Source organism: Klebsiella variicola (assembly GCF_000828055.2).
Classification (GTDB): Bacteria; Pseudomonadota; Gammaproteobacteria; order Enterobacterales; family Enterobacteriaceae; genus Klebsiella; species Klebsiella variicola.
Map to the genome: position 1 here is coordinate 1876785 of NZ_CP010523.2, position 113272 is coordinate 1990056.

The 113272-nt window shown below is 55.9% G+C and carries 109 protein-coding genes, 5 tRNA genes and 7 pseudogenes (2 of these 121 only partly in view); 74 read left to right on the plus strand and 47 right to left on the minus strand.

What is annotated here, in order from left to right; genetic code table 11:
* Both SP68_RS27780 and SP68_RS08770 read left to right on the plus strand, forming a co-directional pair.
* On the plus strand, positions 1 to 171 hold the final stretch of the coding sequence (locus SP68_RS27780) for a hypothetical protein (protein ID WP_136071152.1). Its footprint begins 645 nt before the window's first position; only the last 171 of its 816 coding nucleotides appear in the window; its start codon lies off the left edge, out of view; its stop codon occupies positions 169 to 171.
* Positions 172 to 1157: 986 nt separating this feature from the next.
* Positions 1158 to 2105: an ArdC family protein gene (locus SP68_RS08770; RefSeq protein WP_040968699.1), complete on the plus strand. Its 948-nt coding sequence runs from the start codon at positions 1158 to 1160 to the stop codon at positions 2103 to 2105.
* A 161-nt stretch (positions 2106 to 2266) separates the two neighbouring features.
* On the opposite strand, the pseudogene SP68_RS26290 reads toward SP68_RS08770, so the two are convergent.
* A pseudogene (locus SP68_RS26290) lies at positions 2267 to 2536 on the minus strand (MFS transporter); the annotation flags it as partial.
* 77 nt (positions 2537 to 2613) lie between these two features.
* Positions 2614 to 2814 (minus strand): annotated as a pseudogene (locus SP68_RS08780) (VirB10/TraB/TrbI family type IV secretion system protein); the annotation flags it as partial.
* A gap of 603 nt (positions 2815 to 3417) precedes the next feature.
* Here SP68_RS08780 and SP68_RS08785 point away from each other — a divergent pair.
* Genes SP68_RS08785 through SP68_RS08795 form a run of 3 tightly spaced genes read left to right on the plus strand, consistent with a single transcriptional unit; the run spans position 3418 to position 6003 of the window.
* On the plus strand, positions 3418 to 4314 hold the full coding sequence (locus SP68_RS08785; RefSeq protein ID WP_008804189.1) for an ABC transporter substrate-binding protein: 897 nt from the start codon (positions 3418 to 3420) through the stop codon (positions 4312 to 4314).
* On the plus strand, positions 4311 to 5249 hold the full coding sequence (locus SP68_RS08790) for an amino acid ABC transporter permease (protein ID WP_008804190.1): 939 nt from the start codon (positions 4311 to 4313) through the stop codon (positions 5247 to 5249). The genes SP68_RS08785 and SP68_RS08790 overlap by 4 nt, the downstream gene beginning before the upstream one ends.
* Positions 5242 to 6003 carry an amino acid ABC transporter ATP-binding protein gene (locus tag SP68_RS08795; RefSeq protein WP_008804191.1) on the plus strand — a complete coding sequence of 254 codons (762 nt, stop codon included), beginning with the start codon at positions 5242 to 5244 and terminating at the stop codon, positions 6001 to 6003. The genes SP68_RS08790 and SP68_RS08795 overlap by 8 nt, the downstream gene beginning before the upstream one ends.
* Here the strand turns inward: SP68_RS08795 and SP68_RS08800 are convergent.
* The 4 genes from SP68_RS08800 to purB form a co-directional block, all read right to left on the minus strand.
* Positions 5998 to 7341, minus strand: a complete 1344-nt coding sequence (locus SP68_RS08800; RefSeq protein WP_040968696.1) for an MmgE/PrpD family protein — start codon at positions 7339 to 7341, stop codon at positions 5998 to 6000. The two genes, SP68_RS08795 and SP68_RS08800, sit on opposite strands and share 6 nt — an antisense overlap.
* A gap of 167 nt (positions 7342 to 7508) precedes the next feature.
* Positions 7509 to 8693 (minus strand): amidohydrolase, encoded by a 1185-nt coding sequence (locus SP68_RS08805; RefSeq protein ID WP_040968695.1) that lies wholly within the window; start codon positions 8691 to 8693, stop codon positions 7509 to 7511.
* A complete protein-coding gene (locus SP68_RS08810) occupies positions 8694 to 9230 on the minus strand; it encodes a GNAT family N-acetyltransferase (RefSeq protein WP_040968694.1) in 537 nt (178 codons plus the stop codon).
* Positions 9227 to 10609, minus strand: coding sequence for an adenylosuccinate lyase (purB, locus tag SP68_RS08815; protein ID WP_012967652.1), 1383 nt, complete (start codon positions 10607 to 10609; stop codon positions 9227 to 9229). The genes SP68_RS08810 and purB overlap by 4 nt, the downstream gene beginning before the upstream one ends.
* 365 nt (positions 10610 to 10974) lie before the next feature.
* On the opposite strand from purB, the gene SP68_RS08820 reads away from it, so the two are divergent.
* The 3 genes from SP68_RS08820 to SP68_RS08830 are packed head-to-tail and all read left to right on the plus strand — an operon-like array spanning position 10975 to position 14629.
* Positions 10975 to 12060 (plus strand): iron-containing alcohol dehydrogenase family protein, encoded by a 1086-nt coding sequence (locus SP68_RS08820; RefSeq protein WP_032754772.1) that lies wholly within the window; start codon positions 10975 to 10977, stop codon positions 12058 to 12060.
* 4 nt (positions 12061 to 12064) lie between these two features.
* Positions 12065 to 13396, plus strand: a complete 1332-nt coding sequence (locus SP68_RS08825) for an LLM class flavin-dependent oxidoreductase (protein ID WP_040968693.1) — start codon at positions 12065 to 12067, stop codon at positions 13394 to 13396.
* 21 nt (positions 13397 to 13417) lie between these two features.
* Positions 13418 to 14629, plus strand: a complete 1212-nt coding sequence (locus SP68_RS08830; protein WP_040968692.1) for an aminotransferase class I/II-fold pyridoxal phosphate-dependent enzyme — start codon at positions 13418 to 13420, stop codon at positions 14627 to 14629.
* 237 nt (positions 14630 to 14866) lie between these two features.
* Here SP68_RS08830 and SP68_RS08835 read toward each other — a convergent pair.
* Together SP68_RS08835 and mtfA are read right to left on the minus strand one after the other, a co-directional pair.
* Positions 14867 to 14942, minus strand: a tRNA-Asn gene (locus SP68_RS08835).
* A gap of 100 nt (positions 14943 to 15042) precedes the next feature.
* Positions 15043 to 15843 carry a DgsA anti-repressor MtfA gene (gene mtfA / locus SP68_RS08840; protein WP_008804199.1) on the minus strand — a complete coding sequence of 267 codons (801 nt, stop codon included), beginning with the start codon at positions 15841 to 15843 and terminating at the stop codon, positions 15043 to 15045.
* Between the two features lie 90 nt (positions 15844 to 15933).
* Between mtfA and SP68_RS08845 the strand changes: the two genes are divergently transcribed.
* Positions 15934 to 16023, plus strand: a tRNA-Ser gene (locus SP68_RS08845).
* Positions 16024 to 16297: 274 nt separating this feature from the next.
* On the opposite strand, the gene ompC is transcribed toward SP68_RS08845, so the two are convergent.
* A complete protein-coding gene (gene ompC / locus SP68_RS08850) occupies positions 16298 to 17443 on the minus strand; it encodes a porin OmpC (RefSeq protein ID WP_008804200.1) in 1146 nt (381 codons plus the stop codon).
* A 539-nt stretch (positions 17444 to 17982) separates the two neighbouring features.
* On the opposite strand from ompC, the gene drpB reads away from it, so the two are divergent.
* From drpB to SP68_RS08870, 4 genes are all read left to right on the plus strand, one after another.
* The gene (drpB, locus tag SP68_RS08855) at positions 17983 to 18264 is read left to right on the plus strand and encodes a cell division protein DrpB (protein ID WP_008804201.1); all 282 of its coding nucleotides are present in this window, start codon (positions 17983 to 17985) and stop codon (positions 18262 to 18264) included.
* A gap of 42 nt (positions 18265 to 18306) precedes the next feature.
* Complete coding sequence (locus tag SP68_RS08860; RefSeq protein WP_022065155.1) at positions 18307 to 19014, plus strand: phosphohydrolase; 708 nt, start codon at positions 18307 to 18309, stop codon at positions 19012 to 19014.
* A gap of 76 nt (positions 19015 to 19090) precedes the next feature.
* Complete coding sequence (locus SP68_RS08865) at positions 19091 to 20491, plus strand: DNA cytosine methyltransferase (RefSeq protein WP_022065154.1); 1401 nt, start codon at positions 19091 to 19093, stop codon at positions 20489 to 20491.
* Positions 20472 to 20966: a very short patch repair endonuclease gene (locus SP68_RS08870; protein ID WP_012967659.1), complete on the plus strand. Its 495-nt coding sequence runs from the start codon at positions 20472 to 20474 to the stop codon at positions 20964 to 20966. Before SP68_RS08865 ends, SP68_RS08870 begins: the two co-directional genes overlap by 20 nt.
* On the opposite strand, the gene yedA is transcribed toward SP68_RS08870, so the two are convergent.
* Positions 20941 to 21852: a drug/metabolite exporter YedA gene (yedA, locus tag SP68_RS08875; RefSeq protein ID WP_008804205.1), complete on the minus strand. Its 912-nt coding sequence runs from the start codon at positions 21850 to 21852 to the stop codon at positions 20941 to 20943. The two genes, SP68_RS08870 and yedA, sit on opposite strands and share 26 nt — an antisense overlap.
* A 182-nt stretch (positions 21853 to 22034) precedes the next feature.
* Between yedA and SP68_RS08880 the strand changes: the two genes are divergently transcribed.
* Positions 22035 to 22946 (plus strand): DUF808 domain-containing protein, encoded by a 912-nt coding sequence (locus SP68_RS08880; RefSeq protein ID WP_008804206.1) that lies wholly within the window; start codon positions 22035 to 22037, stop codon positions 22944 to 22946.
* A 115-nt stretch (positions 22947 to 23061) separates the two neighbouring features.
* Positions 23062 to 24741, plus strand: coding sequence for a cellulose biosynthesis regulator diguanylate cyclase DgcQ (gene dgcQ / locus SP68_RS08885; RefSeq protein WP_040975950.1), 1680 nt, complete (start codon positions 23062 to 23064; stop codon positions 24739 to 24741).
* A 299-nt stretch (positions 24742 to 25040) separates the two neighbouring features.
* Here dgcQ and SP68_RS08890 read toward each other — a convergent pair whose 3' ends face one another.
* Positions 25041 to 25262: a YodD family protein gene (locus SP68_RS08890; protein WP_040968690.1), complete on the minus strand. Its 222-nt coding sequence runs from the start codon at positions 25260 to 25262 to the stop codon at positions 25041 to 25043.
* 133 nt (positions 25263 to 25395) lie between these two features.
* On the opposite strand from SP68_RS08890, the gene dsrB reads away from it, so the two are divergent.
* Positions 25396 to 25587 carry a protein DsrB gene (gene dsrB / locus SP68_RS08895; RefSeq protein ID WP_012541227.1) on the plus strand — a complete coding sequence of 64 codons (192 nt, stop codon included), beginning with the start codon at positions 25396 to 25398 and terminating at the stop codon, positions 25585 to 25587.
* A 32-nt stretch (positions 25588 to 25619) separates the two neighbouring features.
* Here the strand turns inward: dsrB and rcsA are convergent, their stop codons facing one another.
* A complete protein-coding gene (gene rcsA / locus SP68_RS08900) occupies positions 25620 to 26243 on the minus strand; it encodes a transcriptional regulator RcsA (protein ID WP_008804210.1) in 624 nt (207 codons plus the stop codon).
* Positions 26244 to 26614: 371 nt separating this feature from the next.
* On the opposite strand from rcsA, the gene yedD reads away from it, so the two are divergent.
* Entirely contained in the window at positions 26615 to 27049 is a 435-nt protein-coding gene (yedD, locus tag SP68_RS08905; protein WP_074423851.1) for a lipoprotein YedD, read from the plus strand.
* Positions 27050 to 27095: 46 nt separating this feature from the next.
* Here yedD and amyA read toward each other — a convergent pair whose 3' ends face one another.
* Entirely contained in the window at positions 27096 to 28583 is a 1488-nt protein-coding gene (amyA, locus tag SP68_RS08910) for an alpha-amylase (protein ID WP_040968689.1), read from the minus strand.
* Between the two features lie 200 nt (positions 28584 to 28783).
* Between amyA and tcyJ the strand changes: the two genes are divergently transcribed.
* The 5 genes from tcyJ to sdiA all read left to right on the plus strand — a co-directional run bounded on the left by tcyJ (position 28784) and on the right by sdiA (position 33140).
* Positions 28784 to 29584 (plus strand): cystine ABC transporter substrate-binding protein, encoded by an 801-nt coding sequence (gene tcyJ / locus SP68_RS08915; protein ID WP_008804213.1) that lies wholly within the window; start codon positions 28784 to 28786, stop codon positions 29582 to 29584.
* A gap of 95 nt (positions 29585 to 29679) precedes the next feature.
* Positions 29680 to 30666 (plus strand): D-cysteine desulfhydrase, encoded by a 987-nt coding sequence (dcyD, locus tag SP68_RS08920; RefSeq protein ID WP_012541230.1) that lies wholly within the window; start codon positions 29680 to 29682, stop codon positions 30664 to 30666.
* A 15-nt stretch (positions 30667 to 30681) separates the two neighbouring features.
* The gene (tcyL, locus tag SP68_RS08925) at positions 30682 to 31350 is read left to right on the plus strand and encodes a cystine ABC transporter permease (protein WP_008804215.1); all 669 of its coding nucleotides are present in this window, start codon (positions 30682 to 30684) and stop codon (positions 31348 to 31350) included.
* Positions 31347 to 32099 carry an L-cystine ABC transporter ATP-binding protein TcyN gene (gene tcyN, locus SP68_RS08930; RefSeq protein ID WP_008804216.1) on the plus strand — a complete coding sequence of 251 codons (753 nt, stop codon included), beginning with the start codon at positions 31347 to 31349 and terminating at the stop codon, positions 32097 to 32099. Before tcyL ends, tcyN begins: the two co-directional genes overlap by 4 nt.
* Positions 32100 to 32417: 318 nt before the next feature.
* Complete coding sequence (gene sdiA / locus SP68_RS08935; RefSeq protein WP_008804217.1) at positions 32418 to 33140, plus strand: transcriptional regulator SdiA; 723 nt, start codon at positions 32418 to 32420, stop codon at positions 33138 to 33140.
* A 67-nt stretch (positions 33141 to 33207) separates the two neighbouring features.
* On the opposite strand, the gene SP68_RS08940 is transcribed toward sdiA, so the two are convergent.
* On the minus strand, positions 33208 to 33432 hold the full coding sequence (locus SP68_RS08940; protein WP_004122104.1) for a DUF2594 family protein: 225 nt from the start codon (positions 33430 to 33432) through the stop codon (positions 33208 to 33210).
* Between the two features lie 461 nt (positions 33433 to 33893).
* Between SP68_RS08940 and uvrY the strand changes: the two genes are divergently transcribed.
* The 6 genes from uvrY to SP68_RS08970 all read left to right on the plus strand — a co-directional run bounded on the left by uvrY (position 33894) and on the right by SP68_RS08970 (position 37425).
* Positions 33894 to 34550, plus strand: coding sequence for a UvrY/SirA/GacA family response regulator transcription factor (uvrY, locus tag SP68_RS08945; RefSeq protein WP_002911539.1), 657 nt, complete (start codon positions 33894 to 33896; stop codon positions 34548 to 34550).
* Complete coding sequence (gene uvrC / locus SP68_RS08950) at positions 34547 to 36379, plus strand: excinuclease ABC subunit UvrC (RefSeq protein WP_016161402.1); 1833 nt, start codon at positions 34547 to 34549, stop codon at positions 36377 to 36379. Before uvrY ends, uvrC begins: the two co-directional genes overlap by 4 nt.
* 57 nt (positions 36380 to 36436) lie before the next feature.
* Positions 36437 to 36985, plus strand: a complete 549-nt coding sequence (pgsA, locus tag SP68_RS08955) for a CDP-diacylglycerol--glycerol-3-phosphate 3-phosphatidyltransferase (RefSeq protein WP_008804219.1) — start codon at positions 36437 to 36439, stop codon at positions 36983 to 36985.
* Between the two features lie 150 nt (positions 36986 to 37135).
* Positions 37136 to 37211, plus strand: a tRNA-Gly gene (locus SP68_RS08960).
* A gap of 40 nt (positions 37212 to 37251) precedes the next feature.
* Positions 37252 to 37325 (plus strand) — tRNA-Cys (locus SP68_RS08965).
* Between the two features lie 13 nt (positions 37326 to 37338).
* Positions 37339 to 37425 (plus strand) — tRNA-Leu (locus SP68_RS08970).
* Positions 37426 to 37689: 264 nt separating this feature from the next.
* Here the strand turns inward: SP68_RS08970 and SP68_RS08975 are convergent.
* Positions 37690 to 38580 carry a DUF1796 family putative cysteine peptidase gene (locus SP68_RS08975; protein ID WP_022066263.1) on the minus strand — a complete coding sequence of 297 codons (891 nt, stop codon included), beginning with the start codon at positions 38578 to 38580 and terminating at the stop codon, positions 37690 to 37692.
* Between the two features lie 329 nt (positions 38581 to 38909).
* On the opposite strand from SP68_RS08975, the gene SP68_RS08980 reads away from it, so the two are divergent.
* Together SP68_RS08980 and SP68_RS08985 are read left to right on the plus strand one after the other, a co-directional pair.
* On the plus strand, positions 38910 to 39791 hold the full coding sequence (locus SP68_RS08980; RefSeq protein ID WP_040968688.1) for a dihydrodipicolinate synthase family protein: 882 nt from the start codon (positions 38910 to 38912) through the stop codon (positions 39789 to 39791).
* Positions 39792 to 39881: 90 nt separating this feature from the next.
* On the plus strand, positions 39882 to 40550 hold the full coding sequence (locus SP68_RS08985) for a YecA/YgfB family protein (protein ID WP_008804222.1): 669 nt from the start codon (positions 39882 to 39884) through the stop codon (positions 40548 to 40550).
* Positions 40551 to 40575: 25 nt separating this feature from the next.
* On the opposite strand, the gene tyrP is transcribed toward SP68_RS08985, so the two are convergent.
* Positions 40576 to 41787 (minus strand): tyrosine transporter TyrP, encoded by a 1212-nt coding sequence (gene tyrP, locus SP68_RS08990; RefSeq protein WP_012541234.1) that lies wholly within the window; start codon positions 41785 to 41787, stop codon positions 40576 to 40578.
* 190 nt (positions 41788 to 41977) lie between these two features.
* Here tyrP and SP68_RS08995 point away from each other — a divergent pair, with 190 nt between their 5' ends.
* Positions 41978 to 42217 carry a YecH family metal-binding protein gene (locus SP68_RS08995; RefSeq protein ID WP_004200338.1) on the plus strand — a complete coding sequence of 80 codons (240 nt, stop codon included), beginning with the start codon at positions 41978 to 41980 and terminating at the stop codon, positions 42215 to 42217.
* 36 nt (positions 42218 to 42253) lie between these two features.
* Here the strand turns inward: SP68_RS08995 and ftnA are convergent, their stop codons facing one another.
* Together ftnA and SP68_RS28830 are read right to left on the minus strand one after the other, a co-directional pair.
* Entirely contained in the window at positions 42254 to 42751 is a 498-nt protein-coding gene (gene ftnA / locus SP68_RS09000; protein WP_012541235.1) for a non-heme ferritin, read from the minus strand.
* 57 nt (positions 42752 to 42808) lie between these two features.
* Positions 42809 to 42919: pseudogene (locus SP68_RS28830) on the minus strand (hypothetical protein); the annotation flags it as partial.
* Positions 42920 to 43162: 243 nt separating this feature from the next.
* On the opposite strand from SP68_RS28830, the gene SP68_RS09005 reads away from it, so the two are divergent.
* Positions 43163 to 43801 (plus strand): RpiB/LacA/LacB family sugar-phosphate isomerase, encoded by a 639-nt coding sequence (locus tag SP68_RS09005; RefSeq protein WP_012967669.1) that lies wholly within the window; start codon positions 43163 to 43165, stop codon positions 43799 to 43801.
* Between the two features lie 36 nt (positions 43802 to 43837).
* Here SP68_RS09005 and SP68_RS09010 read toward each other — a convergent pair whose 3' ends face one another.
* Positions 43838 to 45259, minus strand: a complete 1422-nt coding sequence (locus tag SP68_RS09010; protein WP_012541236.1) for an MFS transporter — start codon at positions 45257 to 45259, stop codon at positions 43838 to 43840.
* A gap of 150 nt (positions 45260 to 45409) precedes the next feature.
* Between SP68_RS09010 and SP68_RS09015 the strand changes: the two genes are divergently transcribed.
* On the plus strand, positions 45410 to 45661 hold the full coding sequence (locus SP68_RS09015; RefSeq protein ID WP_002911524.1) for a DUF2766 family protein: 252 nt from the start codon (positions 45410 to 45412) through the stop codon (positions 45659 to 45661).
* A gap of 37 nt (positions 45662 to 45698) precedes the next feature.
* On the opposite strand, the gene SP68_RS09020 is transcribed toward SP68_RS09015, so the two are convergent.
* Positions 45699 to 47210, minus strand: a complete 1512-nt coding sequence (locus SP68_RS09020; protein WP_012541237.1) for an MFS transporter — start codon at positions 47208 to 47210, stop codon at positions 45699 to 45701.
* A 65-nt stretch (positions 47211 to 47275) separates the two neighbouring features.
* Here SP68_RS09020 and SP68_RS29075 point away from each other — a divergent pair.
* A pseudogene (locus SP68_RS29075) lies at positions 47276 to 47440 on the plus strand (succinate dehydrogenase).
* Positions 47441 to 47504: 64 nt separating this feature from the next.
* On the opposite strand, the gene SP68_RS09025 reads toward SP68_RS29075, so the two are convergent.
* A complete protein-coding gene (locus SP68_RS09025) occupies positions 47505 to 48014 on the minus strand; it encodes a non-heme ferritin-like protein (protein WP_012541238.1) in 510 nt (169 codons plus the stop codon).
* A gap of 889 nt (positions 48015 to 48903) precedes the next feature.
* On the opposite strand from SP68_RS09025, the gene SP68_RS09030 reads away from it, so the two are divergent.
* From SP68_RS09030 to otsA, 5 genes are all read left to right on the plus strand, one after another.
* Positions 48904 to 49884: an arabinose ABC transporter substrate-binding protein gene (locus SP68_RS09030; protein ID WP_002911518.1), complete on the plus strand. Its 981-nt coding sequence runs from the start codon at positions 48904 to 48906 to the stop codon at positions 49882 to 49884.
* Between the two features lie 60 nt (positions 49885 to 49944).
* A complete protein-coding gene (gene araG / locus SP68_RS09035) occupies positions 49945 to 51459 on the plus strand; it encodes an L-arabinose ABC transporter ATP-binding protein AraG (RefSeq protein ID WP_012967672.1) in 1515 nt (504 codons plus the stop codon).
* 14 nt (positions 51460 to 51473) lie between these two features.
* Entirely contained in the window at positions 51474 to 52454 is a 981-nt protein-coding gene (araH, locus tag SP68_RS09040) for an L-arabinose ABC transporter permease AraH (RefSeq protein ID WP_022066261.1), read from the plus strand.
* Positions 52455 to 52615: 161 nt separating this feature from the next.
* Positions 52616 to 53404 (plus strand): trehalose-phosphatase, encoded by a 789-nt coding sequence (gene otsB / locus SP68_RS09045; RefSeq protein ID WP_008804233.1) that lies wholly within the window; start codon positions 52616 to 52618, stop codon positions 53402 to 53404.
* Positions 53379 to 54803, plus strand: coding sequence for an alpha,alpha-trehalose-phosphate synthase (gene otsA, locus SP68_RS09050; protein ID WP_012967674.1), 1425 nt, complete (start codon positions 53379 to 53381; stop codon positions 54801 to 54803). The genes otsB and otsA overlap by 26 nt, the downstream gene beginning before the upstream one ends.
* Positions 54804 to 54826: 23 nt before the next feature.
* On the opposite strand, the gene uspC is transcribed toward otsA, so the two are convergent.
* Positions 54827 to 55255 carry a universal stress protein UspC gene (gene uspC / locus SP68_RS09055; RefSeq protein WP_008804235.1) on the minus strand — a complete coding sequence of 143 codons (429 nt, stop codon included), beginning with the start codon at positions 55253 to 55255 and terminating at the stop codon, positions 54827 to 54829.
* A 347-nt stretch (positions 55256 to 55602) separates the two neighbouring features.
* Between uspC and SP68_RS09060 the strand changes: the two genes are divergently transcribed.
* Together SP68_RS09060 and bglB are read left to right on the plus strand one after the other, a co-directional pair.
* Positions 55603 to 57186 (plus strand): MFS transporter, encoded by a 1584-nt coding sequence (locus SP68_RS09060; RefSeq protein ID WP_022066260.1) that lies wholly within the window; start codon positions 55603 to 55605, stop codon positions 57184 to 57186.
* A 4-nt stretch (positions 57187 to 57190) separates the two neighbouring features.
* Positions 57191 to 58330 (plus strand): beta-galactosidase BglB, encoded by a 1140-nt coding sequence (gene bglB, locus SP68_RS09065; RefSeq protein ID WP_022066259.1) that lies wholly within the window; start codon positions 57191 to 57193, stop codon positions 58328 to 58330.
* 60 nt (positions 58331 to 58390) lie between these two features.
* Here the strand turns inward: bglB and argS are convergent, their stop codons facing one another.
* Positions 58391 to 60124 (minus strand): arginine--tRNA ligase, encoded by a 1734-nt coding sequence (gene argS, locus SP68_RS09070; protein WP_012541245.1) that lies wholly within the window; start codon positions 60122 to 60124, stop codon positions 58391 to 58393.
* A 235-nt stretch (positions 60125 to 60359) separates the two neighbouring features.
* On the opposite strand from argS, the gene SP68_RS09075 reads away from it, so the two are divergent.
* Entirely contained in the window at positions 60360 to 60929 is a 570-nt protein-coding gene (locus SP68_RS09075) for a VOC family protein (protein ID WP_022066257.1), read from the plus strand.
* A gap of 76 nt (positions 60930 to 61005) precedes the next feature.
* Positions 61006 to 61749 (plus strand): copper homeostasis protein CutC, encoded by a 744-nt coding sequence (gene cutC, locus SP68_RS09080; RefSeq protein ID WP_022066256.1) that lies wholly within the window; start codon positions 61006 to 61008, stop codon positions 61747 to 61749.
* Positions 61750 to 61829: 80 nt separating this feature from the next.
* On the opposite strand, the gene cmoB is transcribed toward cutC, so the two are convergent.
* The 5 genes from cmoB to SP68_RS09105 are packed head-to-tail and all read right to left on the minus strand — an operon-like array spanning position 61830 to position 65443.
* Positions 61830 to 62834: a tRNA 5-methoxyuridine(34)/uridine 5-oxyacetic acid(34) synthase CmoB gene (cmoB, locus tag SP68_RS09085; protein WP_032456324.1), complete on the minus strand. Its 1005-nt coding sequence runs from the start codon at positions 62832 to 62834 to the stop codon at positions 61830 to 61832.
* Positions 62831 to 63574, minus strand: coding sequence for a carboxy-S-adenosyl-L-methionine synthase CmoA (cmoA, locus tag SP68_RS09090; RefSeq protein WP_004203422.1), 744 nt, complete (start codon positions 63572 to 63574; stop codon positions 62831 to 62833). The genes cmoB and cmoA overlap by 4 nt, the downstream gene beginning before the upstream one ends.
* Positions 63575 to 63613: 39 nt before the next feature.
* On the minus strand, positions 63614 to 64009 hold the full coding sequence (locus SP68_RS09095; protein WP_004203421.1) for an MAPEG family protein: 396 nt from the start codon (positions 64007 to 64009) through the stop codon (positions 63614 to 63616).
* Positions 64010 to 64061: 52 nt separating this feature from the next.
* A complete protein-coding gene (locus tag SP68_RS09100) occupies positions 64062 to 64880 on the minus strand; it encodes a DUF72 domain-containing protein (protein ID WP_022066255.1) in 819 nt (272 codons plus the stop codon).
* Positions 64877 to 65443, minus strand: coding sequence for a hydrolase (locus SP68_RS09105; RefSeq protein WP_022066254.1), 567 nt, complete (start codon positions 65441 to 65443; stop codon positions 64877 to 64879). The genes SP68_RS09100 and SP68_RS09105 overlap by 4 nt, the downstream gene beginning before the upstream one ends.
* A gap of 267 nt (positions 65444 to 65710) precedes the next feature.
* Between SP68_RS09105 and aspS the strand changes: the two genes are divergently transcribed.
* From aspS to ruvB, 6 genes are all read left to right on the plus strand, one after another.
* Positions 65711 to 67498, plus strand: a complete 1788-nt coding sequence (aspS, locus tag SP68_RS09110) for an aspartate--tRNA ligase (RefSeq protein ID WP_004203416.1) — start codon at positions 65711 to 65713, stop codon at positions 67496 to 67498.
* 1 nt (position 67499) lies between these two features.
* Entirely contained in the window at positions 67500 to 67943 is a 444-nt protein-coding gene (gene nudB / locus SP68_RS09115) for a dihydroneopterin triphosphate diphosphatase (protein WP_002911477.1), read from the plus strand.
* Positions 67944 to 67970: 27 nt separating this feature from the next.
* Positions 67971 to 68711, plus strand: coding sequence for a YebC/PmpR family DNA-binding transcriptional regulator (locus SP68_RS09120; protein WP_002911459.1), 741 nt, complete (start codon positions 67971 to 67973; stop codon positions 68709 to 68711).
* A 34-nt stretch (positions 68712 to 68745) separates the two neighbouring features.
* A complete protein-coding gene (gene ruvC / locus SP68_RS09125; protein ID WP_004203412.1) occupies positions 68746 to 69267 on the plus strand; it encodes a crossover junction endodeoxyribonuclease RuvC in 522 nt (173 codons plus the stop codon).
* Positions 69268 to 69346: 79 nt separating this feature from the next.
* Entirely contained in the window at positions 69347 to 69958 is a 612-nt protein-coding gene (ruvA, locus tag SP68_RS09130) for a Holliday junction branch migration protein RuvA (RefSeq protein ID WP_002911454.1), read from the plus strand.
* 8 nt (positions 69959 to 69966) lie between these two features.
* A complete protein-coding gene (gene ruvB, locus SP68_RS09135; protein ID WP_004203409.1) occupies positions 69967 to 70977 on the plus strand; it encodes a Holliday junction branch migration DNA helicase RuvB in 1011 nt (336 codons plus the stop codon).
* A 62-nt stretch (positions 70978 to 71039) separates the two neighbouring features.
* Here ruvB and znuB read toward each other — a convergent pair whose 3' ends face one another.
* Both znuB and znuC read right to left on the minus strand, forming a co-directional pair.
* Positions 71040 to 71825 (minus strand): zinc ABC transporter permease subunit ZnuB, encoded by a 786-nt coding sequence (gene znuB, locus SP68_RS09140; protein ID WP_022066253.1) that lies wholly within the window; start codon positions 71823 to 71825, stop codon positions 71040 to 71042.
* On the minus strand, positions 71825 to 72544 hold the full coding sequence (gene znuC / locus SP68_RS09145) for a zinc ABC transporter ATP-binding protein ZnuC (protein WP_229531798.1): 720 nt from the start codon (positions 72542 to 72544) through the stop codon (positions 71825 to 71827). The genes znuB and znuC overlap by 1 nt, the downstream gene beginning before the upstream one ends.
* A gap of 110 nt (positions 72545 to 72654) precedes the next feature.
* On the opposite strand from znuC, the gene znuA reads away from it, so the two are divergent.
* The 3 genes from znuA to lpxM all read left to right on the plus strand — a co-directional run bounded on the left by znuA (position 72655) and on the right by lpxM (position 76023).
* A complete protein-coding gene (gene znuA / locus SP68_RS09150) occupies positions 72655 to 73599 on the plus strand; it encodes a zinc ABC transporter substrate-binding protein ZnuA (RefSeq protein ID WP_008804251.1) in 945 nt (314 codons plus the stop codon).
* Between the two features lie 15 nt (positions 73600 to 73614).
* Complete coding sequence (mepM, locus tag SP68_RS09155; RefSeq protein WP_012541251.1) at positions 73615 to 74934, plus strand: murein DD-endopeptidase MepM; 1320 nt, start codon at positions 73615 to 73617, stop codon at positions 74932 to 74934.
* Positions 74935 to 75051: 117 nt separating this feature from the next.
* Positions 75052 to 76023 (plus strand): lauroyl-Kdo(2)-lipid IV(A) myristoyltransferase, encoded by a 972-nt coding sequence (gene lpxM, locus SP68_RS09160; RefSeq protein WP_008804253.1) that lies wholly within the window; start codon positions 75052 to 75054, stop codon positions 76021 to 76023.
* A 30-nt stretch (positions 76024 to 76053) separates the two neighbouring features.
* Here lpxM and dcuR read toward each other — a convergent pair whose 3' ends face one another.
* The 3 genes from dcuR to SP68_RS09175 all read right to left on the minus strand — a co-directional run bounded on the left by dcuR (position 76054) and on the right by SP68_RS09175 (position 79530).
* The gene (dcuR, locus tag SP68_RS09165; RefSeq protein WP_016161392.1) at positions 76054 to 76770 is read right to left on the minus strand and encodes a two-component system response regulator DcuR; all 717 of its coding nucleotides are present in this window, start codon (positions 76768 to 76770) and stop codon (positions 76054 to 76056) included.
* 64 nt (positions 76771 to 76834) lie between these two features.
* On the minus strand, positions 76835 to 78520 hold the full coding sequence (locus tag SP68_RS09170) for an NAD-dependent malic enzyme (RefSeq protein WP_012541252.1): 1686 nt from the start codon (positions 78518 to 78520) through the stop codon (positions 76835 to 76837).
* Between the two features lie 62 nt (positions 78521 to 78582).
* Positions 78583 to 79530, minus strand: a complete 948-nt coding sequence (locus tag SP68_RS09175; protein ID WP_012541253.1) for an AEC family transporter — start codon at positions 79528 to 79530, stop codon at positions 78583 to 78585.
* Positions 79531 to 79949: 419 nt separating this feature from the next.
* Here SP68_RS09175 and SP68_RS09180 point away from each other — a divergent pair, with 419 nt between their 5' ends.
* Complete coding sequence (locus SP68_RS09180) at positions 79950 to 81284, plus strand: 2-hydroxycarboxylate transporter family protein (RefSeq protein ID WP_008804257.1); 1335 nt, start codon at positions 79950 to 79952, stop codon at positions 81282 to 81284.
* A gap of 62 nt (positions 81285 to 81346) precedes the next feature.
* Here the strand turns inward: SP68_RS09180 and pyk are convergent, their stop codons facing one another.
* Entirely contained in the window at positions 81347 to 82789 is a 1443-nt protein-coding gene (gene pyk, locus SP68_RS09185) for a pyruvate kinase (protein ID WP_002911440.1), read from the minus strand.
* 125 nt (positions 82790 to 82914) lie between these two features.
* Positions 82915 to 83783, minus strand: a pseudogene (locus tag SP68_RS09190) (MurR/RpiR family transcriptional regulator).
* A gap of 195 nt (positions 83784 to 83978) precedes the next feature.
* Here SP68_RS09190 and SP68_RS26310 point away from each other — a divergent pair.
* The 4 genes from SP68_RS26310 to SP68_RS09205 all read left to right on the plus strand — a co-directional run bounded on the left by SP68_RS26310 (position 83979) and on the right by SP68_RS09205 (position 88328).
* Complete coding sequence (locus tag SP68_RS26310) at positions 83979 to 84128, plus strand: hypothetical protein (RefSeq protein WP_004145554.1); 150 nt, start codon at positions 83979 to 83981, stop codon at positions 84126 to 84128.
* 10 nt (positions 84129 to 84138) lie between these two features.
* Positions 84139 to 85614: a glucose-6-phosphate dehydrogenase gene (gene zwf / locus SP68_RS09195; protein WP_008804260.1), complete on the plus strand. Its 1476-nt coding sequence runs from the start codon at positions 84139 to 84141 to the stop codon at positions 85612 to 85614.
* Positions 85615 to 85836: 222 nt separating this feature from the next.
* Positions 85837 to 87648 carry a phosphogluconate dehydratase gene (gene edd, locus SP68_RS09200; RefSeq protein ID WP_008804261.1) on the plus strand — a complete coding sequence of 604 codons (1812 nt, stop codon included), beginning with the start codon at positions 85837 to 85839 and terminating at the stop codon, positions 87646 to 87648.
* Positions 87649 to 87686: 38 nt separating this feature from the next.
* Positions 87687 to 88328 carry a bifunctional 4-hydroxy-2-oxoglutarate aldolase/2-dehydro-3-deoxy-phosphogluconate aldolase gene (locus tag SP68_RS09205; RefSeq protein ID WP_002911423.1) on the plus strand — a complete coding sequence of 214 codons (642 nt, stop codon included), beginning with the start codon at positions 87687 to 87689 and terminating at the stop codon, positions 88326 to 88328.
* Between the two features lie 57 nt (positions 88329 to 88385).
* On the opposite strand, the gene purT is transcribed toward SP68_RS09205, so the two are convergent.
* Entirely contained in the window at positions 88386 to 89564 is a 1179-nt protein-coding gene (purT, locus tag SP68_RS09210) for a formate-dependent phosphoribosylglycinamide formyltransferase (RefSeq protein WP_012541255.1), read from the minus strand.
* A 135-nt stretch (positions 89565 to 89699) separates the two neighbouring features.
* Here purT and SP68_RS09215 point away from each other — a divergent pair, with 135 nt between their 5' ends.
* The 3 genes from SP68_RS09215 (at position 89700) to ptrB (ending at position 93032) form a co-directional block, all read left to right on the plus strand.
* Positions 89700 to 90047: a YebG family protein gene (locus SP68_RS09215; RefSeq protein ID WP_012967680.1), complete on the plus strand. Its 348-nt coding sequence runs from the start codon at positions 89700 to 89702 to the stop codon at positions 90045 to 90047.
* A gap of 141 nt (positions 90048 to 90188) precedes the next feature.
* On the plus strand, positions 90189 to 90851 hold the full coding sequence (locus SP68_RS09220; RefSeq protein ID WP_012541257.1) for a tellurite resistance TerB family protein: 663 nt from the start codon (positions 90189 to 90191) through the stop codon (positions 90849 to 90851).
* Between the two features lie 120 nt (positions 90852 to 90971).
* Positions 90972 to 93032: an oligopeptidase B gene (gene ptrB, locus SP68_RS09225; protein WP_012541258.1), complete on the plus strand. Its 2061-nt coding sequence runs from the start codon at positions 90972 to 90974 to the stop codon at positions 93030 to 93032.
* Between the two features lie 3 nt (positions 93033 to 93035).
* On the opposite strand, the gene exoX is transcribed toward ptrB, so the two are convergent.
* Entirely contained in the window at positions 93036 to 93695 is a 660-nt protein-coding gene (exoX, locus tag SP68_RS09230; protein WP_022066251.1) for an exodeoxyribonuclease X, read from the minus strand.
* A gap of 78 nt (positions 93696 to 93773) precedes the next feature.
* Positions 93774 to 94004 (minus strand): DNA polymerase III subunit theta, encoded by a 231-nt coding sequence (locus SP68_RS09235; RefSeq protein WP_012541260.1) that lies wholly within the window; start codon positions 94002 to 94004, stop codon positions 93774 to 93776.
* 113 nt (positions 94005 to 94117) lie between these two features.
* Here SP68_RS09235 and yobA point away from each other — a divergent pair, with 113 nt between their 5' ends.
* The 3 genes from yobA to SP68_RS09250 are packed head-to-tail and all read left to right on the plus strand — an operon-like array spanning position 94118 to position 95720.
* Complete coding sequence (gene yobA / locus SP68_RS09240; protein ID WP_008804269.1) at positions 94118 to 94492, plus strand: CopC domain-containing protein YobA; 375 nt, start codon at positions 94118 to 94120, stop codon at positions 94490 to 94492.
* 3 nt (positions 94493 to 94495) lie between these two features.
* Positions 94496 to 95365 (plus strand): copper homeostasis membrane protein CopD, encoded by an 870-nt coding sequence (copD, locus tag SP68_RS09245; RefSeq protein ID WP_012541262.1) that lies wholly within the window; start codon positions 94496 to 94498, stop codon positions 95363 to 95365.
* Between the two features lie 16 nt (positions 95366 to 95381).
* Positions 95382 to 95720 (plus strand): YebY family protein, encoded by a 339-nt coding sequence (locus tag SP68_RS09250; protein ID WP_008804271.1) that lies wholly within the window; start codon positions 95382 to 95384, stop codon positions 95718 to 95720.
* 644 nt (positions 95721 to 96364) lie between these two features.
* Here SP68_RS09250 and SP68_RS27785 read toward each other — a convergent pair.
* Positions 96365 to 96508: an Ecr family regulatory small membrane protein gene (locus tag SP68_RS27785; RefSeq protein ID WP_046621074.1), complete on the minus strand. Its 144-nt coding sequence runs from the start codon at positions 96506 to 96508 to the stop codon at positions 96365 to 96367.
* 103 nt (positions 96509 to 96611) lie between these two features.
* Positions 96612 to 97601: a VirK/YbjX family protein gene (locus SP68_RS09255; RefSeq protein ID WP_032691211.1), complete on the minus strand. Its 990-nt coding sequence runs from the start codon at positions 97599 to 97601 to the stop codon at positions 96612 to 96614.
* 135 nt (positions 97602 to 97736) lie between these two features.
* Between SP68_RS09255 and pphA the strand changes: the two genes are divergently transcribed.
* Complete coding sequence (pphA, locus tag SP68_RS09260) at positions 97737 to 98390, plus strand: protein-serine/threonine phosphatase (protein ID WP_022066249.1); 654 nt, start codon at positions 97737 to 97739, stop codon at positions 98388 to 98390.
* Here pphA and SP68_RS09265 read toward each other — a convergent pair.
* From SP68_RS09265 to yebS, 5 genes are all read right to left on the minus strand, one after another.
* The gene (locus SP68_RS09265) at positions 98387 to 98578 is read right to left on the minus strand and encodes a YdfD/YebW family protein (RefSeq protein WP_002911395.1); all 192 of its coding nucleotides are present in this window, start codon (positions 98576 to 98578) and stop codon (positions 98387 to 98389) included. The two genes, pphA and SP68_RS09265, sit on opposite strands and share 4 nt — an antisense overlap.
* A 97-nt stretch (positions 98579 to 98675) precedes the next feature.
* Complete coding sequence (locus SP68_RS09270) at positions 98676 to 98915, minus strand: YebV family protein (RefSeq protein WP_002911393.1); 240 nt, start codon at positions 98913 to 98915, stop codon at positions 98676 to 98678.
* Positions 98916 to 99030: 115 nt separating this feature from the next.
* Positions 99031 to 100464, minus strand: a complete 1434-nt coding sequence (gene rsmF, locus SP68_RS09275) for a 16S rRNA (cytosine(1407)-C(5))-methyltransferase RsmF (RefSeq protein WP_012967754.1) — start codon at positions 100462 to 100464, stop codon at positions 99031 to 99033.
* A 129-nt stretch (positions 100465 to 100593) separates the two neighbouring features.
* Positions 100594 to 103227 (minus strand): PqiB family protein, encoded by a 2634-nt coding sequence (locus SP68_RS09280; RefSeq protein WP_016161386.1) that lies wholly within the window; start codon positions 103225 to 103227, stop codon positions 100594 to 100596.
* Positions 103196 to 104479, minus strand: a complete 1284-nt coding sequence (gene yebS / locus SP68_RS09285; protein ID WP_008804276.1) for a membrane integrity lipid transport subunit YebS — start codon at positions 104477 to 104479, stop codon at positions 103196 to 103198. Before yebS ends, SP68_RS09280 begins: the two co-directional genes overlap by 32 nt.
* A 132-nt stretch (positions 104480 to 104611) precedes the next feature.
* Between yebS and SP68_RS09290 the strand changes: the two are divergent.
* From SP68_RS09290 to htpX, 4 genes and pseudogenes are all read left to right on the plus strand, one after another.
* Positions 104612 to 105125: pseudogene (locus SP68_RS09290) on the plus strand (GAF domain-containing protein).
* Positions 105126 to 105206: 81 nt separating this feature from the next.
* A complete protein-coding gene (gene proQ / locus SP68_RS09295) occupies positions 105207 to 105884 on the plus strand; it encodes an RNA chaperone ProQ (RefSeq protein WP_022066247.1) in 678 nt (225 codons plus the stop codon).
* Positions 105885 to 105903: 19 nt separating this feature from the next.
* The gene (gene prc / locus SP68_RS09300) at positions 105904 to 107952 is read left to right on the plus strand and encodes a carboxy terminal-processing peptidase (RefSeq protein WP_040968687.1); all 2049 of its coding nucleotides are present in this window, start codon (positions 105904 to 105906) and stop codon (positions 107950 to 107952) included.
* A 235-nt stretch (positions 107953 to 108187) separates the two neighbouring features.
* On the plus strand, positions 108188 to 109072 hold the full coding sequence (gene htpX / locus SP68_RS09305) for a protease HtpX (protein WP_008804280.1): 885 nt from the start codon (positions 108188 to 108190) through the stop codon (positions 109070 to 109072).
* 69 nt (positions 109073 to 109141) lie between these two features.
* Here htpX and SP68_RS09310 read toward each other — a convergent pair whose 3' ends face one another.
* Complete coding sequence (locus tag SP68_RS09310) at positions 109142 to 110512, minus strand: MFS transporter (RefSeq protein ID WP_032731027.1); 1371 nt, start codon at positions 110510 to 110512, stop codon at positions 109142 to 109144.
* A gap of 177 nt (positions 110513 to 110689) precedes the next feature.
* Here SP68_RS09310 and kdgR point away from each other — a divergent pair, with 177 nt between their 5' ends.
* Complete coding sequence (kdgR, locus tag SP68_RS09315; protein ID WP_008804282.1) at positions 110690 to 111481, plus strand: DNA-binding transcriptional regulator KdgR; 792 nt, start codon at positions 110690 to 110692, stop codon at positions 111479 to 111481.
* A gap of 58 nt (positions 111482 to 111539) precedes the next feature.
* Here kdgR and SP68_RS09320 read toward each other — a convergent pair whose 3' ends face one another.
* On the minus strand, positions 111540 to 111779 hold the full coding sequence (locus SP68_RS09320; protein WP_008804283.1) for a YobH family protein: 240 nt from the start codon (positions 111777 to 111779) through the stop codon (positions 111540 to 111542).
* Between the two features lie 159 nt (positions 111780 to 111938).
* Between SP68_RS09320 and mgrB the strand changes: the two genes are divergently transcribed.
* The 5 genes and pseudogenes from mgrB to cspE form a co-directional block, all read left to right on the plus strand.
* A complete protein-coding gene (gene mgrB / locus SP68_RS09325; RefSeq protein ID WP_002911375.1) occupies positions 111939 to 112082 on the plus strand; it encodes a PhoP/PhoQ regulatory lipoprotein MgrB in 144 nt (47 codons plus the stop codon).
* Positions 112083 to 112156: 74 nt separating this feature from the next.
* Complete coding sequence (locus SP68_RS09330) at positions 112157 to 112447, plus strand: YebO family protein (RefSeq protein WP_002911374.1); 291 nt, start codon at positions 112157 to 112159, stop codon at positions 112445 to 112447.
* 284 nt (positions 112448 to 112731) lie between these two features.
* Positions 112732 to 112941, plus strand: a complete 210-nt coding sequence (locus SP68_RS28220) for a hypothetical protein (protein WP_153242727.1) — start codon at positions 112732 to 112734, stop codon at positions 112939 to 112941.
* A gap of 97 nt (positions 112942 to 113038) precedes the next feature.
* A pseudogene (locus SP68_RS26330) lies at positions 113039 to 113110 on the plus strand (DUF2627 domain-containing protein); the annotation flags it as partial.
* Positions 113111 to 113195: 85 nt separating this feature from the next.
* Positions 113196 to 113272: the start of a transcription antiterminator/RNA stability regulator CspE gene (gene cspE / locus SP68_RS09335; protein ID WP_001062678.1), read on the plus strand. Its footprint extends 133 nt past the window's final position; 77 of the gene's 210 nt are visible here — the first part of the coding sequence; its start codon is at positions 113196 to 113198; its stop codon lies beyond the right edge, outside the window.

Here is a 113272-nt window from a genome sequence, read left to right on the forward strand (position 1 = left end):
GCCCTTACATTCGCTTTAAAAAATTGCATATGGGGTTTTATTGGTTATCTGACTGCTTCTGGGATTGTGTGGGGGTTGTTTTATGGACAAAATCAATATATTGCAAGTATTTTTGAGCCTGCAATTCAGTTGATAACCAGTTTGTTTAATATTAGAACTCCACTTTATTGATTCTATGTATATCTCATGGGGAAAAGGGGCGAATCAATCACGCTTGCTATTTGGTTTCTTGAGCGTAGAGCCGTATTTTAAATATAGGTTTTAATCTTCCGCTAGGTCGATAGTAATACTTTGGGTTAATAATTAAACTTCAATGTAATAGAATTATCGATGGACTTCATAATTTTACAACGGAAATGCTATTTGGGTTGGGTGTTTATTATAAACCTGGATAACACAGTATATGTCAGTAACAAGAAAGTTTTTGATTTGATAATTAAGCCTTCTTTTCTACTGTGCCAGCATAGTCACACTTTTAGCTTTTCAAGTGTTACCTGTGTTTCGAGACGAACTACTGCTTTCGGCCTAAATATTTCATAACTTGGTATTTGGCGAGGTGGCACGCAGCGCTCGCCATTCAGTACTTTGTGGAGAGGATGGTCGTATTGCGACATTTAGAGTTATATCAATTGTGTTCTCGCGGTCCAACCTATGCACTTATGGTCGGGGAATATGATACCCCGGTTATGGTGCTGAGACCTGTTTCAAGAGGTTTCTCACTTCGGTCTGGGTGGTGGTAGATAAACTGTTCGCGGTGTTCAATAAGCAGCCAGCTTTGGATCGGTTGTGATTGATGCCGGAACGAGACAATTTAAGAACAAACCGCCCCCGGTTAACAGGATCATCTCGTCCGGCAGGAAAGCATGCTAACACCCTCATGAAGTTCCTGTCAGTGCCAGTCCCCGACTCAACACCACCAAATCGACTTTTCACCACTGCGGAGCAAGGGGCGCTACGCACGGCTATGCAGGGGAAATTTTTTTTCTCCTGTGGCTTTCCGTTTCCATATCAGCTTCCGGTTAATCGTTTCCCAGCGCAACCCGTCCTGCAAGGGTAAATGGCACGCATGTTGCGCCCTTGCAGGGCAGAACGATGCCGGGAAAGCGAACCGTCAGGCGACACGAAGACGAAAATCACACACTGACGGAGAGAAAACCATGACGATTTCCCTGCATACCTCCCGGACAAGCGCCCCTAACACCGCAGCGGCGACCAGCGTATCCCCGCTGGACCTGTCAGGCTCCTCAAAAACGAAATTTTCTAAAACCAGAACCGACATTTACCAGACTGTTACTGACAACATCATTGCAGCGCTGGAAGCCGGTGTAAAACCGTGGTCCTGCCCGTGGCAGCGTGTAGATGGTATGTCTGGTCTGCCTTCCAATTACGCCACTGGTGCGGCTTATAGTGGCATGAATGTCATGTTGCTGTGGTACAGCGCATCTAATCAGGGTTTCAGCGATTCACGCTGGATGACCTACAAACAGGCAAAGGCCGCAGGTGGACAGGTTCGCAAGGGTGAGCATGGTACAACAGCTATTTTCTACACCACGCTGGAGAAGGAAAACGACGCCGGAGAAGTTGAACAAATCCCTATGCTGAAAACTTTCACCGTGTTTAACGTTCATCAAATCGACGGTTTAACTCTGACCACAGAAACTGTCAGCCCGGAAGCAACCTTTGACCCGGTACCGCAGGCTGAGAACCTGTTGCGGAAGAGTGGCGCAAACATCATCGAGAAAGGACAGAGCGCCTTTTTCATCCCATCAACAGATGAAGTCTGGCTACCGGAGCGCCATCTGTTTTCAGATGTGGCTAACTTCTACGCTACCGGCCTGCATGAGCTTGTCCACTGGAGTGGGGGTAAAAAACGCCTGAACCGTGAAATGAAAGGGAATTTTGGCAGTGCTGATTATGCAGAGGAAGAACTGGTGGCGGAGCTGGGAAGTGCCTTTCTGATGGCGGATTTGAGGATTGATGGCGAGGTACAACATGAAAGCTACATCGCTTCCTGGCTGAAAGCGCTGAAAAATGACAAGCGCTATATTTTCAAAGCGGCAAGCGCAGCCTCTAAAGCGCATTGTTATCTGATGGATAAAATCTGAGGCCTGAGCCAGATAACTGCAAGGGAATGCGGTAACATAGCTTTACCGGTAAGCAACTCAGAAAGTGCATGATTGCGCTGGTAGAGTACCTGGTGCAGGCCCGATCCTCTTTTGAACGCATTGCCCTGGTTTATCAGCTCCTCGGTGCACTGGTCGTAACGGGTATCCGGGTCCATGACACGAGGAACCACTTTGAATTTCGCATTTTCAACAACCGCGCCGACTACGGCGTCGCCTTTCAAATGTGCCGGACAGTCTTTTAAATCGACAATCGACTGGTGATCCATAATAATATGCACGCCTTTATCGTGTGCAGCGCCTTAACCTTCCAGCGTTGGCTTGGATAAATGGTATTTCAGTTCGGAAAGATAAATAGCAATGGGGCGGGGCATGTCTTTCACTCGCTCGCGCCTTTCTGCCAGCTGGTACAACAGCAATTTCCGTCAGGCCGTCCTGCGCAATAAAATCACCAAACAGCTGGTTTTTCATAAAATCCAGCGACAGGTTTTCAGCGTTCATACCACCTCTTTTTCAGTCGCAGCTGCCAGACGGATGAGAAATCAATGTCGGTGCCGGTCATGATGCCGATGAGATCACCCTGATTCAGGTACAGGGTGGGCGGGATATTGATGCTGTTGTCCAGCGTCGTTTTCGCCATTTCCGCCGTGTCGGCGCGGGTATTTTCGGTGAAGTCGGTCTTGCGGTCTTCCCGGCGCAGCATGTGAGCGCGTACACACCAGAAGTAATATGCTGAATTCCATGGAAACCTCTTATGGGATAAATGACAAAAGCCGCACTGCTGGCAGAGGACACAACGTGACGGGGAAAAGAGATTAACGGTCGGGAGGGGTTAGCTACCACTACATGAAATGGAGTGGGCCTGTTCCGAGTTTAAAGACTGAACCTTGCACCTTAGGCCCCAGGACTTAGAGAAGGAACCGCAACGCGGCAAGATTCCAGCCTGTCATTGCTGTACCTGAAACATAGGCAGCAAGCGTTAGCGCACAGTTGAAAAACGTAGGATTCCAAAGGATTTCGTTTAAAACCCTTGGGCCAGTGTGGGCGGCGAGCCCGCGGCGCTGACCTTGAGTTTGAATGAAAAGTGTTCTTTAGCCCGCCCCTGACTTTCCCATTTTTTCGAAATCTTTATCTCTTTTTCTCATTTGTCAGTAAAAGGCATATGCCCGCAGAATCATGTCTAAGGCAGGGCGGGTGTTGCACTATCAATGATAAAACCCCTCTGATGGCCTTGCCTCTTTTACCACACCTCTTTTGTGGTTTTTACAGGTTTTAACCAGGAAAAGGCTTCTTTATGACGTTATCTAAATTACTGCTTCCTTTGCTGATTGCCGGGAATCTCTCTTCTGCGTGGGCTGCCGGGCAGGTTGTTCCGTCCTCTACCACCTTTCATGTCACCGCTGATGAGGCGCTGAAAAGTAAGCTTCCGCCGGATATCGCCAAACGCGGATATATCGTTGCAGGCACCAATCCGAATACGCCCCCAACCACTTTTTTCCAGGAAGACAATAAAACGCTCGCCGGGCGTGAGATTGATGTGATGAATGCCGTGGCGGCAAGGCTCGGTGTGGAAGTGCGCTGGCAGGATACCGGCGGTTTCGACAATATTATTCCGGGGTTGAAATCGGGTCGCTATGACGTCGCACTATCCAATATCAACGCCACCAAAAAACGTCTCGAGCAGGTCGATTTCGTCAGTTACTACGATGCGTCGCGCCTGGGGGTCATCTCGCGTAAAGACGCCAATATTGCGCCATTTACCTCTTTTGAGGCTGTGTGCGGGCAGGAAGTGGGCGCCGGCGCGGGCACTACGCAGATTGGGCGTCTTGAAGCTGCAAGCAAAATTTGTACTGATGCGGGTAAGCCGCCGATCAAGATTGCCGTATTCCCGGATCGCCCTTCAGGCGTACAGGCCGTGGTCAGCGGTCGCGTACCGATGTTCTTCGGCCCGTATGAAGGTCTGACCTATCAGGTTAGCCAGGTCAAACCGCTGACGCTGACCGGCACTATTCATGTTGATGATGCGCCTGTCTCCGTGGCGTTCCCTAAACAGTCGGGGCTGGAAGAGGCGGTGCAGGCATCCCTGAACTCGCTGATCAAGGACGGGACTTACCAGAAAATCCTCGATAAATGGTCCATCGGTTTTGGCGCAGTCAAAGAGTCAAAACGTAATGAAGAGATTTTCGGATGAGCAGTGAAACACACGATCAGCAGCCGGAAGAACTGCGGATCATCGGTAAAAAATATATCGGGCGCTGGATAAGCGCCCTGATCGTATTGCTGATATTGCTGGCTATGGGGAACTCCATGCTCAGCAATCCGCGTTTTGAATGGTCGGTGATTGCCGAAAACTTTACCGGTCCGTCGATCATTCAGGGCGTACTGATGACATTGCAACTGACCGCAATTTCCGTGATTTTTGGCTTTGCAGGCGGCACGATCCTGGCGCTGATGCGCCTGTCATCCAATCCGGTGCTGGTCGCTGTCAGCTGGGGGTATACCTGGTTTTTCCGCGGGGTGCCGATGCTGGTTCAGTTATTTCTCTGGTACAACATTGCCGCGCTTTACCCGACTATTTCGATTTCGCTGCCGTGGGTTGGTGAAATCTGGAGCGCTTCTGCGAACTCACTGATTAGCCCGTTCAGTGCTGCCGTGATTGCATTAGTCATGCATCAGTCTGCCTATGCCGCAGAGATTATCCGCGCCGGGATCCAGAGCGTCGGCACCGGACAAGTCGAGGCTGCACGTGCTCTGGGTTATCGCCCGGCACAAATATTCCTCCACACCATTTTGCCACAGGCGATGCGCGCCATTCTGCCTCCGGCCGGGAATGAAGTGATCGGTCAGTTGAAAACCACAGCGGTTGTCTCGGTGATTTCACTACAGGATGTGCTGTTCTCCGCGCAGATTATTTATCAGCGCACCTATGAAGTGATCCCGCTACTGCTGGTCGCCACGTTGTGGTACCTGCTGCTGACATCATTGCTTTCAGTGATTCAGTATTACGTTGAACGACATTTCAGCCGCAGTAGTCACCGCAAGGTAAAACGCAAAGCCGGGAAAGCGTCGGCATCCGGCGCGGTCAGTACCCCCAGTATCAGCGCAGGAGAAACCAGCCATGGGTGAAGCCATTGAATTTCGCAAAGTCACTAAGCGTTTCTCCGGCAATACCATTCTGGATGAAATCAGCCTCGATATTCCGGCCGGTTCGGTCACGGTGATCCTCGGCCCTTCCGGTTCAGGGAAATCCACCTTGCTGCGTTGTATTAATCATCTTGAAAAACTGGATGGCGGCACGATCCGTATCGGTGGCGAACTGGTGGGTTATCAGCAGAAAGGGCAGGCATTGTATGAACTGAGCAGCCGCAGAATCGCCGCGCAGCGCAGCCGTACCGGCATGGTATTTCAGCAATTTAACCTGTTTCCGCACCGCACCGTTTTGCAAAATATTACCGATGCGCCTTTGCGGGTGAAGAAGCAAAACCGTGAGCAGGTACTCAGTAAAGCCCGCGCGTTGCTCCGGCAGGTTGGGTTAGCCAGTCGTGAAGATGACTGGCCGCAGCAGCTTTCCGGTGGGCAGCAGCAGCGTGTAGCCATTGCCCGTGCGCTGGCGATGGATCCTGAAGTGATGTTGTTCGATGAACCCACTTCCGCGCTGGATCCTGAACTGGTGGGCGAAGTGTTGCAGGTGATCAAAAAGCTGGCGCACTCCGGGATAACGATGGTGATTGTCACCCACGAAATCGGCTTTGCACGAGAAGTGGCAGATAATGTCATCTTTATGGAGGGTGGCAAGATTGTGGCGTCGGGGCCAACGAAAAGTGTACTCGATGAAACGGAGAACGTCCGTGTCCGTAATTTCCTGTCGACGGTTTTATAATGACGCTGCGTTAATTTGTTTCGCAAATAACATATCAACCAGCCGCGGCAGACTGTCGCGGTTTTCCAGCCTGCTCAGTGCCACCAGCTCCATCCGCTTTGCGTCTGTGAAGTCGGGCAAACAGGCACGCAGTTTTGCCGGTAAATCAAACGGGATCGCCAGGCTTTGCTGCCGCGTGAAGCGCTGTTGCAGCACGCAGCCGTCACGCAAAAACACCGTCACCTGATGAAAACGCGCGGCCGGGTTCAGCTCGTCCGGCGGTGCGGAGAAATCCGGGCAACGCGCCACACTTTCTGCCAGCGCGGCAATATCTGTCGCCACCGGCGCCGATGAGAAATCCTCTAAGCGTAGTTCTCCGCGCAGCAAACATGCCGCAATCACGTATTCCAGACTGAACCTGGCTTCAACGCCGGTGTTGGGTTTTCGCACCGACGCCGCAATATCACCGCCCGGCGGAAAAGACACTTCAATGCGTTCGATGGCTGCGATCAGTACATCCGTGCTATTGCCCGTTTGCAGCCACTCCTGGCGGAGAGCTCGTGCGGCATCGGCAGCGCTATGCGTGCCTCCGCAGGTCGGATAGGGTTTGAATTCCAGACCGGGCGAGATAATCCGCCACGGCGCGCCCCAGCCTGAGATAAGTTTTTCCGGCTGCTGCTGACCGGCGCAATAAGTCGATAAAAAGCTGTCCAGCACGTTGTCCGGCTGGCCGTGAAAGCCTGCCAGCGTGAGCTGTGTGGCAATGACGGCGGTCTGCGCCGCCAGGCCCGCGTGCAACGGTTTGACATCACTGCCGAACTGCGCACGTAAACCCGCAGACTGCGTCGCCGCGATACCCAGAATCACTGCCGTTTGCCTTTCCGTGGCATGCACCAGCCGCGCGCAGGCAGCGGCGGCGGCAATCGTGCCGAGCGTAGCGGTATTGTGAAAACCGAGGGTGTAATGCTGAGAACCGACGGCCAGCCCGAGGCGTCCGGACATTTCCACTCCGGTCACGTACGCATCGAGAAAATGTGCGCCATTGATATCGGGGCTTTGTGAGGCCAGCGCCAGAAGCGCGGGCAAAATCACCACGCTGGGGTGACCGCGAAAATCGGGATGGAAATCGTCAAAATCCAGCGCGTGCCCGACATACCCGAGCAGCAACGCGCGGGTCGGCGGATCGTCAGCGCGGTAAACCTGATGCAAACTGTTCAGTCCCGCATCGGGGAAGTCACCGCGTAAAACCGGCAGGGTAACCGCCAAAAAATCCAGTAACCCTTCCCGTGCTGCTTCATGAGCCGCGGGGGAAGGGGACGAGCTGACGATAAGTTTCGCCAGCGATGGCGTTAATGTCATCGGTGTATTCCCCGTTTCAGGCCTGAGCGACCGAAGATAATAAATTAACGAAAGGTTCACGCTCGCAGAGCGCATGCAGTTGCACCAGCAGGGCGTCTGAAATCGAGTGCTCGTCAAGGGTCAACGATGAGAATCCATGCCTGGCAAGTCGGTGCCTGCTTGTCGATTCATGCGCTTTTATCCTTGCTGTTTATTTCCGCACTGAGAGTGCGCAGCGCTTGTACCGCCAGTTGCGACAGGTAATGTGCAGTCGGAAACAGGGCGCGATCGTCAACGCGAAATTGTGGATGGTGCAGCGCGTAAGGGCCTCCGGAGCCGATCATGATGAATGCGCCGGGCAATTTTTGCTGATAGAACGCGAAGTCCTCCCCTATCGGGCTGGCTTCAACGCGACGGGCTTCAAAGCCGGAGCCTTCACCGTGCGCCAGCGCGAAATCCACCCATTTAGCCGTATTGACCACTGACGGCGGGCCTGGCTGCCAGTCGAGGCTGATGTCGGTATCAAATGCCGCAGCGATACCCGTAAGAACCTGCCGCAAACGGCGTTCGATCAGTTCCCGTGTGTCCTGATTAAAGGTGCGGACGGTGCCTTCCAGCCAGGCGGAATCCGGGATCACATTCCAGGTGCTCCCGCTGTGAACCTGGGTGATAGAAACCACCGCGTTGTGTGCGGACGGCACGTTGCGGGCGATCAGGGTTTGCAGCGCGGAAATCACCTGTCCGGCGATAATAATCGGGTCGTTGCTTTCGTGTGGACGCGCCGCGTGGCTGCCGGTACCGGAGATGGCGATCGCAAAGCGATCCACGCCGGCGGTTAATGCGCCGTCTTTGCTGCCGATAACGCCAACCGGCAAAGAGGGATCGTTATGAATGCCGAAAATGACGGCAGCGTTATCGAGCGCGCCGGTGCTAATCAGCGTCGGCGCACCGTGACCGGTTTCTTCCGCCGCCTGAAACAGAATGCGCACCGTGCCGGAAAGCGAATCTTCCTGCGCTTTCAGCAAAATCGCCGCGCCAAGTGCCGCCGAGGTGTGGAAATCGTGGCCGCAGGCGTGCATCACTCCGGGATTTTGCGAGGTGTAATCCACAGCGGATTTTTCTTCAATCGGCAGGGCATCGATATCAGAACGTAGCACCACCAGTTCGCCGGGATTGATGCCGCCAATTTCTGCCACCAGACCAGTTTTGAGCGGCAAATCTATCACGCGGATTTGATACTTCTCCAGTACCGCCCGGATACTGGCGGTGGTGTTAAATTCGTCGTTGGACAGCTCCGGATGGCGGTGCAGGTGGTGGCGAAAATCCTGAATAAACGCCGCCAGTGGCTGATGTTCCTGCGTGATATCTAACATTTAAACTCCTGTAGGTGGCTGACGTTCCAGCCAGCGGGCGTGGCTTTTTTCATCGAGAATTTTTTTCAGGTACAGCGTGATATGTCCTTTGCCGAGGTCTCTTTCAAAAACCGGCTGAAAACCCAGTTTTAGGTACATATCGCGCAGCCACGGATGGCTGGTGGCGGTACCGAGTGAGTAAGCCGGGGCTTTCAGTTCGCGGATCAGAATGTTGTCTTCCAGCCAGCCCAACAGTTTTTTGCCGAGGCTCTGACCGGCGTAATCTGGATGCGTGCCAAACCAGCCAATATGCGGCAGGCCCAAAGGGCCCGGCATTGCGCCCCACGGGAAGCGCAGGGTAACCGAAGCCGCCATCCGCTGGTCATCAAAGAGCGCAAATACCGCATGATCGTCGAGGTGTTGTGTCACGCGTACCAGATCGGCGGTGGCAGCATCAAACTGAATCCCGAGCGCTTTGATTGGCGCGTAGGCGGCCAGCATCAGTGCCAGATAATCGTGTTTATCATCCAGCGTCAGCCGCCTGAAATGTTGTGTCATAACCCAGATCCCTCAGGAGAAGTCAGATGACCGGACTGCTCGGCAAAGCGGATGACGTCATCGACTTTTTGCGCGGCGCAGCCGGTGTAATGAGCCGGATCTAACCAGTGGTCAAGATCCCGTTCAGTAATACAGGCCGCCAACACCGGATGCGCAAGCAGAACGGTTTTAAAAGCGTGTCGTTTTTCAAACGCCTGCATGGCGCATTCATAAACCAGATGATGCGCGGTTTGTTTACCGAGTTTTTTACCGACCTCAAACATCACTTTTTCGGACAGCAGCAGGCCGTCCTGCATTTGCAAATTCGCAAGCATGCGTGCTTTATTGACCGTCAGGCCGGAGAGAATCGACTGAGCATTTTGCAGCTGTGCAGAGAGATAAATCGAGATTTCCGGCAGGGCGAGCCACTCGGCGCGCCAGCTCATCGCATCACGTTCATGCTCCACGTGCATCGACTGATAAATCAGTGATGCGCTGTGCAACAGCGGCTGTGTCAGGCTGGCAAGACCTTCGAGGGCCGCGGGATTGCGTTTGTGCGGCATGGTGGTGGAGCCGATTTTCCCGCTGCTGAACGGCTCTTCGACTTCATTAATTTCGGTGCGCATCAGGTTGTAAAGTTCGTTGCCGATTTTGCCCAGAGTGCCGCTGATCAGCACCGCCACCGAGGCGTATTCTGAAAAGCGGTCACGCGCAGCCTGCCAGCCGATATTCGGCGTACTGAGGTTCAGGCGCGCCAGTGTGCGGCGTTCTACCTCCGGACCCACTTCGCCAAGCGCAGCGTAGGTACTGATCGCGCCGCTGATATTACCGGTCAGCAGACGCGGCGTGATGGCGGCAAGACGGTCGAGATGACGGATAAACTCATCCAGCCAGACGGCGACTTTAAAGCCAAACGTGGTGGGCAACGCCTGCATACCGTGGGTGCGGCCTGTCATCAGCGTGTACTGATGCTCACGCGCCAGCGCTTTCAGCTCATTCGCCACGGCGGTGCTGTCACGGACGATCACTTTCAGAGTTTGTGCCAGCTGTAAAACGGTGGCGGTATCGATGATATCCTGCGTGGTTGCGCCGTAATGAATGTATTCCCCTGCGTCACCGCATTGCTGTTGCAATGCGGTGAGCACCGGCATCAGAGAATGTTTCATCTGCGCGCCGGAGGCGGCGATGTCCTTAATATTCAGCTGGCTGGCATTGGCCAGCTCCGCAATGCTCAGCGCAGCCTGTTGCGGAATCACACCCAGCTCACCTTCGGCCAATGCCAGCGCAACTTCGACATTAATTTGCTGTGTCAGGCGATTTTGCTCTGACCAGATTTCCCGCATTTCGGGTGTGCCAAAATTGTTGCCAAGTAAAAGAAAATCTATCGGATGTGAGGACATAATACTCTCGTCTTATATAAGGGATAATTAACGTTGTTTTAAGATCGTCATTAAAAACACGATATCGAAATGGCGTATCAGGTATGGGATGATGCCAGATGCTTCTGTTTTCATTGCGTTAAATTAGCCCTGTCTGACACTATCATTTCTTTGATCCAGCACAGCATGCAAGGGGTTTATAGGCTATAGCAAAAATCAATCTATGCTATTGAGAATAAGTTAATAAGGATCCCCACTTAGCACTTTGTTAATTTTTTCAATTCTCGTAGGATGCTTTTAATAACACTTGAATATATCCCATATCAAATTCCTGTTTAATTACGGGGAGTTTCTCTTTAACCAGACGACAAATACAGGGCATCGATGTGTTCGCCATAAAATCACCGCAGACCTATCATCATCAGCCCGGCCTGCTTTCACGCACCGGTGAGCTACTTGCCGTTCATTCCTCCGATGTCGCGATCATCACCAGCCCGAAAGCGTGGCGGGCGGTGAATCCGCAACTGGAAACCAGCCTGGAGGCAGCCGGTATTCGCTGGCAGGTCAATTTTCTCACCACGGAATGTACCGATGCGGCTATCGAAACCCATCTGAACAGCGTGCGGGAACAAAACGCCACGCTGGTACTGGGCATTGGCGGTGGGCGGGTGCTTGATTGTGCCAAAGCGGTGGCGAATCTGCTGTCCCACGTCGGGCTGGTGACCATACCGACCGTTGCCGCGACCTGTGCCGCCTGGTCGCCGGTCAGCATTATTTATAATGAGCTCGGCGGGCATGTGCGCAGCCAGCCGTTGTCGCGTATGCCGCTGATGCTGCTGGTCGACACGAATGTGATTGCGCAAAACGATGTGCGTTATCTCAAAGCGGGCATCGTGGATGCGCTGGCGAAATGGTACGAATTCCGCCCGTATAAACAGAAAAGCGACGACAGTCTGGCGCTGAACCTGAAAGTTCAGGCAGCAAAACTGGCGGTGGACGTCTTTGAACAATACGGCGCTCAGGCGGTGCAGGACAACGCCCGCCATGAAGTCACACCGGCGCTGATGAAAGTTATCGACGCCAATATCGCGGTGGCAGGTATGGCTAACAGCATGCGCGATGAAACCCCTGCGCCGGGCGTGGCGCACGCGATCCATAACCGTTTCACCCATCAGCCGGAATTGCATGACTGGCTGCACGGCGAGAAAGTGGGTTTCGGGTTGCTGGTGCAGTCCCTGTTGGAAAGCGATGACGGCCAGCCCGAGGTGCAGTTGCTGTCGTTGTTACGTGAATATGACGCGCCACTGTCATTGCCGCCATTGAATGGTGACCGGGAGGCGATCATCGCGGCCATTGCCCGCGAAGTAAAATTCTCCGCCGAAAATGCCGCCCGTTTACCGTTTCCAATAGCAGCGGAAAATATCGAAAAAGCCCTGCGGAAAACCGAAACTGACTATTATTCACAGGGATAACGCCATGACCTCTGATTCATCTTCTGCAAAAAACACACGTCAATTGCGTCTTGGTCTGTTTGTACAGCCGCTCGGGCATCACGTCAGTGGCTGGCGCTTAACTGAAAACCTTGGTTCGCCGACCGACATCGACTGGCTGACGGGGATCGCCAAAAAAGCCGAAGAGGGCAAGTTCGATATGTTCTTCGTCGGCGATGCTCTGGCGACCAGCGTCTACCGGTTGCCGTCCACCATGGCGCGGCTTGAGCCGCTGACCTTGCTGTCGGCGCTGGCAGTGCAAACACGCTATATCGGGCTGGCCGCCACGGCTTCAACGACATTCAGCGATCCGTTTAATCTGGCACGCAGCTTTTCTTCTCTTGATCACATCAGCCACGGCCGCGCGGCGTGGAACGTAGTGACGTCGTTTTCCACTGACGTGGCGCGCAATTTCAGCCGCGACGATATGCCCACGCATGCCGAACGTTATGCCGTGGCGCATGAGTTTCTCGAGGCGACATTCAAACTGTGGGAAGGCTGGCAGGAGGGGGCGGTGCAGCCGGACAAGGCCAGCGGCCAGTATTTCGTGAACGAGAAAATCCAGCCGGTGAATCATCAGGGCAAGTATTTTCAGGTACAGGGTCCGCTGAATATCACTCGTTCGCCGCAGGGGCGTCCGGTCATTATTGAAGCCGGTTCTTCTGCTGACGGCCAGAAACTGGCGGCGGCCACGGCTGAAGTCGTGTTTACTGCGGCCGCCACGCTGGAAGAAGCGCAAACGTTTTACCGTGCGCAGAAACAACAGGTGATAGAGGCTGGACGTAATCCAGATCACGTGCTGATTTTGCCAGGCGTAATGCCCATCGTGGGGCGCACGCTGGAAGAAGCGCATGAAACCTGGCGTGAACTGAATTCGCTGGTGGATATTGATAACGGCATCCGCCAGCTTTCCACCCGTTTTAATATGGATCTGAGTGCGTTTCCACTCGATGGACCGGTGCCGGATGTGCCTGCTGGTGAAGGTAATCAGAGCCGAGTGAAACTGCTGACCGATCTGGCGTATCGCGAAAATCTGACCCTGCGTGAACTGGCCGCGATTGCTGCCGGTTCGCGTGGGCACCGGGTACTGGTCGGTACGGCGGACGTTATCGCCGATGATTTCCAGCACTGGCTTGAAGAAGGCGGGGCAGACGGTTTCAACATCATGCCGGCGGTGATGCCGGAACAGCTTTCGCTGTTTGTTGAGCTGGTGATCCCCGAATTGCGCCGTCGCGGGTTATTCCGTGAAGAATATGAATTCAGCACGCTGCGTGAAAACCTTGGTCTGCCTGAGCCTGACTTTAACCGCCCGTCTTAACTTTAGCGTTGGAACATTACGATGACGATTTCTTTGTCAGACCGCGTTCAGCGCGTGTCACTTTCCGCCAATGCAGCGGCGAAACAGCGCACCAATGACCTGAAAAAAGCTGGGGTGGATATTTTGGATCTCACCACCGGTGAGCCGGATTTTGATACGCCCGCTCACATTAAACAGGCGGCATACGAGGCGATTGCGGGTGGTGAAACCAAATACACGCCGACGCCGGGCATTCCAGCGCTGCGTGAGGCGGTGCGACAGAAATTGCAGCGGGAAAACCGGCTGCCATTCGCTGTTGCCGACATTATGATTGCCAACGGTGCCAAGCAGGTCATTTTCAATGCCTTTGCCGCTACGCTCAATGATGGCGACGAAGTGATTGTGCCGGTTCCGTACTGGCCGACATTTCCGGACAGCGTGCGTTTTAACGGTGGCACACCGGTTTTGGTTGAATGTCATCTGGAGCAGGGCTACAAACTGACGCCGGAACAGCTGGCCGCCAGTATTACGCCGCGCACCCGCTGGCTGGTGCTCAATCATCCAGGTAATCCGAGTGGCGCGGTATATTCCGCCGCGGAATTGCAGGCGCTGGCCGCCGTCCTGCGCGGACATCCGCAGGTGCTGGTCATGCTCGATGACTTATATGAGCACATTCTGTTTGATGGCTGTGAACACCAGAATCTGCTCAACGTAGCCCCTGATTTACGGGGGCGCAGTCTGCTGGTGGGCGGTGTATCCAAAACTTATGCGATGACCGGCTGGCGGATTGGTTTCGGTGCCGGGCCACAAGCGCTTATCGCCGCCATGACCGTGGTGCAATCGCAAATCAGTTCCGGTGCCAGTTCGGTGAGTCAGGCGGCTGCGCTGGCAGCCTTTAATGGCGGGCTGGATTTTATTGCGCCACAGGTGGCGGCTTATCAGCAACGGCGCGATGTGATAACCGACATTCTGGCGAATATTGACGGGCTGGAGTTGCGGGTGCCGCAGGGCGGTTTCTTTGTCTTTTGCCGCTGCGCCGGATTAATCGGACGTTACCGGCCAGGCGGGGCGAAAATCGAAAACGAAGCTGACGTGCTGGATTATCTGCTGGAAAACGGCGTGTCCGGCGTTGGCGGCAGCGCATACGGCTTGTCGCCCTATTTTCGATTATCGATTGCCACAGACAACGCCACGGTAGCTGAAGCCGGGCGGCGCATTGCATCGGCCTGCGCGAAACTCAGTCCCGCTGAGTAAACTTAAAAGGTTTTTCGGTTGGCTTGAAACTGCGGAGTTTGGTGTCGCAAAAGACATAGATCACCGTAAAATCGAACTGAAATGACCCAGAATATTGCCTGATGCGGAGGAAGGAATGAAAATGCATCAGGAAAATTTTTCACGCTAACTTGTTGAATCTACATCGTATAAAGATTCGTGAAGAGGCATGGAAATTGAAAAGCAAAAAGCCTGCTCGAAAGCAGGCTTTTTTAAATTTGGCTCCTCTGACTGGACTCGAACCAGTGACATACGGATTAACAGTCCGCCGTTCTACCGACTGAACTACAGAGGAATCGTGTGAACGAGGCGCATACTACTGGCCTCGCATTTTTGTGTCAACACTAAAATTAACTTGCTGATTCAACTGGCTAAATTTAGCCCAAGGCGTTGTTTTAGTGAACAATGCGCCGATTGTCTTCATCCTGCAGGCCATTCTCACGTATCCGCTGCAGCGGATCCTGCTGGTAGAAGTGGCAAAAACGCTGCCACAGGGCGGGGAAGCGGGGCGCGAACAACTCGGGCGCGCTGAAAAAATATTCCGAGAGGACGGCAAAGCACTCCGCGGGGTCGGTGGCGGCATAGGCGTCAATGCTGGCGGCGCTTTCCCCCACCAGGTCTATCTCATCCTGAATATTGTTCATTGCCGCGTGGAGATCGTGCTCCCAGCCGGCAACCTCGCGTAATGGGATAAGCGGCACGCCGCTGGCCCGATCGCCATTCCTCGCATCCAGCTTATGCGCCACCTCGTGCACCACGAGGTTAAAGCCTGACGCATCAAAGGAGTCCTGAATATCCAGCCAGTTCAGCACTACAGGCCCCTGCTGCCAGCTTTGTCCCGATTGCACCACTCGCTGGTTATGGACCAGACCAATATCATCTTCCCATTCATCATCCACGACGAACGGGGCTGGGTAGATCAGCACTTCATGGAAACCGTCCAGCCACTCTATTCCCAGCTCAAGCACTGGCAGACAAAAGAGCAGGGCAATGCGTGCCTGATGCAGCGGGGTGAGCTCCAGCCCCTGCAGCGCCACCAGACGTTTTTGCTGTAAGAAACGGGCAGCCAACTGAGTAAGCTTGCGCTGCTCAGTGGGAGAAAGATGGGCTAAAACCGGAATGGCAAGCGCTTGCTCCCAGGGCATCTCTGCGTTGCCGGACTCATCATCTGCTTTCCAGGGCCATTTAAACATCATATTGCTCGCAAAGTCGTCACTTGAACACGATTACCGAAACGGGAGCTATTAAAATGCCAAAGATCCTGGCATTATAGCAACCACAACAGCGGAGAGATGCCGGAGCGGCTGAACGGACCGGTCTCGAAAACCGGAGTAGGGGCAACTCTACCGGGGGTTCAAATCCCCCTCTCTCCGCCACTTTTCTCTTAATGACCATTCCCTTTCAATCACACCGTTAGCTTCAGGTATAACGCCTGCGCTGGGGTATCGCCATCATCATCGTCCTGGTTTCAGCGTAGAGACGCGGTAGCGCGCTTTATCCTTTTAGGACCTTATCGCCGCTTTTTGCCCGAACGAGCTTAAACGCATCATAAAGAGGGAAGGTACGCCTGGAAAGCGGCAATGTCGAAAAGAGTGATCTCAACGGAGCGGGAACATAAAAAAGCCCGCTGAACGCGGGCTTTGACGGGGATCAGAACTGATAGACCAGGCCGAGGGCGACGATGTCATCGGTCGCGATACCGCTGTTTTTGTAGAAGCGGTCATCTTCATCCAGCAGGTTGATTTTGTAATCCACATAGGTGGACATATTTTTGTTGAAGTAGTAGGTCATGCCCACGTCGACATACTTGACCAGATCCTTGTCGCCGTAGCGAGAATAGGTGTAGAGATCTTTACCCTTCGACTGCAGATAGGCGACAGACGGACGCAGCGGTAAATTAAAGTCGTCAAACTGATACTGCGCGACCACTTCGAAGTTCTGCGTTTTGTTGGCAATCCCACCAAAACTATCGTTGCCGTAGAAGGTCATGTTGCGGGTTTCAGCGTACATGGCGGCCAGATAGATGTTGTTGGCGTCATATTTCGCGCCGACGGTCCAGGCGTCGGCTTTATCGCCATTGGCGTAGCGCTGGCTGCTACGAGCCTCTGCCAGCTGGTTATGGGTACGGTCAGAAGACGAATACGCTGCCCCTACGCTGATCCCCATATCAAGATCGTAGTAGCTGGAGATACCGAAACCGTCGCCATTTTCCCGCGCCAGTTTACGTTTGCCGCCGTTATTAGTGCCTTCGCCAGAACCGGCGTTTTCATTATTACCCTGATACTGCAGGGCGAAATGCAGACCATCGACGAGGCCGAAGAAGTCGCTGTTACGGTAGGTTGCCACGCCGTTGGTACGGCCGGTCATGTAGACGTCGGTCTGGGTGTAGGTATCGCCGCCGAATTCCGGCAGCATATCGGTCCAGGATTCAATGTCGTACACTACGCCGTAGTTACGACCGTAATCCAGTGAGCCGTAGTCGGCAAACTTCAGACCAGCGAAGGCCAGACGGGTCCAGGAGTTTGCGCCTTCTTTTTCAGTGGTATTTGCCTGAATGTTGTATTCCCACTGACCGTAGCCGGTTAACTCGGAAGCGATCTGCGTTTCGCCTTTTATACCAAAGCGAGCATAGGTCTGATCGCCATCCTCTGAAGTGTCGTCAGAGAAGTAGTGCAGGCCGTCGACTTTTCCGTAAAGGTCCAGTTTGTTGCCGTTGTTGTTATAGATTTCCGCGGCATTAACGGCATTGGCCATTAATAATGCCGGTACCATGAGTGCCAGTACTTTTCTTTTCATTATATATTCCCTTTTAATAATAATTTCTATGAATTATGACAATCCCTCCGGAATGACTATCAGATACTAACGACTAAGTTCATTTTTATTTAAAATAAAAGATGTAAATAAATAATGTAAAATATTTCAATTTATTTTCCATTTGGTTCTTTATATTTTTTATGAATGATTTTGAGTGAGGTATTATTTTGTTATATAGCAATAGGATATGGTGTCATTTGATAGATTTTGTTAACTCAATGAAATGGGTTGTATGAATTAACATCAAGGCATCATTCATCACGAAAATTGCTTTTAGGCTGGGAAAAATAGTCAATAGATTATCAATACAACACGCGATCTCCCGCGCCGGAATAAACTTTTCGCATGGGGAGAAGAATAAATAAAACACTCCAGCGCCCGCTCAACGGCAGCATAAGTCGCAGGTTGACGCAGAAGATGGGGATGAAACTGCTGCCTGCTGCGCAGGTTGGCGGTATAATGTGATGCTTGTCACGTTTTGAGTGGCGGTAGTGTGTTGTGTCACGGAGAGGAATGAGATGGAAGAGCAGGCAAAACGTAGCCCCGGAGGGAAGCTCGCGTTATGGGCGTTGTATGCTTTTTGCGGATATTGTGTCTGGGTCATCGTGCGTTACTGGTGGGTGGTCGGAAAAATTCACAGCGTTCCCGGCGCCAGCGTGGAGGGCGATTTGGGAACCACAGCGGGAAAATGGCTTGGCGCGCTGTTGGGGATGTTAGTCCTTGCGGGCATTGGCGCGATCCTCGGGGCGGTTGTCTGGTATACCCGGCCGTCTCGCGGCGAGCGGGATCATCAGCGGTAAAGTTGCTATGCTCGAGGCTGACCTTCACATAAAGGAAAGCCTATGAACCTGGTTGACTGGCAGCAACGATATGAGCACTGGATACTGACGCACCACGCGCAGGATGATGCCGCACACGATCTGTCCCATTTTCGTCGCGTCTGGGCCACGGCTACCCAGTTGGCCGCCGGGGAGGAGGTCGACCGACTGGTACTCCTCACGGCCTGCTATTTTCATGACATCGTCAGCTTGCCGAAGAATCATCCGGAGCGAAGCCGTTCCTCGATGATGGCCGCTGAGAAAACCCTCGCTATTCTACAGTCGTCATTTGCCGATTTTCCCGCGGAGCGTTACGCGGCGGTCAGCCATGCCATTGAGGCGCACAGCTTCAGCGCGGCGATCCCGCCGCGCACGCTGGAGGCGAAAATCGTCCAGGATGCCGACCGTCTTGAGTCGCTGGGGGCGATTGGTCTGGCGCGCGTCTTCGCCGTCGCCGGCGCCCTGAATACCATCTTGTTTGATGCTGAAGATCCATTTGCTGACCGGCGGGCGCTGGATGACCGCCAATATGCCCTCGATCATTTCCAGTGCAAACTCCTGCGCCTGCCGGAGACCATGCAGACGGCCAGAGGAAAAGAGATGGCGCAGCACAATGCCCGCTTCCTCGTCGAATTTATGGCCAAGCTTAGCGCGGAGCTGCAGGGGGAGCCGCTGGCGCTGGATGAAGCGGTTTTACGCCGCTTTGCACCGCAGGCGTCAACCGACCGGTGATTTATGGTACTCTCTGCAAAAATCGTCCGCGCTGGTTGAGGATATGCCGCAAAAGTTAATTGAGGAAAACAGGTCGTTGCCGCTGGCTGAGCAGGCCGGGGAAGAGGCTCAGGCGCTGCTGCGTCAGCTGATGACGATCTATGATGTGAAAACGCTGGTCGCCGAACTGGTAAGCGTCGGCGAACAGCACTGGAGCGCGGCGATCCTCAAGCGCGTGGCGGCGCTCTCCCGCGCGGCGGGGCGTTTGCGTCCGCAGGAGATCGCCCATCTGGCGACGCTGCTGCCGGCGCCGCCAGCTCATCACCCGCATTATGCGTTCCGCTTTGTCGATTTGTTTGCCGGTATCGGCGGGATCCGCAACGGTTTTGAAGCCATCGGCGGGCAGTGCGTCTTTACCAGCGAGTGGAACAAGCACGCGGTGCGTACCTACAAGGCCAACTGGTACTGTGATCCGCAACTGCATCGTTTTAATGAAGATATCCGCGATGTCACGCTCAGCCACCGCCCCGATGTCAGCGATGAAGAAGCGGCGCAGCATATCCGCGAGACGATTCCTCAGCATGATGTCTTACTGGCTGGCTTTCCCTGCCAGCCTTTCTCACTCGCCGGCGTCTCCAAAAAAAATGCCATGGGGCGCGCGCACGGCTTTGCCTGCGAAACCCAGGGGACGCTGTTTTTTGATGTCGTGAGAATTATCGCCGCGCGTCAGCCGGCGATTTTTGTGCTGGAGAATGTCAAAAACCTCAAAAGCCACGATCAGGGGCGCACCTTCCGCATCATCATGCAGACGCTGGATGAGCTGGGGTATGAGGTGGCCGATGCCGGGCATACCGGGCCGGATGACCCTAAGGTCATCGACGGGCGCCATTTCTTACCACAGCACCGGGAGCGCATCGTGCTGGTGGGTTTCCGCCGCGACCTGCAGCTGCATGAAGGATTTACGCTGCGCGATATCGCTGCGCTCTATCCGGCGGTGCGGCCGACGTTTGGCGAGCTGCTGGAGCCGACGGTGGATGCCAAATTTATCCTTACGCCGGTGTTGTGGAAATATCTCTATCGTTATGCCCGCAAGCATCAGGCGCGGGGTAATGGCTTTGGTTATGGCCTGGTAGACCCCGGTAATCCCCACAGCGTGGCTCGAACACTCTCTGCCCGCTACTATAAAGACGGTGCCGAAATTCTCGTCGACCGCGGCTGGGACCGGCCGTTGGGCGAGCAGCATTTTGACGATCCACAGAACCAAGAGCGGCGGCCTCGCCGGTTGACGCCGCGCGAATGCGCCCGGCTGATGGGCTTTGAATCGCCCCAGGGTTCACGGTTCCGCATTCCAGTGTCGGATACCCAGGCCTATCGTCAGTTCGGCAACTCGGTGGTGGTTCCGGTCTTCGCCGCGGTGGCGAAGCTCCTGGCGCCGCGTATCGCCCAGGCGGTGGCGCGTCGCGAAGCGGATGATAACGATGGCGGATGTTCACGATAAAGCCACGCGCAGTAAAAATATGCGGGCTATCGCCACGCGCGATACGGCGATTGAAAAGCGGATAGCGACGCTGCTGACCGGGGCGGGATTCACCTTTGTCGCCCAGGATCGCGCGCTGCCAGGACGCCCCGATTTCGCCTTACCCGACTACCGCTGCGTTATCTTTACTCACGGCTGTTTCTGGCATCACCATGACTGTTATCTGTTTAAGGTGCCGGCCACCCGGACGGCTTTCTGGCTGGATAAAATCGCTGGCAACGTGGCGCGTGACGCCCGCGACCGGCAACAGCTGGCTGAGCAGGGCTGGCGGGTGCTTATCATCTGGGAATGCGCCCTGCGCGGCCGGTTGAAACTAAATGATGAGGCGCTCACCGAGCGTCTGGAAGAGTGGATCTGCGGCGCCGGGCACGACGCGCAGATCGATACGCAGGGGATCCGCGAGCTGGCGTTTACTTCGCCGCCTTGCAAGGAGTAGCTTCGCTGCGGGCGGGGAAGAGATATTTTCCCAGCGTCACCAGCACTACGGCGAAAATAATCACTGCCAGCGCCAGCCATTCAATGAGCGACAGGCTTTCACCGCCAAACCCGGTACCGAGCAAGACGGCCACCACCGGGTTAACATAGGCATAGCTGGTGGCTACCGCCGGGGTGACGTTGCGGATCAAAAACATGTAGGCGTTGATGGCGATTAGCGAGCCAAAGATAGCCAGGTAGGCCAGGGCGGCGATCCCGGACCACGAGGGGACATGGGTTAACGTCTCACCGGTCAGCCATGACGAGACCAGCAGGACGATCCCGGCGGCGAGCATCTCGATAGCCCCCGCCATCATGCCGGTCGGCAGCTCAATCCGCGACCCGTAAACCGAGCCGAACGCCCAGCTTAGCGAACCAATCAGGATCAGCAGTGCGCCCCAGGGGTTGCCGTTCAGGTTGCCACCGCTGTTGAGCATGACGATACCTGCCAGGCCAATGGCAATGCCCAGCCACTCCAGTTTACGGGTGGCGATGCCGAAAAAGCGGCTGAAACATAGCGTGAACAGCGGCACGGTGGCGACCATCACCGCCGCGATCCCTGACGGAACGTGCTGATGTTCGGCGAGAGTGACGAAGCCGTTGCCGACGGCAAGCAGCAAGACCCCGATCAGCGCGGCGTTAAGCAGCGGCCGGCGGGCTGGCAGCTTATGGCCGGTGGCCAGCAGCCAGCCCAGCAGTAGCACGCCGGCAGAGAGAAAGCGAATACCGGCCATCATCAGCGGCGGCCAGCTGGCGACGCCGACGGCGATGGCAAAATAGGTAGAGCCCCAAATGATATACAGCGCAAACAGCGCCCCGATAAGCGGTAACAGCTGACGGGTAGACATACTTCCTCACGACGGTGCAGAGATAGAAAGGGGACATATAGTAAACGTGAAAACTATCGCGCTGGCGAGCGCTTAATTTGCCCGAGTTTGTTAAATTTATATTGACTAATTGTACCTTGGGCACCGGCCGTTTTTTAACGCATACTCGAGGGAGACATTGATGAAAAGAGAAGGAAATTATTTTGGCAGGAAGTAGTCTTTTAACATTACTCGATGATATCGCCACGCTGCTGGACGATATTTCCGTGATGGGCAAGCTGGCGGCGAAAAAAACAGCCGGGGTATTGGGCGACGATCTGTCGCTCAATGCTCAGCAGGTGACCGGCGTGCGAGCGAATCGTGAACTGCCGGTCGTCTGGGGCGTGGCGAAAGGTTCGTTCATTAATAAAGTGATCCTCGTGCCGCTGGCGCTATTGATCAGTGCTTTTATCCCCTGGGCGATTACGCCGTTGCTGATGCTGGGAGGCGCATTCCTCTGTTTTGAAGGGGTGGAGAAGGTCCTTCACAGCCTGGAGGCGCGTAAGCACAAGGAAGACCCTGCGCAACGGCAGCAGCGTCTTCAGGCGCTGGCGGAACGTGACCCGCTGGCCTTTGAGCGTGACAAAGTGAAAGGGGCGATTCGCACCGATTTTATTTTGTCCGCGGAAATTGTCGCCATCACCCTCGGCATTGTGGCGGAAGCGCCGCTGCTCAATCAGATCCTGATCCTCTCGGGGATCGCGATTCTGGTCACCATCGGGGTCTATGGCCTGGTGGGGGTGATCGTTAAGCTGGACGACATGGGCTACTGGCTGGCAGAGAAACGCGCTGCGCTGGCGCAATGGCTGGGCAAAGGATTGTTAGTGGTAGCCCCCTGGCTGATGAAAGTGCTCTCCATCGTTGGGACGCTGGCGATGTTCCTTGTCGGCGGCGGGATTGTGGTTCACGGCATTGCGCCACTGCATCATGCCATTGAGCACTGGAGCGCGGGGCTGGGCGGGATATTGGCTTCCCTGCTGCCGGTCATTGCCAACCTGGTGCTGGGTTTTATCATTGGCGCAGTGGTGCTGGCGGGCGTGAAAGTGGTGAGCAGTCTGCGCCGGTCAGTGAAGTAGAGTGGCTGCACGCAGCGTGACGGCGCTGCGTCGTCTACGCTAAAAGCGCGCCCGGCGTCGACACCAGCCGGGGCGCTGATGTCGTCAGGTTTGCGCAACGTACTGCGAGATAATGATGGATAAGCCACTTCGGTTGAAGATAAACAAGCTCCGCCACCTGACTCGCCCGGCGCATGTGGTTAACGTTTGTTTTATTGTGGTGCTTTTTTTCTCCACGTTACTGATCTGGCGTGAAATCAACGTTCTGGAAGAGGCCTATGTGGCCAACCAACGCAATAATCTGGCTAATGTCGCCCATGAAATGGATGGGTTGCTGCAGTTCAATATTGACCGGATGATGTTTTTTCGCCACGGCATGCAGTCTGCCCTTGAGCAGCCGCTCGATATCGACGTATTGCGTAGTGCCAGTCAGCGCTATCTGAGCCAGCGTCACCAGGAGGCCTGGCGAGTGGCGCTGCCGAATCGTCGTACGCTGCCGGTGTTTGGCGTCTCGGGGAGCGTCGTCGGTAACAACCCTATGCTGCTGAAGGACGATCCGCTCGCGGCTGATGAGTTGATGGCGACGCTGGAGCTGGGGTATCTGTTGAATCTGACGCAACATGACCGCGATTTCGCCGAGCGGATGCAGTATATCTCTCGCAGCGGCTTTTTCACCTCGACCCTGCCGCTGCGGGACGAGTCGCAGGTGATGACCCACTATTCGCAAGCCATCAGCGCCCTCTGGTTTACCCGACAGAGCCAGCGGAATAATCCGGGGCGGGGCGTTATCTGGCAAACCTTTCCTGACGATGACCCGCAGCTGGAAGAGCAGGTGGTCACCGCTTCGATACCGCTGGATTTCGCCGGTTACTGGCGCGGGGTGCTGGCGATGGATTTCTCGGTCAGTGAAATAAAAGCGTTTTTGGTCAGCGCCATGCAGGGCGGGCAGGAGGGGGAGTACCAGCTTTATGATAGCCATTTGAACCTGCTGGCCTCTTCCGCGCCGGGGAATGTCCTGACGCTATTGTCCCCCAGGGAACAGGAACTGCTCAGCCGCGCGTTTGTCCATGATAACCAGGGGGGGCTGCGCTTGCTGACGCGCTATATCAGCTGGGCCAAACTGCGCAATTTTGACGGCGTGTTGCTGCGGATCCACACCCTGCGGGAAGGCGTGCGGGGCAATTTTGGCACCATCACCATCGCCCTGACCCTGATGTGGGTCCTCTTCACCTTGATGCTGTTGCTCTCCTGGCTGGTGATCCGCCGCATGGTCCGCAATATGAGCGTCCTGCAAACCTCCCTTGAATGGCAGGCATGGCATGATGCCTTAACCCGTCTGCTCAATCGCGGGGCGCTGTTTGAACAGGCGATGGCGGTAGCCAGCGCCTGCCAGCGCAGTGGACGGCCGCTGTCGGTGATCCAGCTCGATCTGGATCACTTCAAGCGCATCAACGATCGCTATGGCCATCAGGCGGGTGACAGAGTGCTGTCGACGGTGGCCAGTACCCTTGCCAGCACCGTTCGTGAGGGTGACTTGCTGGGCCGCGTGGGCGGGGAGGAGTTTTGTGTCGTGCTGCCGAATACCACACTACAGGACGCGGTGGCGGTAGCAGAGCGGCTACGCCTGCGAATTCAGGGCCGGGAGGTCTTTTTACATAACAATGTGACGCTGCGGGTCAGTGCCTCGCTGGGGGTCAGTACCAGCGAAGAGCAGGGGGAGTATCAGTTTGAAGCCTTACAGTCGGTGGCCGATCGTCGTCTCTATCTGGCAAAGCAGAACGGCCGCAATCAGGTCTGTTTTCGCAGCGAAGCGTGAGCAAAACGTTTCGCCCGAATCAGGCGAAATGAGATTTTTCTTAAAGTGTTCGACGGGGATCGCGCTATCGAATGAAACCGGTTTGCGGCGAAGCCTTCTCGCATCAGCCCTGCAGCCCTGCTCAAAGCAAAGCGCTAACATTCTCAATAATTTGCGTCATGAATATCGCTTGTCATGCAAAATAATTGAGGATAATGTTTTAACGCATCGGATTTCCCGGTGTAACGAATTTTCAAGTGCTTCTTGCATTAGCAAGTTTGATCCCGACTCCTGCGAGTCGGGATTTTTTTCGCCTGCCGTTAGCGGTTAACTTCACTGGCGCTGAAATCGTGAATGTCGAGCTCAAATGCCTCCGCCAGTTCGCGCCAGGTATGTGACCCGCGGCCATCAATGCTGGCGCGCTGTGGGTCGTCCAGAGTGCGATGGATTTCACTTTCGCTAATCTCATTAATCGCTGCCAGTAGCGCATCCACGTTGACATCAACGTCATTTCCGGTCTGGCCAGTCAATCGATTCTTCATCATTACCCCCTCGCTGAGCGTCGCTCAAGCCTCTTTAAGTATAGTCGGTCTAAAAAAACACCAGTCATGGGCCGCGACGCTGCGAGTTGCGTGGTTTTGTTCTACACTGGCTGAAAAATAGAGGAGAGTGAATATGCAGGTGAACGATCGTGTCACGGTGAAGACCGACGGTGGCCCACGTCGATCGGGGGTAGTGCTGGCAATTGAGTCGTTTAGTGAAGGGACGATGTATCTGGTTTCGCTGGAAGACTATCCTTTAGGGATCTGGTTTTTCAACGAAATAGGGCATCCGGATGGGATCTTCGTCGAAAAAGAAGCCTCATAAAACGGGACTGGCGGTACCACCGCCAGTCTGTTTCAACGCAGATTCACCTGAATACCTGAAGTTACGTTTTCGGTCAGCCGAACGATATGGTAAATCACCTGCTTATTGTGCGTTTGTATTTTCTTTTTAATATTGCCTTTATGCGATGATACCGTCTTCGCTTTGATGTTCATTTGCGTTGAAATTTGTGACGTGCCGTGCCCGGCCATCCACATTTGCAGCATATTTGATTCTGTTTTACTCAGCGACAACGTCGGTAAATTTAATTGCCCCAGGCTACTGTTTTTGTATTTTAGATAATTAACCAGAATAACATCAAGGTCTTTTGGCGTTATCGATTTCGAACTGATCAGCAGGTTTTTCCGTACCCGCAAATAGCGGTCAAAATGAATGTTTGCCAGCGACATAAAGATAACAAACAGCGTCGCCGGGTTTTGCGTAATGATCTGGCGAATAATGCCATTACTTTCATCATCATGCACGAAGCAGTCTTCATTAAGAAACACCACTGCCGGACAACACGACGCGCAATGTTTTTGCAAATCTGTCGCGCAATGGACCTCAACGATTTCCTGTTTTTTTATTCCCCGACTGGTCAGATAACCCGTTAAGCCTAACCGGGTATAACTGCACAAATCCATAATCATCGTTGACATGACCCATCCTCAATCAACACGTAACGATATTCTCTTCACACGCATTGTGCGAAGCAGTCCTTGCGAGCAGTAATAGTAGGTTTACGAAAGAACCTATTAGTTCCGTTAAACTATTCCGCATCTATGCATATAATTTGCCAGGAAAACTCTTAAAGTAAAGTCGAGAACCGGTAGTGTGAGCGGATTAAAAACAAAAAGTGCCCATAGATGCTATGGTTACGCCCCAAACATTATTTTATTTTCGGAATTTCCTTATTTCAAATGAAGGCGGTGCTGCCCGTTCCTGTTTTGCCAGGTTTTTCCGCCGGGAGCGGGGGTGGAAGGCTTAACGCTTTAATGCCACAATACTTTTTTATCGGCTTGTGGGATGAATGATGAAACAGTTAGTTTTTGCGGGCATGGTGGTGGCGCTGGCCGGATGTGTGCAGGTTGATCATTACGATGACGTCGTTAAAGCACCGGCGCCGGCTGGCCTTGAGGGCTACTGGCAATCGAAAGGGCCGCAGAGTGAAATGATGAGCCCTGACGCGATCGCCAGCCTGATCGTCACTAAAGAAGGGGATACCTTCGACTGCCGCCAGTGGCAGCGCGTGATCGCGCAGCCGGGTAAACTGATGAACCGCGATAACCAGATCTACAACGTTACCGCTTCCCTGGATATCTATCCAATCGAGCGTGAGGGCAATACCCTCTCCTACGATCGTATGACGTTGACTCGCGTTGAACGCCTCACCCCTGAGTGCGAAAAGGCGTGGGCCAAAGCGCGTACGACAGGGGCCGTCAGCGCGCCGGCTTCCGTGCGCTGAGGTTCCGGCGGGCCCGTTCCGGCCCGCCAGGTACATCGCCAGCTGACTACAGCACGGCTTCCATCACCCACACGCTCACGCTACCCCCGTTGCAGGTAAAGATCGCGCTACCCTCAGCGTCGGTTTCGACAATCTCTTCCCGGTTGCCGAGAAAATCCCGCCAGCGTTTATTGCCATAGTTCTCGCCCAGCGTCAGGGTTTTTTCTCCCTCATCGCCATTGGACATCACCACCACGCAGCCGGGATCCTCGTCGGTGCCGCTACGGCTGAAGGCAATACAGTTGGGGTGATCGAACCACAGCGTTTGCACGCCATGGGCAAAGCGCTGACGGGCGTCGATCAGTTCATGCAGTTGCTCGATAACGGGCATCTCAATGGCGTAGGTTTGTCCATCGCCGCCGGTATCTTCATAGGATGCGCCGAAAAGATCGGGATAAAAGACCGACGGCACACCATTTTCACGCAGCAGGATCAGCGCATAGGCCAGCGGCTTGAACCAGGGTTCAACCGGCGCCTCGAGGGCCTGTAGCGGCTGCGTATCGTGGTTTGTCACCAGCGTCACGGCGTGAAAAGGGTCGGCTTCCACCAGCGTGCCGCTGAATATCTGGCTCATGTCATAATCGCGCCCCTGGCGTGAGGCTTCATGAAATTTCATCTGCAGCGGGGCATCGAACAGCATCGTCTTGCCCTCGACCAGGTCGATATACTGCTGGAGCTTTTCCACCTCATGGGACCAATACTCCGCGACAATAAACAGCGGCTGCGGCGCCACCTCCTGGACGTGCTCGATCCACGCTTTGTAAAACCAGGCGGGGATATGCTTCACGGCGTCAAGACGAAAACCATCGCAGCCGGTCTGCTCCATGACCCAGCGCGCCCAATATTTGATCTCCTCGGTGACGGCGTGATTACGAAAATCAATGTTGGCGCCCATCAGGTAGTCGAAGTTACCAAGCTCATCGTCGACCTGCTCGTTCCAGCCTTCACCGGTGTAATCGTTGACGATTTTAAACACACCGTCTTCCGTCGGATTCTCAATGTGGTCGATGCCGCTAAAGCATTTGTAGTCCCAGACAAATTGCGAATACTGCCCGGCCCGCACCGGAAAGGTATAGCGAGTCCATGCCTCACACTCAATGATCTCCTCGGCAATCTGGGTGCGATCGTGCTCATCGACGCGCTGCACCTGCAGAGTTTCTTTTTCATCGGCGCCCATTTTGTGGTTCACCACCACATCCAGCAGCACGGCGATATCATGCTCTTTCAGAGCCTTCATCGCCGCCAGCAGCTGCGCTTTATCGCCATATTTGGTGGCGACTGAGCCCTTTTGATCAAACTCACCAAGGTCGAAGAGATCATAGGTGTCATAGCCGACGGAATAACCGCCCGAGGCGCCTTTATAGGCGGGCGGCAACCAGACCATATTGATGCCGATTTCATTCAGGCTGGGGGCCAGCGCTTCGACTTCACGCCATAGCTCGCCGCCGGCGGGGTAGTACCAGTGAAAACATTGCAACAAAGTGGGGTTTTTCATCTTCCATGCTCCAGACGTCAACAGGCTGACCTTTGCAGTATGGGAGATATCCCGCAAAACGGGAGAGGAAAGCCCTGATTTTCGCTATACCCTAATCGGGATCATATATAATAAATTGGCATAAGATGTAGCGTAACGATGTTGGTGCCGGGCCGTTAAGCGCCTTACACTACAGGAAAATCCTAACCTTCGGGGTATCTATGAAATTAGCACTTCTGGGTCGTCAGGCGCTGATGGGCGCGATGGCCGTTGTTTTGATGGCTGGCGTTAGCGTGAAAACTTTTGCAGCGGAAAACCTGCTCAATCAGGTTAAAGAGCGCGGTACCCTGCGCGTGGGCCTCGAAGGCACCTATCCTCCTTTCAGCTTCCAGGGCGATGACGGCAAGCTGACCGGATTTGAAGTGGAGTTTGCCAACGAGCTGGCGAAACATCTTGGCGTGAAAGCCGATCTCAAACCGACCAAATGGGACGGTATGCTGGCCTCGCTGGACTCCAAACGCATTGACGTGGTGATTAACCAGGTCACTATCTCCGATGAGCGTAAGAAGAAATACGATTTCTCAACCCCGTACACTATCTCCGGTGTGCAGGCGCTGGTGAAGAAAGGTAACGAAGGCGCGATTAAAACCGCGGCGGATCTGAAAGGCAAGAAAGTCGGCGTCGGGCTGGGCACTAACTATGAAGAGTGGCTGCGTCAGAACGTCCAGGGCGTTGATGTTCGCACCTATGATGATGACCCGACTAAATACCAGGATCTGCGTGTAGGCCGTATTGACGCCATTCTGGTTGACCGTCTGGCCGCGCTGGATCTGGTGAAGAAAACTAACAATACGCTGGCGGTAACCGGTGAAGCATTCTCCCGTCAGGAGGCCGGCGTGGCGCTGCGCAAAGGCAACGACGATCTGCTGAAAGCGATTGACGCCGCGATCGCGGATATGCAGAAAGATGGCACCCTGAAGGCGCTGTCAGAGAAATGGTTTGGCGCTGACGTGACGAAATAACGGTCAGTGGTGAAAAAAGGCGCTCCTGGAAGCGCCTTTTTTTATTTAGCGCGTAACTGTGTGCATAATGAAGCATAACTGAGTCAGGAGGGGCCATGTCACTGCAAAATTTAACCCGCTTTCCGCGTCTGGAATTGATTGGCGCGCCGACGCCGCTGGAGTATCTGCCGCGTTTGTCCGATCACCTTGGGCGCGAGATTTTTATCAAACGCGATGATACAACGCCGCTGGCGATGGGAGGCAATAAACTGCGCAAGCTGGAGTTTCTCGCCGCCGATGCGCTGCGGGAAGGGGCAGATACCTTAATCACCGCCGGCGCGATCCAGTCCAACCATGTGCGTCAGACGGCGGCGGTCGCCGCGAAGCTGGGGCTGCACTGCGTGGCGCTACTGGAAAACCCCATTGGCACCGGGGCGGAGAACTATCTGAGCAATGGCAACCGCCTGCTGCTGGATCTGTTTAATACCCAGGTTGAGATGTGCGATGCCCTGACCAATCCTGCCGAACAGCTCGACGAGCTGGCGACCCGCATCGAGGCGCAGGGCTATCGCCCCTACGTCATCCCGGTCGGCGGATCCAATGCGCTCGGGGCGTTAGGCTATGTGGAAAGCGCGCTGGAAATCGCCCAGCAGTGTGAAGGCGCGGTGGAGATCTCATCGGTGGTGGTGGCTTCCGGTAGCGCCGGTACGCATGCCGGGCTGGCTGTGGGACTCGAACAGCTGATGCCGCAGGCGGAACTGATTGGCGTGACGGTATCGCGCTCCGTCGCTGACCAGCTGCCAAAAGTGGTGGCGCTGCAGCAGGCCGTGGCCAACAGCCTCGAGCTGCAGGCGAAAGCCGACATCACGCTGTGGGACGATTACTTTGCCCCAGGCTACGGTACGCCGAACGAGGAAGGCATGGCCGCCGTGAAGCTACTGGCGCAACTGGAAGGTATTTTGCTCGATCCGGTCTATACCGGCAAAGCGATGGCCGGGCTTATCGACGGCATTACGCAGAAGCGTTTTAAGGATGAAGGACCGATTTTGTTCGTCCATACCGGCGGGGCGCCGGCGCTGTTTGCCTATCATCCTCACCTTTAATACAGAAACGACAGCATGCAAGAAAGTATCCAACTGGTCATCGATTCCGCTCCTTTTCTGCTCAAAGGGGCCGTCTTTACGCTGCAGCTGAGCATTGGCGGGATGTTTTTCGGCCTGGTGCTGGGCTTTATCCTGGCGCTGATGCGCATGTCGCCTCTCTGGCCGGTAAAATGGCTGGCGCGCATGTATATCTCCATTTTTCGCGGCACGCCGCTTATCGCCCAGCTGTTTATGATCTACTACGGCTTGCCGCAGTTTGGCATTGAGCTTGACCCGATTCCGGCGGCGATGATCGGCCTGTCGCTCAATACGGCGGCCTACGCGGCGGAAACCCTGCGCGCGGCCATCGCCTCGATCGACAAAGGGCAATGGGAAGCGGCGGCCAGTATCGGCATGACGCCGTGGCAGACGATGCGCCGGGCCATCTTACCCCAGGCGGCACGGGTCGCTTTGCCGCCGCTGTCCAACAGTTTTATCAGCCTGGTCAAAGATACCTCGCTGGCGGCGACGATCCAGGTGCCAGAGCTGTTCCGTCAGGCGCAGCTTATCACCTCGCGAACCCTTGAGGTCTTCACCATGTATCTCGCGGCCTCGTTGATCTACTGGGTGATGGCGACCGTCCTCTCCTCGCTGCAGAACTATTTTGAAAACCAGCTGAACCGCCAGGAGCGTGATCCGAAATGAGTGCGATAGAAGTGAAAAGCCTGGTGAAGAAATTCCATGGCCAGACGGTGCTCCACGGTATCGACCTGGAGGTACAGAAAGGGGAAGTCGTGGCGATCATCGGCCCCAGCGGCTCGGGTAAAACCACTCTGCTGCGCAGCATCAACTTGCTGGAGCAACCGGAGAGCGGCACCATCCGCGTTGGCGATGTGACCATCGACGCCGGTCGCAGCCTCGGGCCGCAGAAAGGACTCATTCGCCAGCTGCGCCAGCACGTCGGCTTTGTCTTCCAGAACTTTAATCTGTTTCCCCACCGTACGGTGCTGGAGAACATTATTGAGGGGCCGGTCATCGTAAAAGGTGAAGATAAGCAGGAGTCGATTGTGCGGGCGCGCGATCTGCTGGCGAAAGTGGGTCTCAGCGGTAAAGAGAATAGCTATCCGCGTCGCCTCTCCGGCGGTCAGCAGCAGCGGGTGGCTATTGCTCGCGCGCTAGCCATGCGTCCGGACGTGATCCTGTTTGATGAGCCAACCTCGGCCCTCGATCCTGAGCTGGTGGGGGAGGTGCTCAACACCATCCGCCAGCTGGCGCAGGAGAAACGCACCATGGTTATCGTGACCCATGAAATGAGTTTCGCCCGCGACGTTGCCGATCGGGCCATCTTTATGGATCAAGGACGCATTGTCGAGCAGGGAGAAGCGAAAGCATTGTTCGCCTCCCCGCAGCAGCCGCGTACTCGCCAGTTCCTCGAAAAATTTCTGATGCAGTAAACCATGCGCTGACGTGGCGGCTTTCCCGGGGGAGGGCCGCCGCGTACAGCCTGTCTTCCCTGCGGCGCGCCACGCTCCTCGTCACCTCTTTGTGCTATTTCTCCCTGTGGCCGTATACACCGCTTCCCATCCCCCCTTGTAGGGTGTAGAAAATGACGGGAAAGTGAGCACGAGGTTCTGCGCTGAGAACGGGAAAAAGGCAAGCCTTCAGACTAATAAATGCGACACCGACAATATTTTATACATATAAATAAGATTTATGTGTTAGTTTTCTGTATTTATAATAATGATTATCAATCAGGAGTTATTTGCACAGCTATGAGGGACAATGATTTTTTCAGCTGGCGGCGGGATATGCTGCATCAATTTCAGTCCGTGGCCGCTGGTGAGGAGGTTTATAATCTCCTGCAACGAGAAACCGAAGCGCTGGAATATGATTACTACACGCTTTGTGTACGCCACCCGGTGCCTTTCACTCGCCCCCGCGTCACCTTCCAGTCGACCTATCCCCGCGCATGGATGTCGCACTACCAGGCCGAGAATTATTTCGCGATAGATCCGGTATTACGCCCGGAGAATTTTATGCGTGGCCATCTGCCATGGGAGGATGGGCTGTTTCGCGATGCGGCGGCATTATGGGACGGCGCCCGCGATCATGGTCTGAAAAAAGGGGTGACCCAGTGCCTGACGTTGCCCAACCATGCGCAGGGTTTTCTCTCTGTCTCCGCGAATAACCGTTTACCGGGCTCTTATCCTGATGATGAACTGGAGATGCGCCTGCGCATGCTGACGGAGCTAAGCTTGTTGGCGCTCCTGCGTCTGGAAGATGAGATGGTCATGCCGCCGGAGATGAAGTTCAGCCGCCGTGAACTGGAAATTCTGAAATGGACCGCGGAAGGGAAGACCTCGGCGGAGGTGGCGATGATTCTTTCTATTTCGGAAAATACGGTGAATTTCCACCAGAAGAATATGCAACGGAAATTCAATGCGCCGAACAAAACGCAGATAGCCTGTTACGCGGTGGCGACAGGGTTAATCTGAGAGCGCCTGTCGTTCTGCGTGCCAGACGTGACACCGGCTGTCAGGGATACTTTCAGCCGGTACAGGATTACTGACGGTAAGCTTGTTTAATTTGCTTAACGGTGCTGGAGAATACGGCAGCCTGAGCCTCATCTTCCATCTGCGCGATCTGCTTTTCCATTTTAATAATCACGCGACCCGCATCCGCCTGGCCCATCGCCTGCAGCATCAGCGTTATCATCGCTTTCAGGCAGGAGACTTCCTGCGCCAGTTCTTGATTATTTTCTGCAGTGGAAAAATCTGGTGTGCTCATCGATATCCTCGTTTACTCGCTGCGCTAATGCGCCTTACCCAATGTGAAGGCCGCGCAGTATACCACAAGCGACGGGAAAAAAAGGAGTGCTTAATTTCTGTTCTCTCATCTGAGCTGTGAATGATTCAGTGCTTCGGATAATACGTAATAGCCGCCAGGCCGCCATTAATTTATTCCATCTATTTAGCACGTTAATATTTGTTACATATTTTGCTGCGTATTTATGCGCTACGTAATCTGTTGTGTTTTTTGTGCTTTCTGTATGAGGATTGTTAAAAAATAAGACGACGGCAACTGACTGTTCTCAATGACTTTCCACTATGTGTGCACAGACATTGCCATAAATGAGCGGCAAATCGAGGTGAGGGCATTTTTTTGCCTTTTAAATTAGCAATAAAACCCGGTAATATGTGGGAGATAAAGTATCAGTAGCGTTATCCCTCATTCTGGAGATTATTCCTTTGATCAACGTTCTTCTTGTTGATGACCACGAACTGGTGCGCGCAGGGATACGACGCATTCTGGAAGATATAAAAGGGATTAAAGTCGCTGGCGAAGCCTGTTGCGGCGAGGACGCCGTGAAGTGGTGCCGGGCTAATTCCGCAGATGTCGTCCTGATGGACATGAACATGCCCGGGATCGGTGGTCTTGAAGCCACGCGCAAAATCGCGCGCTCCGTGGCGGGCACGAAAGTGATCATGCTCACCGTGCATACCGAGAATCCTCTACCTGCCAAGGTCATGCAGGCGGGGGCGGCGGGCTATCTTAGCAAGGGTGCTGCACCGCAGGAAGTGGTGAATGCGATCCGCTGCGTGGCGTCCGGACAACGTTACATTGCCTCCGATATTGCTCAGCAAATGGCGCTAAGTCAGATTGAACCGGAAAAAACGGAATCGCCGTTTGCCAGTTTGTCTGAACGCGAATTGCAGATTATGCTGATGATCACCAAAGGTCAGAAGGTGAATGAGATCTCAGAGCAGCTCAATCTGAGTCCCAAAACGGTTAACAGCTATCGCTACCGAATGTTCAGCAAATTAAACATTCATGGCGATGTGGAGCTGACCCACCTGGCAATTCGCCATGGCCTGTGTAATGCGGAGTCGTTAGCAAGCCAGTGAGTGATGTTTTTGACGCAAAAGCTTTCCTGAAAACGGTGACCAGCCAGCCCGGTGTGTATCGGATGTATGATGCTGGCGGGACCGTCATCTATGTTGGCAAAGCCAAAGATCTGAAAAAGCGGCTCAGCAGCTATTTCCGCAGCAATCTCGCGTCGCGTAAAACCGAAGCGCTGGTGGCGCTGATTGCGCAGATTGACGTGACCGTCACTCACACCGAGACGGAAGCGCTGCTGCTGGAGCACAACTATATCAAGCTGTACCAGCCGCGTTACAACGTGCTGTTGCGCGATGATAAGTCTTATCCTTTTATTTTCCTCAGCGGTGATACTCATCCACGTCTGGCGATGCATCGCGGCGCCAAACATGCGAAAGGCGAGTACTTTGGTCCTTTCCCCAACGGCTATGCCGTGCGGGAGACCCTGGCGCTGCTGCAGAAAATTTTTCCTGTTCGCCAGTGCGAAAATAGCGTCTATCGCAACCGCTCGCGTCCCTGCCTGCAGTATCAGATTGGCCGCTGTCTGGGGCCGTGCGTGGCGGGGCTGGTCAGCGAAGAAGAGTATGCTCAGCAGGTTGAGTATGTACGGCTGTTCCTTGCCGGCAAGGACGATCAGGTCCTGACCCAGCTCATCGCCAGAATGGAGAAAGCGAGCCAAAGTCTGGAGTTTGAAGAGGCCGCGCGCATTCGCGACCAGATTCAGGCGGTCCGCCGGGTGACGGAGAAACAGTTTGTTTCTAATACCGGCGACGATCTTGACGTTATCGGCGTCGCCTTTGAGGCCGGAATGGCCTGCGTCCATGTGCTGTTTATCCGCCAGGGCAAAGTGCTGGGCAGCCGGAGCTACTTCCCGAAAGTGCCGGGCGGCACTGAGCTGGGAGAGGTCGTAGAGACGTTTGTCGGTCAGTTCTACCTGCAGGGTAGCCAGATGCGTACCCTGCCGGGGGAGATTTTGCTCGACTTCAGCCTTGGTGATAAGACGCTGCTGGCCGAGTCGCTGTCGGAGCTGGCGGGACGTCGAATCAATGTACAGACTAAACCGCGCGGCGACAGAGCGCGTTACCTTAAGCTGGCGCGCACCAACGCCGCGACGGCGTTAACCACTAAGTTGGCTCAGCAGTCGACCATTCATCAGCGCCTGCAGGCGCTGGCCACCGTGCTGGAACTGCCGGCCGTGAAGCGAATGGAGTGCTTTGACATCAGCCACACCATGGGCGAGCAGACCGTGGCGTCCTGCGTGGTGTTTGACAGCAATGGTCCGCTGCGTGCGGAGTACCGGCGCTATAATATCACCGGCATCACCCCGGGCGATGACTATGCGGCGATGAATCAGGTCCTGCGCCGTCGCTATGGTAAAGCGATTGATGATAATAAAATTCCGGATGTGATCCTGATAGATGGCGGAAAGGGGCAGCTGGCGCAGGCGAAAGCGGTGTTTGCCGAACTGGATGTTCCCTGGGATAAACATCATCCGCTGCTGCTGGGCGTGGCGAAAGGCAGCGATCGTAAAGCCGGCCTGGAAACGTTATTCTTTGAACCGGAAGGCGAGGGGTTTAGCCTGCCGCCGGATTCGCCCGCTCTGCACGTAATCCAGCACATCCGCGATGAATCGCACGATCATGCGATTTCCGGACATCGTAAAAAACGGGCGAAAGTGAAGAGCACCAGCTCGCTTGAGACTATCGAGGGAGTGGGGCCGAAGCGTCGCCAGATGCTGCTGAAGTATATGGGTGGGCTGCAGGGGCTGCAGCAGGCCAGCGTCGAGGAAATTGCTAAAGTACCGGGCATCTCTCACGGTCTGGCAGAAAAGATCTTCTACTCGTTGAAACATTAGGGGCTCTGTAGCAACATAGGGCTAATTTTTACTTACAACAGATAGTTACCCGTCACTATGCAATTTAATATCCCTACGTTGCTTACTCTGTTTCGCGTCATCCTGATCCCGTTCTTTGTGCTGGCGTTTTATCTCCCCTTTAGCTGGGCGCCGTTTGCCTGCGCGTTAATTTTCTTTGTCGCCGCCGTGACCGACTGGTTTGATGGTTTTCTGGCTCGTCGCTGGAATCAGAGCACCCGGTTTGGCGCCTTCCTGGACCCGGTGGCGGATAAAGTCATGGTGGCTATCGCCATGGTGCTGGTTGCCGAGCACTATCACACCTGGTGGGTCACGCTGCCGGCGGCGACCATGATCGCGCGTGAAATAATTATTTCGGCACTGCGCGAATGGATGGCTGAGCTCGGGAAACGCAGCAGCGTGGCGGTCTCGTGGATTGGCAAAGTTAAAACGACCGCACAGATGGCCGCCCTGGTATGGATGCTGTGGCGTCCTTATCCGTGGGTAGAGTGGGCCGGGATCGCGCTTTTCCTCGTGGCGGCGGTGCTGACGCTGTGGTCGATGCTGCAGTATCTGAACGCGGCGCGCGGCGATTTGCTTGATCAGTGATCGTTTCGCCGTTATTTTCAGCAAACGATGCAAAGTTGCGAAAAATACCGTTGACTCACCGCGAGAGATAAGTAGAATGCAACGCATCGAACGGCGGCACAGTCTTCCAGACGATAACAAAATCAAGTGATTAGCAAATAACTTGATAATGCGGGAATAGCTCAGTTGGTAGAGCACGACCTTGCCAAGGTCGGGGTCGCGAGTTCGAGTCTCGTTTCCCGCTCCAGATTAACAGCATCGGCAGTAGCGGGTGCTTCAGTATTAAAGGCGCGTTAGCAAAGCGGTTATGTAGCGGATTGCAAATCCGTCTAGTCCGGTTCGACTCCGGAACGCGCCTCCACTTTCTATCCCGAGCCCGGATGGTGGAATCGGTAGACACAAGGGATTTAAAATCCCTCGGCGTTCGCGCTGTGTGGGTTCAAGTCCCACTCCGGGTACCATTGGGATAAAAGCAGAATAATCAAAGCAATAAGCAGTGTCGTGAAACCACCTACGGGTGGTTTTTTTGTTTCAAAACCACCCATTTCATAATATCACTTCATACTAGTTTTCTTGTCCACCTTGCTCTTCCCCCAGGATAACCGCACCCGGCTAAACCGTCGCGCCTCGTGGAATAATGTCGTTGGGATGATTTCGCTCCCCCAAACCGGCAGGGGGAGGCAAATCGATACTCTGCGTGCCAGAGGCCGGAGGTGAAACCGTCTCTAGAGTTCGAGGTTGAACGAAAGGACTTTCGATATAATTACCATCTCATCCGTAAGCGAGGAGAATTTTCCGGTAAATCTTTCTTCAGACTCAGGTGTCAAACTATATAGTGAATAATTTTCACCCGAAGATATACGCTCCAGTTGAAGATAGGCGGGTTTCTGCAAGGCAAAAGCCAACAGATAGAAATTAGTCGTGTGGTGAGAAAGTTCAGTGACTAATTCAGGGAGTTGCTTTGCTATATCTATTTCCTCTCTACAGCAAATCACAAAAAGCTTCCCTTCTTTGCTTTTTAATATGTTTCTGAATCTTTTAACCGCGCGGACGTAATACTCATAATCAGCAGGAGTATTTGGGTCGCGATGCGTGAATATATCATTCAGACGATATTTTTCTTTGTATTTATTGTGGTGTGCTCCGGGTTCTCGCGACTGGCGACGTAATGAGCTGTACTCATTTTTATCTAAAAATGAGGTAAAATCATCCCTCAGGCAGTCGATAATCATCGCTGGACAGGAAAATAGCCAGTCAAAAGGCAGTGATATCTTTTTCAGGTTGAATTTTTTCAATGTCCATGAAGTTAAACAATGGCTGCCCAGGGAGACAATATGTTTGACGTGCATTGAATCATCAGGAGCACTCTCTGTTAACGCTTGTGGTGTGTAACTGAATTTATCAGATGACATTCTGGATTTCGTGAAAGCAATAAACTCGTCGCTATGCATCAGCGATGAGTTAAGAAATTCTGCTGATTCTGCAAGTGACTTATTAGCAATGGCGTTGAGGTAGTTTTTCAGACCATCGCTATCTGCCGGTCGACCGAGTAGCGTTTTATAGGTTGTTTTTATTAGATGTATTTTTAAGTAATTTTCTTTAATGTCATATCTCATTTTTTATCCAATTGAAGCTGTAGTCTTTCTTTATTTTATTGCTGCTAAAACAGGTAGGCATACAAATCGTGTGGGATTATGTCAAATAGACAGGATATTGGCAATCGAGGAAATACGGGCGGCTACAGAGGAAGCGGTTATTGAAGACGCTCGCCAGAATCTACGGATCCTGATGCCTGAACTGACAGGGAAAATATCCCGGAGGAGAGCATCGCACGCAGGCGAATGAATACATCACGCTCAGCGGCGATCGTTCATTTGTCCCAGGACAAAACGATCTCTCCTTGCTACTATCAACCGGACTTTTATCCCAGCCTGCCGGAGGCATCATGTTCACAGGGCTTTGCGCATTTCCGCTGACGCCGCTGCATCAGCAGCATCTTGATGAAAAGGCGTTTATCCGTATTCTCTCTCGTCTTACCGATACCGGAGTCGACTCTCTGGGCATCTTAGGCTCGACCGGCAGTTACGCGTATCTGAATCGTGAGCAGCGCAAGCGGGTGGTGCAGGTGGCGAAAGCGCATGTTGGGTCGATCCCGATGATGGTTGGCGTCGGCGCCATCGCTACCAGCGAGGTGCTGCGCCTGGTGGAGGATGCCCAGCAGGCCGGGGCGGATGCGTTATTACTGCCGATGATGTCCTATCAGCCGCTTTCTGCGGAGGAGATCTTTGCCTTCTACGAAGAGGTCTGTCGGCACGTCTCGGTTCCGGTTTGCCTGTATGACAATCCCCGCACCACTCACGTCACGCTGGCGGATGATCTGCAGGGGCGCATCGCCGCCTTGTCGGCCATCGCTTCGATTAAAATTCCCGGCTTGCCTGAGCCGCAGGCGAGTGAGCGGGTGGCAACGCTACGCCGTCATCTTCCTGCCCGCGTTACGCTTGGCGCCAGCGGCGATGCCCTGGCGACGGCGGGATTGCAGGCCGGTTGCCAAGTCTGGTACTCGGTTTGCGGCGGGCTCTTTCCCCAGCTTTCAGGGGCGCTGGTAAGGGCGATTCGTTCTGGCGACGCGGCACGGGTTGCGGCGCTGAATGCGCAGCTGGCCCCGCTCTGGCGATGCTTCGACCGCTATGGCGGCAGCCTGCGGGTAATCGCCAGCGCGGCGGCCATTCTGGGGCTGTGCGACCCTGACTGCCTTCCCCGCCCCTTGCTGCCGTTAGGGGAGGAGGCCATTCGCGACGTGGCGGCGGCGCTGCACGGCCTGGCCTGATGGGCATGGGAAGGCGGATTGCCGCGCCGGGTGGCTTTCTGTCGGCAATTCGGCTACTGTAGGCCCGATTTTTACCATGCGAGCCTGTGAATGAATACCGGACCTTTAAACGAAAACGAACTGGAATGGCTGGACGAGACGCTGGCGAAATACGCCACCGAAGGCGCTATTCTGGATGTGTCTGAACTGGATGGCCTGCTGACGGCTATCCTCTCTGCACCGACCGATATCGAACCAGCCCAGTGGCTGGTGGCGATCTGGGGCGGGGCGGATAATGTGCCGCGCTGGGCCAACGACCGCGAGCGCGATCGCTTTGTCGATCTGACGCTGCAGCATATGAGCGACATCGCTGAACGCCTGGAGTCCTATCCCGATCAGTTCGAACCGCTGTTTGGCACCCGCGAAGCGGAAGGTCAGGAGCTGACGATCGTCGAAGAGTGGTGCTTTGGCTACCTGCGCGGCGTAGCGCTGAGCGACTGGTCGACGCTGCCCGCTGAACTTAAGCCGGCGCTGGACGCTATCGCGCTCCACGGCAGCGAAGCGCAGTTTACCGCGCTGGATAATCTGACGGCGGATGAGTTTATTGACAGCATCGAGCGTATCACGCCGGCGGCGCTGGCGCTTTACCAGTACTGGATGGCGAATCCCCTGCCGGTGGTGGTTCCGCAGCCGGTCAGAAATGAGGCGAAGGTCGGACGCAACGATCCCTGCCCGTGCGGGAGCGGAAAAAAGTATAAGCAGTGCTGCTTAGCAAAATAAAACCAGGGGCCAGCCGGCCCCTTTTTTATCCCACCGCAGGCAGCAGTCCGGCGACGATACTGAACTGAATCGCCACAATACCGATCCCGCACAGCAGAACCAGCCACAGCGCCGGCGCGCCGCCGACCACCCGCCAGGCAGCCTGCGGATGTTGTCGGCGGCTCTTCATTGCCAGCAGGGCAGGCAACATCAGGGCCAGCACGGCGAGTGCCACCCCGGCGTAGCCCAGGGCCATAACAAAACCGCGGGGATAGAACAGGGCGAACGCCACCGGCGGCAGGAAGGTGATCGCGCCGCTCTGCAGACGTCCGCTGACGCTGTTTTTGCGTTGAAACACATCGGCCAGGTAATCAAACAAGCCGAGCGAGACGCCGAGGAATGAGGTCGCCAGCGCGAGGTCGGCAAACAGGTGCACGGCCAGCTCCACGTGCGGCGACGCCACCACTTCGCGGATCGCCTCCAGCAGACCGTTCAGACCGGCGTTTTTGGCCAGCAGCGCGGTAAAAGCGGGAGGGTTGATACTCCCCAGCGTCGCCAGCTGCCAGAAAATATAAGCCACCAGCGGAATAAAGCTGCCGATAATAAATACCCGGCGCAGTTTACGGATATCGCCGCCAAGATAGCTGACGATGCTCGGCACACTGCCGTGAAAACCAAAGGAGGTAAAGATCACCGGAATGGCGGACAGGGCCAGGCCTTGCTCAACCGGCAGCGTCAACAGATTGACCTGATGAATATGCGGCATCAGTAGCGCCAGCATAATCACCAGAAAGATGATTTTGGCGCTGAACAGGAAGCGATTGAATAAGTCGACCAGCGAGGTACCGATGCACACCACCGCCCCGCCCAGCGCCGTAAATAACAGTACGCCGGCCGCCGGCGGCAGCTGCCAGTCCAGCCACTGGTTGAGGCTGGAGGCGAGCAATTCACCGGCGCCACTGATATAGGCCGCCGTGAGGGCATACAGCAGAAACAGCATGCAGAACCCGGTTACCCACTGCCCGTAACGGCCCAGATAGCGTGCGGCCAGGGAACCAAGCCCCATGTCAGCAGGCACGTGCTGGTAGACTTCCAGCAGCAACAGGGCGGTATAGCACATCAACGCCCACAAGGTGAAAAGTAAACCCAGCGTGACGGCAAACCCGACGCCGGCGGCGGCCAAGGGCATCGCCAACATTCCTGCACCGATAGTGGTGCCAGCTACGATTAAAATACTGCCCAGAGTGCGGTTTTTCACGCTTTTCGCTATCCCTACAGCTAATAACAATAAATTATGCCGCGCAGAGTAGGGGATATTACAGCGTTCGTCAAATGAGGGTTACAAGTTCTGTAATTTTATCTTTACGCATTTAAGGGGGCGAAAGCCTGCGCTGGCGCAAGGCGCCGATGGCATGGCTGGCCTAAGCTGGTGGTTTTCAGGAGGGGTTATGTCTTCTATTCATGGTCATGAAGTTTTACAGATGATGCTCGCCTCGGGTGAGTCCTGGACGGTCGCCTCGCTGGAGGCCGCCATTCGCCGCCGCTTTGGCGAAGAGGCGCGGTTTCACACCTGTTCAGCAGAGAATCTAAGCGCCGCAGAGCTGGTGGCGTTTTTAGAGAAAAAAGGCAAATTTATTGCCAGAGAGGAAGGTTTTACTACCGCAGAAAATAAGATTTGCCGGCATTAAAATGGCCGCGACACGGGGGGGGCGCGGCGCGGAAGATTAATTCTGTGTGTCGAGGGTCGCCAGTTCTTTATCGATAAAGTACAGACCTTCGCCACTTTTTCCAACGAGGGTCAGTTTATCAATCACCGATTTAAATAATTTCTCTTCTTCGTGCTGTTCAGAGACATACCACTGCAGGAAATTAAAGGTCGGGTAATCCTGACTGGTCATGGCGGCGTGCGCCAGTTCATTAATTTTTTGCGTGATCAGCTGCTCGTGCTCATAGGTCTGGCGGAACAGCTCGTCCAGTGAGGCATATTCGGCAAACGGGGAGGCGATCGCGTTGATGCGCGGCAGGCTACCGGTGTCGGTCAGGTAGTCGAACAGGCGCTGCATATGGGTCATCTCTTCCTGGGCATGGCGACGCAGGAAGGCCGCAGCCCCTTCAAAACTGTGGTAACTGCACCAGGCGCTCATCTGCTGATAAAGAAGAGAAGAATAAAGTTCAAGATTCATCTGTTCATTCAGTTTGTCGATCATTTCCGTTTTCAGCATTGTCGCGCTCCTGGAATTAAAAAATAGATGTTAGCGGCTGCCACTATAATTTGTTATTTAATTATTTGCAAAAAGTAAATTTAAAAATGTTTTATTTAAAATGCTAATGGGAATAACACGCATTGGCAATTTAATAATAAATGAGAATGGTTTTAATTTATTATTAATTGTGGTGGAAAATGGTATGACCGGCCAACGGGCTGCGAGGTAGAGCGCGCGAGGTGAGGGGGGCATGCCTGGGGGCGGGGACCTGGCGACTGGACTGGCGGAGAGGGCGAAAGTGTGAAGCGCTGCGTAATTTTTAAAACAGCTTTTCATAAAATTTGAAATTTTGTTTTCCAGGTAGTAGAGTGCAGTCAACGCCAATGACATTCTGCGGGCAGGCCCGCACAGCATTCAGGAGAGTAAACCATGAAGATTGCACTGATGATGGAGAACAGCCAGGCGAACAAAAACGCCATCATCCTTAAGGAGCTTAGCGCCGTTGCTGACGAAAAAGGATTCCCGGTGTTCAACGTCGGCATGAGCGATGAGCACGATCATCATCTGACCTACATTCACCTCGGGATCATGGCCAGCATCCTGCTGAATTCGAAAGCGGTCGACTTCGTGGTCACCGGCTGCGGTACCGGTCAGGGGGCGCTGATGTCGCTGAATATTCACCCGGGCGTGGTCTGCGGCTACTGTATCGATCCGGCGGACGCGTTCCTGTTTGCTCAGATCAACAATGGTAATGCGCTGTCGCTGCCGTTTGCCAAAGGTTTCGGCTGGGGCGCGGAGCTGAATGTACGCTTTATCTTTGAAAAAGCGTTTACCGGCCGCAACGGCGAAGGCTATCCGCCGGAGCGCAAAGAGCCGCAGGTACGAAATGCCGGGATCCTCAACCAGGTTAAAGCGGCAGTGGTAAAAGAAAACTATCTCGACACCCTGCGCGCCATCGATCCGGAGCTGGTGAAAACCGCGGTATCCGGCCCACGCTTCCAGCAGTGCTTCTTCGAAAACTGTCAGGATAAAGCCATCGAAGCCTTCGTTCGCCAGATCGTCGGTTAACCGTCATCAGGGCCAGCGCCGCTGGCCCTTCCATCATTATTTCTTCTTCTCCGACACGCTGCTGCCGGCCGTTTTGGCCAGATGCAGGCTGTCGATCATCCCTACCAGACAGATCACCGCGATAAAGACAAACGACAGACGAAAGCTGATCCCCGGTAGCGTGGAAAGGTGCAGCCAGTCGCCGACCTGCTCGCCCAGGCGAATGCCAATCGCCCCGAGCGTGATCCCCAGCCCCACCGCCAGCTGCGACGCGGTACTGAACAGCGTATTGGCATCACTCATCTGCGCGGCGGGGACATCGGCAAAGGCCAGCGTGCTTACGCCCGTAAACTGGATCGAGCGAAATACCCCGCCGAGATAAAGGATTAACATGATGGCCCAGACCGGCGTCTGCGGCGTGAGCAGCGCACAGGCCAGCAGTGAACAGACGTTCAGTGCACCGTTGATCAACAGCAGTCGGCGAAAGCCCAGCCAGCGGATCAGCGGTGTGGTGGCGGGTTTGATGGTCAAATTGCCGACAAACACCGCCAGCACCAGCAGGCCGGAGTGGAAGGGATCCATGCCGAACCCTACCTGAAACAGCAGCGGCAGCAGAAAGGGGACCGCGCTGATGGAGGAGCGGAACAGCGAGCCGCCATACATCGTCACCCGGAACGTTGGCACCTGCAGGGCGTCGAGACGAACCATGGGCGCCGTCGCCCGGCGGAAGTGGCGTATAGCATATGTCAGACAGCCGAAGCCAAGCACGGCGAGAGCCAGCGTCGGCCAGATCTGCGGCTGGCGATCGCCGAGCCGTTCCATCGCGGTGACCAGACTGACCATCGCGACTGCGGTGGTGATAAAGCCGGTGAGATCGAAGGAGCGCCGTTCCGTTTCGCGAATATCAGGGATAATGCGCAGCGCAAGGATGATGGCTGCGAGGCCCAGCGGGACATTGATAAAGAAGATCCAGTGCCAGCTGGCGTAGCGGGTGATAAAGCCGCCCAAAGGCGGGCCGATAATGGGGGCCACCAGCGCCGGCCAGGTGAGGGTAGCGATGGCTTTGATCAGCAGATGTTTCGGCGTGGTTCGCAGTACCGCCAGGCGACCGACAGGGACCATCAGCGCGCCTCCGATCCCCTGCAGGATACGCATGGCGACAAAAGTATGCACCTCGGTGGAGAGGCCGCAGAAGACCGAGGCAAGGGTAAAGATCGCCAGGGCGAGGGTAAAAATAGCGCGGGCGCCGAAGCGATCGGCGATCCAACCGCTGGCCGGGATCAGTACCGCGAGGGTGATCAGATAGGCGCTGATGCCGATATTCAGCTCGACCGCGGTGACGCCAAAATCTTTCGCCATATCGGGCAGCGCGGTGGCGATCACCGTCCCGTCGAGAAACTCCATAAAAAAAGCACCGGCCACCAGCAGCGCAGGCGCTGAAAAAGCACGTTCGTCTCTGGAAGAGATCGCGGTATTCATGTTGTCACTGCCATCAAGAATGTGAGCCTGAGCAAAGCGGCAGGAGAAGTTCCGCCAGCCAGTAGGGTAGATAAAAAAACCTGCGACGGCAGGTTTTTTTATCTGTGAAAATTTAGGGTACTATTACGCTCCTGAAAAAAGGAGTAATTAATGTCTCAACATCTTACCGAACACGATGAGCTGGTTTCCGATGTGGTTGCTTGCCAGCTGGTTATCAAACAGATCCTCGATGTCATTGACGTCATTGCGCCCGTGGAAGTGCGTGAAAAAATGACTACTCAGCTGAAAGCTATCGACTTCGCCAGCCATCCGGCCTCTGCCGATCCGGTGACCCTTCGCGCGGTGCAAAAAGCGATCGCATTGATTGAGCTGAAGTTTACCCCGCAGGAAGAGACGCATTAATAACAGGCCTCGCCGTTTACCGGCGGGGCCTTCTTCTTTAATGGGAAACGACGGTCTGCGCAGGCGCAGGGGCAGCATCTTTGAACAATTTGCTGTTGCCCCAACACTCTTCGTAGCGATGACCGACCAGATCCTCCACGATAACTCGTACATCCGGCGCGATATCGCTGATTTTTCCGCCCGCTTTGATCCGCGCGACTTCCTGCAGCACCACCAGATGAGCTTTACGATCCAGCTTCATCTGCTTGCTGAAGACGATGGCGGCCAACGCTAACGCGATCACCCCGACGCAGAATACCACCGCGATAGCGGTCACCGCGCTTTCCGGTTGGCTGTGCGCTTTTGACTGGAAACCGTAGAAGCTCAGGATCGCCCCCATCGAGAACACCACAATCGAGCGCAGAATTTTCCCTGAGAAGGTCATGGCGCCGGCATAGATCCCTTCCCGACGGCGTCCGGTGTAGATCTCATCGACATCGGCCAGGAAGGTGTAAACGGTCCAGGGAATGTAGTAAACCCCGCCGGTACCCAGGCCGAACAGTACGGTAATGCCGAACATCAGCACCGTCGCCAGGCCTGACGGCAGATGGAAGAACCACAGCGAGGTATACAGCAGGACCGCGAAAATCACGATCCCCAGCGCCAGAATATAGGGTTTACTGAAGCCTTTTTTTACGCACAGGCCGATAAACAGCGCTGTAGAGATCAGTTGCAGAATCGAGTTCAGGCTATTCAGTCCGGCGACCATCGCCGGGTCGTGCTGAAGAACGAATATCACGAAATAGGTAAAGATGGAGGCAAACAGCCATTCAGCGCCAAACCCGCACAGGTACATACCAAGATGTTTGCGGAATACGCGCAGATAAAAGGTGGAACGCATGTCTTTTGCCAGCGACAGCAGGGTGCTCAGCAGCCCTTTCCTGGCGCTGGTTTCTATCTCTTCCTCGCGCTTTCGTTCCCAGCTGCAAAGCCACAGGCAGGAAATCGCGACGATGAGGATAACGCCGTAGGTCAGACCGGTGAGGAAGAAAGGGGTGGCAGAATCTTTGCCATACAGCAGAATGAACTGTCCGGGAATAAACGCCGCAAGGAAGTTGGCTAGCTTGCCGAAAATGGCTTTATAGCCGGTCAGTTTTGAGCGCAGCGAGAAATCATCGGTCATCTCTGTCGCCAGCGTTTCATAAGGTACCATGATAGAGGTGTAGATGATCTCAAACACCACATAGGTGCAGAGGTAGTACCAGAAACTCAGGCCTTCCACCCACAGCAGCGGGTAGAACATCATCAAGGGGATGCCGATCAGCAGAAAGAAACGCCGGCGGCCAAAGCGCTTGCCTAAGCGCGTTTTGCCAAAGTTATCGGTGAGATAGCCCATCAGCGGGTTGCTGATAGCATCGATGATGCTGGCGACGGAGAAGATAAATGAGGCCTCGATCAGCGTCAGGCCGCAAAAAGTCGTATAAAAATAGAGCAGCCAGGCGCCGCTTATCGCCAGCGCGCCACTCCCCAACAGATTACCACCGCCGTAAGCTAACTGATGGCGTAACAAGATCGGTCTTCCCTGCAGCCCTTCAGGGGCTGAAGCCGTGTATCTAGCCATAAAAAATAAACCTCGTGTTTTATATTTTTGAAACACTGTTTTTATATTTCTTTGTGGCTTGATAAAAAGTGACCGCGCTCACTAATCCCTGAGAAGGGGTAACGGTGACGAGGGAATGCGATCGCGTTAAAACTTTTTTATTCTATTGGGGAATAAATGAGGTGGAAAAATTGACATAACTGATTTAAAGCGAGAGACGGGGCAGCGTGGGCACGCTCCCCCTGACAGAGCGAAAATGGCTGACTAATGCGGCTTCCGTGGTTCTCCGACCAATGCCATCAGACGCCGATCGGTCTGCTCCATTCCGAGACCAGCTTTATCGGCATTGCGGATTTCCTCAAGCACGCTTTGCAACAGCAGACCATCCTGTTGCTGCTCTTCCGCCAGCAGCGTCAGAAATCGCCAGGTGTTGTCGTCGCTTTGTGCCCTGGCTTCTTCGGCAAGACCGCTCAGCATACTGCTTCGCTGTTGGTAATCGTTCAGGGTTTGGGTAAACAGATCTTCCAGCGAGGTGCATTCGGGATTACAGGCGCGGTCGGGATTCACTATCGGCCAGCTGCCGGCTTTTTTCAGATAGTCAAATACGCGCATGGTGAGGGTAATGCTGCTTTGCGCGCGGGTGCGCAAAAATGTCGCGGCGCCGTCGAAGCGATGCCGGGCACACCACTCGCTTAAGTTCAGGTAAACGTTAGAGGCGTGAAACTCAAGATTCATCTGGGTGTTTAGCTTTTGTGCCATTCCTGGAACTGCCATAAAAAAATATCCTTATTAACCGGGAAGGGGTTACTGATGCGTGTCGACAGATCCTGCGGATAACCACAAGATAAAATAGTGACACGCGGCACTGTTGCAGAATAATAAAACTCTACACATTCCGTATGAGTCGGGTATTTTTTCCATTTGCCGACGATTTAAGAATACTCGCTCAACGGAATTAAGAAAACTCTCAATCGCGGTAATTTACGTTTTGTTACACCATTATTTTTAGAGGGTATCTGGACTGAAATCATGTGCCGTTGGCCGGGGCTTGCTGGCATCGCGTTAGTGATAAGTTATAGGTATTTGACTACGAAATTTGTCGTAGAACAGAGCGGAATAAGTTATTTCAAGCGTAATGTTTCTGGCTAATGATCATTATTTTTATTTTTTGTTGCAGGCTTTTATTTGAAGCGGAATATTTTTTCAATTCGGTATTAATTACGGAAAAGATCCGTTTTTTCGCGATATTAAGCGGTCCCGGTCGCCCGGCGATACGGGGCTGTTGTCACTTAAGAGGCACAGAGGCGAACGCCCTTTACGAGGCCGGCAATCGCCGGGGATAACAGCGCTGTAACCCTCTGTTAAACATCCTCTGACATCACAAGGATAAGTCTGCTGGTGGTATAGATGATCCTGCTATAGCCCGGTAAAATTGTATGACAATTGTGTCATTTTTTATGTCATTTTTTGCTAAATGTATGCACGCAATTACTGTAATTCCGCGATGTGATAATGCTCTCGTATGGAGAAATAATTTCCGGGTATTACTACTCTAACAACGGCAGTGGGGAATGCGATTTTTCTAATGCCTTGTTTTGATGCCGATAAAATTGTTAATTCCGATTTTTCCCTACATGAAAGCGAATTAAAGCTGGAGTTTACCATGCACAAATTTACTAAAGCGCTGGCGGCCATTGGTCTCGCTGCGGTTATGTCACAATCAGCTATGGCGGAAAATTTGAAACTGGGTTTTCTGGTGAAGCAGCCGGAAGAGCCATGGTTCCAGACTGAGTGGAAATTTGCTGATAAAGCAGGAAAAGATTTAGGGTTTGACGTCATTAAAATTGCGGTTCCGGATGGTGAGAAAACCCTCAACGCAATCGACAGCCTGGCAGCCAGCGGCGCGAAGGGCTTTGTCATCTGTACCCCCGATCCCAAGCTCGGGTCGGCGATTGTCGCCAAAGCGCGCGGCTATGACATGAAGGTCATTACCGTCGATGACCAGTTCGTCAATGCGAAAGGCAAACCGATGGAGAGCGTACCGCTGGTGATGATGGCGGCCAGCGAAATCGGCGCCCGCCAGGGGCAGGAACTCTATAAAGAGATGCAAAAACGCGGCTGGGATGTTAAAGACACCGCGGTGATGGCTATCACCGCCGATGAGCTGGACACCGCCCGTCGTCGCACCACCGGCTCCATCGATGCCCTGAAGGCAGCCGGCTTCCCGGACGCGCAAATCTACCGCGTGCCGACAAAATCTAACGATATCCCGGGGGCGTTTGACGCCGGTAACTCCATGCTGGTCCAGCACCCGCAGGTGAAACACTGGCTGATCGTGGGGATGAACGACAACACCGTGCTCGGCGGCGTGCGTGCCACTGAAGGCCAGGGCTTTAAAGCACCGGATGTGATTGGCATCGGCATCAACGGTGTGGATGCGGTCAACGAACTGTCGAAGGCGCAACCGACCGGCTTCTATGGTTCCCTGCTGCCAAGCCCGGATATTCATGGCTATAAAACCAGCGAAATGCTCTACAACTGGGTCACTAAGGGCGTTGAGCCGCCGAAGTTCACGGCGGTGACCGATGTGGTGCTGATTACCCGCGATAACTTCAAAGAAGAGCTGGCGAAAAAAGGGCTGTAACAGCCCGGTTGAACTGGCCCCCGCCGCGGCGGGGGCTGAGTGCTGAAGAGCGGAGTCGTTATGCAACAGTCTACCCCTTATCTCTCATTTCGCGGCATCACCATGACGTTCCCTGGCGTAAAGGCTTTGTCCGATATCAGTTTTGACTGCTACCCCGGACAGATCCACGCGCTGATGGGTGAAAATGGCGCAGGCAAATCGACGCTGCTGAAAATTCTCAGCGGCAACTATATTCCGACCGCTGGCCACCTGCAGATCGGCGGCCAGCAGATGGCGTTCAGCAATACCATGGAGGCGCTGAACGCCGGCGTGGCGATTATCTACCAGGAGCTGCATCTGATCCCGGAGATGACCGTCGCCGAAAATATCTATCTTGGCCAGCTACCGCACAGAGGCGGTATCGTCAACCGATCGTTGCTCAACTATGAGGCCCGCCTGCAGCTGGAACATCTGGGGCTGGATATCGATCCGGAGACGCCGCTGAAGTATCTCTCTATAGGCCAGTGGCAGATGGTGGAGATTGCCAAAGCGCTGGCGCGCAATGCCAAGATCATCGCTTTCGATGAACCGACCAGTTCGCTCTCCGCCCGCGAGATAGACAATCTGTTTCGCGTTATCCGCGAACTGCGGGAGGAGGGGCGAGTCATCATCTATGTTTCGCACCGGATGGAAGAAATTTTTGCCCTCAGCGATGCCATCACCGTCTTTAAGGATGGCCGCTATGTCTGCACTTTTGACGATATGCCGAGCGTCAGTCATGACGCCCTGGTTCAGGCGATGGTGGGGCGCAATCTGGGCGATATATACGGCTGGAAACCTCGCCCCTATGGCGAAGAGCGGCTGCGTCTGGAGGAGGTCAAAGCACCGGGCGTGCGTACGCCGGTCAGCCTCTCGGTACGCAGTGGCGAAATCGTCGGCCTGTTCGGGCTGGTGGGCGCCGGGCGCAGCGAACTGATGAAAGGCTTATTTGGCGGCACCCGGATCACCGGCGGTCAGGTGTATATCGATGGCCAGCCCGTCGACATTCGTAAACCGGCCCAGGCCATCCAGGCCGGGATGATGCTGTGCCCGGAAGATCGCAAAGCAGAGGGGATTATTCCGGTTCACTCCGTACGCGACAATATCAATATCAGCGCCCGGCGCAAGCATATTCACGCTGGCTGCCTGATCAACAACGCCTGGGAGGCAGACAATGCCGATCAGCATATCCAGTCGCTGAACATTAAAACGCCTGGCCCGGAACAGCTGATCATGAACCTGTCGGGCGGCAACCAGCAGAAAGCGATCCTTGGCCGCTGGCTGTCGGAAGAGATGAAGGTGATCCTGCTCGATGAGCCCACCCGCGGCATCGACGTCGGCGCCAAACATGAAATTTACAACGTGATATATGGCCTCGCCGCCTCAGGTGTTGCCGTGGTGTTTGCCTCCAGCGACCTGCCGGAAGTGCTGGGCGTCGCTGACCGCATCGTGGTGATGCGCGAGGGGCAAATCGCCGGCGAACTGCTGCATGAAGAAGCCAATGAACAGCAGGCGTTAAGCCTTGCGATGCCAAAAGTGAGTCAGGCTGTCGCCTGAGTAAGGAGTAAATGATGTCATCAGTGACTACGTCCGGCGCTACCCGCTCTGCCTTTAGCTTTGCCCGCATTTGGGATCAGTTTGGCATGCTGGTGGTGTTTGCTGTGCTGTTTATCGGCTGCGTAATTTTTGTGCCCAACTTTGCCTCATTCGTCAATATGAAGGGGCTGGGGCTGGCGATCTCGATGTCCGGAATGGTGGCCTGCGGCATGCTCTTCTGCCTGGCCTCCGGCGATTTTGACCTGTCGGTGGCGTCGGTTATCGCCTGTGCCGGGGTCACTACCGCGGTGGTGATTAACCTGAGCGAAAGCCTGTGGCTGGGGATTGTCGCCGGCCTGCTGCTGGGCGCGGTCAGTGGTCTGGTCAACGGCTTTGTCATTGCGCGCCTGAAGATTAACGCCCTGATCACCACCCTCGCGACGATGCAAATCGTCCGGGGCCTGGCCTACATTATCTCCGACGGGAAAGCGGTGGGGATCGAAGATGAGCGCTTCTTCACTCTCGGCTACGCCAACTGGTTTGGTCTGCCGGCGCCAATCTGGCTGACGGTCGCCTGCCTGGTGGTTTTCGGATTATTACTAAACAAAACCACCTTTGGCCGTAATACGCTGGCTATTGGCGGCAATGAAGAGGCGGCGCGTCTGGCCGGGGTCCCGGTGGTGCGCACCAAGATTATTATCTTTGTGCTCTCTGGTCTGGTATCGGCCGCCGCGGGGATCATTCTGGCGTCGCGGATGACCAGCGGCCAGCCGATGACCTCGATTGGCTATGAGCTGATTGTTATTTCAGCCTGCGTGCTGGGCGGGGTATCGCTGAAGGGCGGGATCGGCAAGATCTCCTACGTGGTCGCCGGGATCCTGATCCTCGGGACCGTGGAGAACGCGATGAACCTGCTGAACATCTCGCCTTTCTCACAATACGTCGTGCGCGGTGTGATCCTGCTGGCGGCGGTGATTTTTGACCGCTACAAACAAAAAGCCAAACGCGCGGCCTGATTTCAGGCATAACTTTTAAGTCTACAGAGTAATTACCGCCAGCGCCCGTTTCGCTGGCGGTAACTATCAAAAATGGCGAGGTTGGTCACACTGTCTATACTTACATGGCTAACATATAATTAACAACCAGCTTCGGCTGGCCATGATAAGGAGGAAACAGGGTGGATAACCAGATATCTGTACCGCCTGCGCTAACCGGAAACTACGCTTTTTTCTTTGACCTCGACGGTACTCTTGCCGATATCCAACCGCACCCCGATCAGGTGGTGATACCCGACAACACGTTGCAGGCGCTCAACGCGCTGGCCCAGCAGCAGGGTGGGGCGGTGGCATTGATTTCAGGGCGCTCAATGGCTGAACTTGACGCGCTAACCCATCCCTGGCGGCTACCGCTGGCCGGCGTTCACGGGGCAGAACGCCGTGATATCAATGGTAAAACCTATATCGTTTCTCTGCCGTCGGCGCTGCGCGATGAAATCGCGACTGAGCTGACCTCGGCGCTGCAGGGGCTCCCCGGCTGCGAGCTGGAGAGTAAAGAGATGGCCTTCGCGCTGCACTACCGCCAGGCTCCGCAGCAGCAGAGCGCAGTACTGGAGCTGGCTCAGCGCATCGTTCAGCGCTACCCGCTGCTGGCATTGCAGCTGGGTAAATGCGTGGTGGAGATTAAACCCCGCGGAGTGAACAAAGGGGAGGCGATCAGCGCCTTCATGCAGGAGGCGCCGTTTGCCGGCCGCGAACCGGTTTTTGTCGGCGATGATTTGACCGATGAGGCGGGATTTAGCGTGGTTAATCAACTGCAGGGAATGTCGGTAAAAGTCGGCGCCGGGGAAACTCAGGCGCACTGGCGGTTGGCGGATGCCGCCGCTGTAAGGACGTGGTTGCAACATCTGGCGTATGACGCGCAAACCGAAAGGAGGGATGACCATGAGTCGTTTAGTCGTAGTCTCTAACCGTATCGCCTTACCGGACGATAAAAAATCGAGCGCTGGCGGTCTGGCCGTCGGCATCCTGGGGGCACTGAAAGCGGCGGGGGGTCTGTGGTTTGGCTGGAGCGGCGAAATTGGCGATGACCAGCAGCCGCTGAAGCAGGTCTCCCGCGGAAATATCTCCTGGGCGTCGTTCAACCTGAATGAACGGGACCATGATGAATATTACAACCAGTTTTCCAACGCCGTGCTGTGGCCGGCCTTCCACTATCGTCTTGACCTGGTCAGCTTCCAGCGCGAAGCCTGGGAGGGATATCTGCGGGTCAACGCGATGCTGGCGGACAAGCTTCTGCCGCTGATCGAGCCAGACGATACGCTGTGGATCCATGATTACCATCTGCTGCCGTTCGCCAGTGAACTGCGTAAGCGCGGAGTGAACAACCGGATCGGCTTCTTTTTGCATATTCCATTCCCGACGCCGGAGATTTTTAACGCGCTACCGCCGCATGCCGAGCTGCTGGAGCAACTGTGCGATTACGATCTGCTGGGCTTCCAGACCGAAAGCGACAGAACCGCCTTTCTTGACAGCATTGCCATGCAGACCCGACTCTCCGATCTCGGGGACAAACGCTATCAGGCATGGGGTAAGGCGTTCAGTACCGAGGTTTATCCGATTGGGATCGATCCGGACGAAATTACGCGCAACGCCAAAGGCCCGCTGCCGCCGAAGCTGGCTCAGCTGAAGAATGAGCTGAAAAATGTGAAGAATATTTTCTCCGTGGAGCGGCTTGACTACTCGAAAGGGTTGCCGGAGCGATTCCTCGCCTATGAGACGCTGCTTGAGAAGTACCCTCAACATCATGGCAAGATCCGTTATACCCAGATCGCGCCCACTTCCCGTGGCGATGTACAGGCCTATCAGGATATTCGTCACCAGCTGGAAACTGCAGCCGGACGCATCAATGGCCAGTTTGGCCAGCTTGGCTGGACCCCGCTCTACTACCTGAACCAGCATTTTGACCGTAAGCTGCTGATGAAGGTCTTCCGCTACTCTGACGTCGGGCTGGTGACGCCGCTGCGTGATGGCATGAACCTGGTGGCGAAAGAATACGTCGCAGCGCAGGATCCGGATAACCCCGGGGTGCTGGTCCTGTCGCAGTTTGCCGGGGCGGCGCAGGAGCTGACCAGCGCGCTGATCGTCAACCCTTACGATCGCGATGAGGTTGCCACCGCGCTGGATCGTGCTCTCAGCATGCCGCTGCCGGAACGTATCGCCCGTCATTCCGCGATGCTGGACGTGATCAGAGAGAATGATATTCATAACTGGCAGGCGCGTTTTGTCGACGATCTGCAGCATATTTCGCCGCGCAGCGAGGAGAGCCGCCTGCGGGGGAAGATAGCCACCTTCCCTAAACTGGCCTAGTTCAGGAAAAGGGCTAACCGGCGTTAGCCCTTTTCAAGGGAAACCAGCAGAACATCGACGCCGCTACTGCCGACGATATTTTTCGCCGAGCAGGTGGCGCGCGAGAAAAGCGAGTGGTTGTGATTGCCGCAGATCACCAGATCAACCTTGTGCGACTGGCAAAAGTCTTTGACATGGTGACCCAGTTCGCCGCAGGCGATGGTCATTTTTTCTATCGGGTAGTCCGCCTGACGAGCCAGCTCATTGAGAAACTCCCGCGTTTCTTCCTGCATCAGCTCACGCAGATTTTCCATCATCGGTGCGGCGAACTGGTTATACATTTCCGGATCCGTGGCGAAGGTAATAAAGCTCACTTTCGCGTTAACGGGGCGGGCAATCGACACCGCTTTTTTAATTAATATCTGACTCTCCGGCGTTGGCGCGACGGCAACCAGCAGATGTGAATAAGGCATCTGGCCTCCTTGAGATACGCGGAATAACCCTTCTTTCTTTACTCCTGTTTCCCCAGCGGCGCAAGGGTTGCTCCCGTGATTTGCGACGCTCTTCGCCAGTCCGTGTTTTCCCCACAAGATCACATAAATGAACCTGCCTTTTTATTTAAAAGAAATGCTGTTTTATAAATGAGTGAAGTAGAGACATCGTCTCTTTGTCATTTTGCCACCGGCAGTTGTTCCGTGGCAAAAACACAAAGGTAACGTCGTTTCACTGCTTTTAGTGTAGCCAGGTACCCACTCCCTTCCGGTGGCAAATCCGGAACGATTGTCGGCGTTCTTTTAATAAAAGACACAGGATCACGGCGATGAAAACACGAAAAATTGGACTGGCTAACTACCTGGCCTACGGCGCGGGCGATTTTCTCGGCGCCGGCACGACAGCGCTAACTGCCGCATGGCTACTCTACTTTTACACGACCTTCTGCGGACTGACCCCGATTGAGGCCACGCTTATTTTTGCTGCTGCCCGCGTGCTGGATGCGGTGGTGAGCCCGCTGATGGGCTTTCTCACCGATAACTTCGGCACCACCTGGCTCGGAAAGCGCTTCGGCCGCAGAAAATTCTTTATTCTGCTCGGCATTCCGTGCGTATTCAGCTATTCAGCGATGTGGGTCGGCGAGATGGGCTTCTGGTACTACCTCGTCACCTATCTGCTGTTTGATATGGTTTACACCATGATTCTGGTGCCCTACGAAACGCTGGTGCCAGAGATGACTGATGACTTTAAACAGAAAACCAAATTTTCTGGCGCGCGCATCTCGATGGCGCAAATGTCGGCGATTTTAGCCTCCTTTCTGCCGGGGATCCTCCTCACCTGGCTCGGGAAAGACAATGCCAGCTCATTCTTTTATGCCAGTCTGGTGTTCTCGGTCCTGTGTGCGGTGATGCTGACCTTCGTCTGGTGCTTCACGTGGGAACGGCCGCGTGAGGCGTGGTCAGAGGCGGCGCTGCGGGCGGAAGCGGAAAAACAAAACTTAACCCTCGCTCAGAGCCTCAATCGCCTGGTGATTGAGCTAAGCTCCACGCTGCGGATAAAAATTTTCCGCCAGCACCTCGGCATGTATCTGGGGGGCTATATCGCCCAGGACGTCTTCAATGCCGTGTTTACCTACTACGTGGTCTTTGTCCTGATGCAGGAAGCCTCTGTCGCCTCGAATCTGCTCGGGACGATGGCCATCTTCCAGTTTATTGCGGTGATCGCCATGATCCCGTTGTGCATTCGCTTTGGCCCGGCGCCGTCCTACCGCATGGTGGTGGTCCTGTTTGGCCTGAGCTCGCTCTCGTATGCGCTGCTCTATTACGCCGGACTGAGCGACGTCTATTCCTTACTGCTGCTCATCTCTGCTGTCGCCGGACTGGGACGCGGCGGGATTAACTACGTACCGTGGAATACCTACACCTATATTGCCGACGTCGACGAGGCGATCACCGGCCAGCGCCGCGAAGGAATTTTTGCCGGCATCATGACGCTGACCCGCAAAGCCTCGCAGGCGGGGGCGGTCATGCTGGTGGGTATCATCATGCAGCTGTCAGGGTTTGTCTCCGGGCAAAAAATACAACCGCCAGGCGTGAGCCATACCATTTTACTGATCCTCAGCGTCGGCACCCTGGTGGTGTTAGCCTGCGGCTTCCTCGTCTCGCTACGCTTCAAGCTCAACCTGCACACCCACAGCATCCTGCGCAGTGAAACCCTCAGAATGCGCGATCTCGGCTGTGCCCAGCCGGAACAGACCATTGCAGAACACCGCGCGGTGGTCGAGATGCTGGCGGGGATGCCTTACGACTGCCTGTGGGGCAATAACAATATTGGCTATCTGAATCGTCATAAACCTGCTGCCCCGGGGCTCAACCAGGGCGGTGCTTTAAATTCGACATACACCCGAGGTTAACAACATGAAAGTTTGGCCGGTCAAACATAGCCCATTACTGTGTCAGCCTGAGCGTTTTATCGCCCGCAGCGAACTGCAGGCTCTGATCCGCAACGTGACGCAAAACCTGGTGAACATTAAGGATGAGAGCGGGCAATTTTTACTGCGCCTCGATGACGGGCGCGTGATCGATACCAAAGGCTGGGCCGGCTGGGAGTGGACCCACGGGGTTGGGCTGTACGGCATCTATCAGTATTATCAGCAAACCGGCGATATCGAGATGCGCGATATCATCGACCGCTGGTTTGCCGACCGCTTCGCCGAGGGAGCAACGACCAAAAACGTCAATACGATGGCCCCGTTCCTGACCCTGGCATACCGCTTTGAAGAGACTGGCCGGATGGCGTATCTGCCGTGGCTGGAGAGCTGGGCGGAGTGGGCGATGTACGAGATGCCGCGCACCGAACAGGGCGGCATGCAGCACATGACTCTGGCGGAGGAGAACCATCAGCAAATGTGGGATGACACGCTGATGATGACCGTGTTGCCGTTAGCCAAAATTGGCAAGCTGCTTCACCGCCCACAGTATGTGGAGGAGGCGACCTACCAGTTCCTGCTCCATGTGCAGAACCTGATGGACCGGGAGACCGGGCTGTGGTTTCACGGCTGGAACTATGAGGGACGGCACAACTTTGCCCGGGCGCGCTGGGCGCGGGGCAACAGCTGGCTCACCATGGTGATCCCGGATTTTCTGGAGCTGGTGGATCTCCCCGAGGGGAACGCGGTACGGCGTTATCTGATGACGGTACTCGACGCACAGATTGCCGCCTTAGCAAAATGCCAGGACGACAGCGGCCTGTGGCATACCCTGCTGGACGATCCGCACTCTTATCCTGAGGCCTCGGCGACCGCCGGCTTTGCCTACGGCATTCTCAAAGCGGTGCGCAAGCGTTACGTCGGGCAGCACTATGCCGGAGTGGCTGAAAAAGCGATTCGCGGGATTGTGCACAATATTTCGCCGCAGGGGGAGCTGCTGCAGACCTCGTTTGGCACCGGAATGGGGTCAGACCTCGATTTTTATCGCCAGATCCCGCTTACCTCGATGCCCTATGGCCAGGCGATGGCGATCCTTTGTCTGACCGAGTATCTGCGTAAATATTTCTGAGCAGGGGCCCCGCTGACGGGGCGCCGAATAAAACTAACCCGGCTTTCGCCGGGTTGTTTGTTACATACGCTCTACGGTTTCGATACCCAGGGTATCGAGACCCAGCTTGAGGGTTTTCGCCGTCAACAGCGCCAGCTTCAGGCGGCTGTTGCGGGTCTCTTCGCTTTCCGCGCTGAGGATCGGGCAATGCTCGTAGAAGCCGGAGAATAGCCCCGCCAGATCGTACAGGTAGGCGCACATCACGTGCGGCGTCCCTTCGCGAGCGACCACGGAGAGGGTCTCTTCAAACTGCAGCAGGCGCGCGGCCAGCTGGGCTTCGCGATCTTCGGCGATGACCACCGGCGCGTCGTTCATCGCGTTTTCGTCGATGCCGGCTTTGCGGAAGACGGAGAGCACGCGGGTATAGGCATACTGCATATACGGCGCGGTGTTGCCTTCGAACGCCAGCATATTATCCCAGTCAAAAACGTAATCGGTGGTGCGGTTTTTCGACAGATCGGCATATTTCACCGCGCCGATACCGACCACTTTCGCCAGATTTTCCAGCTCGTCAGCCGACATGTCCGGGTTTTTCTCCGCTACCAGGCGACGGGCGCGCTCCAGCGCTTCGTCCAGCAGATCGGCCAGCTTCACGGTACCGCCGGCGCGGGTTTTAAACGGCTTGCCGTCTTTCCCCAGCATCATACCGAACATATGGTGCTCCAGCGGCACAGAGTCCGGCACGTAGCCTGCTTTACGCACGATGGTCCACGCCTGCATCAGGTGCTGGTGCTGACGAGAGTCGATGTAATAGAGCACGCGGTCGGCGTGCAGCGTTTCATAGCGATACTTTGCGCAGGCGATATCGGTGGTGGTGTAAAGGTAGCCGCCATCCTTTTTCTGGATGATGACGCCCATCGGTTCGCCTTCCTTGTTTTTGTACTCATCAAGGAACACCACGGTGGCGCCTTCGCTCTCGACGGCCAGCCCTTTGGCTTTCAGATCGGCGACGATCCCCGGCAGCATCGGGTTGTACAGGCTCTCACCCATTACGTCATCGCGGGTCAGCGTCACATTCAGGCGATCGTAGGTGATCTGGTTTTGCGACATGGTGATGTCGACCAGCTTACGCCACATCTGCAGGAAGTACTGATCGCCGCCCTGCAGTTTAACCACGTAGCTACGTGCGCGCTCGGCGAAGGCTTCGTCTTCGTCGTAGTGCTTTTTCGCTTCGCGATAGAAACCCTCGAGGTCGGCCAGGGCCATCTCACCGGCGTTTTCCTGCTGCTGTTTTTCCAGATACGCGATCAGCATACCGAACTGGGTGCCCCAGTCGCCGACGTGGTTGGCGCGGATCACCTTATGACCCAGGAACTCCAGGGTACGGACTGAAGCATCGCCAATGATGGTCGAACGCAGATGGCCAACATGCATCTCTTTCGCTACGTTGGGTGCCGAGTAGTCGACGACGATAGTCTGCGCCTGCGGTTTCGTGACGCCCAGGCGCTCAGACTGCAGCGCGCGGTTGACGTTGTCCGCCAGAAACGCGGGATCGAGGAAAATATTGATAAAGCCCGGCCCGGCGATTTCAACCTTGTTGGCAATGCCGTTGAGGTCAAGATGAGACAGTACCTGCTCTGCAAGTTGTCGCGGCGCCATGCCCAGTTTTTTGGCGACAGCCATCACGCCGTTGGCCTGATAGTCACCGAACTGAACTTTTGCTGACTGGCGGACCTGAGGTTCGCAATCGGCAGGCGCGCCTGCCGCGATCAGGGCCTGGCTGACTTTTTCTGAGAGAAGAGCCTGAATATTCACCGGAATACCTTACGTGTAATGCGCCTGCCCCCGAGGGAGGCAGCGCCATAATGTGGACAAATTAGGGCGGGAGTATACTGCATTTGTCCCCGTCCGTCAGCATTGCGCGCGGCGCGGCGGCGTGCGCAATCCATCGCCGTTCAGTTGCCCATCAGCAGGGCGGCGGTTGGTCCGCAGACCGAAACACGGTAAATTACCTTTTCATTACTGACGAGCATCATTGACGAGCAAACCCATGGCAAACTGGCAGCAAATTGAACAACTGGCCGATATTACGGCGGATCTCCCGCGATTTTCCGATGCGCTTCAGCGCTTCACTGCGCGACTGGGACTGGAGATCGCCGGGCTCGACGCCGACCATATCTCCCTGCGCTGTCATCAGAATACCACGGCGGAACGCTGGCGCCGCGGTCTGGAACAGTGCGGAACCCTGCTGTCGGAGAATATGATCAACGGCCGGTCTATCTGTCTGTTTAAACTGGCGGAGCCGGTCTGCGTGGCGCACTGGCGCTTCCATATCATTGAGCTGCCGTGGCCGGGTGAAAAGCGTTATCCCCATGAAGGCTGGGAGCATATTGAAATTGTCCTGCCTGGCGATCCGGCAACCTTAAATGCCCGCGCGCTGGCGCTGTTGGCCGATGGTGGACTCAGCCAGCCGGGGATCGTCGTCAAAACCAGCTCGCCGAAAGGGGAACACGAGCGCCTGCCGAATCCCACCCTGGCGGTCACCGACGGCAGCGTGACGGTCAAATTTCATCCGTGGTCTATTGAACAAATCGTCGCCAGCGAGCAAGCCGATACGTAACAGTGTGAAGCTGCGCGGCGTCTGCCGCGTGAAATCATGACATGCTAAGAAAGTTGTCTGGATCAGGGAGTGAGGAATGGCGGTACTGGAAGTTTGTTGTTACAGCATGGCGTGCGCCAGGGAAGCTGAGCGCTGCGGCGCCGATCGTATTGAACTCTGCGCCGCGCCGCAGGAAGGGGGATTAACCCCCTCTTACGGGGTGCTGGTCTCGGTCCGCGAGGCGATTACTCTCCCGGTGCATCCGATTATCCGCCCGCGTGGCGGCGACTTCTGCTATACCGAAGAGGAGTTCGCCGCGATGCTTAGCGACATCCGCATGGTGCGGGAGCTCGGCTTTCCCGGGCTGGTGACCGGCGTACTGGATGTCGATGGTCAGGTCGATATTCCGCGGATGAAAAAAATAATGGCTGCGGCCGGGCCGCTGGCGGTGACCTTTCATCGCGCGTTCGATCTGTGCGCCGACCCGCGTCAGGCCTGGGAGACGCTGGGTGAGCTGGGGGTTAAACGTATCCTGACTTCCGGTCAGCAATCCTCGGCGGAGAAAGGTATTTCATTAATTACGGAACTTATTGCCGCAGGGGATACTCCAATCATTATGGCCGGTGCGGGAGTGCGCGCCGCGAACCTGCCGCTGTTTCTGCAGGCGGGGGTGAAAGAGGTTCATAGCTCTGCAGGCCAGTGGTTGCCATCGGAAATGCGCTTTCGTCATCCAGGCGTTTCGATGTCAGCCGATCCCGATGCGGACGAATACAGGCGCTACGCCGTGAATGGCGCAGCGGTGGCGGAGATGAAAAAGATAATTTCCGCTAACAGAAGTTAAACGGTTTTTGCTGCACATCATGTCGCCCAATATGATGATTGCCCGTACCAGGCCCCTGCCCATTAAACAGGGGCCTTTTTTTATCTCGCTTTTTTTGCCAGCGATTGCTGGGTTTCCGGTTTAGTGGCAATGATCACAGCCCGTAATGGCGCCGGATAGCCTTCCACGGTTTTGCGCTGATCCTGCGGGTCGAGGAAATCGGCCAGCGATTCGCTGGTCATCCATTCTGTGCGCCGCTGCTCCTCCGTCGAGGTGACGCAGGCGTCGACGATGCGCACATCGATAAATCCGCACTTCTCCAGCCACATTTTCAGGGCCGCCGCCGAGGGGATAAAATAGACGTTGCGCATCTGCGCATAACGGTCGCCCGGAACCAGCACCGTATTTTCATCCCCTTCGACCACCAGCGTCTCCAGCACCAGCTCGCCTCCCGGCGCCAGCTGATCTTTCAGCTGCCACAGATGATCCAGCGGCGAGCGGCGGTGGTAGAGCACGCCCATCGAGAACACGGTGTCGAAGGCCTCCAGCGCCGGCAACTGCTCGATGCCCAGCGGCAGGAGATGCGCCCGCTGGTCGTTGCCGAGGAGCTTACGTACCGCTTCAAACTGACACAGGAACAGCTGGGTGGGATCGATGCCGACCGCCAGATGCGCGCCGGCGCCGATCATCCGCCACATGTGATAGCCGCTGCCGCAGCCCACGTCGAGGATGGTTCGTCCGCTAAGATCGGACAGGTGCGGCAGGACGCGCTCCCATTTCCAGTCGGAGCGCCATTCGGTATCGATGTTGATGCCGTACAGCGAATAAGGCCCTTTGCGCCATGGCATCAGGTTTTTAAGCAGGTTTTCTACCCGCAGCTGATGGCCTTCGCTGAGCGGCGTTTCGCTTTCGGCGGTGACGCTGTGCAGGAGGTCCAGACGCCAGGGCGTTAATTCCGGAAGAAACTCAACGGCGCGCTCCCATTCGCGAAACTTGCCGTGTAGGGCCTCGCGCTGCCAGGCGGCTACCTGGGCAGGCAGCGTCTCCAGCCAGTGAGACAGCGGGCTTTTGGCGATCAGCTGATAGAAGTTACTGAAGTCGATCATGCCTGCTCCCCGGATTTTACTGCCACCAGCGAGCCAAAGTTAAAGCACTGGAACCACAGTTCGGCATGTTCGAACCCAGCCTGACGCAGGCGTTTTTTATGGGTTTCCACAGAGTCGGTCAGCATTACATTTTCCAGCATGCTGCGTTTTTGACTGATCTCCAGCTCGCTGTAGCCGTTCGCGCGCTTAAAGTCATGATGCATATTGAACAGCAGCTCGCCGACGTGGGCGTCTTCGAAGCTAAATTTCTCCGAGAGCACCAGCGCGCCGCCGGGATTCAGCCCCTGATAGACTTTATTGAGGATCGCCTGGCGATCGCCCGGCTCAAGGAACTGAATGGTAAAGTTCAGGATCACCAGCGAGGCGTTTTCAATGGCCACATCGCGGATATCCCCTTCAATCACCTCGACCGGCGTCGGTGCTTTATAGGCGTCAATATGGCGACGGCAGCGCTCCACCATCGCCGGGGAGTTATCGATGGCGATAATGCGACATCCCGGATGGCTAATATTGCGGCGCACGGAGAGGGTGGCGGCGCCCAGCGAACAGCCAAGATCGTAAACCTGGGTGTGGGGCTGAACGAAGCGCTCGGCCAGCATGCCGATCATCGAGATGATATTGGAGTAGCCAGGCACAGAGCGCTGGATCATATCGGGGAAGACTTCAGCAACCCGTTCATCAAAGGTCCAGTCGCCGAGGCTGGCAATCGGCGCGGAAAAAAGCGTATCGCGGTGAGACATAACGTTAAACCCGAAAAAACGAAAACGGCGTATTGTGCGCTAACGGAGGGAGAAAACCAACTCCCAGGGCATATACCAGAGATTGGCCAGCACCATCAGCAACAACGCGCACCAGGTGGCGCTCATGCCGGAGCGGCGCCAGTGGTAGACACGGTGATGAAAACCCCAGGAGTGCATCAGTCGTCCGAGGATCAATAAAATGCCGCAAACGTGCACCATCCAGGTCTGGGCGCCGTTCATCTCCATAAATAACAGCAAAATGAGGCCAATCGGCACATATTCGACGGCATTGCCGTGAACGCGGATGGCGACCTGCAGCTCGCTAAAGCCGCCGTCACCGTAGCCTACATGGTATTGGGTGCGTAACCGCACCACGTCGAACGAGAACTTCACTAACAATAACGCACCTAAAACGGCATACAGCGCGCTGACCATACGAAAACTCCCTTTAACTCTGGCAGATGGCTCCGATTATGATAGCAGGATATCAGAAAAGGGAGGATTGCTGCGGAATCGACGGCGCATTTCCTGCCGCCGGCAGGGCGGTGCGCAGATCGCTCCACAGCGTATCGACCAGCGTCGGCGCGTAAGCAATGTCTGGGGTATGCAGGAACAGCCACGGGGTGCCAGACTGATGCCACTTCGGCAGGGTCTGCAGCCAGACGCGAAACAGTTCCCGGTTGTGGGCCATGTCGTCACCGCCGATAAAGCGTACCATCGGCTGCCGGGCGGTCATCACCGCATGTACCGGCACTTTGGGTTTCTTTTTCTGCGCGTCGATCATCGCCGGACTGGTGGCCGCAGCGCTGTGGACCGGGCGGCTATCGAGGATCACGCGGTTAACGTTGCGCTCGTGCAGCCCGCGGTTGAGCTGCTGTTCCGCTTCGCCTTTGGCGAAGAATTCGGGGTGACGAACCTCGACGCCGTAGGTGAAATCCTTCGGCAGCCCGTCGAGAAAATGCCATAGCGCGGGGAGATCGCGAGGACCGAAGGTCGCCGGCAGCTGCAGCCAGTACTGGCCGATGCGCGAGGCCAGCGGCGCCAGGCGGGTGAAGAATTCACTACTTAACTCGTCGCAATGGCGCAGGGCGGCCTGGTGCGAGATGGTGGCCGGGAATTTAAAGCAGAAGCGGAAGTCATCGTGGGTCTGCTCGTACCAGCGGGCGACAATCTCCGGCTTGGGCAGCGCATACAGGGTGGTGTTGCCCTCGACGCAATTGAAGTGGCGGGCGTACTCTTCAAGGCTGGTGATGCCAAGGCGCACCCATTTCGGGTGCGACCACTGGGGAAGCCCAATATAAATCATAACGCGGCGAGGATCTCCTCGGTGCTGCGCACGCGGCCGATGCGCGGGAAAATATGCGTCATGCTGCCCTGATGCTGTTCGGCGGAGGCGGCGCTGCAGGCATCTTCGGCGATGACCAGGTTAAAGCCCAGCTCCCAGGCGTTGCGGGCGGTGGATTCGACACCGATGTTGGTGGAGATGCCGCAGAGAATAATGGTGTCGATACCGCGGCGGCGCAGCTGAAGCTCAAGGTCGGTGCCATAGAACGCGCCCCACTGGCGTTTGGTCACTTCGATATCGCGCTCTTGTTTACCCAGCGCGGCCGGATAGGTCCACCAGTTCTCAGGCAGCGTATGCGCCCCGGCCTGAGCGTCGACAGGCTGTTTCAGCGCTTCGGCGAAATCGGCCGACCAGCCGACGCGGACCATGATCACCGGCGAACCCTGTTGCCGGCATTTGTCTGCCAGGCGAGCGGCGCGCGCCACCACCTCGTCAGCCCGATGTGGGCCGCCGGCGAAAGGCAGAATGCCTTCCTGCAGATCGATCACCACCAGCGCCGTGTTTTTCGCATTGAGTTCTAACATGGTATCCCCGTATCTTCATCTGTTGTCAGGCGGCTACAATACCTTTGCGGCTTCAGCAAAAGGGTAACAAATTTTGTTAATTTATGTGAGTGTGGACGTTAAGCGCGCAGCAAAGCAGCGTACATCGTGCGTCGGACTTATCGAACGACAGAATTTCCAGTATAATAGCCGCCTTTTTTCATTCAGTTGTGACATCAGCTAAAGCTGCGACCTCGTCGCCTGCAGGGCAGACGACAATCCGCCGACGGCTAAGTTAAGGGATATCTCATGCGTACAGAATATTGCGGACAGCTTCGACAGTCCCACGTTGGGCAGCAGGTGACTCTGTGTGGTTGGGTCAACCGCCGTCGCGATCTCGGTAGCCTCATTTTTATCGATATGCGCGACCGCGAAGGCATCGTTCAGGTGTTTTTCGATCCGGATCGTGCGGATGCGTTGAAGTTAGCCTCTGAACTGCGTAATGAGTTCTGCATTCAGGTCACTGGCACCGTTCGCGCGCGTGAAGAGAAAAACATCAACGCGGACATGGCCACCGGCGCTATCGAAGTGCTGGCTTCCGATCTGACGATCATTAACCGCTCAGAATCGCTGCCGCTGGACTCCAATCACGTCAACACCGAAGAAGCGCGTCTGAAATACCGCTACCTCGACCTGCGTCGTCCGGAAATGGCGCAGCGTCTGAAGACCCGCGCGAAAATCACCAGCTTTGTGCGCCGCTTTATGGATGACCATGGCTTCCTCGACATCGAAACCCCGATGCTGACCAAAGCTACCCCGGAAGGCGCCCGCGATTACCTCGTGCCTTCCCGCGTGCATAAAGGCAAATTCTACGCGCTGCCGCAGTCGCCGCAGCTGTTTAAACAGCTGCTGATGATGTCCGGCTTCGACCGCTACTATCAGATCGTCAAATGCTTCCGCGATGAAGACCTGCGTGCCGACCGTCAGCCTGAATTTACCCAGATCGACGTGGAAACCTCCTTTATGACCGCGCCGCAGGTGCGTGAGATCATGGAAGCGATGGTGCGTCAGCTGTGGCTGGAGATTAAAGGCGTCGACCTGGGCGATTTCCCGATCATGACCTTCGCCGAAGCCGAACGTCGCTACGGTTCCGATAAACCGGATCTGCGTAACCCGATGGAGCTGGTGGACGTCGCCGACCTGCTGAAATCGGTGGAGTTCGCGGTCTTTGCCGGCCCGGCCAACGATCCGAAAGGGCGCGTGGCGGCGCTGCGCGTTCCGGGCGGGGCTTCTCTGACCCGCAAGCTGATTGACGAATACGGCAACTTTGTCAAGATCTACGGCGCGAAGGGGCTGGCCTATATTAAAGTGACCGAACGTGCCAAAGGCATGGACGGGATCAACAGCCCGGTGGCCAAATTCCTGACCGCTGAAATCGTGGAAGCGATCCTCGACCGCACCGGCGCGCAGGACGGAGACATGATCTTCTTCGGCGCCGACAACAAGAAAGTGGTGGCCGACGCGCTGGGCGCGCTGCGTCTGAAGCTGGGCAAAGATCTGAGCCTGACTGACGAGAGCAAGTGGGCGCCGCTGTGGGTGATCGACTTCCCGATGTTCGAAGACGACGGCGAAGGCGGCCTGACGGCGATGCACCATCCGTTCACCTCGCCGAAAGATATGACGGCGGACGAGCTGAAAGCTGCGCCGGAAGAGGCCGTGGCCAACGCCTACGATATGGTCATTAACGGTTATGAAGTCGGCGGCGGTTCGGTGCGTATCCACCGCGGCGACATGCAGCAGACGGTATTTGGTATTCTGGGCATTAACGAGCAAGAGCAGCGTGAGAAATTCGGCTTCCTGCTCGATGCGCTGAAATACGGTACCCCGCCGCATGCGGGCCTGGCGTTCGGTCTTGACCGTCTGACCATGCTGCTGACCGGTACCGATAACATCCGCGACGTTATCGCTTTCCCGAAAACCACCGCGGCCGCCTGCCTGATGACCGAAGCGCCAAGCTTCGCCAATCCGGCGGCGCTCGGTGAACTGGGTATTCAGGTTGTGGAGAAAGAGGCAAAAGCGTCTCTGGAGAACAAGTAATATGTCATTTAAGCTGCCCGTTTCGGTGCTGGTGGTGATTTACGCCGAAGATACGAAACGGGTGCTGATGTTGCAGCGGCGCGACGATCCCGCGTTCTGGCAGTCGGTCACCGGCAGCCTGGAAGCAGGAGAGACCGCGCTGCAGGCTGCCGCGCGTGAAGTAAAGGAAGAGGTCGCCATTGACGTTGCCTGCGAGCAACTGACCTTAATCGACTGTCAGCGCACGGTGGAGTTTGAGATCTTTTCTCATTTGCGTCATCGCTATGCGCCGGGAGTGGAGCGAAATACGGAATTCTGGTTCTGTCTTGCGCTGCCTCATGAGCGGGAAATTACCTTTACCGAACATCTGGCCTACCGCTGGGTCAGCGCGACGGAAGCCGCTGCGCTGACCAAGTCGTGGAGCAACCGGCAGGCGATTGAAGAATTTGTAATTAACGCCGCCTGAAAGGGCGCGCTTTTTGGAGAGTTTTTTATGGCAGGTCATAGTAAATGGGCCAACACCAAACACCGCAAAGCGGCACAGGATGCCAAGCGCGGTAAAATCTTTACGAAAATCATTCGCGAACTGGTTACCGCAGCGCGTCTGGGCGGCGGCGATCCGGCGTCCAACCCGCGTCTGCGTGCGGCGGTGGATAAAGCGCTGTCTAACAACATGACCCGCGACACCCTGAACCGCGCCATCGCGCGCGGCGTCGGCGGCGATGAAGACGCGAACATGGAAACCATCATTTACGAAGGCTATGGCCCTGGCGGCACCGCGGTGATGGTGGAATGTCTGTCCGACAACCGTAACCGTACCGTTGCGGAAGTGCGTCACGCCTTCACCAAAACCGGTGGTAACCTCGGTACCGACGGCTCCGTGTCCTACCTGTTCAGCAAGAAAGGCGTCATCTCCTTCGAGAAAGGCGATGAAGACACCATTATGGAAGCGGCGCTTGAAGCTGGCGCAGAAGACGTGGTGACCTATGACGACGGCGCCATCGACGTCTACACCGCGTGGGAAGAGATGGGTGCTGTGCGCGACGCGCTGGAAGCCGCTGGCCTGAAAGCCGACGCTGCTGAAGTCTCGATGATCCCGTCCACCAAAGCGGATATGGATGCCGAGACGGCGCCGAAGCTGCTGCGTCTGATCGATATGCTCGAAGACTGCGACGACGTGCAGGAAGTGTACCATAACGGCGAGATCTCCGACGAGGTCGCAGCCACCCTGTGATGCAGCCGCATCCACGGTTCACCGGAGGCGCGTGATGGCTATTATTCTCGGCATTGACCCGGGGTCGCGCGTTACCGGTTATGGCGTGATCCGTCAGGTCGGCCGGCAGCTGAGCTACCTTGGCAGCGGCTGTATCCGCACCAAAGTGGACGATCTGCCGTCGCGGCTGAAGCTGATCTACGCCGGGGTGACGGAGATCATCACCCAGTTCCAGCCCGACTTTTTCGCCATTGAGCAGGTCTTTATGGCCAAGAATGCCGACTCGGCGTTAAAGCTCGGGCAGGCGCGCGGGGTGGCGATCGTGGCGGCAACCAATCAGTCGCTACCGGTGTTTGAATACGCCGCCCGCCAGGTTAAGCAGACGGTTGTCGGCATTGGCAGCGCTGAAAAGAGTCAGGTCCAGCACATGGTGCGCACCTTGCTCAAGCTGCCTGCCAATCCGCAGGCGGATGCGGCGGATGCGCTGGCGATCGCCATCACCCATTGCCATGTCAGCCAGAATGCCGCTCAGATCAGCGAGACCCGGCTCAATCTGGCGCGAGGGCGCTTACGATAATCGCAAATCAGGCTGGATATCTATCCAGCCTTTTTTTATGATACCGCCAGATACTTAGACCATAACGCAGGAGCCCCACGTGATAGGCAGACTCAGAGGCATCATTCTCGAAAAACAACCCCCGCTGGTGTTGCTGGAAACGGCGGGCGTCGGCTATGAAGTGCACATGCCAATGACCTGCTTTTATGAGCTGCCGGAGGCCGGGCAGGAGGCGATTGTCTTCACCCACTTTGTGGTGCGTGAAGATGCCCAGCTGCTGTATGGGTTTAACAATAAACAGGAGCGTACCCTGTTTAAAGAGTTGATTAAAACCAACGGCGTAGGGCCAAAGCTGGCGCTGGCGATCCTCTCCGGCATGTCGGCGCAGCAGTTCGTCAACGCCGTTGAGCGGGAAGAGGTCGCCTCGCTGGTGAAGCTGCCGGGGATTGGTAAAAAAACCGCTGAACGCCTGATCGTCGAGATGAAAGACCGCTTCAAAGGGCTTCACGGCGATCTGTTCACCCCGGCGGCCGATCTGGTGCTAACCTCGCCGGCAGGCCCGACGGCGGACGATGCCGAGCAGGAAGCGGTTGCCGCGCTGGTCGCGCTGGGCTATAAACCGCAGGAGGCCAGCCGGATGGTCAGCAAGATCGCGCGTCCGGATGCCAACAGTGAAACGCTAATCCGCGAAGCGCTGCGCGCCGCGTTGTGAGGTAAGGGATGATTGAAGCAGACCGGCTGGTATCGGCAGACAGCAGCGGCTTCGAAGAGGCCGCTGACCGCGCCATCCGCCCAAAATTGCTGGCAGAGTATGTCGGCCAGCCGCAGGTGCGTTCGCAGATGGAGATCTTTATCCAGGCGGCGAAGCTGCGCGGCGACGCCCTCGATCACCTGCTGATTTTTGGCCCGCCAGGGTTGGGGAAAACCACCCTGGCCAATATCGTCGCTAATGAAATGGGGGTGAATCTGCGTACCACCTCCGGCCCGGTGCTGGAGAAAGCGGGCGATCTCGCCGCGATGCTCACCAACCTCGAACCGCACGATGTGCTGTTTATCGATGAGATCCATCGCCTCTCGCCGGTGGTGGAAGAGGTGCTCTATCCGGCAATGGAAGACTACCAGCTGGATATCATGATTGGCGAAGGTCCGGCGGCGCGCTCGATTAAAATCGACCTGCCGCCGTTTACCCTGATTGGCGCCACCACCCGGGCCGGTTCGTTGACCTCGCCGCTGCGCGACCGCTTTGGCATCGTGCAGCGTCTGGAGTTCTATCAGATCCCCGATCTGCAGCATATTGTCAGCCGCAGCGCCCGCCATATGGGGCTGGAGATGAGCGACGATGGCGCGCTGGAAGTGGCCCGCCGTTCACGCGGCACGCCGCGTATTGCCAACCGTCTGCTGCGCCGGGTGCGTGACTTCGCGGAAGTGCGCCACGACGGCACCATCTCCGCCGACATTGCCGCCCAGGCGCTGGATATGCTCAACGTCGATGCGGAAGGGTTCGACTATATGGACCGCAAGCTGCTGCTGGCGGTGATAGATAAGTTCTTCGGCGGACCGGTGGGGCTGGATAACCTCGCCGCCGCGATTGGCGAAGAGCGGGAAACCATTGAAGATGTGCTGGAGCCCTACTTAATTCAGCAGGGTTTTCTGCAGCGTACGCCGCGGGGAAGAATGGCGACGGTGCGCGCCTGGAATCATTTCGGGATTACGCCGCCGGAGATGCCGTAGTTCGCTACGGATGTGTCGTTCATCGGGAGACCCGGTCAGCAGCGCGACCGGGTTTTTCATTTTTAGCTGGCGGCTTTTTTCGTCATGCTGAGAATAAACAGCACCGCGGCGCACAGCACCACCGATGGACCGGCCGGTGTGTCGTAGAAAGCCGAGAAGGTTAACCCGCCGGTGACGGCCAGCATGCCCACGCCCACCGCCACGGCGGCCATCTGCTCCGGCGTGCGGGCAAAACGGCGGGCGGTGGCGGCCGGGATAATCAGCAGGGAAGTGATGATCAGCGCCCCGACGAACTTCATCGCCACGCCGATAGTCAGGGCGGTGACCAGCATCAACAGCAGCTTGACCCGCTGCAGCTTCACGCCATCGACAAACGCCAGGTCCGGACTGATGGTCATCGCCAGCAGATTCCGCCACTGCCAGAGCAGAATGCCAATCACAATCACCACGCCCATGGCAATGGCGATCAGGTCCTGCGGGGTGACCGCCAGCAGATCGCCGAACAGGTACGCCATCAGATCGACGCGGACGTTAGACATCAGACTGACCACCACCAGCCCCAGAGAGAGCGCGCTGTGCGCCATGATGCCCAGCAGGGTATCGATCGCCAGATGCGGCCGTTTTTCCAGCCATACCAGCCCGCCGGCCAGCAGCAGGGTGACGGCGATCACCGCATAAAACGGATTGACGTTCAGCAGTAAACCGAAAGCGACGCCGAGCAGCGAGGCATGCGCCAGCGTGTCGCCGAAATAGGACATACGGCGCCAGACCACAAAGGAGCCCAGCGGGCCGGCGGCGCAGGCCAGCATCATCCCGGCCAGCCAGCCAGGTAACAAAAGTTCAATCATTAGCGGCTGTTTCCCCGACGCAGTACAATTCGCCCCTGAAGATCGTGGCGGTGATTATGGTGATGGCGGTAGATCCCCAGCTGTTCCGCGCCGCGTGGGCCGAACATGGAGATAAACTCCGGATGCATTGAGACGACCTCTGGTGCGCCGGAGCAGCAGATATGCTGGTTCAGGCACAATACCTCGTCGGTTTTGGCCATGACCAGATGCAGGTCGTGGGAGACCATCAGCACCGCGCAGTCTAGCTCATGGCGCAGCTGGTCGATAAGATCGTAGAGCGCAACCTGGCCATTGACGTCGACGCCCTGGGTCGGTTCATCCAGCACCAGCAGCTGCGGGCGATTGAGCAGGGCGCGGGCCAGCAGCACGCGCTGGGTTTCGCCGCCGGAAAGTTTTTGCATCGGCGCGTCGATCAGGTGCCCGGCCTGCACGCGCTTCAGCGCCGGCAGGATGTCGTCTTTGCGGGTGCCTGGACGTAAACGCAGGAAGCGGCTGACGGTCAGCGGCAGCGTGGCGTCAAGATGCAGCTTCTGCGGCACGTAGCCAATCCGCAGGCGGTCTTCCCGCTTGATGACACCCTCTGTTGGTGCTACCAGCCCCAGAACCACTCGCACAAGGGTCGATTTACCGGCGCCGTTCGGGCCCAGCAGGGTTAATATTTTGCCTGGCGTGAGTGCCAGCGAAATGTCAGACAGCACGCGGCGTTGGCCAAAGGCCACCGACACATTTTCCAGCGTAACAAGGTTTGTCATAATAATTTAGGGTTGCACAAGCTAGTGAATGTTATAATATCACATCACATTCACTCGTTTCGATGACTAGACGCATTATGTTACATAAAAATACGCTTCTTTGCGCTGGACTTGGCGCTGTTTTTTTGTTCGCGCAGGTTCCGCTGGCCAGCGCCGCCGTAGTGACTTCCATGAAACCGCTGGGCTTTATCGCAGCCGCCATCGCCGATGGGGTGACAGATACTCAGGTGCTATTGCCCGACGGCGCCTCAGAGCATGACTATTCACTGCGGCCTTCTGATGTAAAACGCTTACAGAACGCAGACTTAGTGGTATGGATTGGGCCGGAAATGGAAGCCTTTATGGATAGGTCGACGCAAAGCATTGCGGCGAATAAAAAGGTGACCATCGCGGAGCTGGAAGGGGTGAAGCCGCTGCTGATGACCGGGGCGGATGACGATGACGATCATGATGGTCATGACCACGGCGCAGCAGAAAAAAGTGACGGCGATCACCATCACGGTATTTACAATATGCATCTGTGGTTATCCCCAGAGATAGCGCGGCTTTCGGCGGTTGCAATCCACGATAAATTATTAGAACTTATGCCGCAGAGTCGAGCCAAACTCGACAGCAACCTGCAGCAGTTCGAGGCCGCGCTGGCGGCGACTGACAAGCAGGTTAGCAATGAGCTGGCACCGCTGAAAGGGAAGGGCTATTTCGTTTTTCATGACGCCTACGGTTACTTTGAAAAACACTACGGTTTGACCTCGCTGGGGCACTTTACCGTCAACCCTGAAATACAGCCTGGTGCGCAGCGTTTACACGAAATCAGAACACAACTGGTTGAGCAGAAGGCCACGTGCGTTTTTGCTGAGCCACAGTTCAGGCCAGCGGTTATCGAAGCTGTTGCCCGGGGCACGTCTGTGCGCATGGGAACCCTGGATCCGCTGGGTACTGGAATTACGTTGGGTAAAGCGAGTTACCCGCAATTCCTGACCCAGCTGGCGAATCAGTATTCGAGCTGCCTGAAAGGAGATTAACGAGGAAGTGAATACGTGCAACAGATAGCCCGCGCTGTCACTCAGGCATTCAACAATCTGCCACGACCTCATCGCGTCATGTTGGGGTCGCTTAGCGTTCTTACCTTAGCGGTCGCCGTCTGGCGACCCTACATTTACCACCCGGAATCCGCCCCCATCGTCAGAACCATTGAACTGGAAAAAAGCGAGATCCGTTCCCTGCTGCCGGAAGCCTCCGAGCCGATCGACCAGGCCCCGCAGGAAGAAGAAGCCATTCCTCAGGATGAACTCGACGAGAAGGCCGATACCGATGCCGGCGGTCATGAATATGTGGTGTCGACTGGCGATACGCTCAGCAGCATCCTGAACCAGTACGGTATCGATATGGGCGATATCGCCCAGCTTTCCTCCGCCGATAAAGAGCTGCGTAATCTGAAGATTGGCCAGCAGCTCTCCTGGACCCTGACCGCGGACGGCGATCTGCAGAGCCTGACCTGGGAGATGTCCCGCCGCGAAACCCGCACTTATACCCGTGTGGACAACGGTTTTAAAATGAGCAGCGAGCTGCAGAAAGGCGACTGGGTCAACAATGTGCTGAAGGGCACCGTCGGCGCCAGCTTTGTCTCCAGCGCGCGCGATGCCGGCCTGACCAGTACCGAAATCAGCGCGGTGATCAAGGCCATGCAGTGGCAGATGGATTTCCGTAAGCTGAAAAAAGGCGACGAGTTCTCGGTATTGATGTCGCGCGAAATGCTCGACGGCAAGCGCGAGCAAAGTCAGCTGCTGGGCGTGCGTTTGCGCTCCGACGGTAAGGATTACTATGCTATCCGTGCCGAAGACGGCAAATTCTACGATCGTAACGGGACGGGGCTGGCGAAAGGCTTTATGCGCTTCCCGACGGCGCGTCAGTTCCGCGTTTCCTCTAACTTTAACCCGCGTCGTCTGAATCCGGTCACCGGGCGCGTCGCGCCGCATCGTGGCGTCGATTTCGCGATGCCGCAGGGGACGCCGGTGCTGGCAGTGGGTGATGGCGAAGTGGTAGTGGCCAAGCGCAGCGGCGCTGCCGGGTATTATGTTGCTATCCGCCACGGTCGCACCTATACCACCCGCTATATGCACCTGCGTAAGCTGCTGGTGAAACCGGGGCAGAAAGTGAAGCGCGGCGATCGTATCGCGCTGTCGGGGAATACCGGCCGTTCTACCGGGCCGCACCTGCACTATGAAGTGTGGATCAACCAGCAGGCGGTCAACCCGCTGACGGCTAAGCTGCCGCGTACCGAAGGGCTGAGCGGTTCCGACCGTACCGATTACCTGGCGCAGGTCAAAGAGGTCGTCCCGCAGCTGCGGTTTGACTAACCACCGGTCAGTGGAAAGCCGGTGCCCCAGGGCGCCGGCTTTTTCTTTTGTAGGTTACCTAACGTCTCGCTACACTATCCCATTATCTTGATTAAGCAGTCGACCTGCGGATTGGGCATGGAAACGAAAAAAAATAATATTGAGTTTATCCCTAAGTTTGAGAAATCCTTTTTACTGCCGCGCTACTGGGGCGCGTGGCTGGGCGTCTTTGCCTTCGCAGGCATCGCGCTGACGCCGCCTTCCTTTCGCGATCCGATCCTCGGAAAACTCGGCCGCTTCGTAGGGCGTTTGGCGAAAAGCTCGCGGCGCCGGGCGCAGATTAATTTGCTCTACTGTTTTCCGGAAAAAAGCGAGCACGAACGGGAAGCGATCATCGACGCCATGTATGCCTCGGCGCCGCAGGCGATGGTGATGATGGCCGAGCTGGGCCTGCGCGATCCGCAGAAAATCCTTGCCCGCGTCGACTGGCAGGGGAAAGAGATCATCGACGAGATGCAGCGTAATAACGAGAAAGTGATTTTCCTCGTTCCGCATGCCTGGGGCGTGGATATCCCGGCGATGCTGATGGCCTCCGGTGGGCAGAAGATGGCGGCGATGTTCCACAACCAGGGTAACCCGGTCTTTGATTACGTGTGGAATACCGTGCGCCGTCGTTTTGGCGGGCGTATGCACGCGCGCAACGACGGGATCAAACCGTTTATTCAGTCGGTGCGCCAGGGCTACTGGGGTTACTATCTGCCCGATCAGGATCACGGCGCTGAGCACAGTGAATTTGTGGATTTCTTTGCCACCTACAAGGCGACGCTGCCCGCGATTGGCCGTTTAATGAAGGTATGCCGCGCCCGCGTCGTACCGCTGTTTCCGGTCTATGATGGCCAAACGCATCGCCTGACGGTGCTGGTCCGCCCGCCGATGGACGACCTGCTGGACGCAGACGATACGACGATCGCCCGGCGGATGAACGAAGAAGTGGAAGTGTTTGTTAAGCCGCACACCGAGCAGTACACCTGGATCCTGAAGCTGCTGAAAACGCGCAAGCCGGGTGAAATCGAGCCCTACAAACGCAAAGAGCTGTTCCCAAAGAAGTAGTCTAAAAGAGAGCCAGTGGGCGTTCCTGGCTCACTGGCTATATTGCGTCAGTAACATCAGGTTCTCGACGACAAGCCGGTAGCGATACTCCGGGCGGCCAGTGATACCGTAGTGATTGGTCGTGAAGAGCACGTTTATCTGCTCCAGCCAAATCAGGTATTTACGGCATGACACCCTGGATATCTGCAGCGCCGCCGCCAGCTCGTTTGTCGAAAAATCGCGCGCCTGATGGTCGTCAATCCACTGGCACACCAGGCGAAGGGTTTGCGGCGTCAGCCCTTTCGGCAGGCGGCGGGCGCTTTCCTGTTGCGGGATCCCGCGGCGCAGCAGGGTGTCGATATCCGCCTGGGCGTAACAGGATTTCGCCTGCGTCACCTCACGCTTTTTGCGCCATGCCTGCAGGGCCTCCTCAAAGCGCGAAAACTGAAACGGTTTAATCAGGTAATCCACCACGCCATAGTGCAGCGCCGTTTGTAGCGTGAGCGTATCGGCGGCAGACGTCATCATGATGACGTCAATATTCCGCCCATCTGCGCGAAGCGCCGGCAGCAGGTCCAGGCCATTCTCCTGTTGCATATAGACATCCAGCAGCAGTAGATCGACCTGCGCCAGATGGCTTAGCATCGCTTTGGCGTCGCCGATCGTCGCCGCCACCCCGCAGCAGTGAAAATCAGCTACCCGGCTGATAAACAGCCGGTTCAGGTCGGCTACCATGGGATCATCATCGACGATCAGCACATTGAACATGCGTGGTTCCCCGGTGTGGCGGGAAGCCAGCCGGCTTCCCGCAAGATGAGTTGAGGAATGACGATCAGAATGACGATCGTTTATAGGCGGTGTAGCGCGCTCGCCAGAAGGTTTTATCGATATTCGCCGCCAGCTGTGCCTCGTCAATCTGCGGCGCAACGCCGTCCCGCTGCGCGGCGCGAGCGACCTCTGCGGCAATAGCCCGGGAAATCATTTCGATCTCTTCAACCGGCGGCAGTAAAGCACCGGTTTCACGGCTCGCCAAAGGCGAGTGGGCTGCGAGGGTTTTACTGCAGGTGATCAGCATCGCTTCGGTGACGCGCTGCGCTTTACTGGCGAGGATCCCCAGCCCCAGACCGGGAAAAATATAGGCGTTGTTGCACTGAGCGATATCGTAGGTTTTGCCGTCGTAGAAGACGGGTTCGAACGGGCTGCCGGTGGCGATCAGCGCGCTTCCCCGGGTCCACTCCAGCAAATCCTTCGGCTGGGCTTCGGCCCGGGAGGTGGGGTTAGAGAGCGGCATAATAATCGGACGCGGGCAGTGCCGATGCATCTCCTTCACTATCTCTTCGCTAAACAACCCCGGCTGACCAGACACGCCAATCAGTACGGTAGGGTGGACGTTGCGTACGACATCCATCAGCGACAGTTGGGCGGACTCGGTATCCCAGTGGGCAATACTGGCTCGCGGCGTGACGAGGTCGCGCTGAAAATCGAGCAGATTGGGCATCTCATCCGTCAGCAGGCCAAAGCGGTCAACCATAAAGATACGGCGGCGTGCTTCCTCCTGCGAAAGCCCATCATCCACCATCAGCGCAATGATTTTTTCCGCAATGCCGCATCCGGCCGAACCGCCGCCAAGGAAAACTACCCGCTGGTCGCGGATCGGCGTCCCGGCCGCGGCCGCGGCGGCGATCAGCGTCCCTGAGGTCACGGCGGCGGTGCCCTGGATATCATCGTTAAAACAGCACAGCTGGTGACGATAACGGTTGAGCAGTCGCGTGGCATTCTTTTGTGCAAAATCTTCAAACTGAAGTAATACATTCGGCCAACGTTGCTGAATGGCATGGACAAACATGTCCATAAACTCCAGGTACTGCTCGTCGCTGATGCGCGGATGGCGCCAGCCCATATACAGCGGATCCTCCAGATGCTGCGGGTTGTTGGTGCCGACATCTAGCATGATAGGCAGCGTGGATGCCGGGTGAATGCCCCCGCAGGCGGTATATAACGAGAGTTTGCCAATGGGGATCCCCATGCCACCAATCCCCTGGTCGCCCAGCCCCAGAATGCGCTCGCCATCGGTCACCACAATGACTTTGATATCATTGCGGGAAAATCCCTGCAGCATTTCGTCAATCTGGTGACGGTTGGGCCAGGAAATAAACAAACCGCGTCCCCGGCGATATATTTCTGAGAAATGTTCACACGCTTCACCCACCGTCGGGGTATAGATCACCGGCAGCGTTTCTTTCATATGACTACGCAGCAGGTTATAGAATAATGTCTCGTTAGTATCCTGAATATTCCTGAGATAGATATGGCGCGAAATACTCTTTTTGAACTGGCAAAACTGGCCCCATGCGCGCTCGGTTTGTTCTTCAATGGTTTCAACATTATGGGGTAACAGTCCCTGAAGATTAAATGCCGTGCGTTCACTTTCGGTAAAAGCAAGGCCTTTATTTAATAACGGATTTTCCAGCAGGACGGCACCGTTATAGGGAGTGTATAAGGTTTCTGTGGCTAACATTGGATGACTCCTGAATATCAAATTAAAACATTGCCTGATGTCTTGGTGTTTTATTTCCGTGATTACGAAATGAGATAAATCATGATGCCTTCGGTGACGACGCCGATGGCGGTACCCAGCAAAATAGAGGATGAGGCCGGCTCAATATAGGTATCGCTGCGCAGCGCAAACATCCCTGCCGCGATGGCGGAAGGCGTCGCGCCGATGATAATAACCTGTTGCATTAAGGTATGACTGAGCCCAAAGGCCAGTCCGGCCAGGGCCATCATTGCCGGTTGGATCAGATTTTTGATACTGATATTGGTACAGGTTTGAATATTGACCGTCGGGCGTTCGCCGTAAAACAGCAGTCCCAGGGCGAACAGTGACAGACCGCCGGCGATTTTACCCACCATTTCAATAGGCATACTGAGCATAGGTGGCAGCTGGACTCCCGCCAGGCTGAGCAATACGCCGGAAATTGGGATCCAGACGATGGGGTTTCTCACGGCCTTCAGTAGGTTTTGCAGGATCAGCTGCCCGGCGTGAAGCTGGGGTTCATCCGCGCTCCGGTGCTTGTCTCCCATGCGAATCAGGATAATAGTCAGGGGGATCATCAATACGCTGGTCACCAGGTTTCCGATAAGTACGCCGAGAAAACCCTCCGGACCTATCAGTACCGCCAGCACGGGCGCGCCAAAGTAGGCCATATCGGGGAAGGCGCAAACCAGCGACTGAATCGCGCTGGTTTTAATATCATGACGGAAAACATAGCGTGAGATCAGCAGCGTGAGAAAATAGGACCCCATCAGGCCAATGACTAACACCGCCATAAAGGTGAAGTTTTTAATTTTATCGGGATGGGTATTTAACGCGCCGATAAAAAGATGGAACGGAAGCGCAAAGCGGATCACCACCGTGGCCAGAACGGAGGCATCCTCGCGCCGGGTATAGCCTAGTTTACCGCTAAGCCATCCCAGCAGCATGATAAATACCAATGGGAAAAGAGATTGTAAGAGTAGTGAAGGCATAAGATGTCCTGACATATTTTATCGGGTTGTTGTGTCGCCAATCTAGCGATCCCGAAATATTTAAAAGGTGATAGTCATCACAGTCGCCTGCCTTTAAATAATTTCGTCTCGGATACTTTACTTACAAATAAAGAAAACAGGGTTAAATCATGGGGTTGTATCTATGGCATTTAAATTTCACCATTGATGAAAACTTTAGCTTTATGACGATAAATTAAATTACTTAAAATCAATTTTATAGTTTAGTCACAAAGCCAACAGAAGAAATCCGTTTGTCATTTTTTGTTTTAAACGCCTGTGCTACCGTTTTGAGTGTATTTTGGTGAGCCGGTGTTTAGTGCTATTTCATTTATGTTGCTACGCAAATTTTAATATTGCGTTACTACCCTACGCTACCTCCTTATCATTCAGGTAAAAATATGGAAAATAATTCACTCAACCACCCGATAGATAAAACGCAACCGAACGGCCAATCGACACGACTTTTATCCAATATCGACGTTGGTGCCGTACCGTTAACGCTCTTTATTGGTATCGCTGCGATCGTCGCGCTCTCTGCGAGCGCGGGCCTGCTGCCGAAAAATATGATTGGCGGACTGGCGGTCATTATGACCCTGGGATTCGCGCTGGCTAAGATTGGCCGCATGGTGCCAGTACTAAAAGACATTGGCGGGCCGGCCATATTGTGTCTGATGATGCCCTCAGTATTGGTCTACTTTGGCGTGTTTGAAGCTCATACGCTCGATACTGTGCACTTGCTGATGAAAGAGGCCAATCTCCTCTATTTCGTCATCGCCTGTCTGGTTGTCGGGAGTATTCTGGGAATGAACCGCACTATTCTGATCCAGGGGATGGTGCGTATGTTTGTCCCGCTGGTGGCCGGGACCGGGGCGGCAATATTAACCGGCCTGCTGGTGGGCAGCTTATTTGGCTACAGTATTTACCACACCTTCTTTTTTATCATCGTGCCGATTATCGGCGGCGGCATCGGCGAAGGGATCCTGCCTTTGTCGCTGGCTTATTCGGCCATTCTCGGGCAAACACCTGATGTCTATGTTGCCCAGCTGGCGCCGGCCGCGGTGGTTGGGAATATTTTCGCCATTATCTGCGCTGGTTTTCTGGCGCGCATGGGCGCACGTCGTCCGGCGCTCTCCGGCAATGGGATGCTGATCCGCAGCCATGACGATAATAGCGTCTTTGCGCAGCATCAGAGTACCCAGCCCACCGATTTTCAGCTGATGGGCGCCGGGTTGCTGATGATTTGTGCATTTTTCATCGTCGGTGGTCTGCTGGAGAAGGTGGTGCATATTCCCGGGCCGGTGCTGATGATTCTGGCGGCCGTCTTCTGCAAATATACCAACGTTATCCCGGCGGCGATGGAGCTGGGGGCGCACAGCTGCTACAAGTTTGTCTCCGCCGCGCTGGTGTGGCCGCTGATGATCGGCCTGGGCATGCTGTATGTGCCGCTGGAGAGCGTGGTCTCGGTCTTCTCCGTTGGTTACGTCGTGGTTTGCGGCTCCATCGTTATTGCCATGGCGCTGAGCGGTTTCTTTATCGCTGCTCGCCTGAATATGTATCCGGTGGAAGCCGCTATCGTGACCAGCTGCCATAGCGGCCTTGGAGGAACCGGAGATGTGGCCATCCTCTCGGCGTCAAACAGGATGGGGTTGATGCCGTTTGCCCAGATTGCGACGCGGATCGGCGGGGCGTCGACGGTGATCGCCGCGACGCTGTTGTTGAGCTGGGTGGTGTAATCTGCCAGATAGTGGGCAAAAAAAAACCTGCCAGCGCATCGCTGGCAGGTCGACACCGAGGCTTACTCGACGGTGAGGATACGGGTGGTGTTGGTGCTGCCGATGGTGCTCATCACGTCACCCTGGGTAACGACCACAAGGTCACCAGAGACCAGGTAGCCTTTGTCCCGCAGCAGATTGACGGCATCGTGCGCAGCGGCTACCCCGTCATTCTGGCTGTCGAAGAACACCGGGGTCACCCCGCGGTAGAGTGCGGTCAGGTTCAGGGTGCGCTCGTGGCGGGAAAGGGCGAAAATCGGCAGACCGGAGCTGATGCGCGAGGTCATCAGCGCGGTGCGGCCCGATTCGGTCATGGTGATGATGGCCGTGATGCCTTTCAGGTGGTTGGCGGCATACATCGCCGACATAGCAATCGCTTCTTCTACGTTGTCAAACTGGACGTCCAGACGGTGTTTGGAGACGTTGAGGCTGGGGATTTTTTCGGCGCCCAGACACACGCGCGCCATCGCGGCCACGGTTTCCGACGGGTACTGACCGGCAGCGGTTTCCGCAGAGAGCATCACCGCATCGGTACCATCCAGCACGGCGTTGGCCACGTCCATGACTTCAGCACGAGTCGGCATCGGGTTGGTGATCATCGACTCCATCATCTGGGTGGCGGTAATGACGGAACGGTTCAGCTGACGGGCACGACGAATCAGCGCTTTCTGGATACCCACCAGCTCTGGATCGCCGATTTCGACGCCGAGGTCGCCGCGCGCAACCATGACCACATCGGAGGCGAGGATCACGTCGTCCATCGCATCCTGATCGCAGACCGCTTCCGCACGCTCAACTTTGGCGACGATTTTCGCATCGCAGCCGGCATCGCGCGCCAGGCGACGGGCGTAGTTCAGGTCTTCGCCGCAGCGCGGGAAAGAGACCGCCAGGTAGTCGACGCCGATTTTGGCGGCGGTGACGATATCGGCCTTGTCTTTGTCGGTCAGCGCTTCGGCAGACAGACCGCCGCCCAGCTTGTTGATCCCTTTGTTGTTAGACAACGGACCGCCGACGGTCACTTCAGTAAACACTTTCATTCCCTGAACTTCGAGGACTTTCAGCTGCACGCGACCATCGTCGAGCAGCAGGATATCGCCCGGCACGACATCCGCCGGCAGGCCTTTGTAGTCGATCCCGACTTTCTCTTTGTCGCCTTCACCTTTACCAAGGTTAGCGTCGAGCAGGAATTTATCGCCGACGTTGAGGAAAATTTTGCCTTCTTTGAAGGTCGATACGCGAATTTTTGGTCCCTGGAGGTCGCCGAGGATGGCCACGTGACGGCCCAGTTTTGCCGCAATCTCACGCACTTTGTCGGCACGGAGCTGATGATCTTCCGGGGTGCCGTGAGAGAAGTTCATACGCACTACGTTTGCGCCCGCGGCGATAACTTTTTCCAGGTTGTTATCGCGGTCAGTTGCCGGGCCTAAGGTAGTAACGATTTTGGTTCTGCGAAGCCTTCTGGACATGTAATACTCCGTTGACTGATACAACTTTGGTGTTGCGTGAACATGGATTCGGTAGCGCCAGCCTGCAACGTCGCACAGCCGGATCGTTATCGAAGGTGTAATGGGGTACTGCTTGTTATCAACTTTTATTGATTATCACTGGGTACGAACGGTTCTTTATCAAAACGCGATTCCTTCAGCGCTTCCTTGACCCTCTTCAAGTTATCTCTGAATTTTGCCCCTCGACGCAGCGTAAACCCCGTCGCCAATACGTCGATGACGGTCAGCTGGGCGAGACGGGAGACCATCGGCATATAGATGTCGGTATCTTCCGGCACATCGAGGGTGATGGCGAGCGTGGCTTCCCGGGCCAGGGGGGTACCGGCGGAGGTGAGGGCGATCACCATGGCATCGTTTTCACGGGCCAGCTGCGCCAGCTCCACAAGGCTCTTGGTTCTTCCGGTATGTGAGATAATCACCACCACATCATCGTCATCGCAATTCATACAGCTCATGCGTTGCAGGACAATGTCGTCGGAATAGATGACCGGCACGTTAAAGCGGAAAAATTTGTTCATCGCATCATGGGCGACCGCCGCCGAGGAACCGAGGCCGAAAAAGGCGATTTTTTGGCCTGAGTCAGCAGATCCACCGCGCGATTCACCGCCGACATGTCGAGAGAATGGTGGACCTGATCTAAACTCGCCATGGCCGATTCGAATATTTTTCCCGTGTATGACTCAACGCTGTCGTCTTCATCAACATTCCGGTTAACATAGAGCGTGCCGTGCGCGAGGCTCTGGGCAAGGTGCAGTTTAAAATCAGGAAACCCGCGGGTTTCGAGACTGCGGCAGAAGCGATTGACGGTCGGTTCGCTCACCCCGGCCTCAAGGGCGAGGGCGGCGATGCTCGAATGAATGGCCTGCGCGGGGGTGGCGAGGATCACTTCCGCCACTTTGCGTTCAGATTTGCTAAGGTGTTCCAGTCGGGACTGGATTTTTTCCAGCATGTTCATTAGTAACAGGGCGCTCATCAATGGAAACGATTTCATTAATGGGTGAAATCATCGGGCGTTTTAGCAAGAATATACCCCTCCGCAAGCGCAAGCGGTGAGGAATGACGTGAAATAATGTTGTTTTTTTTCATTACATGATCAGAGTCGTATTTTACTGACCTGAAACAGGTACAAACAACGAACAATATCAGCCAGATGCCCAAATCATCGCCGAATGTTTTCACCCTGTGCGGTTTTACCGCCGCAAACGAAGGGGAAGGCTTTCGGGAAATACGTAAACACAGTACAGTGCAGTGTAAGAAAATTACAAATATAGCCTGGCAGAAGCACCAGACTATCAACTGAGGAGAATGACATGGCGGTAACGCAAACGGCCCAGGCATGCGACCTGGTCATTTTCGGCGCGAAGGGCGACCTGGCGCGACGTAAATTGTTGCCTTCCCTGTATCAGCTTGAAAAAGCGGGCCAGATCCACGCCGACACCCGCATCATTGGCGTCGGCCGTGCCGATTGGGATAAAGCGGCTTACACCAAAGTCGTGCGCGAAGCGCTGGAAACCTTCATGAAGGAAAAAATTGATGAGGGTTTGTGGGATTCCCTGAGCGGACGCCTGGAGTTCTGTAATCTTGACGTCAATGACACCAGCGGCTTCACGCGTCTGGGTGAGATGCTGGATCAACAGAACCGTGTCACCATCAACTATTTCGCCATGCCGCCGAGCACCTTTGGCGCGATCTGCAAAGGTCTGGGCGAAGCGAAGCTCAATGCCAAGCCTGCGCGCGTGGTGATGGAAAAACCGCTGGGTACCTCGCTGGAAACCTCGCGTGAAATCAATGACCAGGTCGGCGAGTTTTTTGAAGAGTGCCAGGTCTACCGTATCGACCACTACCTCGGTAAAGAGACGGTCCTCAACCTGCTGGCGCTGCGCTTTGCCAACTCTCTGTTCGTCAATAACTGGGACTGCCGCACTATCGACCATGTCGAAATCACCGTCGCGGAAGAGGTGGGTATTGAAGGGCGCTGGGGTTACTTCGACCAGGCCGGGCAGATGCGCGACATGATCCAGAACCACCTGCTGCAGATCCTGTGCATGATTGCCATGTCACCGCCGTCCGATCTCAGCGCCGACAGCATCCGTGATGAAAAGGTCAAGGTCCTGAAATCCCTGCGCCGCATTGATCGCTCCAACGTGCGTGAGAAAACCGTTCGCGGCCAGTACACCGCCGGCTTTGCCCAGGGCAAAAAAGTCCCGGGTTACCTGGAAGAAGAGGGCGCCAACAAAACCAGTAACACCGAAACCTTCGTGGCGATCCGCGTCGATATCGATAACTGGCGCTGGGCCGGCGTACCGTTCTATCTGCGCACCGGCAAACGTCTGCCGACCAAATGCTCTGAGGTAGTGGTTTACTTCAAAACTCCGGAGCTGAACCTGTTTAAAGAGACCTGGCAGGAGCTGCCGCAGAACAAGCTGACCATTCGTCTGCAGCCGGACGAAGGGGTGGATATCCAGGTGCTGAACAAAGTGCCGGGCCTCGACCATAAGCATAATCTGCAGATCACCAAGCTGGATCTGAGCTACTCCGAGACCTTCAACCAGACGCACCTGGCCGATGCTTATGAGCGTCTGCTGCTGGAGACCATGCGCGGTATCCAGGCGCTGTTCGTGCGCCGTGATGAAGTGGAAGAGGCGTGGAAATGGGTGGATTCCATCACCGAAGCCTGGGCTGCCGACCGCGATGCGCCGAAACCGTATCAGGCAGGGACCTGGGGACCGGTTGCGTCGGTGGCGATGATCACCCGTGACGGCCGCTCATGGAACGAGTTCGAGTAAGCTCGTCGCCTAATCCGTCAGGGTTATTTTACCGGTAACATGATCTGACGCAGAAAGTCGCACGCTTTTTAATCTTTTAAGCCCCATGAGGATTCACCCACGGGGCTTTTTTTATTACACTGCTTTCAGACATTTTGCCCCTGAGCGCTGGTGTTGGTGGCCTTTAGCACAAAAATACGTCATCACGCAGCGGCCGGACAGATACAAATTTGAGGAGCCTTTATGAATTCGACAATGTTACGGGTAACAAATCGCATTATCGAACGGTCGCGTGACACCCGCGCGGCTTACCTCGCAAGGATTAACCAGGCCAAAACCGACACCGTGCATCGTGCGCAACTGGCCTGCGGCAATCTGGCTCACGGTTTCGCGGCCTGTCAGGCTGACGACAAAGCCTCTCTGAAAAGCATGTTGCGCAACAATATCGCCATCATTACCTCCTACAACGATATGTTGTCCGCTCACCAGCCCTACGAACACTATCCGGACATCATCCGTAAAGCGCTGCATAGCGCCAATGCGGTCGGCCAGGTGGCCGGCGGCGTGCCGGCAATGTGCGACGGCGTAACCCAGGGGCAGGACGGTATGGAGCTCTCATTGCTGAGCCGCGAAGTGATCGCCATGTCCGCCGCTATCGGTCTGTCGCATAACATGTTCGATGGCGCGCTATACCTCGGCGTGTGCGATAAAATTGTCCCCGGCCTGACCATGGCGGCACTCTCTTTCGGCCATCTGCCGTCGGTCTTTATTCCGTCCGGTCCAATGGCCAGCGGCCTGGCTAATAAAGAGAAGGTCCGCATTCGCCAGCTGTACGCGGAAGGTAAAGTGGATCGTATGGCGCTGCTGGAGTCTGAAGCTGCCTCGTATCACGCGCCGGGGACCTGTACTTTCTACGGGACGGCGAACACCAACCAGATGGTGGTCGAGTTTATGGGCATGCAACTGCCGGGCTCGTCCTTCGTCCATCCGGATGCCCCGCTGCGGGACGCACTGACCGCCGCTGCCGCACGCCAGGTCACCCGCATGACCGGCAATGGCAACGAGTGGATGCCGCTGGGGAAAATGTTCGACGAAAAAGTGGTGGTCAACGGCATCGTGGCGCTGCTGGCGACCGGTGGCTCCACCAACCATACCATGCACCTGGTGGCGATGGCCCGCGCGGCGGGGATCATCATTAACTGGGACGATTTCTCCGACCTGTCAGACGTGGTGCCGCTGCTGGCGCGCCTCTATCCCAACGGCCCGGCGGATATCAACCACTTCCAGGCGGCGGGCGGCGTTCCGGTACTGGTGCGCGAGCTGCTGAAAGGCGGCCTGCTGCATGAGGATGTTCACACCGTCGCTGGCTTTGGTCTGTCGCGTTATACCCTGGAGCCGTGGCTCAACAACGGCGAGCTGGACTGGCGTGAAGGGGCGACAGCGCCGCTTGACGATCAGGTCATCGCGACCTTCGAGAAACCGTTCTCCCGCCACGGCGGCACCAAGGTGCTGAGCGGCAACCTGGGGCGCGCGGTAATGAAAACCTCGGCTGTCCCGGTGGAGAATCAGGTGATTGAAGCGCCGGCGGTGGTGTTCGAGAGCCAACACGACGTATTGCCGGCCTTTGAAGCGGGCCTGCTGGATAAAGATTGTGTGGTGGTGGTCCGTCATCAGGGGCCAAAAGCGAACGGGATGCCAGAATTACATAAACTTATGCCGCCACTTGGTGTATTATTGGACCGCCGTTTCAAAATAGCGCTGGTGACCGATGGCCGACTCTCTGGCGCCTCCGGTAAAGTCCCGTCAGCTATCCATGTCACGCCTGAAGCCTATGATGGTGGGTTGCTGGCGAAAGTGCGCGATGGCGATGTGATTCGCGTGAACGGGCAGACGGGAGAACTGACGCTGCTGGTGGACGATGCCGAACTGGCGGCGCGCCAGCCGCATATCCCTGACCTCAGCGCGTCGCGCGTGGGAACCGGTCGGGAGATGTTTGGGGCGCTGCGTGAGAAGCTCTCTGGCGCGGAGCAGGGCGCAACCTGCATCACTTTTTAAGACGATTTTATTTCTAGATCTGGCGAGAGAAAATCCTGATGAAAAACTGGAAAACAACAGCAGAAGCAATCCTCACCTCCGGTCCGGTTGTCCCGGTTATCGTGGTGAAAAAGCTGGAGCATGCGGTACCGATGGCGAAAGCGCTGGTCGCGGGCGGCGTGCGCGTGCTGGAAGTCACCCTGCGCACCGAGTGCGCCCTGGAAGCGATCCGCGCGATTGCTAAAGAAGTGCCGGACGCGATTGTCGGCGCGGGCACGGTCACCAACGTCGAGCAACTGAAAGCGGTAACGGAAGCTGGCGCGCAGTTCGCTATCAGCCCGGGACTGACCGAATCCCTGCTGAAAGCGGCGACCGAAGACGGCACCATTCCGCTGATCCCGGGGATCAGCACGGTTTCCGAGCTGATGCTGGGTATGCAGTATGGTCTGAAAGAGTTTAAATTCTTCCCGGCGGAAGCCAACGGCGGCGTGAAAGCCCTGCAGGCGATTGCTGGTCCGTTCGGCCACATTCGTTTCTGCCCGACCGGCGGTATCTCTCCGGCCAACTACCGTGACTACCTGGCGCTGAACAGCGTGCTGTGCATCGGCGGTTCCTGGCTGGTGCCAGCCGACGCGCTGGAGGCCGGCGACTACGATCGCATCACCACCCTGGCGCGTGAAGCGGTGGAAGGCGCGAAGTAAACCGCGCCTCAGGGTCGACAACCCGGTCAGCGGCAACGCGACCGGGTTTTTTTGTCTCTATCCTTCGACGATGACCGCCGCGGCGGCGGTTTTAGCCCGCGCTACGGCCTCTTCAACCGAATCGGCAACGGCGAGGGTCACCCCCAGGCGGCGGGTACCGTCAATCTCGGGCTTGCCGAACAGTCGCAGCTGCAGGCCAGCCCCGACGGCCGATTGCAGCTGGCCAAAGCTGACGTTCTGACTGGTCAGCTGCGGAAGGATCACTGCGGAAGCGGCCGGACCATACTGGCGGATAGCGCCGACGGGCAGTCCAAGAAAGGCACGAACGTGCAGGGCGAATTCCGAGAGATCCTGCGAGATCAGCGTTACCATGCCGGTGTCGTGTGGGCGCGGGGAAACTTCGCTGAAGATCACCTCGTCGCCGCATACGAACAGTTCCACGCCAAACAGGCCATGACCCCCCAGCGCCAGCACTACCTTGCGGGCGATGGCCTGGGCACGTTCGAGGGCCAGGTCGCTCATCTGCTGTGGTTGCCAGGACTCACGGTAATCGCCGTCTTCCTGGCGATGGCCAACCGGGGCGCAGAAATGCACGCCGTCGACGGCGCTGACGGTGAGCAGGGTGATTTCGAAATCGAAATTCACCACCCCCTCGACGATCACCCGCCCGGCGCCGGCGCGGCCGCCCTGCTGCGCATAGCGCCAGGCTTCGCTGAGCTGGTCAGCCGAGCGGATAAAGCTCTGACCTTTGCCGGAGGAGCTCATCACTGGTTTGACGATGCACGGCAAACCGATGTCGGTGACCGCCGCGCGGAAGCCTTCTTCGCTGTCGGCAAAGCGATAGCTGGAGGTGGGGAGCTGCAGCTCTTCTGCCGCCAGGCGGCGAATGCCTTCGCGGTTCATGGTGAGCTTAGCCGCCCGCGCCGTGGGGACTACTTTCTGCCCGGCCTGTTCCAGTTCAACCAGGGTATCGGTAGCAATAGCTTCGATCTCCGGCACGATGTAATCGGGTTTTTCCTGTTCAATCAGAGCGCGCAGGCTCTCGCCGTGCAGCATATTGATGACATGGGCGCGGTGGGCGACCTGCATCGCCGGGGCATCGGGGTAGCGGTCGACGGCGATAGTTTCAATGCCCAGACGCTGACATTCAATAGCGACTTCTTTGCCCAGCTCGCCGGAACCTAACAGCATTACTTTGGTGGCTGCCGGGCGCAGCGCGGTGCCTAATACAGTCATAACTCTCTTCCGCAGTAAAAAAAGATGCTGCCGATTATAAACGAAAACGTTTGCGTCTGTCTTTACGCGCGTGAGTTGAGTCCGGAGAGGAAATTTGTTATACTGTATAAAAATACAGTATTGAGAGGCTGCAGCATGGCGGTTGAAATTAAATATGTTGTGATCCGCGAAGGTGAGGAAAAAATGTCTTTTGCCAGCAAAAAAGAGGCCGACGCTTACGACAAAATGCTCGATCTGGCAGAGGTGCTGAATGACTGGCTGGTGGCATCGCCGCTGGAGATGGATGACGCCCAGCGTGACACCATGGCGATGTGGCTGGCAGAGCGAAAAGAGGCGCTGCAGCATATCCTGCGCGTCGGCCGATTGCCGGAGCAGGATGCGTCCGCGCACGACTCACCCGCGCCGTCGGCGGCAGAAGAGGCTTCTCCAGCGGAAGACGCCGCGGCGCCAGCGACCAAAGCGCGTAAGGCGAAAGTGGCCTGACTGGCGGCAGCCAGCTATGGCCTTGCTGGGCAGGGATTTGTCTGCCGCGCCCACCTTTGCGCATCTTTAGCCAGATCTAACATTTCCTGACATCGCGTCGTTTAGGCTGATAGCAGTGTTTTATCACCTGAGAGGAAAACCATGGCTAACTGGCTTAATCAACTACAGTCGCTGCTCGGGCAGCAGGGCGCGTCATCGACAGGCGAGTCGTCAAAAGGGAGCGCACTGCTGCCCGGCGCGATTGGCGGGCTGGCCGGGTTGCTGGTGGCCAGTAAATCCTCACGCAAACTGCTGGCGAAGTACGGCACCAGCGCGCTGCTGGCTGGCGGTGGGGCGGTGGCGGGTACGGTGTTATGGAACAAGTATCAGCAGAAGATGCGCGCTCAAAACGCGCCTGTCCCCGGGGCGAACACGCCGGCTGCCGTGCCGGCGGATGTTGATCCGCGCAGCGTGCGACTGATCACCGCGCTGGTTTTTGCCGCCAGGAGCGATGGTCATATAGATGACCACGAACGGGCTAATATTGAAGCCCAGCTGCGGGCGGCCAATATCGACGTTCAGGCCCGGGTGCTGATCGACCAGGCGCTGGCCCAACCGCTGGATCCTCAGCGTCTGGCGGAGGGCATCGTTGATCCGCAGGAGGCACTGGAGATCTACTACGTCAGCTGCGCGGTCATTGATATCGACCACTTTATGGAACGCAGTTATCTGAACGCGCTGGGAGACGCTTTGTCACTGCCAAAGGATGTCCGGGCCGATATAGAACAGGATATCCAGTCACAAAAACAAGCGCTAAGCGTCTAAATTATCACGTTTCGCTTGCATCGCCCGCGTCTTTTGCCACCCTTATAGACACGTCATCATTCAGGCGCCGCCGTGTGACCTGAATGCTCTTGTGTCACGATAAAGCAGCAGAAGAACAACATGCCACCTAAAGCCAAACGGATCCCTCACGCCATGACCTTGCATGGCGATACACGCATCGATAACTATTACTGGCTGCGCGACGATGAGCGCGCGCGACCTGACGTGCTGGAGTACCTGCACGCGGAGAACGCCTATGGCAAGCGGGTGATGGATTCGCAGCTCAGCCTGCAGGAACGTCTGCTGAAAGAAATTATCGACCGCATTCCGCAACGGGAAGTCTCCGCCCCTTACAGTAAAAATGGTTTTCGCTACCGTCAGGTTTACGAGCCGGGCTGTGAATACGCCATCTATCAGCGCCAGTCGGTGCTCAAAGAGGAGTGGGACGAGTGGGAGATCCTGCTCGACGGCAACCAGCGGGCGGCGAAGAGTGAGTTCTACACCCTTGGCGGACTGGGCGTCGCGCCGAATAACCAATTGATGGCGGTGGCGGAGGATTATCTTTCCCGCCGCCAGTATGGCCTGCGCTTCTGCAACCTTAGCAGCGGTGAATGGTACCCGGAGATCCTGGAAAATGTTACCTCCGGGTTTGCCTGGAGCAATGATTCCCGCTTTGTGTGGTACGTGCGTAAACATCCCACCACACTGCTGCCTTATCAGGTCTGGCGCCACACGGTGGGTACCGCGGCGCAGAGTGATGTGCTGGTCTATGAAGAAAAAGATGAGACCTTCTACGTCAGCGTACATAAGACCACTTCCCAGCAGTTCGTGGTGATTTATCTCTCCAGCGCCACCACCAGTGAAGCATTACTGCTCAACGCCGAACTCCCTGACGCCGAGCCGGTCTGCTTCCTGCCGCGGCGGAAAGATCACGAATACAGCCTCGATCACTATCAGCACGCGTTCTATCTGCGATCCAACCGGGAGGGGAAGAATTTTGGCCTCTACCGTACTGTGCTGCGCGATGAAGATCAGTGGACCACGCTGATCCCGCCGCGTCACGACGTGATGCTCGAAGGATTTACCCTGTTTACTGACTGGCTGGTCGTCGAGGAGCGCCAGCGCGGCCTGACCAGCCTGCGGCAAATTAACCGCAAGACCCGGGAGGTGGTAGGGATCGCCTTTGACGATCCGGCCTATGTCACCTGGCTTGCCTATAATCCGGAACCTGAAACGTCGCGACTGCGCTACGGGTATTCCTCCATGACCACGCCGGACACCCTGTTTGAACTGGATATGGATACCGGCGAGCGGCGGGTTATCAAGCAGCAGGAGGTGAAGGGGCTGGACACGAGCTGCTACCAGAGCGAACACCTGTGGGTGACCGCCCGCGATGGCGTCGAGGTTCCGGTATCGCTGGTCTACCATCGCGACCATTTCCGCAAAGGGAGCAATCCGCTGCTGGTCTATGGCTACGGCTCGTATGGCGAGAGTATCGATGCCGATTTCAGCGCCAGCCGGCTGAGCCTGCTCAACCGCGGCTTTGTCTACGCCATCGCCCATGTCCGCGGCGGGGGCGAGCTGGGGCAGCAGTGGTATGAGGACGGCAAATTTCTGTGTAAGAAAAATACCTTCAACGACTATCTGGACGTCTGTGACGCGCTGCTGGCCCAGGGGTACGGCGATCCGCAGCTCTGCTATGGCATGGGGGGCAGCGCCGGCGGGATGCTGATGGGCGTGGCCGTTAACGAACGTCCTGAGCTGTTTCATGGCGTGATAGCCCAGGTGCCGTTCGTCGATGTGGTGACCACCATGTTGGACGAATCTATTCCACTGACCACCGGGGAATTTGAAGAGTGGGGGAATCCACAGGATGAAACCTATTACCACTACATGAAAAGCTACAGCCCCTACGACGGCGTCCGGGCGCAGGCTTATCCGCATATGCTGGTCACCACCGGACTGCACGATTCCCAGGTGCAATACTGGGAGCCGGCGAAATGGGTGGCCAAACTGCGGGAACTGAAAACCGACGATAACCTGCTGCTGCTCTGTACTGATATGGATTCCGGCCATGGCGGCAAATCCGGGCGCTTTAAAAGCTATGAAGGGGTGGCCCTGGAGTATGCCTTTTTCATTGCCCTGGCGCAGGGGACACTGCCGGGAAAAGCGGCTGTGTGACGATTATTCCCCGAGGTAGTGTTTGAGGGTCAGACGCAGTTCGGGGCTCATCCGGTCGAGATTGTTGAATAACCAGCGCAGGTAGCCGGGGTCGTTTTCAGCAATTTCGGCCACCGCTATACCCCGGTATTTGCCGAAGGTAAAGGTGGTGAGCAGCGCCGGGCGGCCGGTGATATCGGCCATTTCGTCAGGCGTCCAGCCGGAAACGTTGATGATATCCAGCAGCAGCGCGGCGGTGATATAGCAGTCATACAGCGCGCGGTGGTGATGCAGCCCCGGCGGGGTCGCCACATTCAGCTTACGTGATTTATATAACCCCATATTGCTGTATTTGATCCCCGGCCACAGGCGGCGGGCCAGCTTCATGGTACAAATCCACTCGCCGCTCATCTCCGGTAGCACCCGGCGGTCAAAGCTGGCGTTGTGCGCGACATACCAGGGGCTGCCAAGATAATGCGGAATAATCTCTTCAATCCACGGCTTATCGGCGACCATCTCTTCCGTTATACGGTGGATAGCCATCGCCTGCGGCGTGATGGGCCGATCAGGACGCACCAGATGGCTCATCGGGTTAGTGATTCGCCCGTCGACAATATCGACCGAGGCGATTTCGACGATGCCCCCCTGCAGGCCGCAGGTTTCGGTATCAATGACGCGCAGCATGGCTCGCTCCAGAGCAAAACAACAAGCGTAAAGGAATTGGGTGGTCTTGCCAACCGATGGGGAGCAGGCGGGCGCGCATTATTTCTGCTTCGGCTCCCAGGGCAGTCGGGAAAGCGAGACAGAGGCCAGCCGATGGGCGATCAGTCGTTCGCGGAACCAGTCGCGCAGATGGGCGGGCTGCTCACGCTCGACCAAATCAGCGACCACCGGCATGTTGTATCGCTCCTTAAAGGCGACGCCGGCGGCGGCGAGATCGACGTTGACCTTATCCATCTCAGCTTGCGAAATTTTGGCCAGATTTCTTTCCATTATTAACTCCAGTGTGCTGGTAAACCCGGTCGAGGCGCTGACGCTTAGCTCGACTCTGCCATTATACAGGGTTATTCTCTGTCCTACAGACATAACAAAAGGGAATGACGAATATGCGACTCCTCGCTGGACGCGCGTTGCGCCTCTCCGTTGCGTTTGCCGGTATATTAACCGCGGCAGGCGCCTTCGCCCATGCTCACCTGCAACAGCAGATCCCCGCCGCGGGTGCCCAACTGACCGCGCCCCCTCAGACGCTGACGCTCAGTTTCTCCGAAGGGATCGAACCGGCCTTCAGCGGCGTGACCGTCACCGGTCCGCAGCAGCACGCGGTAGCCGCCGGTAAACTGACCCGCAGCGCTGACAACCCCGCTCAGGTCACCTTACCCCTGGCGGAAACGTTGCCTCCGGGGGAGTACACCGTAGCATGGCATGTGGTCTCGGTTGACGGCCATAAAACCAAAGGGCAATACACTTTTAGCGTGAAGTGATCGATGTTGACCGGGCTCTATATCACGCTGCGTTTTGGGCACTTTATCACCCTGATGTTGGCTTTTGGCTGCGTGCTGTATGGCGCCTGGTGGGCGCCGGTACCGCTGAGGCGCGTGCTGATGCACCGCTTTTATCCGCTATTGCGCCCCCTGATGTTGATTGGCGCGCTCTCAACCGTGGCGCTGTATCTGCTGCAGGGGGGGATAATGGGCGACGGCTGGGCGGATGTCTGGCAGCCCGCCGTTTGGCAGGCGGTAGCGGGAACCCGCTTCGGCGGGGTGTGGATCTGGCAGATCCTGCTGGCGTTGACTGCTCTCGCCGTGGTGTGGATCCGTCCTCATCACGGCGCCAGGCAACTGATGGCCCTGCTGGCGGCCCAGCTGCTGCTTTCCGCCGGGGTTGGGCATGCTGCTATGCACGATGGCTTACTCGGCGCCCTGCAGCGCACTAATCATGCCGTCCACCTCTTCTGCGTCGCCAGCTGGTTCGGCGGCCTGTTGCCCTTCATCTACTGCCTGCGTCTGGCGCAGGGGCGCTGGCGTCAGGCTGCGGTCTATACCATGGCGCGCTTTTCGCGTTATGGACATCTGGCGGTGGCCGGCACCCTTGCCAGCGGCGTGGTCAATGCGCTGTTGATCCAGGGGGCGGTGATCGGAACCTCGCCCTGGGGACGCATGCTGTTGATCAAATGTGCGCTGGTCGCCGGGATGGTGGTAATTGCCTTAGTGAACAGGTATGTTCTGGTACCGCGCATGTCGGCAAGCGGTTCGCGGGCGGAAAGCCTGATCCTGCGAACCACGCAGGCTGAGATAGGGCTGGGCGCGCTGGCGCTGCTGGCCGTCAGTCTGTTTGCCACCTGGGAACCTTATTGAATTAACTGGCAAAATCATGAAAAAAATTGTTCTGACCATGTTGTTACTGGCAAGCTCCGGGGCTGCTCTGGCGGCGCCGCAAATTATCACCGTGAGCCGCTTTGAAGTGGGGAAGGAGAGTTGGGCGTTCAACCGTGAAGAGGTGATGTTGACCTGCCGTCCGGGTAACGCGCTTTACGCCATCAACCCGAGTACGCTGGTCCAGTATCCGCTCAATGACGTCGCGGAACAGCAGGTTAAAGCCGGCAAGACGACCGCGCAGCCGATCTCGGTGATCCAGATCGACGATCCGCAGCACCCGGGACAAAAAATGAGCCTTGCGCCATTTATCGAGCGAGCGCAGAAGCTCTGCTAGCGTTCCGCGTTATCTTACTGTAATAGCATAAAAAAAACCGCCCTTGCCGGATAACGGCAGTGGCGGTTTTTTACTGGCTGACAGCCGTTTCCCAGGAATTATACGACCACATTGGCCACGGACTGGAAAAGCTGACGCGTTAAACTATTCTTATAGTGCAAGGCGACTTAGCCTGCATTAATGCCAACTTTTAGCGCACGGCTCTCTCCCAAGAGCCATTTCCCTGGACCGAATACAGGAATCGTATTCGGTCTCTTTTTATCGGTAACCTTCTGCTTTCGCAATAGCCAGCGACATCATGTCAGTCAAACCCCAGGCTGGCCTCTGGATGTCCCGTTATAGCACACCGTTTTTAGCATACACAATCCATTTACACACAAATCGCATCCTGAGGAAGGGTTGCGTCGGGAAGGAGAGATCTGAAGTTGGGGTGGAAAGAGAAAAGAAAAAACCTGCACCTAACCAGGCCCGGCGTGCAGGTTAACTGGCGGGCCAACATCGGAAGGCTGCTAGTATACACATTTGTATGACAAATAAAATAAGCAAAGTCTAATAGGTTTGGCAATTCATGCGATTAGCTATCAATGAACGACCGTATCGCTAAAAATAATAAGCGAATGCGCCGCTATTTACAGCGGCTAAAATTATTCAGGGACGCTAAAGGTGGGATATATTTTACTTTCGAGATAGCAGAGCAAAAGCCAAATTTCATCACTAAAAACAAACCATACGCAGCCCAGCAGAATGACCGCAAGAATAATCAGCAGGAAAATTTCGGTTTTACTCATCATGCCAACCACTATCCAATGGCGCCAGGGGCCATGATAGTAGCGAAATAACGACCGAATAAGCAAACGCCGCGTGTCAGCGCGGCGCTATCCGCAGCGACATTTACGCACCATGGCGCGGTTGCGTCAGGATGTCCACCTGCTCAGCCAGCTGATCCAGCAGCTGGAACCGACGCCGGTATTCGGCCCGTTTTTTGCTGGCGATACTCTCCAGTGATTTTCGTTCCAGACGCTGCGGCAGCCGCCAGCGCCATGCGCTTTCCGGCTTACCATCGATGGACTGCCAGAACTCGTCGTAGCTGGCGTGGAAATGGCGGCCCTTGCTCAGACGATAGCGCAGGGCACGGAACACATGGCCGTTATCGCTGACGCCATAAATCGACTCGATAGCGCTGCGAGCGGCCAGTAGCCAAATGAACTCCAGCAGCAGGCGCTTCGGGAACAGGCCGAAGCAGGCGCGAGTGGCCTGCTTAATCACCTCATGGGAAACGTGGCGCCGTGGCCCCTGCAGGCCGCCGATGACCAGTTGCCAGGCTTCACCGTCCCAGGTCACGCTAAAGGTTGCGCTGGCCAACAGGGTGTGATCGCCGTCGCGTAGCCATAATGTGGTTTCGCCCTCGCGCTCAGCCTTCCCGGCTGAGGAGGCGGAGAGAGTGAACGGGCTGTCGTCTTTTCCGTTCAGCGTCAGCAGCGGGACCTCGCTCACCGCGGTCATGGCATGCGCCAGCAGCGACCCCTGCAGGGTATCGATGTAGCGATAATGACTTATCACCGCCATTGCCCGCTGCCAGGCGTTAAGATCGCGCGTCAGGTACTGACGGTGCACTTTCCCCGGCAAGGTCGCCTGCGCGGTCAGAAGCTGATTAAAATCATCACGGGCGCTAAGCGACTCAAGCATTGCTTTGGTGGGGCTATAAAATAACGCCGTACGCAGCAGAAATTTAAGGCGAAAATTTTTCTGCCGCCAGATAGGTGCAGGTATTAGTCTGCCCATCACCAGATCGGCAATAAGATGCGAGCGCGGCGCAAGCACGCTGGTTGAATGCAGGCTATTGTCTGTCACGATAAATACCTCGTTGTTATTTCCTCCTATTTTAAAGCGAGCTTCTGATAAGCTTAATCCTCTGGCCGACTATATTTCCCGTTTGTTTAAAATCGATTGAGGTGTAAATAAAAATCACCGGGGATTCGGCGCAATTACCTATAATTACAGCAGAGAGGTAATTATATGTATCAACGTATTAATGGTAGCGACTGGCGTAATATCTGGCTGATGGGCGATCTGCATGGTTGCTTTGCGCTACTGATGGACCGCCTGCGTCAGCTGCGCTTTGATCCCTGGGCCGATCTGCTCATTTCCGTGGGCGATCTGATCGATCGCGGACCGCAGAGCGCTGACTGCCTCGGCCTGCTGCGCTGCCGCTGGTTCAGGGCCGTTCGGGGGAATCATGAACAGATGGCGCTGGAGGCGCTGGAGAGCGGGGATATGGCACTCTGGCAGATGAATGGCGGCGACTGGTATGGCCGGGGCACCGCGCAGCAGCGGGCCGAAGCCGACCGGCTGTTAGCGCGTTGTCAGCGGCTACCGTTGATTATTGAAGTTGGGTGTGCAGATGCCCGGCATGTGATCGCCCATGCCGATTATCCGGCGCCAGTCTATCGCTGGCAGCAGCCGGTGGATCCCCAGCGGGTGTTATGGAGCCGTCATCGCCTGAGCGAACATCTGGCGGGACGTCATGGCGCCATCGCCGGAGCAGACCATTTCTGGTTTGGCCATACGCCGCTTCGCACGCCTTATGAACGCGATAATCAACACTATATTGATACGGGCGCCGTGTTTGGCGGAACGCTGACGCTGGTGGCGCTACAATCGGCAGGTTAAAAATCGCTGTATTCGCTGGCGGGTTGCCAGAAGCCATCAATAAAATCTTCTATCGGATAGCAGCCGCCGTGGCGGATCCGCTGATCCTCCATCGCCACTAAGCACTGCGTTTCCTCGCGGTAGACGTCAACCACAATGTCCTCGCAGCCGCCATCCAGATAGCAAATAAACAACACCAAGGCAAACATCCTGGCCTCATGCTCGGGTTCACATACTCTTTAGTGTAGGGGATGACGGCGGGACGGGGAAATAAATAACCCGTCTCAGGCGACGGGTTCATTTGAGTCAGGCAAGGCGCATGACCCAGGCATCAGACTGGCGGTCGTAATGTTTACGGTAGAGCACGGAATGTTCGCCATTGAGAATAGCGGGCACGCTGGTATCGGCATCCCAGGCGTCAAGCTGCATACATAAATCTGGATCGGATTTGCAGGGAATACTTAACGTTCGCTCTCCCTGATGTTCACCGTGCAGTTCGGCATCGTCTATCTCAAACGCGCCGATGCGGACATTGGTTTTACTCATCGCTTCACCCCATTTTTCAGCTGAGTTGTGGTACGACCAGTTGAGGCCGTCATTTTTCAGCGTAGTCAATGGGGTGAAAACCGCCAGTCAAAAAGTGCGCGTTTTTTGCGCGGCGTCACACCTTGCCGGCAAAAAGTTTCCCATCGCGCACCAGTTCGCGCGGGTAGCTATTCTTCAGACGGGAGCCGACGCGCTTGGCCAGACCCAGCGGGACACCCTGGAAGGTCACGATGGCCTCATCCTGCTGCGGCGCGGTCTGCGGATAGACGTCGCGTCCGCGATACCATTCCTCCGCTTCCTCCTGGGTCAGCTCGAAGGCGCGCTGCGGCGCGGCAAAGGCGATAACCGCCTCATGCTGCCAGCGGTACCCCTTATTGTGCACCTCTGCCAGGCGTACGCCGATGCGTGAAAAACGCACCTGACCAAACAGGGGCTCCATAGCCTGCGGGAACAGCCACAGCTCTTTATCCCGCTGCCACAGCGTATGACCTGCGTCCCACACCAGGCCAACAGCGCTGGCGGCGGCAGTTACCGCGGCGGCCTCCCGGCTCTTCAGCGGCGTAAACGGGAATTTGCCGACCTTATAGCCTGGCGCCGGGAGCGGATCGATCGCCGCGGTCTTGCGCAGGCGAGCGACAAAGAAGCCTTCGCAATCGTAGATCTGCGGGAATACGTGCAAAAATCCTTCTGCGGTTAAGGCATCGGCCGCGCCGGAAAACAGATCTCCCAGCGGCAGGATCTCCACCGCCTGCGGATAACGGGACAGTAACCACTGAACAACCGACTGGTTTTCCTCGCGATTCAGGGTACAGGTCGAATACACCAACGTCCCGCCAGGGCGCAGGGCATGAAAGGCGCTGTCGATAAGTTCGCGTTGGGTGGCGGCAATGTCGAGGTTGCTCTCCGGCGACCAGTTTTTCAGTGCGTCAGCATCTTTACGCACTACGCCTTCGCCCGAACAGGGGGCATCAAGCAGGATGGCATCGAAGGTTTCGGGCAAGGCCGCGCCGAAAACCCGGCCGTCGAAGTGAGTCAGGGCGACGTTACTGATGCCGCAGCGGCTAATGTTGGCATGCAGCACCTTCACCCGGCTGGCGGAGAACTCATTGGCCAGAATGCCGCCCGCGTTACCCATTCGGGCGGCAATCTGGGTGGTCTTAGACCCCGGCGCGGCGGCAACATCCATCACCCGTTCAGGCTGCGGGTTATCGGCGAACAGAGCGGCGACCGGCAGCATCGAGCTTGCCTCCTGAATATAGAACAGCCCGCTGAGATGTTCGGCGGTGCTGCCCAGCGGCAGGGCATCGTCGCCGTCCCGCTCGATCCAGAATCCCTCTTCACACCAGGGGACCGGCGTCAGCTGCCAGCCATACGGGGCGACCAGAGACAGAAAATCGGCCACACTGATTTTCAGCGTGTTGACGCGAATACTGCGGCGTAGCGGGCGCTGGCAGGCGGCGATAAAGTCGTCGAAAGAGAGATGCGCGGGCATTGCCGCACGCATTTGAGCGAGAAACGCTTCAGGGAAATAGACAGTATTTTCAGCCACAGGCAGCGCACCACAGAAAAAAAGGGTGCGCAGTTTAGCACAAACGCCCCGGTGCAGGACACCGGGGCGTGCGGTGAGTCATCTTCCCGCCCCCGGCGTTGGCCGGTGCGGGAGAAGGCGTTGTGAGGGTTACTGCGGCAGGGCGGTGCCCCATTCCCGCCACTCTTTCGGCTCGCTCTCCTGCAGCAGGAAGTGCTTGCCATCCTGGGCCTTCGGCGCCAGCGGTGTCCCCGGTGGCGTGGCAAAGGCGATCCCGCCGCGGATAAACTGGTTGAAGGTCCCGGTTTTCACCACGCCGCCAATCAGGCCGAAGTCGAGGCTGTAACCCGAGGCCAGCCAGAACACCGAGTTATTGCGTACCAGATACTGGTAGCGCTTGCTGATACGCAGTTTCACCATCACCCGATCGGACATTGACCCCAGCGACAGGCCAGTGACCGTCCCCACCTCAAGGCCGCGGAACAGGACCGGCGTACCGATGCCAAGCGACCCCGCCTCCGGCGCTTCCACCACGATGTTCAGGCCGTCGATATAACGTGAGTCGCTGATCGTCGTATCCTGGATCTCAAAGTCGCGGCGCGCCGGCCCGCGTCCCGGCTCAACGTTAATATAGGACTGGAACAGGGTGTCGAGATGCTCGACGCCCGCGGCGGAGATTTGCGGGGTGATCACCGAGAAGCGGGTCCCGGCCCGGGCGAAGGTACCGACGTATTCCGGGTAGAGCACCGCTTTCGCCTGCACTTCGTTTTTGGCGGTGATCAGCTCCAGGGACTGGATCTGACCGATATCGATGCCGAGATAACGAATCGGCATCCCGGCCGCCATCTTCCCGGCGTCAAACGCGTGCAGGGTGATCTGGCCGCCCACGGCGCGCGCCGCCGTTTCCGAAGCGTAAAGGATACGTTTGTTATTCAGCCGCGCGTTGGCGCTGCTGCCATTGAGGTTATCGAAACTGATCGCCCCTTTAATGGCGCGCGCCAGCGGCGAGGCCTGAACGGTGAGTCCGTTGCCGTCAAGTTTGACCTTCGCCCCCCCTTCGGCCCAGAAGACGCTGTTGTTGCTCAGCAGGTAGCGGTACTCCGGCTTGATATGCAAATCGATATCGAAAGCGTCTTTGCGCGGTTTGACGGCGATGATCTCGCCGACGGCGAATTTACGATACAGCACCACCGAGCCGGCCTGAACGTCAGGCAGGGTCTCGGCTGAGAGGCTTAAGGTCGTGGTCGGCACTTCGCTCAGGCTGTTTTCCTGGGCCTTTTCGAGGTTGGCGTACAGCGGGTAGCTGCTCTGCATTTCGCCTTTTTCTCCCGGAATGACCCGGATCCCGCCATTAACCCATTCGCTGGCGCTGGCCCCCAGCACCTGCACGCCATCGAGTCCGACTTTGACATCCAGACGGCTGTTAACCACAAACTTACTGTCACCGCGAATGAGATCGCGGTATTCGGGGGCAATCGCGACCTGGAAGGTCACCCCTTTGGCCGTCAGTTTGCGCTCCAGCACCTGGCCGACTTTTACTCCGTGCAGCACCAGCGGTTGGCCGCCGTCAATCCCGTAGCTTTCCGGCGCCGAGAGCGTGACGGTGGCGACGTTGGGCTCCTCCAGCAGCGCTTTATCTGCTGGCATGACGGAGAAGTGGTTGCGCGGCTCGCCTTCACCGGGTACCAGTTCAAAGGTATTGCCGGTGAGCAGGGCGCTGACGCTGGGGTTATCGAGGGAAATCTTCGGCTTCTTCATCTGAATCAGCGTTTTCTCACGCAGCAGCGTCACCACGCTCGGGTCGACGGTCATCTCGCCGGTCACTTTGCCGCCGGGGTTAAGATTCAGCTTACTTAACTGACCCACTTCCAGCCCCTGATACATCAGCGGCGTCGAGCCTGCTTTCAGCCCATCGCCGTCGGGCAGGTCGAGGGTGACCAGAACACCGCGCTGGCTATGCGCCAGATCTTCGTACAGATGATAGTCATCGTTTTGCGCCGCAACCTGCGAATCGGCAGGTGAATCGAAGGCGATAGCGCCGTTCACCAGCGCAGAAAGGTTCTCCAGCTGCACTTTTGCCCCACTCAGGCCGACGTCGGCTTTGATCCCGGAGACGTTCCAGAATCGGCTGCCTTTTTTCACCAGGTTGGTAAACCGGCGCTCGATCAGGACATCGATGGTGACTCCCTGATTATTGGCATTCAGGGTGAAATCATACACGCGCCCGACCGGGATCTTGCGGAAATAGACCAGCGAGCCGCTGTTCAGGGAGCCAAGGTCCGGCGCCTGCAGGTGGATCATCAGCTCGCCGTTGTTGATGCGGTATTTCGGCTGAGTGTCGAGGGCCACGAAGTGATCTTCGGGCTCACCCTTGCCAGGCATCATGCCAATGTAGTTCCCGCCCACCAGCGCATCCAGCCCGGAGACCCCCGCCAGAGAGGCTTTTGGGGTGACCAGCCAGAACTGGGTCTCTTTGCGCAGCGCATCTTTCATATCGCGTTTGATGCTGGCGGAAACCTCAATCTTACTCAGATCTTTACTGAGGCTAATATCCTGGACGGTGCCGACCTCGACCCCCTGATAACGGATAGGCGTCCGCCCCGGCACAATGCCGTTAGCGGACTGGAAATCGATGGTAATCGTCGATCCGCGGTCGTCAAAGCTGGTCCAGATGAGCCAGGCGGCAATCAGCAGCGCGATAACCGGCAACAGCCAGAATGGCGAAATACGGCGTTTAGTTTTTATTCTGGCTTCAGTCTGCGAAGCGGGCGATTCCTGACTCATGTGCGTCCCAAAGTAAGCGGCTGTCCAGCCATTCAACTGCAAGAATAGTTAAAATTACCGCACCGCCGAAGTAAACCGCCGCCGGCCCCATGGTGAAAGCGAGGAGCTGATCGCGATTGATTAGCGACATGGTGAGTGAAATAACAAACAGATCCAACATCGACCAGCGGCCAATCCAGGTTATCAGCCGCAGCAGCAGGATGCGGGTGCGCAAGCCTTGCTCGCACTTGAATTGTATGCTGACCAATAGGGTAAATAACACTATAACTTTGGTGAATGGCACCAAAATACTGGCGATAAATACCACTCCGGCGATGGCGATATTGCTGCTGGCAAGGGAGATGATCCCGGAAAGGATCGTATCGTCCTGGCGCGCACCGTTAACATAGATGATCGAGATCGGCAGCAGGTTGGCTGGTAAGAGAAATATCAGCGAGGCAATCAGCGCCGCCCAGCTGCGCTGCAGGCTCTGCGGCCGGCGATGATGCAGCGGGGAGTGGCAGCGTCGGCAGCGGCCACGCGCGTCGCGGTAGCCGGTGTAGTGGCAGCCGGTGCACACCTGTAAATTGTTATCGGCGCGGGTCGCCGGCCGTTCAGGATAGAAACGCTCCCACAGCTCTTCGACGTTCATGTGAATAAGCGTCAGGATGCTCAGCAGCGTCAGCGAGATAAACGCCACCAGGCCGATGCCGGGCTGCAGAAAGGCGTAATCCTGCACCTTGATGGAGGCGACGCCAATACCCACCAGATAGATATCCAGCATCACCCACTCTTTGAGCTTGCCGAGCATCAGCAGCACCGGGCGCAGGTTCATCCCCAGCACGTTGCCCAGCCAGAGATAGCTAATCGAGACCACCAGCAGCACCGGGGCGACCACCGCGCAAAACAGCACCATGGCGGCGGTAAGCGGGTCACCCTGCGCAGTCATCTGCCAGATCCCTTGCAGGACGTTGGCGTCGATGCGCACGCCCAGCAGGTGCAGGCGCAGCAGAGGCTCCGACCAGGCAAAAGGCATGAGCAGCAGCATCGCAACGGCCATACTGCCCAAACGCGTCAGCGACCAGTCGCGCCCATCGCGCACCTTGGCGTTGCAGCGTGGACACCAGGCGCTTTGGTTGCGCTTAAGCACCGGTAAGCGAAAGAGCATGTCACACTGCGTACAGCGCTGATAATGCGCATAGGGAAGCGGTGTGCTGACGGCATGCACGACCAACTTCTTCGCAGGTTTAATCGTTGGTGTTTTTATCGGCATTTATTACGTACAGGAATGAATGTATCTCACTATCTTAACCTATGAATGAATTCATCTTGAGCCTAAGCGCATTTAATGCTTATTTTAGTAGGCTGTACGTATCAGGCAGTAAGACAACCAAGTGAAGATATAATGAGCAAAACAGAATTTTACGCGGATCTGAACCGCGATTTCCAGGCATTAATGGCAGGTGAAACCAGTTTTCTGGCGATGATCGCCAATACCAGCGCGCTGCTGTTCGAGCGGCTGAGCGAGGTCAACTGGGCCGGTTTCTATCTTCTGGAAGGCGATACCCTGGTACTGGGGCCGTTCCAGGGCAAACTGGCCTGTGTGCGCATTCCGGTTGGTCGCGGTGTCTGCGGCGCCGCGGTGGCGCAAGCCCAGGTCCAGCGCGTAGAGGACGTGCATGCGTTTGATGGTCACATTGCCTGCGATGCGGCCAGTAATTCAGAAATTGTCTTTCCCCTGCGCGTGAACGACCAGATTATCGGCGTGCTGGATATCGACAGCACGGCGTATGGCCGCTTCACAGCTGAAGATGAGCAGGGGTTGCGCACGCTGGTCGAGCAACTGGAAAAACTTATCGCGGCCACTGATTATCAAAAAATCTTTACCCGTGTCGTGGGATAATCAACGGATAACGTAGCATTTAGCGAGGACGTCATTATAATGTCGCCTGTTCATGCCTGCGGCTTGTTGGCTACGTCCGTTGTAATCAGGAAATTTCATGGAAAATCAACCTAAGTTGAATAGCAGTAAAGAAGTTATCGCCTTTCTGGCCGAACGTTTCCCGCAGTGCTTTAGCGCTGAAGGCGAAGCGCGCCCCCTGAAAATTGGTATTTTTCAGGATCTCGTTGAGCGAGTGGGTGGTGAGATGAACCTCAGCAAAACCCAGCTTCGCGCTGCATTACGTCTCTATACGTCCAGCTGGCGTTATCTGTACGGCGTGAAAGCCGGCGCTATCCGCGTTGACCTGGACGGCAACCCGTGCGGCGAACTGGAAGAACAGCACATTGCCCATGCGCGCCAGCAGCTGGAAGAAGCGAAAGCTCGCGTTCAGACGCAGCGCGCTGCCCAGCAGGCGAAAAAACGCGAAGCCGCCGCCGCCGCAGGTCAGCAGGATGAAGGGGGTCGCCGCGAGCGTAAACCACGTCCTCAGCAGCCGCGTCGTAAAGAAGGCGCTGAACAGCGTAAACCGCGTCCTGTTGCGGCCAAAGCCCCGCGTGAAGAGCGTCATACTCCGGTTTCGGATGTTTCCGTTCTGACCGTCGGCCAGGCGCTGAAGGTAAAAGCAGGCAATAACGCAATGGACGCCACCGTTCTGGAAATCACCAAAGATGGCGTTCGTGTACAGCTGACTTCTGGTATGTCAATGATTGTACGCGCAGAACACCTGGTGTTCTGAAACGGAGGCCGGGCCAGGCATGAACACATTTTTTAAAATCACCGCGCTTGCGGGCCTGCTGGCAATAGCAGGCCATGCTTTCGCTGTTGATGAAATAACCCGTGCAGATCAAATACCCGTGCTGAAAGAAGAGCCGCAGCACGCGACGGTGAGCGAGCGCGTGACGTCGCGCTTTACCCGTTCTCACTACCGTCAGTTTGATCTCGACAACGCCTTCTCGGCAAAGATTTTTGACCGTTATCTGAACCTGCTGGACTACAGCCACAATGTGCTGCTGGCCAGCGATGTGGCGAAGTTCGCGGCCAAAAAAGACCAAATCGGCGACGAACTGCGCACCGGGAAACTGGACGTCTTCTACGACCTCTACAACCTGGCGCAGCAGCGTCGCTTTGAGCGCTATCAGTATGCGCTGAAGGTGCTGGAACGTCCGATGGACTTTACCGGCAACAATAATTTTAACCTTGATCGCTCCAAAGCACCGTGGCCAAAAGATGAGGCCGAGCTGAACACGCTGTGGGACGCCAAGGTGAAGTTTGACCAGTTAAGCCTGAAGCTGGCGGGTAAAGACGATAAAGAGATCCGCGACACCTTAACGCGTCGCTATAAGTTCGCGATCCGTCGTCTGGCGCAAACCAACAGCGAAGATGTCTTCTCGCTGGCGATGACCGCCTTCGCTCGCGAAATCGACCCGCACACCAACTACCTGTCTCCACGTAATACCGAGCAGTTCAACACGGAGATGAGCCTCTCTCTTGAGGGGATCGGCGCTGTCCTGCAAATGGATGATGACTACACCGTCATCAATTCGCTGGTGGCGGGCGGTCCGGCCGCGAAGAGCAAAGCGATCAGCGTCGGCGACCGCATCGTTGGCGTTGGCCAGACCGGGAAGCCGATGGTTGATGTCATCGGCTGGCGTCTGGATGACGTGGTCGCGCTGATTAAAGGGCCGAAGGGCAGCAAAGTGCGCCTTGAGATCCTGCCGGCTGGCAAAGGGGCCAAGACGCGTATCGTGACCCTGACCCGCGAGCGGATCCGTCTGGAAGACCGTGCGGTGAAGATGTCGGTGAAAACCGTTGGTAAAGAAAAAGTCGGCGTGCTGGATATTCCGGGCTTTTACGTTGGTCTCACCGATGATGTGAAGGTGCAACTGCAGAAGCTGGAAAAACAGAACGTCAGCAGCATCGTCATTGATCTGCGCAGCAACGGCGGCGGGGCGCTGACCGAGGCGGTATCGCTCTCGGGTCTGTTTATTCCGTCCGGCCCGGTAGTGCAGGTCCGTGATAACAATGGCAAGGTCCGCGAAGACAGCGACAACGACGGCGTGGTCTATTACAAAGGGCCGCTGGTGGTGCTGGTTGACCGCTTTAGCGCCTCGGCGTCTGAAATCTTCGCCGCGGCGATGCAGGATTATGGCCGCGCGCTGATCGTTGGCGAGCCGACCTTCGGTAAAGGGACGGTACAGCAGTATCGCTCGTTGAATCGTATCTACGATCAGATGCTGCGTCCGGACTGGCCGGCGTTAGGTTCCGTCCAGTACACCATCCAGAAGTTCTACCGTATTAACGGCGGCAGTACGCAGCGTAAAGGCGTGACGCCGGATATCATGATGCCAACCGGTAATGAAGATCGTGAGACCGGCGAGCAATATGAAGACAACGCGCTGCCGTGGGATAGCATCAACGCAGCCACCTACGTGAAGTCCGGGGATCTGACCCCGTTTGGACCGGAACTGCTCAAGCGCCATGATGAGCGTATCGCGCAGGATCCAGAGTTCCAGTACATCATGAAGGATATTGCCCGTTATAACGCGATGAAGGACAAGCGTAACATCGTCTCTCTGAACTACGCCCAGCGTGAGAAAGAGAACGAAGAGGATGATGCGATTCGTCTGGCGCGGATTAACGATCGCCTGAAACGCGAAGGCAAACCGCTGCTGAAAAAACTGGATGACCTGCCGAAGGATTACCAGGAGCCGGATCCGTATCTTGATGAAACGGTCCATATCGCGGTAGACCTGGCGCATCTTGAAAAAGCGCGCCCGGCGGTGGAACCGCCAGCCAGTAAATAAACAACAAACGGGCACCTCAGAGGGTGCCCGTTTTATTTTGTGCTTTTGTCATCACCTTTCAGCTCAACTAACAAAATGTCAACCTGCCCGGCCGCTGTCAGCAAGATGCTACAAAATGTAAAGTTGTGTTTTTATCGTGACTTAGCGGGGGTTGATGGTTGAAAATTGCAGCCTGACCCATACGATGTGGGTAATCGCATAGTGCGTTTTGTTAAATTGAGGTAAAAAGAAAATTATGATGCGAATCGCGCTTTTCCTGCTGACGAACCTGGCAGTAATGGTCGTGTTCGGGCTGGTGTTAAGCCTCACGGGGATCCAATCCAGCAGCATGACCGGTCTGTTGATTATGGCCCTGCTGTTCGGCTTCGGTGGTTCTATCGTTTCGCTGATGATGTCGAAATGGATGGCCCTGAAGTCTGTGGGTGGGGAAGTGATCGAGCAGCCGCGCAACGAAACGGAACGCTGGCTGATGCACACCGTCGCCCAACAGGCGCAGCAGGCGGGCATTGCCATGCCGCAGGTGGCTATCTATCACGCGCCTGATATCAACGCTTTTGCTACCGGCGCGCGTCGCGACGCCTCGCTGGTCGCCGTCAGCACCGGGCTGCTACAAAACATGAGCCGTGATGAAGCGGAAGCGGTCATTGCCCATGAAATCAGCCATATCGCTAATGGCGATATGGTGACCATGACGCTGATTCAGGGGGTGGTGAACACCTTCGTTATCTTTATCTCGCGCGTGATTGCCCAGATTGCGGCCGGTTTCCTCGGCGGCAACCGGGAAGATGAAGGGGAGAGCAGCAATGGTAACCCGCTGATCTACTTCGCTGTCGCCACGGTGCTGGAACTGGTGTTCGGTATTCTGGCCAGCATTATTACCATGTGGTTCTCTCGTCATCGCGAGTTCCACGCTGACGCCGGCTCGGCGCGACTGGTGGGCCGCGAGAAGATGATTGCTGCCCTGCAGCGTCTGAAAACCAGCTATGAGCCACAGGAAGCCAGCAGCATGATGGCGTTCTGCATCAATGGTAAAGCGAAATCCATGAGCGAGCTGTTTATGACTCACCCGCCGCTGGATAAACGTATTGAAGCCCTGCGTAGCGGTGAGTATCTGAAGTAATCCGTCGGTTCGACGCTAAAAATAAAAATCCGCAGCCCGAAAGCTGCGGATTTTTTTTGCCGCCGTTTATCAGGCCGCGCGCGGCTGGGTGACGCGCAGACCGCTAATCAGTGCGGCAACGGTCGCCAGAATGCCGGCCAGCAGCAGGGCGGTATGGGTGCCGCTGTTGCCGAGCAGGTTGAACAGCAGGGCGACCAGCGCCGCGCCAGTGCTCTGACCGAGCAGGCGAGCGGTACCCAGCATCCCGCTGGCGCCACCGCTGCGATGGCTCGGAGCCGAGGCGACAATAGTGTGGTTATTCGGCGACTGAAACAGCCCGAAACCGGCGCCGCACAGCGCCATACGCCAGATAATATCCAGATCGGAAGGCGACTCGGGCAGCAGCGCCAGGCCGAACAGGCCGCAGGCCATAACCAGCAGCCCAATGGCCCCCAGCAGCCCCGCATGGCATTTCTCAATCAAATAACCGGCCAGCGGCGCCATCACCATGGTCGCCAGCGGCCAGGGCGTCAGTAGCAGGCCGGTCTCCACTTCGCTGCGCCCCATCATCGTCTGCAGGAAGAAGGGCAGGGAGACCATCGCCAGCATCTGCGCACAGAAGGAGCAGATGGAGGTGCAGATAGAGAGTGAGAAGAGCGGGATGCGCAGCAGGTCGACCGGCAGCAGGGGGACGGGCATGCTGAGCTGGCGGCGAACGAAGAAAAAGCCCACCACCAGCATGGCGGCCACTTCCGCCAGCACCAGCTGAACAGACTGTCCCTGGGCGAACCCGCTGAGCGCAGTGATCAGCAGCCCGAAGGTGAGGGCGTTCATGATGGCGCTCGGCAGATCGAAGCGGATGATTTTGCTGCGCGCGCTGTTGGGTGGCAGAAAGCGCATGGCCAGAACAAAAGCGACGATCCCGAGGGGAACGTTAATTAAAAACAGCCATTGCCATGAGGCAAGGGAGAGGATCGCCGCGGCGATCGTCGGGCCTGCCGCCGAAGAGACGGCGACGACAAAGGAGTTGATGCCCATGCCGCGGCCGAGAAAGCGCTGCGGATAAATCAGGCGGATCAACGCGGTGTTCACGCTCATCAGCGCGGCGCCGCCCAGCCCCTGGGCGACGCGGGCGAAGGTCAGCATGTCGAGACTGCGCGACAGGGCGCAGGCCAGCGAGGTAAAGATAAACACCACCAGGCCTATCTTATAGATGCGGCGATAGCCGACCATATCGCCGAGGAAAGAGAGCGGTAGCAGGGCGATGACAATGGCGATTTGGTAGGCGTTAACGATCCAGATTGACGCCGCCGGCGAGGCGTTAAGATCGCTGGCGATGGTCGGGAGCGCGACGTTGGCGATAGCCCCGTCGAGCACGGCCATGGTCAGCCCCAGCACGATGGTCAGAATGGCGCCATAGCGTTGCGGCAGCGGCACGCCATCGGAAGAATTTTTATCCATGGTGAATATAAGTCTTAAATGAAACGGTTTTTTGAATGATGAGTTTAGCATTGATTATTCCGCAGTATGTCGCAGATTTGTAACGAAGTGGCAGAAGAATGATTGCGGCGCAGAGGCGGCGAATTTATAATAAAAACCGGTTCTAAATTTTATAAAACAGTTACGGCGAGGTGATAAATGGCAGGTGCAGATTTGGATAAACAGCCAGATTCTGTCTCTTCGGTATTGAAGGTTTTTGGCATCTTACAGGCGCTGGGTGAAGAGCGTGAAATTGGCATTACCGAACTGTCCCAGCGCGTCATGATGTCGAAAAGCACCGTTTATCGCTTTTTACAGACCATGAAATCACTGGGCTATGTGGCGCAGGAAGGCGAGTCAGAGAAATACTCCCTCACGCTCAAGCTGTTCGAGCTGGGCGCTCGTGCGCTGCAGAACGTCGACCTGGTACGCAGCGCCGATATTCAGATGCGCGAACTCTCCCGGCTGACGAAAGAGACTATTCACCTCGGGGCGCTGGATGAAGACAGCATCGTCTACATCCACAAGATTGACTCGATGTACAATCTGCGGATGTACTCGCGTATCGGCCGTCGCAATCCGCTGTACAGTACCGCGATTGGTAAGGTACTGCTGGCGTGGCGCGATCGCAGCGAAGTGGAGCAGATCCTCGAGGGCGTGGAGTATAAACGCAGCACCGAGCGGACCATCACCAGCACGGAAGCGCTGCTGAAGGTGCTGGATGGCGTACGCGAGCAGGGATATGGCGAAGATAACGAAGAGCAGGAAGAGGGGCTACGCTGCATCGGGGTACCGGTGTTCGATCGTTTCGGCGTGGTTATCGCCGGACTGAGCATCTCTTTCCCGACGCTACGTTTCTCAGAAGAACGTTTGCATGAGTATGTGGCGATGCTGCATCAGGCGGCGCGCAAGATTTCTGAGCAAATGGGATACAACGACTACCCGTTCTGACGCGGTAGCTGAAACATCCGGCGAGCGCGGTGCTATTGTCGCGCTCGCCGGAGTGATTTTAACCGTTATCAACCACGGTTGCGCTTTTGCGCAGAATGGGACAGTTACTGACGCCGATCACACCGCTGTTGGAATGCACATAAAGTGCGGTACTGACCCCGCGGGCGGTGAGATATTGACACTTAAGACCCAGACCACCGACGTTTTCTTCACTGTGGAATAATACGCCATAGCCGCTTAATAATACGCCAATCCATAAGATAGCCACGACGACAATAGTACGAATGATTAATCGCATTGATGCCTCATTATTTGTATGATCCTTGCCGTGATTTTGACACGAACACGTTTTGAAACAAGTCGATGATTCCTAAACTTGCCGTTCGTATTACAGTTAGCCGCGGTTTAAGAAGGCCGTGTTATCCTGGTGAGATAAAGTACTAATGCGGAGAGTGGAGTGAAAAAATTACGGTGGGTTTTACTGATAGTCATCATAGCAGGCTGCCTGTTGCTGTGGACTCAGATGCTTAACGTAATGTGCGACCAGGATGTTCAGTTTTTCAGCGGCATTTGCACTATCAATAAATTCATCCCGTGGTAAGACATTTTTCTGACGACTGATTTCCTTCTGCGGTGTGGGTGGTAGAATGAACGCCTTCTCTTTGAGGTGGTGAAATGAGTGAGTTACTAAATCCTGGGATCTTAAATCTGGCTTCGCTGGCTGTATCCGTCGCGTTGCTGCTTGTCGGTCTGTTGTTATGGTTCTTCGTCAACCGCGCCAGTTCGCGGGCGAACGAGCAGATAGAACTGCTGCAAGCGCTGCTGGATCAGCAAAAGCGGCAGAATGCGCTGTTACGTCGCCTTTGCGAAGCTAATGCGCCGGAAAAAGAGGACGTGGCCGAGCCGACCGTCGCAGGCAAGGCGAAAGGAGAGGATGAGTTTATCCGCCTGGTGGCAGAGCGCTAAGTACCTCCACAGGTGTGCATCATAAGATGCGCACCTGCATGATAGCTGGCAGTAATAGCTTATTCTTATTCCATTATTCCTTTCCCCGCGCATTATTCCCTTTTTTACACGCTGTAAATAAAGTCATTCCCGCCGCGTTTATTGCCCTGGAATGTGACACTGTCATCATTTTTTCATTATTAAGGTGCAGAATTAGCTCTATTTTTAGCGTGACGACTAACAGGTTTTATTATCACTACACTGGTACGGCTTTAGCGATTTTTCGTCTGCTGTTATGAGTAATTATGCGCATCAATATTCATCGCCTTCAGCGAAGCGCCGTCAGCATGGCGGTTCGTATACGTACATACCTGGACGAAGCGAAGTTGTTGAGCTATGGTAAAAAAGTTGCAGTAATGAGGCAGCAACCAGGTGATATTAGCGAATGCTATAACGCCTTGCCAGGAGCGGCAAAGACGCATAAATGTGCAGGCGATCAAATGATTACCTTATAATTTGTGCGAACGATCGTGACACGTTTAAAAATGGCTTGCCATTATTTACGTAGTATGTGATAACACGTTTCGGGTTAAACGAGGTACAGTTCTGTTTATGTGTGGCATTTTCAGTAAAGAAGTCCTGAGTAAACACGTTGTCGTTGAATACCGCTTCTCTGCCGAACCTTAAATTAGTGCCTCATGCAGTTATGTGTCAGTTTTATCTATGTAAACGCCAGCAGGCGAAGAAAACAGTCTAAGGAATTTTGCAAATGGCAAAGATTAAAGGTCAAGTTAAGTGGTTCAACGAGTCTAAAGGTTTTGGTTTCATTACTCCGGCTGATGGCAG

What these genes read in the sequence shown, in the direction of transcription:
- SP68_RS08770 (WP_040968699.1), top strand. Translation starts at nt 1,158, where the DNA reads ATGACGATTTCCCTGCATACCTCCCGGACAAGCGCCCCTAACACCGCA.
- SP68_RS08785 (WP_008804189.1), top strand. Translation starts at nt 3,418, where the DNA reads ATGACGTTATCTAAATTACTGCTTCCTTTGCTGATTGCCGGGAATCTC.
- SP68_RS08790 (WP_008804190.1), top strand. Translation starts at nt 4,311, where the DNA reads ATGAGCAGTGAAACACACGATCAGCAGCCGGAAGAACTGCGGATCATC.
- SP68_RS08795 (WP_008804191.1), top strand. Translation starts at nt 5,242, where the DNA reads ATGGGTGAAGCCATTGAATTTCGCAAAGTCACTAAGCGTTTCTCCGGC.
- SP68_RS08800 (WP_040968696.1), bottom strand. Translation starts at nt 7,341, where the DNA reads ATGACATTAACGCCATCGCTGGCGAAACTTATCGTCAGCTCGTCCCCT.
- SP68_RS08805 (WP_040968695.1), bottom strand. Translation starts at nt 8,693, where the DNA reads ATGTTAGATATCACGCAGGAACATCAGCCACTGGCGGCGTTTATTCAG.
- SP68_RS08810 (WP_040968694.1), bottom strand. Translation starts at nt 9,230, where the DNA reads ATGACACAACATTTCAGGCGGCTGACGCTGGATGATAAACACGATTAT.
- purB (WP_012967652.1), bottom strand. Translation starts at nt 10,609, where the DNA reads ATGTCCTCACATCCGATAGATTTTCTTTTACTTGGCAACAATTTTGGC.
- SP68_RS08825 (WP_040968693.1), top strand. Translation starts at nt 12,065, where the DNA reads ATGACCTCTGATTCATCTTCTGCAAAAAACACACGTCAATTGCGTCTT.
- SP68_RS08830 (WP_040968692.1), top strand. Translation starts at nt 13,418, where the DNA reads ATGACGATTTCTTTGTCAGACCGCGTTCAGCGCGTGTCACTTTCCGCC.
- mtfA (WP_008804199.1), bottom strand. Translation starts at nt 15,843, where the DNA reads ATGATGTTTAAATGGCCCTGGAAAGCAGATGATGAGTCCGGCAACGCA.
- ompC (WP_008804200.1), bottom strand. Translation starts at nt 17,443, where the DNA reads ATGAAAAGAAAAGTACTGGCACTCATGGTACCGGCATTATTAATGGCC.
- drpB (WP_008804201.1), top strand. Translation starts at nt 17,983, where the DNA reads ATGGAAGAGCAGGCAAAACGTAGCCCCGGAGGGAAGCTCGCGTTATGG.
- SP68_RS08860 (WP_022065155.1), top strand. Translation starts at nt 18,307, where the DNA reads ATGAACCTGGTTGACTGGCAGCAACGATATGAGCACTGGATACTGACG.
- SP68_RS08870 (WP_012967659.1), top strand. Translation starts at nt 20,472, where the DNA reads ATGGCGGATGTTCACGATAAAGCCACGCGCAGTAAAAATATGCGGGCT.
- yedA (WP_008804205.1), bottom strand. Translation starts at nt 21,852, where the DNA reads ATGTCTACCCGTCAGCTGTTACCGCTTATCGGGGCGCTGTTTGCGCTG.
- dgcQ (WP_040975950.1), top strand. Translation starts at nt 23,062, where the DNA reads ATGGATAAGCCACTTCGGTTGAAGATAAACAAGCTCCGCCACCTGACT.
- SP68_RS08890 (WP_040968690.1), bottom strand. Translation starts at nt 25,262, where the DNA reads ATGAAGAATCGATTGACTGGCCAGACCGGAAATGACGTTGATGTCAAC.
- dsrB (WP_012541227.1), top strand. Translation starts at nt 25,396, where the DNA reads ATGCAGGTGAACGATCGTGTCACGGTGAAGACCGACGGTGGCCCACGT.
- rcsA (WP_008804210.1), bottom strand. Translation starts at nt 26,243, where the DNA reads ATGTCAACGATGATTATGGATTTGTGCAGTTATACCCGGTTAGGCTTA.
- yedD (WP_074423851.1), top strand. Translation starts at nt 26,615, where the DNA reads ATGATGAAACAGTTAGTTTTTGCGGGCATGGTGGTGGCGCTGGCCGGA.
- amyA (WP_040968689.1), bottom strand. Translation starts at nt 28,583, where the DNA reads ATGAAAAACCCCACTTTGTTGCAATGTTTTCACTGGTACTACCCCGCC.
- tcyJ (WP_008804213.1), top strand. Translation starts at nt 28,784, where the DNA reads ATGAAATTAGCACTTCTGGGTCGTCAGGCGCTGATGGGCGCGATGGCC.
- dcyD (WP_012541230.1), top strand. Translation starts at nt 29,680, where the DNA reads ATGTCACTGCAAAATTTAACCCGCTTTCCGCGTCTGGAATTGATTGGC.
- tcyL (WP_008804215.1), top strand. Translation starts at nt 30,682, where the DNA reads ATGCAAGAAAGTATCCAACTGGTCATCGATTCCGCTCCTTTTCTGCTC.
- tcyN (WP_008804216.1), top strand. Translation starts at nt 31,347, where the DNA reads ATGAGTGCGATAGAAGTGAAAAGCCTGGTGAAGAAATTCCATGGCCAG.
- sdiA (WP_008804217.1), top strand. Translation starts at nt 32,418, where the DNA reads ATGAGGGACAATGATTTTTTCAGCTGGCGGCGGGATATGCTGCATCAA.
- SP68_RS08940 (WP_004122104.1), bottom strand. Translation starts at nt 33,432, where the DNA reads ATGAGCACACCAGATTTTTCCACTGCAGAAAATAATCAAGAACTGGCG.
- pgsA (WP_008804219.1), top strand. Translation starts at nt 36,437, where the DNA reads ATGCAATTTAATATCCCTACGTTGCTTACTCTGTTTCGCGTCATCCTG.
- SP68_RS08975 (WP_022066263.1), bottom strand. Translation starts at nt 38,580, where the DNA reads ATGAGATATGACATTAAAGAAAATTACTTAAAAATACATCTAATAAAA.
- SP68_RS08980 (WP_040968688.1), top strand. Translation starts at nt 38,910, where the DNA reads ATGTTCACAGGGCTTTGCGCATTTCCGCTGACGCCGCTGCATCAGCAG.
- SP68_RS08985 (WP_008804222.1), top strand. Translation starts at nt 39,882, where the DNA reads ATGAATACCGGACCTTTAAACGAAAACGAACTGGAATGGCTGGACGAG.
- SP68_RS08995 (WP_004200338.1), top strand. Translation starts at nt 41,978, where the DNA reads ATGTCTTCTATTCATGGTCATGAAGTTTTACAGATGATGCTCGCCTCG.
- ftnA (WP_012541235.1), bottom strand. Translation starts at nt 42,751, where the DNA reads ATGCTGAAAACGGAAATGATCGACAAACTGAATGAACAGATGAATCTT.
- SP68_RS09005 (WP_012967669.1), top strand. Translation starts at nt 43,163, where the DNA reads ATGAAGATTGCACTGATGATGGAGAACAGCCAGGCGAACAAAAACGCC.
- SP68_RS09010 (WP_012541236.1), bottom strand. Translation starts at nt 45,259, where the DNA reads ATGAATACCGCGATCTCTTCCAGAGACGAACGTGCTTTTTCAGCGCCT.
- SP68_RS09015 (WP_002911524.1), top strand. Translation starts at nt 45,410, where the DNA reads ATGTCTCAACATCTTACCGAACACGATGAGCTGGTTTCCGATGTGGTT.
- SP68_RS09025 (WP_012541238.1), bottom strand. Translation starts at nt 48,014, where the DNA reads ATGGCAGTTCCAGGAATGGCACAAAAGCTAAACACCCAGATGAATCTT.
- SP68_RS09030 (WP_002911518.1), top strand. Translation starts at nt 48,904, where the DNA reads ATGCACAAATTTACTAAAGCGCTGGCGGCCATTGGTCTCGCTGCGGTT.
- araG (WP_012967672.1), top strand. Translation starts at nt 49,945, where the DNA reads ATGCAACAGTCTACCCCTTATCTCTCATTTCGCGGCATCACCATGACG.
- araH (WP_022066261.1), top strand. Translation starts at nt 51,474, where the DNA reads ATGTCATCAGTGACTACGTCCGGCGCTACCCGCTCTGCCTTTAGCTTT.
- otsA (WP_012967674.1), top strand. Translation starts at nt 53,379, where the DNA reads ATGAGTCGTTTAGTCGTAGTCTCTAACCGTATCGCCTTACCGGACGAT.
- uspC (WP_008804235.1), bottom strand. Translation starts at nt 55,255, where the DNA reads ATGCCTTATTCACATCTGCTGGTTGCCGTCGCGCCAACGCCGGAGAGT.
- SP68_RS09060 (WP_022066260.1), top strand. Translation starts at nt 55,603, where the DNA reads ATGAAAACACGAAAAATTGGACTGGCTAACTACCTGGCCTACGGCGCG.
- bglB (WP_022066259.1), top strand. Translation starts at nt 57,191, where the DNA reads ATGAAAGTTTGGCCGGTCAAACATAGCCCATTACTGTGTCAGCCTGAG.
- SP68_RS09075 (WP_022066257.1), top strand. Translation starts at nt 60,360, where the DNA reads ATGGCAAACTGGCAGCAAATTGAACAACTGGCCGATATTACGGCGGAT.
- cutC (WP_022066256.1), top strand. Translation starts at nt 61,006, where the DNA reads ATGGCGGTACTGGAAGTTTGTTGTTACAGCATGGCGTGCGCCAGGGAA.
- cmoB (WP_032456324.1), bottom strand. Translation starts at nt 62,834, where the DNA reads ATGATCGACTTCAGTAACTTCTATCAGCTGATCGCCAAAAGCCCGCTG.
- cmoA (WP_004203422.1), bottom strand. Translation starts at nt 63,574, where the DNA reads ATGTCTCACCGCGATACGCTTTTTTCCGCGCCGATTGCCAGCCTCGGC.
- SP68_RS09095 (WP_004203421.1), bottom strand. Translation starts at nt 64,009, where the DNA reads ATGGTCAGCGCGCTGTATGCCGTTTTAGGTGCGTTATTGTTAGTGAAG.
- SP68_RS09100 (WP_022066255.1), bottom strand. Translation starts at nt 64,880, where the DNA reads ATGATTTATATTGGGCTTCCCCAGTGGTCGCACCCGAAATGGGTGCGC.
- SP68_RS09105 (WP_022066254.1), bottom strand. Translation starts at nt 65,443, where the DNA reads ATGTTAGAACTCAATGCGAAAAACACGGCGCTGGTGGTGATCGATCTG.
- aspS (WP_004203416.1), top strand. Translation starts at nt 65,711, where the DNA reads ATGCGTACAGAATATTGCGGACAGCTTCGACAGTCCCACGTTGGGCAG.
- nudB (WP_002911477.1), top strand. Translation starts at nt 67,500, where the DNA reads ATGTCATTTAAGCTGCCCGTTTCGGTGCTGGTGGTGATTTACGCCGAA.
- SP68_RS09120 (WP_002911459.1), top strand. Translation starts at nt 67,971, where the DNA reads ATGGCAGGTCATAGTAAATGGGCCAACACCAAACACCGCAAAGCGGCA.
- ruvC (WP_004203412.1), top strand. Translation starts at nt 68,746, where the DNA reads ATGGCTATTATTCTCGGCATTGACCCGGGGTCGCGCGTTACCGGTTAT.
- ruvB (WP_004203409.1), top strand. Translation starts at nt 69,967, where the DNA reads ATGATTGAAGCAGACCGGCTGGTATCGGCAGACAGCAGCGGCTTCGAA.
- znuB (WP_022066253.1), bottom strand. Translation starts at nt 71,825, where the DNA reads ATGATTGAACTTTTGTTACCTGGCTGGCTGGCCGGGATGATGCTGGCC.
- znuA (WP_008804251.1), top strand. Translation starts at nt 72,655, where the DNA reads ATGTTACATAAAAATACGCTTCTTTGCGCTGGACTTGGCGCTGTTTTT.
- lpxM (WP_008804253.1), top strand. Translation starts at nt 75,052, where the DNA reads ATGGAAACGAAAAAAAATAATATTGAGTTTATCCCTAAGTTTGAGAAA.
- dcuR (WP_016161392.1), bottom strand. Translation starts at nt 76,770, where the DNA reads ATGTTCAATGTGCTGATCGTCGATGATGATCCCATGGTAGCCGACCTG.
- SP68_RS09170 (WP_012541252.1), bottom strand. Translation starts at nt 78,520, where the DNA reads ATGTTAGCCACAGAAACCTTATACACTCCCTATAACGGTGCCGTCCTG.
- SP68_RS09175 (WP_012541253.1), bottom strand. Translation starts at nt 79,530, where the DNA reads ATGCCTTCACTACTCTTACAATCTCTTTTCCCATTGGTATTTATCATG.
- SP68_RS09180 (WP_008804257.1), top strand. Translation starts at nt 79,950, where the DNA reads ATGGAAAATAATTCACTCAACCACCCGATAGATAAAACGCAACCGAAC.
- pyk (WP_002911440.1), bottom strand. Translation starts at nt 82,789, where the DNA reads ATGTCCAGAAGGCTTCGCAGAACCAAAATCGTTACTACCTTAGGCCCG.
- SP68_RS26310 (WP_004145554.1), top strand. Translation starts at nt 83,979, where the DNA reads ATGCCCAAATCATCGCCGAATGTTTTCACCCTGTGCGGTTTTACCGCC.
- zwf (WP_008804260.1), top strand. Translation starts at nt 84,139, where the DNA reads ATGGCGGTAACGCAAACGGCCCAGGCATGCGACCTGGTCATTTTCGGC.
- edd (WP_008804261.1), top strand. Translation starts at nt 85,837, where the DNA reads ATGAATTCGACAATGTTACGGGTAACAAATCGCATTATCGAACGGTCG.
- SP68_RS09205 (WP_002911423.1), top strand. Translation starts at nt 87,687, where the DNA reads ATGAAAAACTGGAAAACAACAGCAGAAGCAATCCTCACCTCCGGTCCG.
- purT (WP_012541255.1), bottom strand. Translation starts at nt 89,564, where the DNA reads ATGACTGTATTAGGCACCGCGCTGCGCCCGGCAGCCACCAAAGTAATG.
- SP68_RS09215 (WP_012967680.1), top strand. Translation starts at nt 89,700, where the DNA reads ATGGCGGTTGAAATTAAATATGTTGTGATCCGCGAAGGTGAGGAAAAA.
- SP68_RS09220 (WP_012541257.1), top strand. Translation starts at nt 90,189, where the DNA reads ATGGCTAACTGGCTTAATCAACTACAGTCGCTGCTCGGGCAGCAGGGC.
- ptrB (WP_012541258.1), top strand. Translation starts at nt 90,972, where the DNA reads ATGCCACCTAAAGCCAAACGGATCCCTCACGCCATGACCTTGCATGGC.
- exoX (WP_022066251.1), bottom strand. Translation starts at nt 93,695, where the DNA reads ATGCTGCGCGTCATTGATACCGAAACCTGCGGCCTGCAGGGGGGCATC.
- SP68_RS09235 (WP_012541260.1), bottom strand. Translation starts at nt 94,004, where the DNA reads ATGGAAAGAAATCTGGCCAAAATTTCGCAAGCTGAGATGGATAAGGTC.
- yobA (WP_008804269.1), top strand. Translation starts at nt 94,118, where the DNA reads ATGCGACTCCTCGCTGGACGCGCGTTGCGCCTCTCCGTTGCGTTTGCC.
- copD (WP_012541262.1), top strand. Translation starts at nt 94,496, where the DNA reads ATGTTGACCGGGCTCTATATCACGCTGCGTTTTGGGCACTTTATCACC.
- SP68_RS09250 (WP_008804271.1), top strand. Translation starts at nt 95,382, where the DNA reads ATGAAAAAAATTGTTCTGACCATGTTGTTACTGGCAAGCTCCGGGGCT.
- SP68_RS27785 (WP_046621074.1), bottom strand. Translation starts at nt 96,508, where the DNA reads ATGAGTAAAACCGAAATTTTCCTGCTGATTATTCTTGCGGTCATTCTG.
- pphA (WP_022066249.1), top strand. Translation starts at nt 97,737, where the DNA reads ATGTATCAACGTATTAATGGTAGCGACTGGCGTAATATCTGGCTGATG.
- SP68_RS09265 (WP_002911395.1), bottom strand. Translation starts at nt 98,578, where the DNA reads ATGTTTGCCTTGGTGTTGTTTATTTGCTATCTGGATGGCGGCTGCGAG.
- SP68_RS09270 (WP_002911393.1), bottom strand. Translation starts at nt 98,915, where the DNA reads ATGAGTAAAACCAATGTCCGCATCGGCGCGTTTGAGATAGACGATGCC.
- SP68_RS09280 (WP_016161386.1), bottom strand. Translation starts at nt 103,227, where the DNA reads ATGAGTCAGGAATCGCCCGCTTCGCAGACTGAAGCCAGAATAAAAACT.
- yebS (WP_008804276.1), bottom strand. Translation starts at nt 104,479, where the DNA reads ATGCCGATAAAAACACCAACGATTAAACCTGCGAAGAAGTTGGTCGTG.
- proQ (WP_022066247.1), top strand. Translation starts at nt 105,207, where the DNA reads ATGGAAAATCAACCTAAGTTGAATAGCAGTAAAGAAGTTATCGCCTTT.
- prc (WP_040968687.1), top strand. Translation starts at nt 105,904, where the DNA reads ATGAACACATTTTTTAAAATCACCGCGCTTGCGGGCCTGCTGGCAATA.
- htpX (WP_008804280.1), top strand. Translation starts at nt 108,188, where the DNA reads ATGATGCGAATCGCGCTTTTCCTGCTGACGAACCTGGCAGTAATGGTC.
- SP68_RS09310 (WP_032731027.1), bottom strand. Translation starts at nt 110,512, where the DNA reads ATGGATAAAAATTCTTCCGATGGCGTGCCGCTGCCGCAACGCTATGGC.
- kdgR (WP_008804282.1), top strand. Translation starts at nt 110,690, where the DNA reads ATGGCAGGTGCAGATTTGGATAAACAGCCAGATTCTGTCTCTTCGGTA.
- SP68_RS09320 (WP_008804283.1), bottom strand. Translation starts at nt 111,779, where the DNA reads ATGCGATTAATCATTCGTACTATTGTCGTCGTGGCTATCTTATGGATT.
- SP68_RS09330 (WP_002911374.1), top strand. Translation starts at nt 112,157, where the DNA reads ATGAGTGAGTTACTAAATCCTGGGATCTTAAATCTGGCTTCGCTGGCT.
- SP68_RS28220 (WP_153242727.1), top strand. Translation starts at nt 112,732, where the DNA reads ATGCGCATCAATATTCATCGCCTTCAGCGAAGCGCCGTCAGCATGGCG.